This is a genomic window from Bradyrhizobium uaiense, assembly GCF_010811875.1.
GTDB lineage: Bacteria > Pseudomonadota > Alphaproteobacteria > Rhizobiales > Xanthobacteraceae > Bradyrhizobium > Bradyrhizobium uaiense.
The window spans coordinates 1-114765 of sequence record NZ_VKHP01000002.1 but is presented as its reverse complement, the minus strand read 5'-3'; the positions used below and the strand labels follow the sequence as shown (position 1 = coordinate 114765).

101 protein-coding genes and 2 pseudogenes (1 of these 103 only partly in view) are annotated in these 114765 nt (G+C 65.0%); 59 read left to right on the top strand and 44 right to left on the bottom strand.

All coding sequences use genetic code 11. From position 1 onward, the window contains the following. Nucleotides 1-319, bottom strand: partial view of a lipopolysaccharide biosynthesis protein gene (locus tag FNJ47_RS01080; protein ID WP_165445477.1) — the start only. Its footprint begins 1007 nt before the window's first position; only the first 319 of its 1326 coding nucleotides appear in the window; its start codon is at nt 317-319; its stop codon lies off the left edge, out of view. A gap of 520 nt (nt 320-839) precedes the next feature. Here FNJ47_RS01080 and FNJ47_RS01075 point away from each other — a divergent pair. Continuing rightward, nucleotides 840-2060: an FAD-dependent oxidoreductase gene (locus FNJ47_RS01075; protein ID WP_163149650.1), complete on the top strand. Its 1221-nt coding sequence runs from the start codon at nt 840-842 to the stop codon at nt 2058-2060. A 123-nt stretch (nt 2061-2183) separates the two neighbouring features. Here the strand turns inward: FNJ47_RS01075 and FNJ47_RS01070 are convergent, their stop codons facing one another. Then, nucleotides 2184-3314, bottom strand: a complete 1131-nt coding sequence (locus FNJ47_RS01070; protein ID WP_163149576.1) for a GNAT family N-acetyltransferase — start codon at nt 3312-3314, stop codon at nt 2184-2186. Between the two features lie 471 nt (nt 3315-3785). Between FNJ47_RS01070 and FNJ47_RS01065 the strand changes: the two genes are divergently transcribed. From FNJ47_RS01065 to FNJ47_RS01050, 4 genes are all read left to right on the top strand, one after another. Continuing rightward, nucleotides 3786-4598 (top strand): WecB/TagA/CpsF family glycosyltransferase, encoded by an 813-nt coding sequence (locus FNJ47_RS01065; protein WP_163149648.1) that lies wholly within the window; start codon nt 3786-3788, stop codon nt 4596-4598. 75 nt (nt 4599-4673) lie between these two features. Continuing rightward, a complete protein-coding gene (locus tag FNJ47_RS01060; RefSeq protein ID WP_163149574.1) occupies nt 4674-5963 on the top strand; it encodes an O-antigen ligase family protein in 1290 nt (429 codons plus the stop codon). After that, entirely contained in the window at nt 5960-6985 is a 1026-nt protein-coding gene (locus FNJ47_RS01055; RefSeq protein WP_163149572.1) for a glycoside hydrolase family 5 protein, read from the top strand. Before FNJ47_RS01060 ends, FNJ47_RS01055 begins: the two co-directional genes overlap by 4 nt. Nucleotides 6986-7167: 182 nt before the next feature. Next, nucleotides 7168-8388, top strand: coding sequence for an MFS transporter (locus tag FNJ47_RS01050; RefSeq protein ID WP_430649340.1), 1221 nt, complete (start codon nt 7168-7170; stop codon nt 8386-8388). A gap of 8 nt (nt 8389-8396) precedes the next feature. On the opposite strand, the gene FNJ47_RS01045 is transcribed toward FNJ47_RS01050, so the two are convergent. The 5 genes from FNJ47_RS01045 to clpB all read right to left on the bottom strand — a co-directional run bounded on the left by FNJ47_RS01045 (nt 8397) and on the right by clpB (nt 13659). Next, on the bottom strand, nt 8397-8588 hold the full coding sequence (locus tag FNJ47_RS01045) for a hypothetical protein (protein ID WP_163149568.1): 192 nt from the start codon (nt 8586-8588) through the stop codon (nt 8397-8399). 81 nt (nt 8589-8669) lie between these two features. After that, the gene (locus FNJ47_RS01040) at nt 8670-9485 is read right to left on the bottom strand and encodes a family 1 encapsulin nanocompartment shell protein (RefSeq protein ID WP_163149566.1); all 816 of its coding nucleotides are present in this window, start codon (nt 9483-9485) and stop codon (nt 8670-8672) included. Beyond that, nucleotides 9478-10539 (bottom strand): Dyp-type peroxidase, encoded by a 1062-nt coding sequence (locus tag FNJ47_RS01035; RefSeq protein ID WP_163149563.1) that lies wholly within the window; start codon nt 10537-10539, stop codon nt 9478-9480. Before FNJ47_RS01035 ends, FNJ47_RS01040 begins: the two co-directional genes overlap by 8 nt. A 121-nt stretch (nt 10540-10660) precedes the next feature. Next, nucleotides 10661-10930 carry a DUF2171 domain-containing protein gene (locus FNJ47_RS01030; RefSeq protein ID WP_163149561.1) on the bottom strand — a complete coding sequence of 90 codons (270 nt, stop codon included), beginning with the start codon at nt 10928-10930 and terminating at the stop codon, nt 10661-10663. A 116-nt stretch (nt 10931-11046) separates the two neighbouring features. After that, entirely contained in the window at nt 11047-13659 is a 2613-nt protein-coding gene (gene clpB, locus FNJ47_RS01025) for an ATP-dependent chaperone ClpB (protein WP_163149560.1), read from the bottom strand. A gap of 675 nt (nt 13660-14334) precedes the next feature. On the opposite strand from clpB, the gene FNJ47_RS01020 reads away from it, so the two are divergent. The 5 genes from FNJ47_RS01020 (at nt 14335) to FNJ47_RS01000 (ending at nt 17493) form a co-directional block, all read left to right on the top strand. Then, a complete protein-coding gene (locus tag FNJ47_RS01020; protein WP_163149558.1) occupies nt 14335-15672 on the top strand; it encodes a YXWGXW repeat-containing protein in 1338 nt (445 codons plus the stop codon). 88 nt (nt 15673-15760) lie between these two features. Continuing rightward, on the top strand, nt 15761-15943 hold the full coding sequence (locus FNJ47_RS01015; RefSeq protein WP_163149556.1) for a hypothetical protein: 183 nt from the start codon (nt 15761-15763) through the stop codon (nt 15941-15943). Nucleotides 15944-16066: 123 nt separating this feature from the next. Beyond that, nucleotides 16067-16969 carry a DnaJ C-terminal domain-containing protein gene (locus FNJ47_RS01010; RefSeq protein WP_163149553.1) on the top strand — a complete coding sequence of 301 codons (903 nt, stop codon included), beginning with the start codon at nt 16067-16069 and terminating at the stop codon, nt 16967-16969. After that, complete coding sequence (locus FNJ47_RS01005; RefSeq protein WP_163149552.1) at nt 16966-17241, top strand: chaperone modulator CbpM; 276 nt, start codon at nt 16966-16968, stop codon at nt 17239-17241. The genes FNJ47_RS01010 and FNJ47_RS01005 overlap by 4 nt, the downstream gene beginning before the upstream one ends. 27 nt (nt 17242-17268) lie before the next feature. Further along, on the top strand, nt 17269-17493 hold the full coding sequence (locus FNJ47_RS01000; RefSeq protein ID WP_016843345.1) for a hypothetical protein: 225 nt from the start codon (nt 17269-17271) through the stop codon (nt 17491-17493). Nucleotides 17494-17495: 2 nt separating this feature from the next. Here FNJ47_RS01000 and FNJ47_RS00995 read toward each other — a convergent pair whose 3' ends face one another. After that, nucleotides 17496-17729 (bottom strand): hypothetical protein, encoded by a 234-nt coding sequence (locus FNJ47_RS00995; protein ID WP_163149550.1) that lies wholly within the window; start codon nt 17727-17729, stop codon nt 17496-17498. A gap of 60 nt (nt 17730-17789) precedes the next feature. Then, nucleotides 17790-19524, bottom strand: a pseudogene (gene ybaL, locus FNJ47_RS00990) (YbaL family putative K(+) efflux transporter). 113 nt (nt 19525-19637) lie between these two features. Here ybaL and FNJ47_RS00985 point away from each other — a divergent pair. From FNJ47_RS00985 to FNJ47_RS00905, 17 genes are all read left to right on the top strand, one after another. Beyond that, nucleotides 19638-20303 (top strand): HAD family hydrolase, encoded by a 666-nt coding sequence (locus FNJ47_RS00985; protein WP_163149548.1) that lies wholly within the window; start codon nt 19638-19640, stop codon nt 20301-20303. A gap of 9 nt (nt 20304-20312) precedes the next feature. Further along, nucleotides 20313-21266 carry a sugar-binding transcriptional regulator gene (locus FNJ47_RS00980; protein WP_163149546.1) on the top strand — a complete coding sequence of 318 codons (954 nt, stop codon included), beginning with the start codon at nt 20313-20315 and terminating at the stop codon, nt 21264-21266. 156 nt (nt 21267-21422) lie between these two features. Continuing rightward, nucleotides 21423-22736 carry an extracellular solute-binding protein gene (locus FNJ47_RS00975; protein WP_163149545.1) on the top strand — a complete coding sequence of 438 codons (1314 nt, stop codon included), beginning with the start codon at nt 21423-21425 and terminating at the stop codon, nt 22734-22736. Nucleotides 22737-22927: 191 nt separating this feature from the next. After that, entirely contained in the window at nt 22928-23800 is an 873-nt protein-coding gene (locus tag FNJ47_RS00970; protein ID WP_163149543.1) for a carbohydrate ABC transporter permease, read from the top strand. Nucleotides 23801-23804: 4 nt separating this feature from the next. After that, the gene (locus tag FNJ47_RS00965) at nt 23805-24635 is read left to right on the top strand and encodes a carbohydrate ABC transporter permease (RefSeq protein WP_163149541.1); all 831 of its coding nucleotides are present in this window, start codon (nt 23805-23807) and stop codon (nt 24633-24635) included. Between the two features lie 15 nt (nt 24636-24650). After that, nucleotides 24651-25658 (top strand): ABC transporter ATP-binding protein, encoded by a 1008-nt coding sequence (locus FNJ47_RS00960; RefSeq protein ID WP_163149539.1) that lies wholly within the window; start codon nt 24651-24653, stop codon nt 25656-25658. Nucleotides 25659-25743: 85 nt separating this feature from the next. Beyond that, the gene (locus tag FNJ47_RS00955; protein ID WP_163149537.1) at nt 25744-26517 is read left to right on the top strand and encodes an SDR family NAD(P)-dependent oxidoreductase; all 774 of its coding nucleotides are present in this window, start codon (nt 25744-25746) and stop codon (nt 26515-26517) included. 118 nt (nt 26518-26635) lie between these two features. After that, a complete protein-coding gene (locus FNJ47_RS00950) occupies nt 26636-28288 on the top strand; it encodes an FGGY-family carbohydrate kinase (RefSeq protein WP_163149535.1) in 1653 nt (550 codons plus the stop codon). Nucleotides 28289-28297: 9 nt separating this feature from the next. Then, on the top strand, nt 28298-29236 hold the full coding sequence (locus tag FNJ47_RS00945; protein WP_163149533.1) for a carbohydrate kinase family protein: 939 nt from the start codon (nt 28298-28300) through the stop codon (nt 29234-29236). 84 nt (nt 29237-29320) lie between these two features. Further along, nucleotides 29321-30751 (top strand): amidase, encoded by a 1431-nt coding sequence (locus tag FNJ47_RS00940; RefSeq protein WP_163149531.1) that lies wholly within the window; start codon nt 29321-29323, stop codon nt 30749-30751. A 91-nt stretch (nt 30752-30842) separates the two neighbouring features. Then, a complete protein-coding gene (locus FNJ47_RS00935) occupies nt 30843-31793 on the top strand; it encodes an ABC transporter permease (protein ID WP_163149529.1) in 951 nt (316 codons plus the stop codon). Next, nucleotides 31790-32686, top strand: a complete 897-nt coding sequence (locus FNJ47_RS00930; protein WP_163149527.1) for an ABC transporter permease subunit — start codon at nt 31790-31792, stop codon at nt 32684-32686. The genes FNJ47_RS00935 and FNJ47_RS00930 overlap by 4 nt, the downstream gene beginning before the upstream one ends. A 2-nt stretch (nt 32687-32688) precedes the next feature. Then, nucleotides 32689-33687: an ABC transporter ATP-binding protein gene (locus FNJ47_RS00925; protein ID WP_163149526.1), complete on the top strand. Its 999-nt coding sequence runs from the start codon at nt 32689-32691 to the stop codon at nt 33685-33687. Continuing rightward, complete coding sequence (locus FNJ47_RS00920; RefSeq protein ID WP_163149524.1) at nt 33684-34718, top strand: ABC transporter ATP-binding protein; 1035 nt, start codon at nt 33684-33686, stop codon at nt 34716-34718. The genes FNJ47_RS00925 and FNJ47_RS00920 overlap by 4 nt, the downstream gene beginning before the upstream one ends. A gap of 274 nt (nt 34719-34992) precedes the next feature. Next, nucleotides 34993-36483 carry an ABC transporter substrate-binding protein gene (locus FNJ47_RS00915; RefSeq protein ID WP_163149522.1) on the top strand — a complete coding sequence of 497 codons (1491 nt, stop codon included), beginning with the start codon at nt 34993-34995 and terminating at the stop codon, nt 36481-36483. 419 nt (nt 36484-36902) lie between these two features. Beyond that, a complete protein-coding gene (locus FNJ47_RS00910) occupies nt 36903-38612 on the top strand; it encodes a pyrroloquinoline quinone-dependent dehydrogenase (RefSeq protein ID WP_163149520.1) in 1710 nt (569 codons plus the stop codon). Between the two features lie 90 nt (nt 38613-38702). Continuing rightward, a complete protein-coding gene (locus tag FNJ47_RS00905) occupies nt 38703-39269 on the top strand; it encodes a c-type cytochrome (RefSeq protein WP_235999262.1) in 567 nt (188 codons plus the stop codon). Nucleotides 39270-39482: 213 nt separating this feature from the next. On the opposite strand, the gene FNJ47_RS00900 is transcribed toward FNJ47_RS00905, so the two are convergent. Beyond that, nucleotides 39483-40397 (bottom strand): ankyrin repeat domain-containing protein, encoded by a 915-nt coding sequence (locus FNJ47_RS00900; protein WP_163149518.1) that lies wholly within the window; start codon nt 40395-40397, stop codon nt 39483-39485. Between the two features lie 295 nt (nt 40398-40692). Next, nucleotides 40693-41610: a class A beta-lactamase gene (bla, locus tag FNJ47_RS00895; RefSeq protein WP_163149516.1), complete on the bottom strand. Its 918-nt coding sequence runs from the start codon at nt 41608-41610 to the stop codon at nt 40693-40695. 99 nt (nt 41611-41709) lie between these two features. Here bla and FNJ47_RS00890 point away from each other — a divergent pair, with 99 nt between their 5' ends. Next, nucleotides 41710-42684, top strand: a complete 975-nt coding sequence (locus FNJ47_RS00890) for a LysR substrate-binding domain-containing protein (RefSeq protein ID WP_163149514.1) — start codon at nt 41710-41712, stop codon at nt 42682-42684. A gap of 228 nt (nt 42685-42912) precedes the next feature. On the opposite strand, the gene FNJ47_RS00885 is transcribed toward FNJ47_RS00890, so the two are convergent. The 6 genes from FNJ47_RS00885 to FNJ47_RS00860 form a co-directional block, all read right to left on the bottom strand. Further along, nucleotides 42913-43881 (bottom strand): ABC transporter ATP-binding protein, encoded by a 969-nt coding sequence (locus tag FNJ47_RS00885; protein ID WP_163149512.1) that lies wholly within the window; start codon nt 43879-43881, stop codon nt 42913-42915. After that, nucleotides 43878-44858 carry an ABC transporter ATP-binding protein gene (locus tag FNJ47_RS00880; protein ID WP_163149644.1) on the bottom strand — a complete coding sequence of 327 codons (981 nt, stop codon included), beginning with the start codon at nt 44856-44858 and terminating at the stop codon, nt 43878-43880. The genes FNJ47_RS00885 and FNJ47_RS00880 overlap by 4 nt, the downstream gene beginning before the upstream one ends. Beyond that, entirely contained in the window at nt 44855-45772 is a 918-nt protein-coding gene (locus FNJ47_RS00875) for an ABC transporter permease (protein WP_163149510.1), read from the bottom strand. The genes FNJ47_RS00880 and FNJ47_RS00875 overlap by 4 nt, the downstream gene beginning before the upstream one ends. Continuing rightward, nucleotides 45738-46694, bottom strand: a complete 957-nt coding sequence (locus tag FNJ47_RS00870; protein WP_163149508.1) for an ABC transporter permease — start codon at nt 46692-46694, stop codon at nt 45738-45740. The genes FNJ47_RS00875 and FNJ47_RS00870 overlap by 35 nt, the downstream gene beginning before the upstream one ends. A gap of 220 nt (nt 46695-46914) precedes the next feature. Next, a complete protein-coding gene (locus tag FNJ47_RS00865) occupies nt 46915-48705 on the bottom strand; it encodes a peptide ABC transporter substrate-binding protein (protein ID WP_163149507.1) in 1791 nt (596 codons plus the stop codon). A 406-nt stretch (nt 48706-49111) separates the two neighbouring features. Beyond that, the gene (locus FNJ47_RS00860) at nt 49112-50530 is read right to left on the bottom strand and encodes a M20 family metallopeptidase (protein ID WP_163149505.1); all 1419 of its coding nucleotides are present in this window, start codon (nt 50528-50530) and stop codon (nt 49112-49114) included. Between the two features lie 169 nt (nt 50531-50699). Between FNJ47_RS00860 and FNJ47_RS00855 the strand changes: the two genes are divergently transcribed. After that, nucleotides 50700-52061, top strand: coding sequence for a metallophosphoesterase family protein (locus FNJ47_RS00855; protein ID WP_163149503.1), 1362 nt, complete (start codon nt 50700-50702; stop codon nt 52059-52061). 24 nt (nt 52062-52085) lie between these two features. On the opposite strand, the gene FNJ47_RS00850 is transcribed toward FNJ47_RS00855, so the two are convergent. From FNJ47_RS00850 to FNJ47_RS00825, 7 genes are all read right to left on the bottom strand, one after another. Next, nucleotides 52086-52307 (bottom strand): hypothetical protein, encoded by a 222-nt coding sequence (locus FNJ47_RS00850; RefSeq protein ID WP_163149501.1) that lies wholly within the window; start codon nt 52305-52307, stop codon nt 52086-52088. Nucleotides 52308-52650: 343 nt separating this feature from the next. After that, complete coding sequence (locus tag FNJ47_RS00845; RefSeq protein WP_163149499.1) at nt 52651-53025, bottom strand: LuxR C-terminal-related transcriptional regulator; 375 nt, start codon at nt 53023-53025, stop codon at nt 52651-52653. After that, nucleotides 53022-53888, bottom strand: a complete 867-nt coding sequence (locus tag FNJ47_RS00840; protein WP_163149497.1) for a S1C family serine protease — start codon at nt 53886-53888, stop codon at nt 53022-53024. Before FNJ47_RS00840 ends, FNJ47_RS00845 begins: the two co-directional genes overlap by 4 nt. A 104-nt stretch (nt 53889-53992) precedes the next feature. Further along, a complete protein-coding gene (locus tag FNJ47_RS53130; RefSeq protein ID WP_283811171.1) occupies nt 53993-54115 on the bottom strand; it encodes a hypothetical protein in 123 nt (40 codons plus the stop codon). A gap of 89 nt (nt 54116-54204) precedes the next feature. Next, nucleotides 54205-54918, bottom strand: coding sequence for a response regulator (locus tag FNJ47_RS00835; RefSeq protein WP_163149495.1), 714 nt, complete (start codon nt 54916-54918; stop codon nt 54205-54207). Beyond that, the gene (locus tag FNJ47_RS00830; RefSeq protein WP_163149493.1) at nt 54911-56527 is read right to left on the bottom strand and encodes a DUF4118 domain-containing protein; all 1617 of its coding nucleotides are present in this window, start codon (nt 56525-56527) and stop codon (nt 54911-54913) included. The genes FNJ47_RS00835 and FNJ47_RS00830 overlap by 8 nt, the downstream gene beginning before the upstream one ends. Before the next feature lie 356 nt (nt 56528-56883). Next, a complete protein-coding gene (locus FNJ47_RS00825) occupies nt 56884-57474 on the bottom strand; it encodes a hypothetical protein (RefSeq protein ID WP_163149491.1) in 591 nt (196 codons plus the stop codon). Nucleotides 57475-57902: 428 nt separating this feature from the next. Here FNJ47_RS00825 and FNJ47_RS00820 point away from each other — a divergent pair, with 428 nt between their 5' ends. From FNJ47_RS00820 to FNJ47_RS00790, 7 genes and pseudogenes are all read left to right on the top strand, one after another. Further along, nucleotides 57903-59537: an outer membrane beta-barrel protein gene (locus FNJ47_RS00820; RefSeq protein WP_163149489.1), complete on the top strand. Its 1635-nt coding sequence runs from the start codon at nt 57903-57905 to the stop codon at nt 59535-59537. A gap of 61 nt (nt 59538-59598) precedes the next feature. Further along, a complete protein-coding gene (locus tag FNJ47_RS00815) occupies nt 59599-60342 on the top strand; it encodes an outer membrane protein (RefSeq protein WP_163149487.1) in 744 nt (247 codons plus the stop codon). A 53-nt stretch (nt 60343-60395) separates the two neighbouring features. Further along, on the top strand, nt 60396-60554 hold the full coding sequence (locus tag FNJ47_RS00810) for a hypothetical protein (protein ID WP_163149485.1): 159 nt from the start codon (nt 60396-60398) through the stop codon (nt 60552-60554). Nucleotides 60555-60561: 7 nt separating this feature from the next. Continuing rightward, on the top strand, nt 60562-60819 hold the full coding sequence (locus FNJ47_RS00805; protein ID WP_163149483.1) for a hypothetical protein: 258 nt from the start codon (nt 60562-60564) through the stop codon (nt 60817-60819). A gap of 4 nt (nt 60820-60823) precedes the next feature. Further along, a pseudogene (locus FNJ47_RS54590) lies at nt 60824-61072 on the top strand (enoyl-CoA hydratase-related protein); the annotation flags it as partial. Next, a complete protein-coding gene (locus FNJ47_RS00795) occupies nt 60996-61556 on the top strand; it encodes an enoyl-CoA hydratase-related protein (protein ID WP_430649339.1) in 561 nt (186 codons plus the stop codon). The pseudogene FNJ47_RS54590 and the gene FNJ47_RS00795, both read left to right, overlap by 77 nt. 242 nt (nt 61557-61798) lie before the next feature. Continuing rightward, nucleotides 61799-62014, top strand: a complete 216-nt coding sequence (locus tag FNJ47_RS00790) for a hypothetical protein (protein ID WP_163149479.1) — start codon at nt 61799-61801, stop codon at nt 62012-62014. 24 nt (nt 62015-62038) lie between these two features. On the opposite strand, the gene FNJ47_RS00785 is transcribed toward FNJ47_RS00790, so the two are convergent. Beyond that, a complete protein-coding gene (locus tag FNJ47_RS00785) occupies nt 62039-63097 on the bottom strand; it encodes an AraC family transcriptional regulator (RefSeq protein ID WP_347341594.1) in 1059 nt (352 codons plus the stop codon). Nucleotides 63098-63347: 250 nt separating this feature from the next. On the opposite strand from FNJ47_RS00785, the gene FNJ47_RS00780 reads away from it, so the two are divergent. Beyond that, a complete protein-coding gene (locus tag FNJ47_RS00780; protein WP_163149477.1) occupies nt 63348-63797 on the top strand; it encodes a cupin domain-containing protein in 450 nt (149 codons plus the stop codon). Between the two features lie 117 nt (nt 63798-63914). Beyond that, nucleotides 63915-65408 carry a flavin-containing monooxygenase gene (locus FNJ47_RS00775; protein WP_163149475.1) on the top strand — a complete coding sequence of 498 codons (1494 nt, stop codon included), beginning with the start codon at nt 63915-63917 and terminating at the stop codon, nt 65406-65408. A gap of 55 nt (nt 65409-65463) precedes the next feature. Here FNJ47_RS00775 and FNJ47_RS00770 read toward each other — a convergent pair whose 3' ends face one another. Then, a complete protein-coding gene (locus FNJ47_RS00770) occupies nt 65464-66189 on the bottom strand; it encodes an alpha/beta hydrolase (RefSeq protein WP_163149473.1) in 726 nt (241 codons plus the stop codon). A 153-nt stretch (nt 66190-66342) separates the two neighbouring features. Between FNJ47_RS00770 and FNJ47_RS00765 the strand changes: the two genes are divergently transcribed. Beyond that, a complete protein-coding gene (locus tag FNJ47_RS00765) occupies nt 66343-67323 on the top strand; it encodes a helix-turn-helix domain-containing protein (protein ID WP_163149472.1) in 981 nt (326 codons plus the stop codon). Nucleotides 67324-67343: 20 nt separating this feature from the next. Further along, entirely contained in the window at nt 67344-68411 is a 1068-nt protein-coding gene (locus FNJ47_RS00760; RefSeq protein ID WP_163149470.1) for a maleylacetate reductase, read from the top strand. Here the strand turns inward: FNJ47_RS00760 and FNJ47_RS00755 are convergent, their stop codons facing one another. After that, nucleotides 68412-69866, bottom strand: coding sequence for a GH1 family beta-glucosidase (locus FNJ47_RS00755; RefSeq protein ID WP_163149468.1), 1455 nt, complete (start codon nt 69864-69866; stop codon nt 68412-68414). 233 nt (nt 69867-70099) lie between these two features. On the opposite strand from FNJ47_RS00755, the gene FNJ47_RS00750 reads away from it, so the two are divergent. The 6 genes from FNJ47_RS00750 (at nt 70100) to FNJ47_RS00725 (ending at nt 80627) form a co-directional block, all read left to right on the top strand. Continuing rightward, a complete protein-coding gene (locus FNJ47_RS00750) occupies nt 70100-72766 on the top strand; it encodes a M1 family metallopeptidase (protein ID WP_163149466.1) in 2667 nt (888 codons plus the stop codon). Between the two features lie 78 nt (nt 72767-72844). Next, nucleotides 72845-74497 carry an acetolactate synthase large subunit gene (locus FNJ47_RS00745; RefSeq protein WP_163149464.1) on the top strand — a complete coding sequence of 551 codons (1653 nt, stop codon included), beginning with the start codon at nt 72845-72847 and terminating at the stop codon, nt 74495-74497. Nucleotides 74498-74621: 124 nt separating this feature from the next. Then, nucleotides 74622-76262 carry a phosphoglucomutase (alpha-D-glucose-1,6-bisphosphate-dependent) gene (pgm, locus tag FNJ47_RS00740; RefSeq protein ID WP_163149462.1) on the top strand — a complete coding sequence of 547 codons (1641 nt, stop codon included), beginning with the start codon at nt 74622-74624 and terminating at the stop codon, nt 76260-76262. A gap of 23 nt (nt 76263-76285) precedes the next feature. Next, on the top strand, nt 76286-77242 hold the full coding sequence (locus FNJ47_RS00735) for an NAD-dependent epimerase/dehydratase family protein (protein ID WP_163149460.1): 957 nt from the start codon (nt 76286-76288) through the stop codon (nt 77240-77242). After that, nucleotides 77235-78110, top strand: coding sequence for a dihydrodipicolinate synthase family protein (locus FNJ47_RS00730; protein WP_163149458.1), 876 nt, complete (start codon nt 77235-77237; stop codon nt 78108-78110). Before FNJ47_RS00735 ends, FNJ47_RS00730 begins: the two co-directional genes overlap by 8 nt. 189 nt (nt 78111-78299) lie before the next feature. Then, the gene (locus FNJ47_RS00725) at nt 78300-80627 is read left to right on the top strand and encodes a xanthine dehydrogenase family protein molybdopterin-binding subunit (RefSeq protein WP_163149456.1); all 2328 of its coding nucleotides are present in this window, start codon (nt 78300-78302) and stop codon (nt 80625-80627) included. Between the two features lie 151 nt (nt 80628-80778). On the opposite strand, the gene FNJ47_RS00720 is transcribed toward FNJ47_RS00725, so the two are convergent. The 3 genes from FNJ47_RS00720 to FNJ47_RS00710 are packed head-to-tail and all read right to left on the bottom strand — an operon-like array spanning nt 80779 to nt 83996. Then, entirely contained in the window at nt 80779-81975 is a 1197-nt protein-coding gene (locus FNJ47_RS00720; protein WP_163149454.1) for an acyl-CoA dehydrogenase family protein, read from the bottom strand. A gap of 12 nt (nt 81976-81987) precedes the next feature. Beyond that, nucleotides 81988-83133: an acyl-CoA dehydrogenase family protein gene (locus tag FNJ47_RS00715; RefSeq protein ID WP_163149452.1), complete on the bottom strand. Its 1146-nt coding sequence runs from the start codon at nt 83131-83133 to the stop codon at nt 81988-81990. Between the two features lie 8 nt (nt 83134-83141). Next, nucleotides 83142-83996, bottom strand: a complete 855-nt coding sequence (locus FNJ47_RS00710; protein ID WP_163149450.1) for an enoyl-CoA hydratase — start codon at nt 83994-83996, stop codon at nt 83142-83144. Between the two features lie 158 nt (nt 83997-84154). Between FNJ47_RS00710 and FNJ47_RS00705 the strand changes: the two genes are divergently transcribed. Genes FNJ47_RS00705 through FNJ47_RS00695 form a run of 3 tightly spaced genes read left to right on the top strand, consistent with a single transcriptional unit; the run spans nt 84155 to nt 86186 of the window. Then, a complete protein-coding gene (locus FNJ47_RS00705; RefSeq protein ID WP_163149448.1) occupies nt 84155-84763 on the top strand; it encodes a LemA family protein in 609 nt (202 codons plus the stop codon). A gap of 21 nt (nt 84764-84784) precedes the next feature. Continuing rightward, entirely contained in the window at nt 84785-85684 is a 900-nt protein-coding gene (locus FNJ47_RS00700) for a TPM domain-containing protein (RefSeq protein WP_163149446.1), read from the top strand. Between the two features lie 4 nt (nt 85685-85688). Further along, complete coding sequence (locus FNJ47_RS00695; protein WP_163149444.1) at nt 85689-86186, top strand: TPM domain-containing protein; 498 nt, start codon at nt 85689-85691, stop codon at nt 86184-86186. Nucleotides 86187-86392: 206 nt separating this feature from the next. On the opposite strand, the gene FNJ47_RS00690 is transcribed toward FNJ47_RS00695, so the two are convergent. From FNJ47_RS00690 to FNJ47_RS00675, 4 genes are all read right to left on the bottom strand, one after another. Continuing rightward, a complete protein-coding gene (locus FNJ47_RS00690) occupies nt 86393-87007 on the bottom strand; it encodes a glutathione S-transferase family protein (RefSeq protein WP_163149442.1) in 615 nt (204 codons plus the stop codon). A 132-nt stretch (nt 87008-87139) separates the two neighbouring features. Beyond that, on the bottom strand, nt 87140-88453 hold the full coding sequence (locus FNJ47_RS00685) for an MFS transporter (RefSeq protein WP_235999257.1): 1314 nt from the start codon (nt 88451-88453) through the stop codon (nt 87140-87142). 124 nt (nt 88454-88577) lie between these two features. Next, on the bottom strand, nt 88578-89387 hold the full coding sequence (locus FNJ47_RS00680) for an MBL fold metallo-hydrolase (RefSeq protein ID WP_163149440.1): 810 nt from the start codon (nt 89385-89387) through the stop codon (nt 88578-88580). Next, nucleotides 89384-89758, bottom strand: a complete 375-nt coding sequence (locus FNJ47_RS00675) for a Crp/Fnr family transcriptional regulator (RefSeq protein WP_163149438.1) — start codon at nt 89756-89758, stop codon at nt 89384-89386. Before FNJ47_RS00675 ends, FNJ47_RS00680 begins: the two co-directional genes overlap by 4 nt. A gap of 204 nt (nt 89759-89962) precedes the next feature. On the opposite strand from FNJ47_RS00675, the gene FNJ47_RS00670 reads away from it, so the two are divergent. The 3 genes from FNJ47_RS00670 (at nt 89963) to FNJ47_RS49745 (ending at nt 93000) form a co-directional block, all read left to right on the top strand. Beyond that, nucleotides 89963-91033: a hypothetical protein gene (locus FNJ47_RS00670; protein WP_163149436.1), complete on the top strand. Its 1071-nt coding sequence runs from the start codon at nt 89963-89965 to the stop codon at nt 91031-91033. A 152-nt stretch (nt 91034-91185) separates the two neighbouring features. Further along, nucleotides 91186-92733 carry a hypothetical protein gene (locus FNJ47_RS00665; RefSeq protein ID WP_163149434.1) on the top strand — a complete coding sequence of 516 codons (1548 nt, stop codon included), beginning with the start codon at nt 91186-91188 and terminating at the stop codon, nt 92731-92733. A 102-nt stretch (nt 92734-92835) separates the two neighbouring features. Next, nucleotides 92836-93000 carry a hypothetical protein gene (locus FNJ47_RS49745; RefSeq protein ID WP_165445468.1) on the top strand — a complete coding sequence of 55 codons (165 nt, stop codon included), beginning with the start codon at nt 92836-92838 and terminating at the stop codon, nt 92998-93000. A gap of 100 nt (nt 93001-93100) precedes the next feature. Here the strand turns inward: FNJ47_RS49745 and FNJ47_RS00660 are convergent, their stop codons facing one another. Both FNJ47_RS00660 and putA read right to left on the bottom strand, forming a co-directional pair. Further along, the gene (locus tag FNJ47_RS00660; protein WP_163149432.1) at nt 93101-94306 is read right to left on the bottom strand and encodes a CaiB/BaiF CoA transferase family protein; all 1206 of its coding nucleotides are present in this window, start codon (nt 94304-94306) and stop codon (nt 93101-93103) included. 213 nt (nt 94307-94519) lie between these two features. After that, a complete protein-coding gene (gene putA / locus FNJ47_RS00655) occupies nt 94520-97522 on the bottom strand; it encodes a bifunctional proline dehydrogenase/L-glutamate gamma-semialdehyde dehydrogenase PutA (RefSeq protein ID WP_163149430.1) in 3003 nt (1000 codons plus the stop codon). 119 nt (nt 97523-97641) lie between these two features. Between putA and FNJ47_RS00650 the strand changes: the two genes are divergently transcribed. From FNJ47_RS00650 to FNJ47_RS00640, 3 genes are all read left to right on the top strand, one after another. Further along, nucleotides 97642-98106 (top strand): Lrp/AsnC ligand binding domain-containing protein, encoded by a 465-nt coding sequence (locus tag FNJ47_RS00650; protein WP_163149428.1) that lies wholly within the window; start codon nt 97642-97644, stop codon nt 98104-98106. 121 nt (nt 98107-98227) lie between these two features. Continuing rightward, entirely contained in the window at nt 98228-98851 is a 624-nt protein-coding gene (locus FNJ47_RS00645; protein ID WP_163149638.1) for a hypothetical protein, read from the top strand. 189 nt (nt 98852-99040) lie between these two features. Beyond that, the gene (locus tag FNJ47_RS00640; RefSeq protein WP_163149426.1) at nt 99041-101119 is read left to right on the top strand and encodes a tetratricopeptide repeat protein; all 2079 of its coding nucleotides are present in this window, start codon (nt 99041-99043) and stop codon (nt 101117-101119) included. Between the two features lie 198 nt (nt 101120-101317). Here FNJ47_RS00640 and FNJ47_RS00635 read toward each other — a convergent pair whose 3' ends face one another. The 5 genes from FNJ47_RS00635 to FNJ47_RS00615 form a co-directional block, all read right to left on the bottom strand. Then, complete coding sequence (locus tag FNJ47_RS00635; protein ID WP_163149424.1) at nt 101318-101518, bottom strand: cold-shock protein; 201 nt, start codon at nt 101516-101518, stop codon at nt 101318-101320. Nucleotides 101519-101802: 284 nt separating this feature from the next. Beyond that, complete coding sequence (gene sorB, locus FNJ47_RS00630; RefSeq protein WP_163149422.1) at nt 101803-102114, bottom strand: SorB family sulfite dehydrogenase c-type cytochrome subunit; 312 nt, start codon at nt 102112-102114, stop codon at nt 101803-101805. Nucleotides 102115-102125: 11 nt separating this feature from the next. Then, entirely contained in the window at nt 102126-103325 is a 1200-nt protein-coding gene (gene sorA, locus FNJ47_RS00625) for a SorA family sulfite dehydrogenase catalytic subunit (protein WP_163149420.1), read from the bottom strand. Between the two features lie 220 nt (nt 103326-103545). After that, nucleotides 103546-103773: a hypothetical protein gene (locus FNJ47_RS00620; RefSeq protein WP_163149418.1), complete on the bottom strand. Its 228-nt coding sequence runs from the start codon at nt 103771-103773 to the stop codon at nt 103546-103548. Nucleotides 103774-103935: 162 nt separating this feature from the next. Beyond that, on the bottom strand, nt 103936-105681 hold the full coding sequence (locus FNJ47_RS00615; RefSeq protein ID WP_430649337.1) for an adenylate/guanylate cyclase domain-containing protein: 1746 nt from the start codon (nt 105679-105681) through the stop codon (nt 103936-103938). 218 nt (nt 105682-105899) lie between these two features. Between FNJ47_RS00615 and FNJ47_RS00610 the strand changes: the two genes are divergently transcribed. Continuing rightward, entirely contained in the window at nt 105900-107450 is a 1551-nt protein-coding gene (locus tag FNJ47_RS00610; RefSeq protein WP_347341593.1) for a glycosyltransferase family 39 protein, read from the top strand. Nucleotides 107451-107589: 139 nt separating this feature from the next. Here FNJ47_RS00610 and FNJ47_RS00605 read toward each other — a convergent pair whose 3' ends face one another. Both FNJ47_RS00605 and FNJ47_RS00600 read right to left on the bottom strand, forming a co-directional pair. After that, nucleotides 107590-108621, bottom strand: coding sequence for a YcjF family protein (locus FNJ47_RS00605; RefSeq protein ID WP_163149416.1), 1032 nt, complete (start codon nt 108619-108621; stop codon nt 107590-107592). Next, a complete protein-coding gene (locus FNJ47_RS00600; protein WP_163149414.1) occupies nt 108618-110081 on the bottom strand; it encodes a YcjX family GTP-binding protein in 1464 nt (487 codons plus the stop codon). Before FNJ47_RS00600 ends, FNJ47_RS00605 begins: the two co-directional genes overlap by 4 nt. A gap of 173 nt (nt 110082-110254) precedes the next feature. On the opposite strand from FNJ47_RS00600, the gene trhA reads away from it, so the two are divergent. Beyond that, on the top strand, nt 110255-110950 hold the full coding sequence (gene trhA / locus FNJ47_RS00595; protein WP_163149413.1) for a PAQR family membrane homeostasis protein TrhA: 696 nt from the start codon (nt 110255-110257) through the stop codon (nt 110948-110950). Nucleotides 110951-111196: 246 nt separating this feature from the next. Then, the gene (locus tag FNJ47_RS00590; RefSeq protein WP_163149412.1) at nt 111197-111991 is read left to right on the top strand and encodes an SDR family oxidoreductase; all 795 of its coding nucleotides are present in this window, start codon (nt 111197-111199) and stop codon (nt 111989-111991) included. A gap of 376 nt (nt 111992-112367) precedes the next feature. On the opposite strand, the gene FNJ47_RS00585 is transcribed toward FNJ47_RS00590, so the two are convergent. Continuing rightward, nucleotides 112368-112988 (bottom strand): TetR/AcrR family transcriptional regulator, encoded by a 621-nt coding sequence (locus FNJ47_RS00585; RefSeq protein ID WP_163149411.1) that lies wholly within the window; start codon nt 112986-112988, stop codon nt 112368-112370. A gap of 83 nt (nt 112989-113071) precedes the next feature. Between FNJ47_RS00585 and FNJ47_RS00580 the strand changes: the two genes are divergently transcribed. Continuing rightward, complete coding sequence (locus FNJ47_RS00580) at nt 113072-114613, top strand: 4-hydroxyphenylacetate 3-hydroxylase family protein (RefSeq protein WP_163149410.1); 1542 nt, start codon at nt 113072-113074, stop codon at nt 114611-114613. Nucleotides 114614-114765 lie beyond the last annotated feature (152 nt).

Below are 114765 nucleotides of genomic sequence, written 5' to 3'. Positions count from 1 at the left end.
CGACCGCCGCGATCGCGGCAATCGAAATCAGCATCCCGATCGCCGAGTTCTTCAGGCTCGACAGCAGCACACCCTTAGTGAGCTCCGCCTGGCCGCGCACCTCGTACTCATTGAGGAAGCGAACCAGCAGAAGCTCCTGGCCGGCGAGGCCCACGACCGAGGCGATCTGGGCGATGGAAAGTAAGGTCGCAAAATCTCCAAACGCGTCGGGCGTCATGGCCCGCGCGGCGAGCGAGAACAACGCGAACGCGAGCCCGCCGCTGCCGACCTTGAGCAGGATGGTCCCGGCAACGCCGCGCGTGACATCGCGCCGTAGCATTTGAAGAACAGAGGCAATCACCAGAGGCGTCTCAATATCCAGTCAGGCTGTTGACTTAGCAATCGGTGAGGTCAGGAGTGTTAATGTTCTCTTGCTAAGATTCCGTTCCTTCCGACTGGCTTTCTGGTTCCGCGTGATTGCAGAGCTGGCCAATATGTCGCGCGGCTGCCCCATTCTGGAACGCCGCAGTCCGCCCTGTCTCCAAACGGCGCATATTGGATGTCGCTCCGGCGCTCCGGCCAACGGCATGCATCGCGCCGGTCGAAGCCTCGTTTGCGCGCCGAAGACATCCGTCGAAGCTCCACGGGCAGGCAATTGCCCCGCCATTCTGCTGCGGAGGCTCCAAACGATCGGTTTCATGGCCGTTTGTCGTGCAAGCCATGTGCCGAGAGCTTGCTCACCGCGGTCGACAGGCCGCCATTAACCTCAACGCGGAAACGCCTCGCGTTTCGTCCCGCTCGACGGTTGAGCGGGCAAGGAAATTGCAGTTCTGCGGTCATTAGCCGTCGGAGCGGACATGATGATTGCCGAGGAAAGCACCACCCAGCCGATCGCAACTTGCGAGGCTGAAACGTTCGAAGCTGATGTCGCCATTGTCGGCGCCGGCTTGGCCGGCTGGCTTGCGCGAGCCGGTCTCTCCCGAGCCGGGTACCGGGTCGTGCTGATCGACAAGCGCTCGATTCCGCCGGATGAATTCCGCGTCGAGAAGGTCGCGGGACGGCAGATCGATATCTTCCGCCGCCTGGGCTTCATCGACGACGTCGAGGCCGTCGCCTCGGCCTACGACCGGGTGCTCAACATCAGGGGTGGCCGGCTGGTCGATATCGGTGTCGGCCGGTCCTATGGGGTCTCCTATGCCGACCTCGTCAACATGGCCCGCGGCCTGACGCCGGAAACATCGACCTTCCTGCTTGACCAGGTGACCAACGTCGGCTGCAGCGAGGATCGTCAGCAGCTGACGCTGGCCTCCGGAAAACGCGTCGTCGCACGGCTCGTCATTCTGGCGACCGGCATGGCGAGTGCGCTCGGCTACAATCTCGGAATGCGCCGGCAGGTGATCGCCGCTCGTCACTCGGTGACGTTCGGCTTCACGATCGCGCGGCCGGATAACGCGCCGTTCGGCTTCGATGCGCTGACCTGCTACGGTAAGGAGGCGGCTGACGGCGTCGACTATCTCAGCCTGTTTCCGATGTCGGGCGGCATGCGGGCGAACCTGTTCATGTTCCGCGATCCGACCGATCCGGTCATGCGCGAGCTGCGCCGCGATACCAGGCGAACTCTGCTTCGCCTGATGCCGGGTCTGCAGCCCCATCTCGGCGATTTCGAGATCGTCGGCCAGGTGCAGAACTGGGTCATGGATTTGTCCGTGACCGAAGGCCATCTGCAGCCGGGCGTCGTGCTGATCGGCGATGCGTTTCAGACCAATTGTCCGGCCGCCGGCACTGGTGTGAGCCGTTTGCTGGTGGATGTCGAGCGTCTCTGCACCGAATATGTGCCGCGCTGGCTCGAGACCGACGGCATGGGCGCGGAGAAGATCGCGCAGTTCTATTCCGATCAGGACAAGCTCGCCGCCGACCGCCACTCGCTGGAGCTGGCGCGTTACCGGGAGGCCTTGACCGCGAACACCGATGTACGCTGGACCGTGCAGCGAAAGCTGCACTTCCTGCGCCGCGCGATCGCGCATCAGGTGGACCGGATTCATCCGGGATGGGTCATGCGCGTCCGCAGCGCGCTCCGTTAAACGAAGCCGATCCTCGGCGACTCCAAGGCATGATCTGGAAAAGCCGGAGGCGGTTGTCCTCTCGACAACCGCGCAGCGCCTATGCACAGATCATTCACAAGGAATTTGCTGAAGCGCCGCGCCTCAGCGGGTGCCCGTCGAGGTGCGGATCGGCCTGAGATCCGTCAGCCGCTTGGCAGCCTGCTTGATCCAGGGCGCCTGCTTCAGGGCAAACAGTGCAAGGGAGCCGGCTGCACTGCCGGCCTGCGTCACGGCCGACATCGGAGTGGGCTGACCCCCGAACTGCATCTTGTATGGCTCGTCGCCGATGGTGAAATCCAGCGCCCGGCAGCCGCGCTCGATGCAATCCTTGGCGACGCTCTCGAACGTCAACGCGCCGATCGATTGGCTCTTGTAGCCCTCGACGTTGAACGCGGTCATGACGACGAGGAGGGTGTCACGGTGAGCCAGCCCGAGGGCAGTCGCGATGACTTCGCCATCCATCTTCATGGCATAGAGCCGCGTGAAGGAGCCGAGGCCGCGAAGTGCCACGCTCGAGTAGAAATCGAAATACTCCGGACGCTGCAACAGGTCGCCGTCACCCTGTTCGTGAAACCGCGGACCACGAAACTTCCGCATCGTCTCCATGGCTTCGCCGACCGAGGCGCCGTTGTCACAGCATGAGAAGGTGAGCGTGCCTTTCTTGTGGATCTGGCGCCATTTCTTTGCCAGCTCCTTCTGATAGGACTTTCCCAACGCGTTGATCTGCCACTGCTCGAACGGCGCGGTCAGCACCGTCGCATAGGCATTCATATCCATCAGGCTGCGGTGAGGCGCGCCGAGAAGATTCTCGACCGGCATCCTGGCATCGAGCAGCTTGGGTATCCGCAGCAGGTCGAACGGCCGCAGTAGCTGTCGAAGCGTCGCGCAAGCGCGCTGATCCTGGAGGAGGCGAGCGAACGTCGCGATGCTGCAGACAGGCGACAGATAATCGGACACGCGAAGATCGGCGAATTCAATCACGCGCATCGGCCCGCGCCGCACGCGCAGCATCGGAAACACGGCTGCAAGCGCGTTGTTCATGCGGTGACGGACGACGACAATCAATGGCTTCGCCGCAGCGGCTGGGGCGAGCTTGCGATAGATGTTGTCGAGCCAGAGCGGATGTTGGAAGGCGGTCGCGTCCGAGCCCTCAAACAATGTCGCGTATTCTTCCGACAAGAAGTCGAATGCGTCGTCGACGCTGACATCGAACGCGTCATCGTTCTTATTCATGTGAAACCAAAAACAAACGGGTTCTAAACGCCGATCAAGCCGGCCCCTCATCCTTATAGCAAAGGCCGATGACGGCGCGCACCGGTAGAATACGATTTGTATTAATGTCGAGCCTCGAACTTTGCATATTGTTGCTGGTCGGGCGGCCCCGCGTCTGAAACGACCGCTGCTTTCCGTCGGCGCAGGATGTCGTGCCGCACGACCAGCATGGTTAATGATCTCTTTGCGGCCCCGGTTCATCGAGGCTGCGACGAGACACGCGTTGCCTGGACCGGATATTGCAGTTAAGGGCACATAAGCACTGGAGCCCTTGCTGAAATGTTGAGTCATAGCCAAAACGCCCGCATTTCCGATGCAATTTCGCCTGCGCGCGTCGATCGCGAGGGGACCCAGCGTCTCGATTCAGATATGGCTGTTCCGTCTGTCCGAATTTGCGACACTTCGCCGAACCGGCCGTCCCTGCCGAACGGCATGCGGGAGCGTCGGATCAATCCTGTTGGCAGGGCCGTGACTGCGGGCGTCCCGCGGGAAACCATCGGCGGGCTGCGGCTCGCCGTGCTCGATCGCGAGCAGACCGCCGACTTCATGGTCGAGGCGGTGTATCCGAACCGGCGTGTCAATCGTCCGCTGTATCTGACCTCGGCCAACGGCGAGGTGCTGTCGCGCTGCTCGACCGAGCCGATGACCGATCGGCTGTTCCGCGCTGCCGACCTGATCAATGCCGACGGGCAGCCGCTGGTCATGGTGTCCAGGCTGCGGTCGTCGAAGCCGCTGCCCGAGCGCGTCGCGACCACAGATTTGTTCCATGACGTTGCCTGCAAGGCGGAGAAACTCGGGCTGACCTTCTATCTGTTCGGGGCCAACGACGCCGAGAACAAGGCGGCCATCGCCAATGTTCGCCGGGCGTATCCGGCACTCAAGATCGTCGGTCATTCGCACGGCTATCTGCGCGGCGACGCGTTGCGGGCCAAGGTCGACGAGATCAATGCCCTGGCCCCGGACTTTCTCTGGGTCGCGCTCGGCGTGCCCTACGAGCAGAGTTTCGTCGACGAATTCATGCCGCTGCTTGGCAATGTCGGCGTCATCAAGACGTCGGGCGGATTGTTCAACTTCCTGTCCGGCTCGCGGCCGCGCGCCCCGAGATGGATGCAGGTCGTCGGCCTCGAATGGGCCTGGCGGCTTTGGCTCGAGCCGCGTCGGTTGTTTTGGCGCTACTTGACAACCAATCCGCACGCTCTCTATCTGCTCTTCAACCGGACTCGATCCTCGTCGACCAAAGACTGAAGTCTTCCCAGTGCAATGTGCCGCTCCGAGCCACCGGAGCAGCAAGCTCATTTTCAATGAGCGGAGTACAATCGAATGGATGGTCGCGCGCTCGATAGCTCGACCTGGCAGGCGCCAGGCGTCGAGGCGGAAAATTTCGCACGGACCGTCGTCAATTGGTCGATCACGATCAACGTGATCGTGTCGATGGGGACCTTTCACGCTGCGTTGCTGCCGACCGAAATAACCCTGGTGCAGCAGGCCATCGCACTCGCGATGTGGGGTGTGCTGATCTACGCGAGCTTGTTCATCCGTGCCTGCCTTCGACTGGCCTTCAATCTCGACACGCTTGTGATCATCGCATTCTATGCGTTCGCCACGATTTCCGTGTTCTGGACCAATCTGGACGCCGCAGCCCTCATGAAGGCCGCGGCGCTCGCGATCACGACGCTTGGCGCGTTCTGCATGATCACCCGCGTCGACATCGACGACATCGTGAAATCGACGACCCGCGGCCTGTTCGTGCTGATCGCGGCCTCGGCGTTCTGTGCGATCGTGCTTCCGGACATCGGGATCGATCAGGCCTGGATGCACAACGGGCAATGGCAAGGCGTCTTCGAATCGAAGCAAACCCTGGGCTTCGCCGCGGCCTATCTCATGTTCTTTGCCTGCTATCGAAAGATGACCGGACGGGGCTGGCTGCCGTTCCTCGTGACATTTGCGCTGGCCTCAGCCTGCGTCGTCTTCTCGGAGTCCCGTGGCGCCGGTGCCCTGTCGCTGGTCGCCTGCGCGCTGCTGCTGACCTCGCTGTGGTCGATCAGGTGCATGCAGGTCTATGCGGTGCTGCCCTGCATCATGTGCGTCGCGGCCGTGTTGCTTATCCTGTATTTCTACGCGACCGGATACGACTCGATCCATATCTTCGATACGACGATCAACTTCACGGAGCGAACGTTCATCTGGCAGTACGCCATCAGCCATTTCGATGACGCGCCGCTGTTCGGATTCGGCATCAACGGGTTCTGGACCAATCCGGCGATCTACGATTATTTCAACCAGAACCACGGCTGGGTGCTCGACAACTACCACAATGGCTACATCGCCATTCTCGTCGAGACCGGTTTCTTCGGCTATTTCCTGTTCGCGGCGAGCGTCTTCCTGTTCTCCTACAAAATGCTCTGCTTGATCGCAGGACGGGCAATCGACCGTCTGCACTGCGCGCTGATCGTCGGGTTTGTGTTCCTCAACTGCCAGACCAATTTCACCGAGACGGTCTTCCTTCGCTCGACCATGTTCACGTCGGTGCTGCTGATCGCATTCTTCCTCGCGGCTTGCCGGCCGATGTCGTCGCCGCGCGCGCGGCTCCGCGAGCAGGAGCAGCCATGACAGCGCTCCGGTCGCATTTGCAAGGAGCCGTCGGCGTGCTGCTGGCGGCGGCGCTCGCTGCCGTGCTGATCTCGCCGGTCAATGCAGCCGGGCAGGGTGCGTCTCCGGCGGTCGCAGCGTTGGGGCGCGGCATCAACATTCTCGGCTATGACGGTATCTGGGAAGGCTACCAGGATGCACCGTTCCGCCATGAAAACCTCTCCGCCATCCGCAAGGCCGGCTTTTCGCATGTGCGGATCAACTTCTTCGGCTTCAGGCACATGGATTCCGGCAACATTCTGGATAATGCTGTGTTGCGGCGCCTCGATGCCGTGATCGAACAGGTCTTCGCGAGCAAGCTGATTCCGATCCTCGACGAGCACGACACCGACCTCTGCCAGCGCGACGTGCCGGAATGCACGGTGAAGCTCAAGGCGTTCTGGCGCCAGGTCGCGGCGCGCTATGCGGGGAAATATCCGGCGCTGCTGTTCGAGATCCTGAACGAGCCTGGCGGCAACATGACCTCGGCCGAGTGGAATGGTCTGCTCGCCGATTGTCTTGCGATCATCCGGGAGACGAATCCGAAGCGGAATGTCGTGGTCGCCATCCTGAACACCGAGGAGCTGCCGATCGACCAGCTGGCGCTGCCGGCCGGCGACCGAAACCTCATCGTCACGTTCCACTATTACCTGCCGCTGCAATTCACCCATCAGGGTGCACCGTGGTCGGCGACCTTCTCGAAGATCGGTCCGTTGAGCTGGGGCTCGGCGGAGGACGAAGCGAGGGCTGCTGCCGATCTCGACAAGGTCCGGTTCTGGTCGGAGAAGGAAAAGCGCCCGATCTATCTTGGCGAGTTCGGCGTCTATGAGCGCGCGCCGGCGGAGAGCCGGGCGAAGTACCTGTCGTTCATGACACGAAGCGCTGAAACATTCGGCTGGGCGTGGGCCTATTGGCAGTTCGATCACGATTTCGCGGCGTTCGACAGTGTCCGGCAACGCTGGAAGGGCGACATCCTGCGCGCAATCATTCCTCCGGTTCGATGAATCCTGGCGGTCCGGGCGCGGCGTCTGATTCAGGATCGCGCGGTACGCCTTGCCTTGTCTTGCATGCCCCGAGGAATAATACTCGCTTCGAACCGCCAGACAAGGAACCGAGAGTGTTGCCGGAGATTGCGAGCAGGGAATTCGATGTCAAGCGCGCAGCCTTTGCCGCGACCATCGGCAATATGCTGGAGTTCTACGACTTCATCACCTACAGCTTCTTTGCGACCGAGATCGGGCGCACCTTCTTCCCCGCGCATAGCGAATACGGCAGCCTGATGCTGTCGCTTGCGACCTTCGGCGCCGGCTTCCTGACGCGGCCGATCGGCGGCATCGTGCTCGGCATCTTCTCCGATCGCGTCGGCCGGCGGCCGGCGATGTTGCTGAGTTTCGCGTTGATGGGCGGGGCGATCCTGACCATCGCGCTGACGCCATCTTATGCCGCGATCGGCATCGTGGCGCCTGTTATCGTGATCCTGGCGCGGATGGTGCAGGGATTTGCGCTCGGCGGCGAGGTCGGGCCGACGACGGCGTACCTCATCGAGATCGCGGCACCTCGGAATCGCGGCCTGGTGGTGGCATGGCAGCCCGCCAGCCAGGAGATCGCGGCGACGATCGGCGCGCTTGTCGGGGTCGTCCTGAGCAGCACGATGGCGCCCGATATGCTGCAGGCCTATGGATGGCGCGTCGCATTCCTGCTCGGCGCCGTCTGCCTGCCGTTCGGCATCTGGATGCGCCGCACGCTGCCGGAAACAGTTTCGCACGGCGAGCACGTCGCCGGGCAGGTCGAAATTTCGAGCCATGTCGCGTTGGCGCGCCGGCATCTTCGCGTGATCGTGCTGGCGGTGATGATCCTGGCCAGCGGCACGATCTCGACCTATGTGACGCAATACATGACGACCTACGCCAAGAACACGTTGCATGTGTCGCCGTCGCTCGCCTTCACCGTCTCGCTGGTCAGCAACGGATTGCAGATCATCGGCGCCGTGCTGGGCGGCTGGCTTGCCGACCGGCTCGGCCGCAAGCCGATCATGATCTGGCCGCAGCTGGTCGTGCTGGTGCTGACCTATCCGGCGTTCCTGTGGATCGTCCGCGACCCCGGCGCATGGTCGCTGCTGTTCGGATTCGGCATCCTGTCATTCATCGGATCGCTGCCGTTCACGGCCTTCTATGCCGCATTCACCGAAGCCTTGCCGCAGAATATCCGTGGCGGCGTGTTTGCCACGATCTACGCGGTCGCCATCGCGACGTTCGGCGGCACCGCGCAGCTCGTGGTCACATGGCTGCTGCACGTCACCGGAGATCCGCTGGCGCCGTCTTGGTATCTCCTGCTCGCGGCCGCGGTCGGCATCGTGGCGATGAGCTTGATGCCGGAGACCGCGCCGGTGAAGACAGGAGAGAAATAGCGCGGCGTTTAATCCATGTCGCGGAAGGCGTGGCCGTTGGCCTCGATCTCCTTCACGAGCTGCGGCGGCAGATTGACCTGCCCGGAGGTGCCGTCGAACACCCAGTCCTTGGCATCGGCAAGATCGGGAAGACCGGCGCCCTTGCGGACGTAGAGACCGACCGATGCCTTCTTCGGGTTGATGTAGAGATCGTAGTCCATTGCGCGCCTCCTCTCCGTTGCAGTTTGGCGGAAGCTCCGGCCGCAGCCGGAGACTTCCTGGAAGAGTGAACGCCGGAAAGATCAGGCGGGTTTCTTCGCCTCCGGCGCAAGCACCACCGATGCCTCGCTCGTCAGCATCAGGAAAATCATGGTCTCCTGGAAATACAGCTGGACCGATGTCGCAGAGTGGCTGAGATAGCCGATCGAAAGGTCCTGACCGATCGAGAGCTGGAAGTCGCCGCCACGGGTGGTCAGCAGCACGCCGCCCTGGATTGCGGGCGCCCAGACGATCTTGCCGTCGATCAGCCGCTGGATGTGTTGCAGCACCGGGTAGCCGTCGTCGGTTGCACCGCCGATCGCGGTATAGGGTTCGGTGCCGAGCAGCAGCGTATAGGGGCCGTTGACGCCGGCGAGCCGCAGCTGGCTGACCGCCTGCGCGACCACGCCGGGGTAGTTCTTGACGCTCGCCGGCAGCGTCAGCACCGGGTTGCTCGTGCCCTGACGGATGCCCTGAATGCCCGCGGCCGTGTAGCCGTCGAACACCGCGCGATCCTCGGCGAAGGCGATCTTGCGCGCGGCGTCCTTCAGCGGATCCCAGTCGGAATCATTGGAGCCGCGCTCGACATCGTCGATTGCCTGCCGCGAAAGTTCGAACGGCACGCGCAGCTCGACCAGTGCGCGGACGTCGCGTTGCGTCGCCTCGACCCCGTCGCCGGGCGTCGGAATTTTCTTGAGATGGCCGGTGCCGACGGCGGAGAAGTCCGTTCCCTTCGGGCCATCGACGTCGACGACACGGCGCGCCGCCAGATGGCGCTTCAACGTGCGCGCAGCTTCCTCCTCGATCTGGGCCCATGCCGCGTCCGAGATGGGGGCCAACCCCCGATGAAGATTATTCATGTCCAGCCTCTCCTTTCAGCGAGCCTATACCGAGCGAGCCATCGGACGGCGGTATTCTTGGTGCCGGTGTGTCGTCATCTCCTGCGTCACCCGATGTCGGCTCGGCGGACGAGGCCGCCGGCGCCGCGTTCGCGGCGTCCTCCAGGAAAGTCGCCGACGGGATGAAGAACAGTATGCCGGTCACGGGGCGGCTGAAGTCGAGCAGGCGGTCATAATTGCCCGGCGGCTTGCCGACGAACATGTTCTTCAGCATCTGCTCGATCCGGTGCGGGGATTTGGCATAGCCGATGAAATAGGTGCCGAACTCGCCCTTGCTGACGTTGCCGAACGGCATGTTGTCGCGCACGATATCGAGCTCCTCGCCGTTCTCGACGATCGTGGTCAGGGCGTTGTGCGCGTAGCTCGGCTTCACCGCATCGTCGAGCTCGATGTCGGACAGCTTGGTGCGGCCGATGATCTTCTCCTGCATCTCGACCGGCAGCTCGTTCCACTTGGTCAGGTCGTGCAGGTATTTCTGCACGATCACGTAGCTGCCGCCGGCGAAGGCGGCATCTTCGTCGCCGATGATGGTGGCCTCTAGCGCTGCCTGATCGACGGGATTCTCGGTGCCGTCGACAAAGCCGAGCAGGTCTCGCTCGTCGAAATATTTGAAGCCGTGCACCTCGTCCGAGGTGGCAACCGCATCGCCGAGCCGCGACATGATCTGCGAGGCGAGCTCGAAGCAGAGGTCCATCGGCACGGCGCGGATGTGAAACAGCAGGTCGCCCGGCGTCGAGACCGCATGGTGGACGCCGTTGATCTCGCGGAACGGATGCAGGCCTTGCGGCTTCGGCGCACCGAACAGCCGGTCCCATGCATCCGAGCCGATGCCCATGACGCAGGACAGCCGGCCCTCGAGATCGCGGAAGCCCACGGCGCGCACCAGCGCGGCCAGATCGGCGCACAGCGATCGCACCACGGTGTCATATTCCGGATTGGGCTTGATCGTGACCGCAAGGAAGATGGCCGCGCGCGTCAGCTTCGCAGCGACCGGTTGCGGAACGGCTGATGGCACACATCTCTCCCTAACTAAAACGGCTAGTCCGCGACGACGGAGGGCAGGCCGGACGCCGGATCGACGTCCAGATACAGGGGAGAGGAGCATGCCACCGGGACCTTTACAAGAGCCCGGATAACTACGCTTCCGCGGACGGACCAACCGGCTTGCCGGACTTCTCCTCCTCTAGAGTCACCGCGATGGCGGCATTGGCGGAGAGCCGAACCTTGGAGCCTTCGACGCCCGCCACGAAGCCGAGCTCGATAAAGTGGTGATGGCCCTTGTGGAAGCCATCGCTGTCGCTCTTCTTGAGCTTGATGCGGTTGCCTTCGACGCGATCGACGGTGCCGACATGCACGCCATCGGCGCCGATGACCTCCATGTTGTCCTTGATGTTCTGCTGTGTCATGACGCTCTCCCTGGTTGCGGGTCAGCTTGTTTGTTCAGCTTGTACATTCAGCTTGCTTATGATGCGCCCAGACGACGCGGCGATGACGGCGCGTCGTTGGCCGATCGGGACTTCGCTCACACCGGTTCGAACTCGTCCGCTGCCGCGTTCTCCGGCTTTTTGCCATTGAAGGTGAGGCCGGCCTTGGTGGCTGATAGTTTCACCTGCGAGCCATCGCGGACATCGCCGGCGAGGATCATTTCGGCGAGCGGATCCTGCACGCTGCGCTGGATCACCCGCTTCAGCGGGCGGGCGCCATAGGCGGGATCCCAGCCCTTCTCCGCCAGCCAGTCGCGCGCCTTCGGGTCGAGCTCCAGATCGATCTTGCGATCCTCGAGCAGCTTGCGCAGGCGCGAAAACTGGATCTCGACGATGCGGCCCATGTCGCTCTTCTGCAGCCGGTGGAACAGGATGATCTCGTCGAGCCGGTTGAGGAATTCCGGGCGGAAATGTGCCCGCACCATGTTCATCACCTGCTCGCGCACCGCGCTGGTGCTCTGGCCCTCCGGCTGGTTGACGAGATATTCCGCGCCGATGTTCGAGGTCATGATGATCAGCGTGTTGCGGAAATCGACGGTACGGCCCTGGCCGTCAGTGAGACGGCCGTCGTCGAGCACCTGCAGCAGCACGTTGAAGACATCAGGATGCGCTTTCTCGATCTCGTCGAACAGCACGACCTGATAGGGCCGGCGCCGCACCGCTTCGGTCAGTGCGCCGCCCTCGTCATAGCCGACATAGCCGGGCGGCGCGCCGATCAGCCGCGAGACCGAGTGCTTCTCCATGTATTCGGACATGTCGAGGCGGATCATCGCGGTCTCGTCGTCGAACAGATATTCGGCGAGCGCCTTTGCCAGCTCAGTCTTGCCGACGCCGGTGGGCCCGAGAAACATGAACGAGCCGATCGGCCGGTTCGGATCCTGCAAGCCGGCGCGGGCGCGGCGCACCGCAGTCGACACCGCACGGACCGCCTCGGCCTGGCCGACGACGCGCTTGCCGAGCATCTCCTCCATGCGCAGCAGCTTGTCCTTCTCACCCTCCAGCATCTTGTCGACGGGGACGCCGGTCCAGCGCGAGACCACCTGCGCGATATTATCGGCGGTCACGGTCTCGCTGGCGGACGAGGTCTCGCTGGCTTCGACCGTCGCGAGCTTCTTCTCCAGCTCCGGAATGCGGCCGTAGGCCAGTTCTCCCGCCTTCTGGAATTCGCCCTTGCGCTGCGCATTGGCAAGCTCGGTGCGCAACTGCTCGAGGTCGCCCTTCATCTTCTGCGCATCGGAGAGTTTGCTCTTCTCGGAGCGCCATCTCGATGTCATGTCCGCCGACTTCTTCTCCAGATCGACGAGATCCTTCTCGAGCGTCTGCAAGCGGCTCCTGGAACCGAGGTCGGTCTCCTTCTTGAGCGCCTCCTGCTCGATCTTGAGACGGATGATCTCGCGGTCGAGCGAGTCGAGCTCTTCGGGCTTGGAATCGACCTGCATCTTCAGTCGTGCCGCCGCCTCGTCCATCAGGTCGATGGCCTTGTCGGGCAGGAAGCGATCGGTGATGTAGCGGTTCGAGAGCGTGGTGGCGGCAACCAGCGCCGAATCCGCAATGCGCACGCCATGATGCTGCTCGTATTTGTCCTTCAGCCCGCGCAGGATCGAGATGGTGTCCTCGACCGTCGGCTCGGAGACGAACACCGGCTGGAAGCGCCGGGCCAGCGCCGGGTCCTTCTCCACGTGTTTGCGATATTCGTCGAGCGTGGTGGCGCCGATGCAATGCAGCTCGCCGCGGGCGAGTGCGGGCTTCAGCAGGTTCGATGCGTCCATCGCGCCGTCACCCTTGCCGGCGCCGATCAGGGTATGCATTTCGTCGATGAACAGGATGATGCCGCCCTCGGCGGACGTCACTTCCTGCAGCACGGCCTTGAGCCGTTCCTCGAACTCGCCGCGATATTTCGCGCCCGCAATCAGCGCGCCGAGATCGAGCGCGAGCAGCGCCTTGTCCTGCAGGCTCTCCGGCACGTCGCCATTGACGATGCGCAGCGCCAGGCCCTCGACGATCGCGGTCTTGCCGACGCCGGGCTCGCCGATCAGGACGGGATTGTTCTTGGTTCGCCGCGACAGCACCTGGATGGTGCGGCGGATTTCCTCGTCGCGGCCGATCACCGGATCGAGCTTGCCGTCGCGCGCGGCCTGGGTGAGGTCGCGGGCGTATTTCTTCAGCGCGTCATAGGAATTCTCGGCCGATGCGCTGTCGGCGGTGCGGCCCTTGCGCAGCGCATTGATCGCCGCATTCAGGTTCTGCGGATTGACGCCGCCCTTGGCAAGCAGCTTGCCGGCGTCGCTGTCCTTGTCGGCCGCGAGGGCCTGCAACAGGCGCTCGACCGAGACGAAACTGTCGCCGGCCTTGTCGGCGGCTTGTTCCGCCGCGGCGAAGGCGCGTGCGGTATCGGGTGCCAGATAAATTTGCCCGGAGCCGGCGCCGCTGACCTTCGGCACCTTCGCCAGCGCGTCTTCGGTGGCCTTGAGGATCGCGCGCGAGTTGCCGCCGGCCCGGTCGATCAGGCCGGCCGCGAGGCCTTCAGGGTCATCGAGCAGCACCTTCAGGATGTGGAGCGTCGAGAACTGCTGGTGTCCCTCGCGCATCGCGAGCGACTGTGCCGACTGAATGAAGCCGCGAACGCGATCGGTATATTTTTCAATGTTCATTGTGGCACCTCAAGGCAACGCAGGCTCGTCGAGATCAAATCATGCCATGCATTCCGGCCGGTGACAGATGGCGGAACGATGACATCCAACATGCGGCAGCCGAGATGCAATTGCGCCGGCGGAAAACCACGGGCCTGACGCTGCCGCAACCCGCATCGTGTGGTCGTTTCAGGGGTGTGTCAATCGCCACGGGGGACCGTTGGCGTGCTGCGCCTAAGCTCTTGCGACGGCAGATGGTCGTCCCCGGCACTCGTCCGGATGCACTGCTGCGGACATTTCGTCATACCGGGCGCATGCGTCATGCCGACAGCGGCTTGGCCGATCGCCGTGCTCGCCGAAGACGTGCGGTTCGATGAGCCCGGATCGTTACAGTTGCATGAAAGCCTGGAAGTTATATTCGCGCTTTCGGAAACGGTGACTATGCGTTGTATGGCGCGCTCGACGATGCAGCTGCGCGCCGCGCGATGTTCCACTGAATCGCGCAACACGACGTCACCACACACTCTGAACTGTCGATGAATGGCAACGTGATTGCGTTTCCGTTTGCATCGACGTGTTTCAGGCTGGTGTAAGGTGAAGGGTCTAGCGATGAAGTGTGTCGGTCCGTTGCCGATGCACGGAACTTTTGTTCCGGTTCTCACGTTGAAACAAACGTGCTCATCGAAGAGGCTCCCAATGACCACTCGTCTTCTATCGACCGTGTCGTGTGCAGCGATTGCCACGGCGCTGCTCTATGCGACGGCCGTGCCGGCAAACGCGCAGGATGCGGCATGCGCGCCGGTCAGCGCTGTCGACACCGCGCCGCCGCCGCTGCCGACATACGATCAGCCGCCGGTGCCTGGGCCGGGCTACATGTGGTCGCCGGGCAATTGGTCGTGGGACGAGGATCGCGGTGATTACTACTGGGTGCCCGGCACCTGGGTGCAGCCGCCGCGAGTAGGGCTGCTGTGGACGCCCGGTTACTGGGGCGCGTTCGGCGGCGGCTTCATTTTCCATCAGGGCTATTGGGGTGATCGCGTCGGCTTCTACGGCGGCATCAATTACGGCTTCGGCTACGGCGGTGCGGGCTATGAAGGCGGCCGCTGGGATCATGGCAACTTCTTCTACAATCGCAGCGTGAACAATCTGCAGGGCGCGCAGATCAACAACGTCTACGAGAAGAACGTCACGATCAACCAGACCACCGTCAACAACGTCAGCTACAATGGCGGCACCGGCGGTATCGAGGCGCGGCCCACCGCTGCCGATCGCGCGGTCGCCAAGGAACAGCATTTCGCGGCGACGCCGTTGCAACGCAAGCAGATCGAGACCGCAAGCCAGGATCCGAGCCTGTTCAAGCGCGCCAACAACGGCGTGCCCGCCATCGGCGCAACCGCGCGTCCCGGCGAGTTGAAGGGACCGGGCGTGGTCCGCGCGCATGCTCCCGGCGAGGCTGTGCCAGCCACCGCCGCAAAGCCGGCGGCCGGCGAGCCGGCGCGGCCGGGGTCCCCAGCTGCACCCGCGCCTGCGACTGCGGCTGCACCTGCGACCTCCCACGCGCTCCCGGTCCCGGGCAAGGAAGTTCCTGCGGCGCATCCGACCGCTCAGGAGAACAAGCCTGCGGTCGAGGAGAAGCACGCGGCTCCCGTGCCCGAGACGAAGGTCGAGCCGCATCCTGCTGCACCGGCGCCTGCCGGATCTCATGCGCTTCCGGTCCCCGAGAAGGGCGTCGCTGCGCATCCGCCCGCCGAGGTGAACAAGCCCGCGGTCGAAGAGAAACGCGCAGCACCTGTCGCAGCGCCCAAGGTCGAGCCGCGGCCCGAGCCTGCCGCGAAGCCCGTCGCGCGGCCGGAGCAGGCAGTAAGGCCTGAGCCTCGCCCGGAGCCTGCTGCACGGCCGGAGACGATGGCACACCCTGAGGCGCATCCGCAGCCGGCGGCACCGCACGTGCAGGCCGCCCCGCATGTTCAGGCACCGCCGCATGGTGCGCCTGCCGGCCATCCCGCAGAGGAGAAGCGGCAGGAGCAACATTAGGGTATGATCTCGCGCTCCGCCGGCTCGTTCCGGCGGAGCGCGCACTCTCTTCTGCCGGTGCGCAAGCGATCATCACTGGAGGTCGGTCATGGCACAGAGTCACGGCGGCAGCGGACAGCTTGACGACGGCAAGCCTCGCTTGAGCGAGGACGACATGCAGCGAGCCCTGCTCGGTCCAAGGGGCGTGCCGGGCAAGCCGGATCCCGCCAAGATGACCCCGCAGCAGCAAAAGAACATGCCGAACTATCTGGATCCCGGACATACGTCTTAAAGCGTCCTGTGACATGAGCGGATGTTGCGTCGCCCATTGCCGGCTGGCGCGAGCGCACTTGCAAATCGTCTGCTTTTGCGCCCTCATAATTGCAGGTGCACTCACGGTGTTGCGGAGCAGGTTGTGAGAAATCCGTACGAGGTTCTTGGCGTTGCCCCGACGGCGTCTGCGGCCGATATCCAGAAGGCCTATCGGAAGCTCGCGAAGAAGCTGCACCCGGATCTCAATCCGGGTGACAAGGCCGCCGAGGATAAATTCAAGGAAGTCGCCGCTGCGAACGATCTGCTCTCGGATGCCGACAGGCGCAAGCGCTTCGACGCCGGCGAGATCGACGCTGATGGCACCGAGCGCCCGCAGCATCGCTACTACCGGGACTTCGCCACCGCGGGTGAGGGGCATCCCTATGCCGACAGTTCAGGCTATGCCGACTATATGGATCAGGACGACGCGTTCGCCGAACTGCTCCGGCGCAGCGAGCAGGCGCGCGCCAACCGGCGCGGCCGCGACCTGCACTACAGCCTTGCGGTCGACTTCTCGGAATCGATCGCCGGTGCGAGCAAGCGCCTGACGCTTCCCGACGGCGGCACGCTCGACGTCACGATCCCGCCGGGCCTCGTCGACGGTCAGGTCATCCGCCTGCGCGGCAAGGGCATGCCCGGTAGCGGCAAGGGCGGTCCCGGCGATGCGCTGATCGAGGGCGAGGTTCGCCCCGATCCGCGCTTCGCGCGCGAGGGCGACGACATCTCGCTGGAATTGCCGATCTCGCTGTCCGAGGCGGTGCTCGGCGGCAAGGTCAATGTTCCGACCCCGACCGGCGCGGTCACCATGACGGTGCCGAAGGGCTCGAACACCGGCACGACGCTGCGGCTGCGCGGCAAGGGCGCGCCCAAGGTCGGCGGCGGTCACGGCGATGAGTTCGTCAAGCTCAAGGTGGTCCTGCCCAAGGGACCCGATCCCGCGCTCGAGGCGTTCGTGTCGAACTGGGATCGCAAGGGATTCAATCCACGCGATGATGGTGCATCATGAACAAGCAGCAGTTCCTCATCGATGCGGGTCTGGAGGTGCAGACCCTGGAGCTCTGGGTCGAGCAGCGATGGCTCATTCCGGACGAGACCGCGCACGAGATCAGTTTCTCCGATACCGACGTGGCGCGCGCGCATCTGATCCGGGACCTGAAGGGCGACTTCGGCGTCAACGATGAGGGGATCGACGTCATCCTGCATCTGGTCGATCAGCTGCATGGCCTGCGCCGCGCGTTCGAGCAATTACACAAGGATATTGCGTCACCGCCGCGCTAACGACGAACCTCAGCCTCGGAGACGATCATGACGGACAAGCCGACGCCGCTGGCCCATGGCGAGATCGACGTTCTCATCCTGCAGGCGCTGGTACGCAAGCTGATCGCGAAGGGCGTGCTGACGCCGGATGACGTCCGCTCGATGCTGTTCGAGGCTGCGAAGAATCTTGATCTGGTCGGCAGTGAGCTGACGACGGAAGCCGCCAACATCATCGTGCAGGAAGATCTGGCGCCAGCGTTCCTCGGTGGCTGACCTCAGGTCTGGCCGCCGCGGTTGGAGACCAGCCGGATTCGGGTCACCTGACCGGCATTGCCGGCGAGATAGGACTGCGCATCGCGCACCAGCCGCTCCGCTGCGGCGGCGTCATAGCTCGGATGGCGGGTGTTCAGATGCGAGTCAGTCTCGATCTGCATCACATTGCTCGTACCGTCCTTGCCGATCTCGATCGAGAACGACACCAGCGAAACATGCGGGCTCTTGAATGCCATACCCTGATCTCCATTGATCCCACGCGCGGCGCGGGCTCCCTTGGCCGTTGGGGCCGTTACCTAGGCCGCTGAGTCTTCCCTGGCCGCCGTTGTGTTTTGCATGGCGGATGTCGGCTGTGCCCGGTCGAGCTCCTCGATCATCCCTCGGGCGATCTCGCGCTCGCCCATGATGACGATGTCGGCGCCCAGGCCTGTCAGATGATCGACCTCTGCGTCGGAATGCGCCCGCGCGATGATCTGGATCGCGGGATTTGCAGCGCGCGCCTGCTCGACGATCTGTCCGGCCTCGAACGCTTCGGGAATGGCGATGACGAGCGATCGTGCGCCCGCCGGATTGGTCGCGCGCAGCACGCTGGCGCGCACGGCGTTGCCCATCAGGGCTTCGATGCCGCGCTTCTTCAGCTTTGCGACCATGTCGTCGGATGCCTCGACCGCGAGAAACGGCGCGTTGCGCCGATGGAGGGCGTCGCCGACGATGCTGCCGACCCGGCCGTAGCCGACCAGGATGGTATGATCCTGCAATTCGGTGACAGGGATCGCCTCGGACGTCGCGGCCGTCGGCGAGGCGGTCTCCGGCTTTTCGAGCCGCGACGTCAGCCAGTCGACCACCGCGAACACCAGCGGGTTGAGCATGATCGAGAAGATCGCGCCGGCCAGGATCAGGTCGCGGCCGGCCTTCGGCAGCAGATTGAGCGCGACGCCGAGCTCGGCGAGGATGAAGGAGAATTCACCGATCTGGGCGAGGCTCGCCGAGATCATCAGGGCGGTCGCCATCGGGTGACGGAACAGCACGACGATCAGCAGCGCTGCGAGCGACTTGCCGACCACGATGACGAACAGCGTCGCCACAAACGGCCAGGGCTCGCGCACCACGCTGAGCGGATCGAACAGCATGCCGACCGAGACGAAGAACAGCACCGCGAACGCATCGCGCAGCGGCAGGGTCTCCTGGGCGGCGCGCTGGCTGAGCGGCGATTCCCGCAGCATCATGCCGGCGAAGAAGGCGCCGAGCGCCAGCGAAACCCCGAACAGCTTGGTCGCGCCGAACGCGATGCAGAGCGCGATCGCAAGCACGGTCAGCCGGAACAGCTCGCGCGAGCCGGTGTGCGCGATGTAGTGCAGCACCCATGGGATCAGCCTGCGTCCGACCACCAGCATCAGCGCAATGAACAATGCGATCTTGATCAGCGTCAGCACCAGCACGCCGGTCAGCCCGAGCCCGAACCGGGTGGCGAGCGGATCGGAGACGAGCGCCGCGCCGTCGCCGCCCTGGAAGCTCGCCACCGCCGGGAACAGCACCAGCGCCAGCACCATTGCGAGGTCTTCCACGATCAGCCAGCCGACCGCAATCTTGCCGCGCTCGGTGTCCATCAGCCGTCGCTCCTGCAACGCGCGCAACCAGCACCACGGTACTTGCGACCGACAGCGCGAGCCCGAACACCAGGCCGGCGCCGACGGTCCAGCCCATCAACAGCGCGAGGGCGAGACCCATCAGCGTCGCGACCGCGATCTGTGCGACCGCGCCGGGCACCGCGATCTTGCGCACCGACAACAGATCGTTCAGCGAGAAATGCAGGCCGACGCCGAACATCAGCAGGATGATACCGAGCTCCGCGAGCTCGGTCGCCAGCGCCTGGTCGGCGACGAAGCCCGGCGTGAACGGACCCACGGCGACGCCGGCAAGCAGATAACCGACCAGTGGCGGAACCCGAAAGCGCTGGGCGATGGTTCCGAAGACGAAGGCCAATCCGAGACCCGCGACGACGGTCGCGATCAGAGGTGTGTCATGCGGCATTTCGCCTTGTCGCACAGCATCCCTGACGGTGCACCGCGACCATTTGAGGCGCGGCATTCCGCGCGAAACTATGATCTATTGCTCATAGCGTGAGCATATGATCTCATGCCGGCATGGATCCGCGGCTTCCCGAGACCGATCTGGTCATCTTCGACTGCGACGGCGTGCTCGTCGACAGCGAGGAATTGAGTTGCCGCTGTCTCGCCGAGGCGATGGTCCGGGCCGGCATCGAGATGAGCACCGAACGGGCGCTCGAACTTTTCCTCGGCCGCAGCACCGCAGCCTTGCTCGACTATTGCCGCGCCGTTGGAAAGTCATTGCCCGCGAATTTCCTGCCCGATCTTGCGGTGCAGGTCCGCGAGACATTCCGATCTCAACTCAAACCGATTGCCGGCATCGCGGCGGTGCTTGGAGAATTGCAGTTGCCGCATTGCGTCGCCTCGTCGAGCGACCTCGAGCGCGTGAAGTTCTCGCTGGACCTGACCGGCCTCGCGACGGGCTTCGGGCCGCGGCTCTATACCTCGCAGATGGTCAAGCACGGCAAGCCGTCGCCGGATCTGTTCTTGTATGCGGCAGCCGCGATGGGAGCCGAGCCGCGCCGAACGCTTGTGATCGAGGACAGCGTCAGCGGCGTGATGGCCGCGAAGGCGGCGGGGATGAAAGTGTGGGGATTTGTCGGCGGCACCCACTATCGGTTGGCGGACGGCAATGCTCTGCTGCGGCAGGCCGGGGCGGATCGAATCTTTGCCGCGATGACGGATTTCTGGAAGGAAGGTTGACGCAAGACGATGGCTGCGCCCGACAACGAAAAGTCTCGCCTGGAAGATGCGGCGCGCGCCGGCTGGCTCTATTTCATCGCGGGTCACACCCAGGACGAGATCGCAAAGATGCTGCAGGTGTCGCGGGCCTCGGCGCAGCGCTTGGTGTCGCTGTGCCTGGCGGAGCGGCTGATCACGTTTCGTCTCGAACATCCCATTGCAGCCTGCATGGAGCTGGCCTCACGGCTGAAGGAGCAGTTCGATCTGGTGCATTGCGACGTCGTGCCGTCAGATCCGTCGGCGCCGCTGTCGAATGCGGGGATCGCCGAACGCAGCGCCAATCTGCTGGAGACGACGCTGCGCTCGGAGACGCCGGTGATCGTGGCGCTGGGTACCGGCCGTGCCGTGCGCGCGGCGGTCGAGCGGGTCTCGCCGATCGAGCGGCCGGATCACCAGATCGTCTCGCTGGTCGGCAACATCTCCGCCGACGGCTCGGCGAGCTTCTACGACACGGTGGGGCGGCTGGCTGACCGCACCGGTGCGCGGCATTATCCGATGCCGCTGCCGTTCCTGATGTCGAGCGAGGACGAACGCAACCGCATGGTCCGTATCGATCCGATCGCGCGGGTGAGGGCGGTCGCTGCCAAGGCCGATCTGCGGCTGATCGGCATCGGCCAGATGGACCAGAAGGCCCAGGTCCATGTCGACGGCTTCGTCACCCGCGAGGAGCTCCTGGAGATGATGCGGCTCGGCGCGATCGGCGAGGTGACAGGCTGGGCCTATGACGCCAAGGGCCGCCTGATCAAGGGCGGCACCAACAAGCGCCTGACCAGCATTCCGCCGCAGATCCCCGCAGTCTCGACCACGATCGCGGCCGCCGTCGGCATCGCCAAGGTGCCGTCGATCAAGGCCGCACTGGCAGGCCGGGTGATCAACGGCCTGATCACCGATGAGGCCACCGCGCGCGCCGTGCTGGATCGTTAGACGCTTCCTTCGCTCCCGCAAAAACTCCATTCCAGGCTGTGGTGGAACCCGCAATCGCGCGGGACGGCGCACCCGCGTGCTTGACAAATTTTGACGACGGGATGAACATACGCTCAACACGTGGGCATATGCTCAACGTGACATAGGGAGGTCACCGTGAAAAACGTCCTTTGCGCCGTTGCGGGCGCGGCCAGTCTTTTGATCTCTGCCCCCTCGATCGCCCAGACCACGCTGACAGTCGCGACCGTCAACAACAGCGACATGATCCGCATGCAGGGGCTGACCAGCGAATTCACCACGAAGAATCCGGACATCACCGTGAAATGGGTGACGCTCGAGGAGAACGTGCTGCGCCAGCGCGTGACCACCGACATCGCCACCAAGGGCGGCCAGTTCGACGTGCTCACCATCGGCACCTATGAGGTGCCGATCTGGGCCAAGAAGAGCTGGCTGGTGCCGCTCGACAAGCTGGGCGCCGATTACGACGTTGGTGACCTCTTGCCGAAGATCAAGGATGCGGTCTCGGTCGACGGCAAGCTCTACGCCGCGCCGTTCTACGGCGAGAGCTCGATGGTGATGTACCGCACCGACCTGTTCGACAAGGCCGGGCTGAAGATGCCGGAAAGCCCGACCTGGGATTTCGTGGTCGACGCGGCCAAGAAGCTGACCGACAAGTCGGGCGGCGTCTACGGCATCTGCCTGCGCGGGAAGGCCGGCTGGGGCGAGAACATGGCGTTCCTGACCGCGATGTCCAACTCGTTCGGCGCGCGCTGGTTCGACGAGAAGTGGGAGCCGCAGTTCAATTCGCCGGAATGGAAGAAGACGCTCGCGACCTATGTCGACCTGATGAAGCAGGCCGGACCTCCCGGCGCCTCGTCCAATGGCTTCAACGAGAACCTCGCGCTGTTCAGCGCCGGCAAATGCGCGATGTGGATCGACGCCACGGTGGCGGCGTCCATGGTGACTAACCCGAAGGATTCCAAGGTTGCCGACAAGGTCGGCTTCGCGCTGGCCCCGAACACCGGGCTCGGCAAGAACGCCAACTGGCTGTGGGCATGGAGCCTCGCGATCCCCGCCGGCTCGAAGAAGGTTGACGCGGCCGAGAAGTTCATCGCCTGGGCGACCAGCAAGGATTACACCAAGCTCGTCGCGTCGAAGGAAGGCTGGTCCAACGTGCCGCCCGGCACGCGGACCTCGCTCTACAAGAACCCCGACTATCTGAAGGTCGCGCCGTTCGCCAAGCTGACGCTGGCCTCGATCGACGCCGCCGATCCGAACAAGCCGACGGTGAAGCCGGTGCCGTATGTCGGCGTGCAATATGCGGCGATCCCTGAATTCCAGGGCATCGGCACCCAGGTCGGCCAGCAATTCTCGGCCGCACTGTCCGGCTCGACCACGGTCGATGCCGCGCTCTCGGCTGCGCAGTCCGCGACCGAGCGCGAGATGAAGCGGGCAGGCTACATCAAGTAGAGCATGATCCGGAAAAGTGTGAAGCGGTTTTCCGAAAAGATCATGCTCAAGACAAAGAACGCGATCCGATAGCCAGGGCGTGTTTAGCGCCCTGGCCGCCCGACCAGCTTAAACCTCCCGAGCTGGATCACTCGCGACCATCCTGTCCCGCAGCGGGATGGTCGCACCTTTCCCATGAGAAGGAGGCGGGGATGGCGACCCAGCAGACCCAACTGCTTGCACGCACACTGCTCACGCCTGCCGTGGCGCTGCTGTTCATCTGGATGATCGTGCCGCTGGCGCTCACGATCTACTTCGCGACACTGCATTACAATCTGCTCGATCCCGGCTCCGAATCCTTCGTCGGCTTGGAGAATTTCCGCTACTTCCTCACTGACCCGGCCTTCCTCGCCTCGCTGCAGAACACGCTGGTGCTGGTCGGCTCGGTGCTCGCGATCACGATCATCTTCGGCGTTCCGCTGGCGCTGCTGCTCGACCAGCAGGTGGTCGGGCTCTCGATCGTCCGCCTGATGGTGATCGCGCCGTTCTTCGTAATGCCGACCGTCAGCGCGCTGGTCTGGAAGAACCTGCTGATGCATCCGGTGTCGGGCCTGTTCGCCTGGATTGCCCATCTGTTCGGCCTGCCGGCGATCGACTGGTTCAACGATGCGCCGCTGTTCTCGGTGATCCTGATCATCTCATGGCAGTGGCTGCCGTTCGCGACCCTGATCCTGCTGACCGCGCTGCAATCGCTCGACGAGGAGCAGAAGGAGGCGGCCGAGATGGATGGCGCGAGCGCGATCTCGACCTTCATCTACATCACGCTGCCGCATCTGGCGCGTCCGATCACGGTGGTGATCCTGATCGAGACCATCTTCCTGCTCACGGTGTTCGCCGAGATCTTCGTCACGACAGGCGGCGGCCCCGGCCTGCAAACCACCAACATCGCCTTCCTGATCTATTCGCAGGCGCTGATCCAGTACGACGTCGGCAGCGCCTCGGCGGGCGGCCTGGTCGCGGTGGTGCTCGCCAACATCGTCGCCTTCTTCCTCGTTCGTATCGTCGGCCGGAATCTGGAGGCGTAACGTCATGGCGCGGATGGTCACGACACGGAACAAGGTGATCTCGACGACGGCGGCCTGGCTGGTCGGCTTCCTGATCTTCTTCCCGATCCTCTGGATGGTGCTGGCGAGCTTCAAGACCGAGCTCGAGGCCTTCGCGATCCCGCCATCGTTCCTGTTCTTCCACTGGACCACGGAGAACTACGTCACGGTGCAGGAGCGCAGCGACTATTTCCACCACGCGCTCAACTCGATCATCATCGCCGGCGGCTCGACCTTGATCGCGATGCTGATCGCGATCCCGGCGGCGTGGTCGATGGCGTTCTCACCGACCAAGCGCACCAAGGACGTGCTGCTCTGGATGCTCTCCACCAAGATGATGCCGCCGGTCGGCGTGCTGGTGCCGATCTACCTGATTTTCCGCTCCGTCGGCCTGCTCGACACCCGCGCCGGGCTGATCTTCATCCTCTGCCTCGGCAATCTGCCGATCGTGATCTGGATGCTGTTCACCTATTTCAAGGAGATCCCGAAGGACATCCTCGAGGCGGCCCGCATGGACGGCGCCACGATCGGGCGCGAGCTGATTTATGTGCTGACCCCGATGGCGGTGCCGGGGCTCGCCTCGACCTTGCTGCTCAATCTGATCCTGGCGTGGAACGAGGCGTTCTGGACCCTCAATCTGTCGACGCTCGAGGCCGCGCCGCTCACCGTGTTCATCGCATCCTATTCCAGCCCGGAAGGCTTGTTCTGGGCGAAATTGTCGGCGGCGTCGACGCTCGCGATCGCGCCCATTCTCGTGCTCGGCTGGTTCAGTCAGCGGCAGCTCGTCCGCGGCCTGACCTTCGGCGCGGTCAAGTAGCAGAAAGGCTTTTCCATGGGTCAGATTACGCTGCAGGGTGTGCAAAAATCGTTCGGGCCGGTCCACATCATCAAGGGCGCCGACCTCGAGATCGCCGATGGCTCCTTCGTCGTCTTCGTCGGTCCGTCCGGCTGCGGCAAGACCACGCTCTTGCGGTTGATCGCAGGGCTCGAGGACGTCACCGGCGGCGCGATCCTGATCGACGGCCGCAACGTGGTCGATGTGCCGCCGGCCAAGCGGGGGCTGTCGATGGTGTTCCAGTCCTACGCGCTCTATCCGCATATGAGCGTGCGCGGCAACATCGCCTTCGGCCTGAAGATGGCCGGCGTCACCAGGGACGAGATCAACCGCAAGGTCGAGGCCGCCGCAGCCACCCTCAACCTGACGCCCTATCTCGAGCGCAAGCCGCGCGAGCTCTCCGGCGGCCAGCGCCAGCGCGTCGCGATCGGGCGCGCCATCGTGCGGGAGCCGAAGGCGTTCCTGTTCGACGAGCCGCTGTCGAATCTCGATGCCGCGCTGCGCGTGCAGATGCGGCTCGAGGTGACGCGGCTGCAGAAGCAGCTCGGCACCACGGCGATCTACGTTACTCACGACCAGGTCGAGGCTATGACCATGGCCGACAAGATCGCGGTGCTGAACGGCGGCAAGATCGAGCAATATGGCTCGCCGCTCGAACTCTACGAGAAACCGGCGAATCTGTTCGTCGCCGGTTTCATCGGCTCGCCGAAAATGAACTTCGTGACCGGCGAGCTCGCCAAGCAGCAGGGCGCGACCACCATCGGCGTGCGGCCCGAGCATTTGAAGGTCGAGCGCAACGGGCAGGGCGGTTGGCACGGCACGGTCTCAGTCGCCGAGCATCTCGGCAGCGACACCTTCCTCTATGTCGATGCCGGACCGCAGGGAGTGCTGACCGCGCGCTATATCGGCGAGCTCGACCTGCATCCGGGCGACAAGGTGTCGCTGATCCCGGAGCCGGCGCGCATCCACCGTTTCGACGACAGCGGAAAGTCGATCCGCGCATAGGGCGTGGAAGACCTCCGCCGTCGATCTCGCTCTGGCCGGGGCGGCACGCCCGCGAAATGCGGGCTCTAGGCAAAGGAAGAAGAAAATGTATCTCGAGAAATTCAAGCTCGGCGGCAAGACCGCCATCATCACCGGCGCCGGTCAGGGCATCGGGCTTGCCTGCGCCGAGGCGCTCGCGGAAGCCGGCGCCAAGGTCATCATCGGCGATCGCGACGCCAAGGTCGCCAATGACGCGCAGGCGGTGTTGAAAGCCAAGGGCTTCGATGCCGACATCGCGCTGATGGATGTAACGGACTCCGGCCGCGTCTCCGCGGTCGCCGACGAGCTGGTCCGCAAATACGGTAAGGTCGACATCCTCGTCAACAATGCCGGTATCGCCCGCAGCGAGACGCCGGCCGAGACCGTGACCGACGAGCACTGGCTCAACGTCATCGACGTCAATCTGAACGGCACCTTCTGGTGCTGCCGCGCCTTCGGCAATCACATGCTGAAGGCCAAATCCGGCACCATCGTCAACGTCGGCTCGATGTCCGGCTTCATCGTCAACAAGCCGCAGGAGCAGTGCTTCTACAATGCCTCCAAGGCTGCGGTGCATCATCTCACCAAATCGCTCGCGGCCGAATGGGGTGCCCGCGGGGTTCGCGTCAACGCGGTGGCGCCGACCTATATCGAGACGCCCCTGAACGCCTTCGTGAAGAACAGCCCCAGAATGTACGACGCCTGGATCGGTGGAACCCCGATGGCGCGGATGGGGCAGGTCGACGAGATCGCCTCCGTCGTCTTGTTCCTAGCCTCCGAGGCGGCGAGCCTGATGACCGGAAGCATCGTTCTGGTCGATGGCGGTTACACTTGCTGGTAGGCTCGCGTCGAAGCATGATCCGGACAGATGGGGACCGGTTTTCCGGACGATGCTGACACAAGAAGTAAGGGCGCGACGACGTTTCGAAGACACGTCGTCACGCTCTGACGGAGCGAACATGCGGCAAGCCTATATCGGGGTGGACGTCGGAAGCACCAGCGCCCGCGCGGGCGTCTTCGACGAGGCCGGGGCGTTATTGGGATCGGCCCGGCATCCGATCCGGGTCTGGCACGAGCCCGGCGATATCGTCGAGCAATCCTCCGATGACATCTGGGCGGCCTGCACAGCCTCCGTGCGCAATGCGATGCGGGAGGCCGCCATCGCTGCCGAACACGTCAAGGGCATCGGATTCGACGCGACCTGCTCGCTGGTCGTGCTCGACAAAGCAGGCCGGCCGCTGACCGTCAGCCCGTCCGGCGATCGCGCGCGCAACGTCGTGGTCTGGATGGATCACCGCGCGATGGATGAAACCGAATTCGTCAATGCAACCGGCGACCGGGTGCTGCGCTATGTCGGCGGCGCCATCTCGCCGGAGATGGAGATTCCGAAGATTCTCTGGCTGAAGCGGCATCTGCCCGCGACCTTCGAAGCCGCCGGGCATTTCTTCGATCTTGCCGATTATCTCTCGTTCCGTGCCTCCGGCTCGTTGGCGCGCTCGACCTGCACGGTCACCTGCAAATGGACTTATGTCGCGGGCGAGGGCGGCTGGAGCGAACCCTTCCTCAAGCGGGTGGGACTGGAGGCGCTCGCGGCCGATCGCTTTGCCCGCATCGGCAACGAGATCGTGCCACCTGGCTCTCCGCTCGGCCGCGGACTGTCGGAAGATGCCGCGCGCGACCTCGGCCTGATGCCGGGAACCGCGGTCGGCGCCTCCCTGATCGATGCCCATGCCGGCGGCGTCGGCGCGATCGGCGGGCGAGACGGCTCGGGCGCCGAGGTCGATGTCTGCAAGCGGCTCGCCTACATCATGGGAACGTCGGCCTGTATCATGGCGACGACGGTCGATCCATGCTTCGTGCCCGGCGTCTGGGGCCCGTACTTCTCGGGCATGGTACCGGGCTTCTGGTTGAACGAGGGCGGTCAATCGGCGGCGGGTGCCGCGATCGATCACCTGCTCAAATCGCACCCGGCGCATGCCGAGGTTTCGCTCGCCGCGAAGAACGACGGCCTCGACGTCATCGAATACCTCGAGAAGCGCATCGTGGCGCGCAGCGGCAACGCAGGCGCGGCCGCGCTGCTCGCGCGCAATGTTCACGTCCTGCCGGAATTCCTCGGCAATCGCTCGCCCTATGCCGATCCCGGCTCGCGCGCCGTGATCGCAGGGCTCGATCTCGATACCGACGTGTTGGCGCTGGAGCGGCTGTTCATCGCAGGCCTGTGTGGGCTGGCCTATGGCCTCGCCGACGTCATCGAGGCGCTGCAGGCCCATGGTGTCGACGGCAAGACCATCGTGATCGGCGGCGGCGCGAGCCGTAGCCCTTTGGTGCGCCAGATCATGGCTGACACCACAGGCTACACGGTGGCGTTGCCGAAGACGCAAGAACCCGTATTGCTGGGCGCCGCGATGCTCGGTGCTGTCGCCAGCGGCGCGCATAACTCGATCAATGCCGCGATGGCGGGCATGTCGGCGCTGGGGCGGCTGAGCGAACCGACCAGGCCCGAGCTTGCCGATTTCCACCGCCGGAAGCGCGGCGTGCACAAGATGCTGCGGCAGCTTGATCGCGACAGCCGCGAGGCGATGAAGCAGGCGCCCGGCGCGGCGCTGGGTTAAGGTGTTTGCATGCTGCTGAGCTGCGGAGATGCGCTGATCGATTTCCTGCCGTCGTGGACGGCGGATGGACGCGAAGCCATGACACCCGCGGTCGGCGGCTCCTGCCTCAACATCGCGATCGGCAGCGCCCGGCTCGATGTTCCCACCGGCTTCGTCGGTGGCATCTCGACCGACACTTTTGGGAAGATGATCGCCGATCATGCCGCAACGTCTGGCGTCGATCTCAGCCGCGCGACGCGCAGCGATCACCAGGCCACGCTGGCCTTTGCGCGCGTGACCGGCACCGAGACGCAATACGCTTTCTACGATGCCGACACCGCATCGCGGAACTGGACCTACCGGCGCGAGGCGATCGCGCTCGACGGCGTCACCTGCCTTCACACCGGATCGACCACGCTGGTCCACGACAAGGGCGCGGCCGAGACGTTGGCCTTCATCGAGGACGTCAGGGCGAACGTGACGATCGCGCTCGACCCGAACTGCCGCCCGAACCTCGTCAAGGACAAGGAGGCCTATCGCGCGCGCATGCTGGCGTTCTGCGGCAAGGCCGACATCGTCAAGATGTCCGACGTCGACTTCGCCTATCTGTTCGGCGACGAAGTCTATGCTGCGCGCGCCGAAGCGCTGCTCTCGGGCGGCGCATCGCTCGTCGTCATCACGCGCGGCAATGAGGGGGCCTCGGCCTGGCATCGCCGGGCCGGAGCGATCGAGGCCCAATCGCCTGTGGTGAAGGTCGTGGACACGATCGGCGCCGGCGACAGTTTTCAGGCCGCACTGCTCGCTGCATTGCACCGGCTGGACAGGATCGCGCGGCGGCGACTACACGATATCTCCGCGGCCGAGCTCACCCGCGCGCTGTCCTTTGCCTGCAAATGCGCCGCCTTCACCTGCACGCGTCCGGGCGCCGATCCGCCGCGCAGCCGGGAGTTGCCCGCCGACACCTGGTGAGCCATGCGCCTGAGGCGATGGACTTGCCGCACGCGGCACGGCACGATGCCGCCACCGAAACACCGACTGCGAACGCGTGCCCGAATGAGCGACGATCTGTGCCTGCTATCAGCCGTTGAGCTTCGCGCCCGAATTGCCCGCAAGGACGTGTCTCCGGTCGAGGTGACGGCTGCGGTGCTGGCCCGCGCCGAGCGGCTGCAGCCCGAGCTCAACTGCTTCATCACGCTGTGCGGCGACGCGGCGATGGCGCAGGCGAAAGCCGCGGAGCGCCAGGTCATGGCCGGCGAACCGCTCGGCCTGCTGCACGGCATCCCGTTCACCGTGAAGGATATCGTCAGCACCAAAAGCGTGCGCACGACTTTCGGTGCGGTGCCCTACAAGGACAACGTGCCCGATCAGGATGCCGTCGCGGTGGCCCGGCTTCGTGCGCAGGGCGGAATATTGATCGGCAAGACCACGACGCCGGAGTTCGGCAGCAAGTGCCTGACCGACTCGCCGTTGTTCGGCCGCACCCGCAATGCGTGGAGTGCCGAGCGTTCCAGCGGCGGCTCGAGCGGCGGCGCGGCGGTGGCGGTCGCGAGCGGCATCGCGCCGCTGGCCGTTGCGACCGATGGCGGCGGCTCGACCCGGATTCCCGCCGCCTGCAACGGCGTGGTCGGGATTAAGCAGAGCAACGGCGTGATCCCGCATAGCCAGGTCCAGGACGCCTTCGGCAACCAGACCTATGTCACGCCGACCACGCGCAGCGTGGCCGATACCGCGCTGATGATGCAGGCGATGGCCGGCGAGGATCCGTCCGATCCCTGGTCGATCGGCGTGCCGGTGCCTGACTATCTCGATCTTGCGGCGCCGCGCGGCGATCTCAGAGGAAGGCGGGTGCTGTTCTGCCTGTCGCCGCCGGGCCGCCCGGTGACCACAGACGTCGCCGCTGCGTTCAAGGCGAGCCTCGACCGGCTGGCCAGTCTCGGCGCGGAACTGGAAGAATTCTCCGGCGACGGCTTTGACATCGAGCCGATCTGGCGCGCCATCAACCACACGGTCTGGCGCACCCGCTTTGAGAAGCTCGCAGCCGAGCACCCTAACGACCTCAGCTCGACATTCCTGAAACAGCTCGCGCTTGCCGCTCAGGTCAGCGGCGTGGAGTACCAGCAGGCGATGTTCGACCGAACCGCGCTGTTCCGCCGCGTGCAGTCGCTGCTCGCGCGCGGCGACCTGTTGGCGATGCCGACCCTGACCCGCACGGCGCTGCCGATCGATCAGGATCTGTTCGGCACCATCGACATCGACGGCCAGAGCTTTGACAGCGTGCGCCCGCGCTGGTTTCCCTGGACCATGCTGTTCAACATGACCGGGCATCCCGCGGTCAGCATCCCCGCGGGCTTCGGCGGTGATGGTCTGCCGATCGGCCTGCATCTGGTCGGCCGCTTCCGGGCCGACGCGGAACTGCTGCGCGTCGCGGCGCTGTTCGAAGAGGCGAGCGATCTGCTCGGCCGCTGGCCGGCCGTCGCGTCGTGAATGGTGCGGCGCAGGGCTTGCATTCGAAAGGCTTGCATTCCTTCGCGAACATGTTGAAACCTGCAGCCTGTTCCTCACGCGTCGAACGGGCATGAGCGTATTCTTCCTGCGGCGGGTCCTGACCCTGGTGGCGACGCTGTTCGCGGCCTCGCTGATCATTTTCCTGGTGCTCGACGCGCTGCCCGGCAATGCCGCCCAGATGCTGATGGGCGCCGACGCCTCGCCCGATGCGGTGCGTGCACTCACCGTCAAGCTCGGGCTCGATCAGCCGCTCACGGTTCGCTATCTGCTCTGGATCGAGGGCATGGCGGTCGGCGATCTCGGCAACAGTTATGTCTACGGCACGCCGGTGGCCGGCCTGATTGCGGAGCGGCTGGTGCTGACCATCCCGCTCGCGATCATGTCGATGCTGATCACGGTGGTGCTGGCGCTCGCGGCGGGGATCTACACCGCGGCCAATCACAACAAACTCGGCGATGTCGGCGTGATGTCGCTGACTCAAGTTGGCATCGCGCTGCCGAACTTCTGGTTCGCGATCCTGTTGATCCTGCTGTTTTCGGTGAAGCTGCAATTGTTGTCGGCTGGCGGCTTCGCGGGCTGGGATGATGGCATCTGGCCCGGGATCCGCTCGCTGCTGCTGCCGGCGATCTCGCTTGCCGTGGTGCAGGCCGCGATCCTTGCCCGCGTCACGCGCTCCGCCGTGCTGGAGGTGCTGCGCGAGGATTTCGTCCGCACTGCCCGCGCCAAGGGGCTCGGCAAGCGCGAGGTGCTGTGGCGCCACGTGCTGCGCAACGCCATGATCCCGGTGATGACGGTCATGGGCCTGCAATTCGCCAATCTGCTAGCCGGCACCATCGTAATCGAGAATGTGTTCTATCTGCCGGGCCTCGGCCGGCTGATCTTCCAGTCGATCGCCAACCGTGACCTGATCGTGGTGCGCAACTGCGTGATGCTGCTGGCGGCGATGGTCGTGACAGTCAATTTCGTGGTCGATATGCTCTATGCCTTCATCGACCCGCGCATCAAGGTGTCCAACCTGTGAGCGCGCCGCTGACCGCTTCCGCCGCCACTGCGGCCATCGCACCGGGCGCGATGCCTGCGACCGGGTTCTGGCGCCGCGCGCTGCGCCATCGCAGCTTCGTGCTCGGCGCCGTGCTCAGCCTGTCCGTCCTCGGCGCAGCACTGCTGTCGCTGGTCTGGACGCCGTGGTCGGCCACCGACATCGACATCGCGTCAAAACTGCGTCCGCCGTCGGCGGCGCACTGGCTCGGCACCGACGTGCTCGGCCGCGATATCGTCTCGCTGCTGCTGGTCGGTGCGCGCTCCACCATCCTGGTCGGCGTCATCGCCGTCGGCATCGGCCTGAGCTTCGGCGTCTGCCTCGGCCTTGTCGCAGCGGCGCGCAAGGGCTGGACCGAGGAGCTCATCATGCGGATGAGCGATTTCACCTTTGCATTTCCGGCCGTGCTGTCGGCCATCATGCTCGCCGCCGTCGCGGGCCCCGGCATGGTGACGTCGATCACCGCGATCGGGATCTTCCAGATTCCGACCTTCGTCCGCGTCACCCGCGGCTCGGCCAATGCGATCTGGGCCCGCGAGTTCGTGCTCGCCGCACGCGCGGCGGGCAAAGGCTCATTCCGCATCACGATCGAGCACGTGCTGCCGAACATCCTGTCGATCCTGATCGTGCAGGCGACGATCCAGTTCGCGCTCGCGATCCTCGCCGAGGCCGCGTTGTCCTATCTCGGCCTCGGCACCCAGCCGCCGCAGCCGTCCTGGGGCCGCATGCTCAACGACGCGCAAACCCTGCTGTTCCAGTCGCCGATGCTCGCCGTCTATCCCGGTGCTGCGATCGCGATCGCGGTGCTCGGGCTCAATTTGCTCGGCGACGGCTTGCGCGATCTGCTCGATCCCCGCCTGGCGCGGGAGCGTTGAGCATGAGCGATGCGCCGCTGATCGAGGTGAAGGACCTGGGCGTCCGGCTCAACACCAGCCGCGGCCCGGCGCAGGCCGTGCGTGGTGTCAGTTTTGCGCTTCGCCGCGGCGAGACGCTTGGACTGGTCGGCGAATCCGGTTGCGGCAAGTCGGTTACGGCGCTGGCCCTGATGGGGCTGCTGCCGGAGAGCGCCGTGGTTAGCGGTAGCATCCGGCTCGATGGCGCGGAGCTCGTCGGCCTGCCAGACGCGGCCTACTGCAAGCTGCGCGGCAACCGCATCAGCATGATCTTCCAGGAGCCGATGACCGCGCTCAATCCGATGCACACGATCGGGCACCAGGTCGCCGAGCCCTTGCGGCGCCACACCGGCATCTCGGCGGCGGAGGCGCAGCAGGAGGCGATCGCGTTGCTCGATCGCGTCGGCCTGCCTGATGCGGCGAAGCGGATCGATGCCTATCCGCATCAGTTTTCCGGCGGCCAGCGCCAGCGCATCACGATCGCGATGGCGCTGGCCTGCCAGCCCGACGTCCTGATCGCCGACGAGCCGACCACCGCGCTCGACGTCACGATCCAGGGCCAGATCCTCGATCTGATCGCAAGCCTGGTCGAGGAACGCGGCATGTCGATGATCCTGATCTCGCACGATCTCGGCGTGATCGCCGAGAATGTCGATCGCATGATGGTGATGTATGGCGGCACCGTCGTCGAAAGCGGTGCTACCGATGCCGTGTTCAGGCGGATGGGCCATCCCTATACGCAGGGCCTGTTCCGCGCGCGGCCGCGACTCGGCGCCCGCAAGGGGACGCGGCTCAAGACCATCGCCGGCACCGTGCCGGAGCTGGCCGACCTGCCCGCGGGCTGCACCTTCGCCGACCGCTGCGCGATTGTCGAAGCGCGTTGCCGCGCGGCGCTGCCGGCCGTGGTCGACGTCGGCGCAGCGCATGGCGTGCGTTGTATCAGGACCGACGTTTCGATGGCCGCCGGGGGTAGCAGCGCATGACGGCGCCGGACCATGCATCGCCCGCGCCCGGAACGCCGCTGCTCGAGGTGACGGATCTCGCGCAACGTTACACGTTGCCGCGCGAAAGCCTGTTCAAGCCGGCGGCGCAGGTGCACGCGCTCAACGGCGTCACGGCACGGGTGATGCCGGGCAAGAGCCTCGGCGTCGTCGGCGAGTCCGGTTCGGGCAAATCGACCTTGGCGCGGCTGGTGATGGCGCTGGAGCGGCCGACCTCGGGCACGGTGTCGTTGCTCGGCCGCGACCTCAACCGGATGCCGCCCGACGAACTGCGTCGTGCCCGCCGCGATTTCCAGATGGTGTTCCAGGATCCCTATGGTTCGCTCGATCCGCGGCAGACCATCGTGCGCGTCGTCGCCGAGCCGCTGACGGCGCTCGGGCGCATCGATCGCGGCAGCCTGCGCGAGCGCGTTGCGGTCGTGCTGCGGCAGGTCGGGCTGCGCGATGCCGACATGGACAAGTTCCCGCACGAATTCTCCGGCGGCCAGCGCCAGCGCATTGCGATTGCCCGCGCGCTGATCACCCAGCCGAAGCTGATCGTCGCCGACGAGCCGGTCTCCGCGCTCGACGTCTCGGTGCAGGCGCAGGTGCTCAACCTGATGCAGGACCTGCAGGAAGAATTCGGCCTGAGCTACATCCTGATCAGTCACGACCTCGCGGTGGTCGATCTGCTCTGCGACGAGATCGCGGTGATGTATCTCGGGAGGATCGTCGAGCAGGGGCGGCCGGACGATCTGTTCGCGCACTCAGCTCATCCCTATACGCGCGCGCTGCTCGATGCGGTTCCGCGGGCGCGGGCCGGTGGCATCAGGCGCCGCCGCGGCGCGCAGGCGATCGTCTCGCGGGCGACGGCCACAACCGGCTGCCCTTACGCGCCGCGCTGTCCCTTGGCCGACCGGCATTGTCGCGAGACCGCGCCTGCGCTACGCAGCGTGGGAGGCGCCCATCTGGCGGCCTGCCATCACGCCGAAGCCGTGATGGCGCTGCCGCCTGTGATCGCCGAGGCCGGTTAGTCTTTTGTGTGAGGTTAGCTCAAAGCGCGACGAGATTAGATTAAGGCGGTCTCGCGGCAGGCTGGCTGCACCTCTCCCGCTTGCGGGGGGAGGTCGTATCGCATCGAAGATGCGATACGGGTGGGGGCTCTTTCCGCAAGGTGACTCGTGGAAAGAGCCCCCACCCCGGCCCTCCCCCGCAAGCGGGAGAGGGAGGGCAGCTCGTTCGCGGCTGCCGTTCGACCTTAAGGTTCATCGTGCTTTAGGCTATGAGAAAGTTCCGGGGAGCAGACCAATGTTGAGGAAATTGTGCGTCATTGCGGCGGTTGCTGCGCTCGCCGGAGCGCCGCTGCCGAGCCTCGCGCAGGGCAAGAAAGACAGCGTCGTGATGGGCATGACGCTGGAGCCGCCGGGACTCGATCCCACCAACGCTGCGGCCGCGGCGATCGCCGAAGTCACGCTCTACAACGTCTACGAGACGCTGACCAAGATCAACGAGGACGGCTCAGTGTCGCCGCTGCTCGCCGAGAGCTGGCAGGCGTCAGCGGATCTCAAGACCTACACTTTCAAGCTGCGGAAGGGCGTCAAATTCCACAATGGCGAGCCGTTCGATTCCGCCGCCGTGAAGTTCACCTACGAACGCGCCGCGGCGCCGACCTCGACCAACAAGGACAGGAGCCTGTACCAGGCCTTCACGTCGGTGACGGCGCCGGATGCGGAGACCATCGTTATCGCGTTGAAATATTCCGAGCCGAACCTGCCGTTCCTGCTCGGCCAGGCGTCAGGCTCGATCGTCGAGCCGAAGAGCGCGCCGACCGATGCGACGCAGCCGGTCGGCACCGGGCCCTACACGCTCGGCAACTGGGCCAAGGGTTCGTCGATCACGCTGGTCAAATGGCCGGAGTATCGCAATGCGGCCGCGATCAAGCTTGCCAAGGTGACGATCCGATTCATCGGCGATCCCGCCGCGCAGGTCGCGGCGCTGCTGTCAGGCGATGTCGACGCGTTTCCACGGGTCGCGGCGGCACGCAGCCTGGCGCAGTTCAAGGCCGATCCGCGCTTCAGCGTCCTGATCGGCGGCTCCCGGACCAAGACCATCGTCGGCATCAACGAGCGCAAGAAGCCGCTCGACGACGTCCGCGTTCGCCGCGCCATCCTGGCCGCGATCGACCGCAAGGCGATGATCGACGGCGCGGTCGACGGCTTCGGCACGCCGATCGGCAGCTTCTACACCCCGAGTTCGCTCGGCTATGTCGATACCACCGGCATCAATCCCTACGATCCCGAACTCGCCAAGAAGCTGCTGGCAGAGGCCGGCGTCAAGGCGCCGCTCGAGCTCAGCCTCAAGCTGCCGCCGCCGTCCTACGCGCGGCAGGGTGGCGAGATCCTCGCGGCGCAGCTCGCCAAGGTCGGCATCATAGCCAAGATCGAGAATGTCGAATGGGCGCAGTGGCTCTCGCAGGTCTTCACTGGTCCGCACAATTACGACCTCACTATCGTTACCCATGTCGCGCCGTTCGACCTCGTGAAGCTGACCGAACCGGACTACTATCTCGGCTACAAGTCCGAGGCGTTCAATGCACTCTACCAGCAGATCATGGCGTCGCCGGCCGAGGCCGACCGCGCCAAGCTGCTGGGCGACGCGCAGCGCATGCTGGCGACCGACGCGGTGGCCGGCTTCCTATTTCAGCCGCAATTGATCACGATCGCCAGCAAGAAGCTGAAGGGCGTGTGGAAGGAAGTCCCGCAGTTCGAGAATGATTTCTCGACCTGGTCCTGGGAGTAGTTGATCGCGTGCGGCGGAGGTCAACGGCCTCCGCCGGCGCTGCTCCTCGCCTGATGTCGTCGCTTGACGTCTAGTCTCATTTTGCTTGCTGCGCTTGCGAAGGCACTTTCGGCCGGCAATGCGCGAAGGCGCCGGAAGCTCCCGATATCACTTGGATTGCTGCCCGCTCGCGATCGCTGCATTTCGGATGCGCGAACCTCTCCAGTTCCGGCTTCGCATTGAGCGCATCGATTGTCTTTGTGAAAGACGGCGCTAACATGGAATCCGTCCATCGATGCCTGCCGTTATCTTTTTCCAATCATGTATTGCAGCGCAACCAACTCGCGCAACGGTACGCGCTCGCTGCGGCGGTCGGGCCTCGAGGGGGAAGTAGCAAACACCATCCCTGATATTGCAACCAAGAAACAACGGGGGAAGACATGTATGTGAAAGGGCTTGCGGCATTTGCCGCCGCGGTCGGCGTTGGCCTGTTGTCGGGCGCGGCCATCGCACAGGAAGTCAAGCAGGAGAAGCAGTCGGTCCTTGGTAACGCCAATGTTTCGCCGGTGACCCAGGAGCAGCTCAACGCCGCCGACAAGAACAGCAAGGACTTCCTGCTCACCAACGGCAATTATGCCCAGACGCGGTTTTATCCGGGCAAGCAGATCGGCCGGGACAATGTGAAGAACCTGCACGTCGCCTGGATTTTCCAGACCGACGTCAAGGAATCGCTCGAGACATCGCCGATCGTCGTCGACGGCGTGATGTATGTCACGACGTCGTTCAGCCATGTCTATGCGCTCGACGCCAAGACCGGCCAGCAGCTCTGGCACTACGCCCACAAGATGGGCCCGATCACCGTCTATTGCTGCGGTCCCAACAATCGCGGCATACAGGTGCTCGGCGACCGGGTCTATCTGGCGACGCTGGATTCCAAGCTGCTGGCGCTCAATGCCAAGACCGGCGAGGTGGTCTGGACCACCAACATCGCCGATCCCGAGCTCGGCTACAGCGAGACGATGGCGCCGACCGTCGTGAAGGACAAGGTGCTGATCGGCACCAACGGCGGCGAATACGGCATCCGCGGCTTCGTGCGCGCCTATGATGCCAAGACCGGCAAGCAGCTCTGGAATTTCAACACCATTCCTGAGAACTCGGTCGGCGTCTGGGCGACCAAGGACGCCACCGGCCGCGACATGCATCGCAATATCCAGGCCGAGAAGGACATGCTCGCCAAGATCGGCGATCCCTACGCCAAGCTCGGCGGCGGCGTGTGGCAGAACCCGTCGGTCGATCTCGCGACCAACCGGATCTACTTCGTCGTCGGCAATCCGTCACCCGACCTCGACGGCTCGAACCGGCCCGGCGACAACCTCTACACCAACTCGCTGGTCTCGCTCGATCTCGACACCGGCAAGTATGTCTGCCACTTCCAGTACATCGCCCATGACGTGTGGGACCTCGACGCGGTCAGCCCGACGGTGCTGGTCAACGTCAAGGACAAGGACGGCAAGAGGATTCCCGGTGTCATCCATGCCGGCAAGACCGGGCACATCTATGTGCACGATCGCAAGGACTGCAGCTTGATCCGCTTCTCCGAGACGATGGTGCCGCAGGAGAACATGTGGGTGCTGCCGACCAAGGAAGGCGCACGCATGCTGCCCGGCGCCAATGGTGGCGTCGAGTGGTCGCCGATCGCGACCGACCCGGGACAGGAGCTGGCCTACGCCATCAACCTGCATCAGCCCATGCACTACCGTGTCGAGAGCTCGCCCTATCCGAACGGCAAGCTGTGGCTGGGTGGGGCCTTCACGGCAATCCCCGGTGAACAGCAGTCAGGCAACATCACCGCGGTAAACTACAACACCGGCAAGATCAAATGGCAGGTCAAGACACCCGAGCCCATGATCGGCGGTATTCTGGCTACCGCCGGCGGTCTGGTGTTCACCGGTGAAGGCAATGGCAAGTTCGCGGCCTATAACTCCTCTACGGGCAAGGAGCTGTGGAGCTTCCGCGCCGGCGCCGGCGTCAATGCGCCGCCGTCGAGCTACATGATCGGCGGCAAGCAATATGTCGTGGTCGGTGCGGGCGGCAACACCCAGGTCGACTTCAAGCGTGGCAACAATATCATCGCTTTCACGCTCGACTGAGCCAAGGCGTGATGCATCGCCACGCGTTGCAAACATTGACAGCGAGGCGGGACCGGTTCGGTCCCGCCTCTGTTTTCTTCGGATGAGCCAATGTTCGGCAAATTGATGATGTGCGGCGCCGCGCTGTTTCTGATTGCGTCACAGGCGCGCGCGGAGACGATCGCGGAGAAGGTTGCGGTCTGCACCGGGTGCCACGGCGAGGATGGCAAGCCGGTCGACAAGACCATTCCGACGATCTGGGGCCAGCAGGCCGGCTATCTCTATATCCAGCTCCGCGACTTCAAGCGCGGCGATCGCAAGAGCGAGATCATGCAGCCGATCGCGACGCAGTTCGAGCGCGACGACATGCTGGCGATCGCGGAATATTTCTCGCAGAAGCCGTGGCCCGATCTCGGCCAGCCGCGCGCGCCCAAGGACGTGGCGGCGAAGGCAGTCAGCGCCAGCGCTTCGGTCGGCTGCCCGGCCTGCCATCTCGATCGCTTCCAGGGCGACGGTACGGTGCCGCGGCTTGCCGGGATGGGGCGGGATTATCTTGCCAAGACCATCGCCGATTTCCGCACCCGTGCGCGCGGCAACAATCCCGGCATGTCGGACCTGATGCTGGCGACCTCGCCCGACGACCTCGCCGCGCTGGTGGAGTATCTGGCGGGATTGTAGTGGCGCGGGGCTCACCTCTCGTCGTGGCTGCTCTCCCTCTCCCCGTTCTTACGGGGGAGAGGGTTGGGGTGAGGGGTGTCTCCGCAATAGAGTGATAGACGCGCTCGTGGAAGCTCCCCTCACCCGGAACGCATCTAACGATGCGTTCCGACCTCTCCCCGCAGGCGGGGCGAGGTGATGCGGAGCTTGTTGCTCGCTTCAACTCATCATTCTTCACCGCGGCGTCAGCTCGTCGCGCAGCGCCGACAGGATGGTGAGATCGGCGGCGTGCTTGCCGGCCTTGTCGGCGAGCGCAGCATCGGCGCCGTGGGCCAGTAGAGCTTTCGCGATCGCCGGATGATTGCCTTCGGCGGCGATCATCAGCGCGGTGCGGCCGCGCGCATCGCGTTCGTCGACCTTGGCGCCGGCGTCGAGCAGATACGAGACGACCTCGAGCGCTTGAGCTTCCGGCACGGTCTCATCCGGGCCGGCGGCCCACATCAAGAGCGTCAGATCGTTGGCGTAACGCGCGTTGATGTCGATATCGCGCGCCAGCAGCTGCTTGACGATGCCGAGCTGACCGCCGGCCGCTGCATACACGACCGGCGGCTTGCCGGTATCGTCGGCCTTGCGGCCGTCGGCGCCATGCGCCAGCAGCATGCGCACCACCATGTCCCGGCCGGCATAGGCGGCGGCCGCAACCGGCGAGCCGCCGCTGCGTCCGGCGAGATTGACGTCGGCGCCGCGGTCGATCAGGCGCTGCACGATCGCGACATGGCCGCGCTCGGCGGCAAAATACAGCGCGGTCGATCCCGCGAGGTTGCGGGCATCGACCGGCGCGCCGCGCGCCAGCAGCAGGTCGACCATGTCGAGATGGCCGGAGCGGGCGGCGTGGCTCAGCGGCCTGGCGCCGAGCCGGTCCCGCGCATCGACCGAGGCGCCATGATCGAGCAGATCGGTGGCGAGGTTGATGCAATCGGCGTTGGCGGCCGCGAACAAGGTCAGCGAGATCTCGACCGCACTGAGCTGGGCCTTGTCGGTCTCGTATTTGCGGATCAGTTCGCGGCACCGTGCCGGGTCGGCCGCAGCAAAGCTGCCGTGGATGTGACCTGCAACAAACAGCGCGGCGAGGGCGATGCGGCGTACCAAGACTGCTCCTCCGGATGGCCTGCCGAGCGCATCGCCATTCGGATCGAGCGTCGCATGATCCTTTGGTGCTGCCAAGCAGCGCAGCAATACGATGAGATGGATCGAATAGCGAGCGCGACGGCTCTGCGCTCCCTCGCCCCGTTCTTACGGGGAGAGGGTCGGGGTGAGGGGCTCTCTCAGCGCATGCGAAGGTAGACGGATGCGCGGAGACTCCCCCTCACCCGGAACGCATCTGGTGATGCGTTCCGACCTCTCCCCGCATGCGGGGAGAGGTGAGGTAGAGCCCGTTGCCGTGCTAGCCGGTCTGCCCGGTGCTCGCATTGGCAACGGCGCGCGCGACATTGGCGATCACCTCGTTGCACTTGTCCATGGGTGCGCTTGCCCCGGTCAGGTAGACCGTCACCACGATCGGCTTGCGGCCAGGCGGCCAGAACACGCCGATATCGTTATAGGTGCCACGCTCGCCGCTGCCGGTCTTGTCGCCGACCCGCCAGTCGCGCGGCAAGCCGGCGCGCAGTCTGGCGTCGCCGGTCTTGTTGGCGAGCATCCAGTCGGTCAGCTTCTGGCGCGACATGGGCTGCAAGACATCGCCGAGCACCACGCGCTGCAAATCCTTCAGCATCGCCACAGGGCTCGTCGTGTCGCGCGGATCGCCGGGCACGGCTTCGTTCAGCTCGACCTCCCGGCGGTCGAGCCGGCTGACATTGTCGCCGATGGTGCGGAAGAAGCTGGTGAAGCCGGCAGGCCCGCCGATCTCACGCAGCAGCAGGTTAGCGGCTGTATTGTCGCTCAGCGTGATGGCCGCCTCGCAGAGTTCGGACAGCGTCATGCTCGATCCGACATGTTGCTTGGCCACGGGCGCGTAGACCAAGATATCCTTGGCCTCAACCTGCACGCGCTGGTCGAGGCTGGATTCACCGCGGTCGACCCGGTGCAGCACGGCGGCCGAGGCCATCGCCTTGAATGTGCTGCACATCGGGAACCGTTCGTCGCCGCGTCGGCTCGCGCGCAATCCCGTCTCCATGTCGAGCGCTGCAACGCCGAGCCGGCCGGTGGTCGCGAGCTCAATGCGCGCAAACTCCTGCTGCAGCCGTTGCGCCGCCTCGCTTGCTCCCGCCGCGGCGCTTTCTTCGGCCGCGGTGCTTGGCCGCGGCAGGGTGCAGGAAGCCGCAAGGCCCAGTGCGCGCAATCCGAATGTCCGTCTCGTCAGCATGTCTCGTCTCCGTTGGCGGCGCGAACCTGCCGGGCGGCGTGACGGCGCACAAACTATCATTTATACAGTGAGGCATGAGAAAAACTTGGTCATGACGCCGTGCGCCGGCATCTCCCGCTGAACGCATTACGTGCCTTCGAGGCTTCCGCGCGGCTGTTGAGCTTCACCCGCGCGGGGATGGAGCTGCGCGTGACGCAGACCGCGATCAGCCATCAGGTGAAGCAGCTCGAGGATACGCTTGGTGCGAGCCTGTTCCGCCGTCTGCCGCGCGGGCTCGTGCTCACCGACGAGGGGCTGGCGCTGCTGCCGGTGCTGTCAGATGCGCTCGACCGGATCGGGGCCGTGATCGACCGCATCGAGGCCAAGGGCACGCGCGAGGTCGTCACCGTCGGCTGCGTCACGACCTTTGCAACCGGATGGCTGCTGCAACGGGTCGACCGTTTCAAGCGCGCGCATCCCTATATCGACCTGCGTCTGCTCACCAACAACAACCGTGTCGACATCGCGGGCGACGGGCTCGATCTGGCGCTGCGCTTCGGCGACGGCTCCTGGCACGGCACCGAGGCGATCCATCTGTTGTCCGCGCCGCTCTCGCCGGTGTGCTGCCCCGATGTGGCAGGCCGGCTGCGCAAGCCGTCCGACCTCGCGCAGGAATTCTTGCTGCGCTCCTACCGCGCCGAAGAATGGCCGCTGTGGTTTGCGGTAGCCGGCGCGCCGTGTCCAAAGATCCAGGGGCCGATCTTCGACAGTTCGGTCGCGATGGCCGAGGCCGCCGCGCGCGGTGTCGGCGTCGGGCTGGTGCCGATTGCGATGTTCAACAACGAGCTGACGTCAAGCCGGCTGGTCCGGCCATTCGCGGCCGAGGTCCCGGCGGGATCCTATTGGCTGACCTGGCTGAAGTCGCGGGAAGTGACGCCCGGTATGCGCGCGTTCCGTGATTGGCTGCTCGAGACGCTCCGGGCGGAGGTGAGTGAGAGCGAGGCGAGGGCGGTGGAGGGCGCGCCGATTGCGCGGCGCAAGCCGATAGCTAAATCAAAGGCCAAGACGAAGGTTGTGAAGAGGCGCCGGCGCTAGCCAAAGCTTTATCGAGCAAGGCGCTTTGTCCCGTCATCCTGAGGTGCGAGCGGAGCGAGCCTCGAAGGATGCACGGCCCCCAGCCGGGCCGTCGACCCTTCGAGGGCCGCTGAAGAAGCGGCCACCTCCAGCGACAACGGCGGAGCCGTTGCGCGGGGGTGACGGCGAGGAGCAGAACGCGCTGTAGGTCGATACAATGCTCCGCCTTATCGTGCGACGCGATCCATCCTAAGCCAGATGGCACGCCACGGAATGCCCGTTGCTGCCTTCCCGCAGTTCCGGCGCGCTCTGCCGGCAGCGCTCTTCGGCGATCGGGCAGCGGGTGTGGAAGTGGCAGCCCTGCGGCGGATTCATCGGGCTCGGCACGTCGCCTTTCAGGCGGATGCGGTCGCGCTTTGCCTTGGGATCGGCGACCGGCACCGCCGAGAGCAGTGCCTTGGTGTAGGGATGCTGCGGATTGCGATAGAGGTCGCTGGCCTTGGCGAGCTCGACGATGCGGCCGAGATACATTACGGCGACGCGGTCGGAGATGTGCTCCACGACCGACAGATCGTGGGCGACGAACAGATAGGTCAGGTTCAGCTCGGCCTGCAGATCTTCCAGCAGGTTGATGACCTGGGCCTGGATCGAGACGTCGAGCGCCGAGACCGGCTCATCGCACACGATCAGCTTCGGCTCCAGCGTCAGTGCGCGAGCGATCGCGATGCGCTGGCGCTGGCCGCCGGAGAATTCATGCGGATAGCGCCGCATGTGCTCGGCCTTCAGTCCGACCTTGACCAGGAGATTGGCGACGCGGTCCTCGCGCTCGCTGGCTGAGCTCACGAGGTTGTGGATGATGAAGGGCTCGCCGAGGATCGCGCCGACCGTCATGCGCGGATTGAGCGAGGCGAACGGGTCCTGGAACACCAGCTGCATGTTGCGCCGCATGGCACGCAGGTCGCCGCCACCGAGACCCGTGACGCTCTGGCCGTCGAATACGACTTCGCCCGAGGTGGGCTCGATCAGCCGCAGCACGCAGCGGCCGGTGGTCGACTTGCCGCAGCCGGATTCGCCGACCAGCCCCAGCGTCTCGCCGCGGTCGACCGAGAACGACACGCCGTCGACCGCATAGACCTGGCCGACCTCGCGCGACAAGAGGCCGCCCAGCACCGGAAAGTGCTTCTTCAGATTGCTGACGCGCAGCAGCGGCTCGCTCATGACGCGTCTCCGAGGTGGCAGGCCATGCGATGGCCGGGTGCGATCTCGCGCAGGCGCGGCTCCTTTTGGGTGCAGATGCTCATGGCGTGCTTGCAGCGGGGCGCAAACCGGCATCCGACCGGCGGATTGATCAGGATCGGCACCGAGCCGCCGATCGCCTCCAGCCGGGTCTTGTGCTCGGCGTCGAGATCGATGCGCGGGATCGAGCGGATCAGGCCCTGGGTGTAGGGATGGCGCGGGTTGCCGAACAACTCGTCGACCGGGGCCTCTTCCACCACCTTGCCGGCATACATCACGACGACGCGCTGCGCGGTCTCGGCGACCACGCCCATCGCATGCGTGATCAGCATCACCGCCATGCCGAAGCGTTCCTTCATGTCCTGCAGGAGGTCGAGGATCTGCGCCTGGATCGTGACGTCGAGCGCGGTGGTCGGCTCGTCGGCGATCACGAGCTTGGGCCGGCAGGCCAGTGCCATCGCGATCATCACGCGCTGGCGCATGCCGCCGGAGAACTGGTGCGGATAATGATGCACGCGGCCCGCGGCATTGGGAATCTGCACCAGCTTCAGCATCTCGATGGTGCGCTCGAGCGCCTGCTTCTTGGTCACCGCCTCGTGGCGGCGCAGACTTTCGGCGATCTGCTCGCCGATGGTCAGCACCGGATTGAGCGAGGTCATCGGCTCCTGGAAGATGAAGCCGATCTCCTTGGCCCTGATGTCGTCGAGCTCGCGGCTGGTCAACGGCACGAGGTCACGGCCCTCGAACATGATCTCGCCTTCGACGATCTTGCCCGGCGGCATCGCGATCAGCTTCAGGATCGACATCGCGGTGACGGTCTTGCCGCAGCCGGATTCGCCGACCACGCACAGCGTCTCGCCCCGGTTGATGCTGATGTCGACGCCGTCGACGGCCTGGAGAATGCCGGCGTCGGTGGTGAAATGGGTTTTCAGGCCCTTGATGTCGAGCAGCGCCATCAGATCACCTTGCGGGCGTCGAGCGCATCGCGCAGCCCGTCGCCGATGAAGTTTATGGCGACGACGGCGATGAAGATCGCGCCGCCCGGGAACAGCGCCCAATGCGGGCCGATGTCGAGAAAGTCCTTGGCGTCATAGAGGATGCGGCCCCAGGTCGGCGTATCCGGCGGGAAGCCGAGGCCGAGGAACGAGAGTGTCGATTCGGCGATGATTGCGGCGGCGACGTCGATCGTGCCGGCGATGATCACTGGACCAAGTGCATTGGGCAGGATGTGGCGCACGACCTGGCGCACCGGGCTTGCGCCGAGCGCACGGGCGGCCTCGACGAATTCCTTCTCGCGCAGCGAGAGGAACTGGGCGCGCACCAGGCGGGCGACGGGCATCCAGCGCAATCCGCCGATCACGAGCACGATCAGGATGAAGATGCCGCCCTCCGGGCCGAACACGGCCTTCAGCCCGTCGCGGAACAGATAGATCAGCATCAACAGCAGCGGCAGTTGCGGCAGCGACAGGAACAGGTCGGTGAGCCACATCAGCGCGTAGCCGAGCGCGCCGCGCGACATGCCGGCGAGTGCGCCGATCAGCGTGCCGACGAATACCGAGACCAGCATTGCGGCGAGGCCAACGGCGAGCGAGATGCGGCCGCCATAGATCATGCGGGCGAGCAGGTCCTGGCCGAGATCGTCGGTGCCGAACGGATGCGCCAGCGAGGGGCCTTGCAGGCCCGCCACCACGTCGATGTCGCTGATGGAGACGCGCCAGATGAACGGACCGATCACGACGGCCGCGATCAGCAGCAGCAGCAGCACGGCGCTGACCACGGCCGGCTTGTGCCGGCGGTAGCGGCGCCAGGTTTCGCGCAGGGGCGAATAGCCGCGCCGCTCAGCGGAAGGAGATGCGAGGGTCAAGCCAGCCATAGAGGACATCTGCGATCAGGTTGAACAGCACCACGAGACACGCGAAGACGAAGGTCACGGCCATCACGACCGGCGTATCATTGGCGAGGATGGAGGAAATCAGCAGCGAGCCGATGCCGGGAATCCGGAAGATCTGCTCGGTGACGATGGCGCCGCCGAACACGGCGGGCACTTGCAGTGCAACGAGCGTGACGACCGGGATCATCGCATTGCGCATCACGTGCTTGACGATCACCTTGGCCTGCCCGAGCCCCTTGGCACGGGCGGTTGTGACATAGTCGAGCCGGATCACGTCGAGCATCGCCGAGCGTACGAAGCGGGTCATCGACGCCGCCTGGAACAGGCCGAGCACCATCACCGGCATGATGGCCTGCCGGATCATCTCCAGCAGCCAGGGGATGCCGCTTCCCGGCACGCTGGTGTAGACGAAGGGCAGCCAGTCCAGCTTCACCGAGAAGATCAGGATGAACAGGATGCCGGTGAAGAAGGTCGGCAGCGAGAAGCCGATGAAGGCGAAGGTGTTGGCAAGCTGGTCGAAGACCGAGTAGGGCCGGGTGGCGGCATAGACCCCGACCGGGATCGCGATCAGGAGCGCCAGCAGCTGCGATGAGCCGACCACGTAGAGTGTGGTCGGCAGCCGTTGCAGGATCAGTGTGTCGACATCGACCCGGCTGACAAAGGAGAAGCCCCAGTCACCCTGCGCCATCGCTGCGAGCCAGTGCAGGTAGCGGAGATAGATCGGGTCATCGAGGCCGAACTTGGCGCGCAGTGCGGCCTGCACCTCGGGCGGCACGTTCGGATTGGTCGCGAGCTCGCTGAACGGATCGCCCGGCGCGAGCGCCAGCACGACGAACAGGACGAGCGAGATTCCGAGCAGGCTCGGAATCGCGATCATCAGACGACGCAGGATGTATTGACTCATGAACGGATCATCTGACTTACGCTTGCACCTTGACCACGATTGATTTCGCTTCCCGCCGAAAGCCGAACCTCACCCCGCACGGCGTGCGGGGAGAGGTCGGAATTCAAGCCAACGGGTCGGCATGAAGCGCCACCCGATGACAGGCTCCACTTGAAGTCCGGGTGAGGGACTCTCCGCGAACTCACCTTTCAGCGCGCTCGCGGACAGAGCTCCTCACGGCTCAGTTTTCACGATACCAGTCTTGCAGATTGTCGGTTTGGTTGGCCCAGCCCGAGAGCGCCGGCCGCAGCGTGTTGGAGGAGGCCTCCACCGCGAGCCGATGCATCACGGGGATCATCACATTGTCCTGCCACATCAGGTCATTGCCCTTGATGTAGAGGTCGGCCCGCTTGATCGGATCGGTTTCGGTATCGGCTGCGTCGATCGCGGCATCGAATTCCTTGTTGGCCCAGCGAGGGAAGTTCGGCCCCTGCCACTTGTTCTCCTTGGTGGCGATGTTGCGCGAGTGGTAGCGGCGCATGTGCAAAGCAGGATCGGGCTGGGTCATCGGGATCTGGAACATCTCGATGTCGGCGTAGAAGTGGGCGTAGGTGTCGGGGTTGGCGACGTCCGAGGAGAAGAACACCGAGGCCACCACCGATTTCAGTTCGACGTCGATCCCGGCCTTCTGGCAGGCCTGCTTGACGATCGCCTGGGTCTTCTGCCGCGGCCCGTTGATCGAGGTCTGATACAACAGCTTGAGCTTCTTGCCGTCCTTCTCGCGGATGCCGTCGGTGCCCAGCTTCCAGCCCGCCTGCTCGAGCAGCGCGCTCGCCTTCTCGACCGAGAATTCCCACTTGGTGTTCTTGGAGACGAACTCCTCGGGGCCGTTGAGATAGTTGGCGGTGGTGCGGCCGGCACGGCCGTAGATCGCCTTCTTGACGGAGTCGCGGTCGACCAGCAGCGCCAGCGCCTGGCGTACCTTCGGATCGGACAGGATCGGATGCTTGGTCTTGATCGACGAGCGTTCGCCATCGATCTCGGTGTTGGGGTCGGTGAAGTTGATCGCAATGAACTCGATGTCGCCGCCGACCGCGAACAGGGCCTTGCCCTTGCCGCCCTTTTCGAGCCGCAGCAGCACTTCGTCTTCGACCTGGATGTTCCAGGCGAAATCATATTCGCCGGTCTGGATCACCGCGCGTGCCGCCGAGACGGCATCGCCGCCCCCCTTCATCTCGATCGTGTCGAAGGATGGACGGTTGGCCATATGGTAGTCGGGGTTGATCTCGCCGCGGATCAGATCGCCCGGCTTGAACTCGACGAACTTGTACGGGCCGGTGCCGACGGGTTTCAGATTGTTGGGCGCCTCGCGGGACTTGCCGCCCTTGTAATCCGCGAACAGATGCTTCGGGATGATGCAGCCATAGGCCCCGACAAAGGCATTGGCCCAGAACGGCGTCGGCTTCTTGAAAGTGATGCGGATCGTGAGATCGTCGATCTTTTCGACGGTCAGGCCGCTGTAGGTCTCAATCGAGACGGCCGCGGTCGCGGGGTCGCTGGCATATTCCCAGTTGAACACGAGATCGTCGGCTGTCAACGGCTTGCCGTCGTGCCATTTGACGCCCGGTTTGAGTTTCCAGATTACGGTCTTGGCGTCGGCGGAAAGTCCGCCATTCTGGATCGACGGGATCTCGGCGGCGAGGATCGGGTTGAGATGGCCGTCGACATCCCAGCTTGCGAGCGGTTCGTAGAACAGCCGCGAGCCGTCCTGGTCCTTGGTGCCGGTGGCGAAGTGCGGATTGAGCAGGGTCGGGCCTTGCCACCACAGCAGCTTCAGCGGACCGCCGCCGCCGCGCTTGGTCGGCTTGTACGGGTTCGGGCTCTGCGCCATCGCGACGCCGCCGATCGCCAGAATCTGGTTCGCCATCGGCGCGGTGAGGCCGACGGCAATCATTCGCTTGACGAAGGCGCGGCGGTCCATCCGACCGTCCTTCACGTCGTCGATCATGCCTCTCAGATTCTTGTCGAACATAGTCCCCTCGGTCCGGCTCACGTGTGATTGCGGCGGGCCTTGGAACCGGCCGCCGTTCTGGCGGCAGATGGCACACCGAATGACCGCGAAGGTCAACGCCTCCCGGGGCTCTACGTCTAGGTCTTTTGGCTATCGCTTGTGCAGAAGCTGTCCGGGCCGCACATCGGTTCGGCATTTCGGCGCGAAAGTCCGCCTACGCGCGCCTCGCAGTGCGGAAAATTTATTCGTCATCCTTTGTTCTGAGATGCTTTTTTGTCACGCAACAGCGTTTTCGAGCGAACCGGCTGCCGGTTCGCGTGAAGAATCCACGTCAAACAAAAATCCAAGGCCCCATTCCGATCCAATCGGAGCGGGGCCCTGGCCGGATTTCGTTTCAAAGCGGCGGTCTGGACGGCAGACGCGGCCCTCAGGCGATCGACATGTCCAACGGCGGTGCAACATTCGCCGGCAGCGGACTGACATAGGGCGTCCGGGTGGTGCGCTTCTTGAGGTCGGCCTTGGCGGCGGCGATCAGCTCCGGCTCCATCAGCGCCTTGACGCCTAGGCCGGCCATCGCCTTGGCGGCCTGCACCATTGCCTTGTGCGCGGCCGGCGTCTTGCCCTGCGCCACCACCTGCCAAGTATGGAACGGCGTGCCGATCGCAACCGTCGGTGCATGGACCTGCACGGTCGGCACCACCCAGCTGACGTCGCCGACATCGGTCGAGCCGATCAGCGGGTTGCGCTTGGCGTCGATCGGCACCAGGAAATCGGCCAGCGGCCGGTCGGTCGGTTCCATGCCGATCGCGTAATAGACCGAGGCGATGTCCTTGTCGGTCAGGGTCGCGCGGATCTTGCCGGCAAAGTCCTTGTCGGCATCGTCGAAATGCGGCGGGCCGAGATCTTCCATGATCCGGTGCAACGTCTGCTCCAGCGGCGTGTTGGGCAGGATGTTGGAGACCGCGGAGATGATCTTCATCTCCACCTTGGTCTCGGTCATCAGCGCGGCGCCCTGCGCGATCTTGTGCACGCGCTCGACCAGTTCGTTCATGCCGGGCAGGTCGCGGGCGCGGATCGAATAGCGCACGCGGGCATGGGCCTGCACCACGTTGGGCGCGATGCCGCCGGTGTCGAGCAGTGCGTAGTGCACGCGCGCATCGCTCGGCATGTGCTCGCGCATGTAATTGACGCCGACATTCATCAATTCCACCGCGTCGAGTGCGCTGCGGCCGAGATGCGGCGAGGCCGCCGCATGCGAGGTCCGCCCGGTGAAGATGAAATCGGCGCGGGTGTTGGCGAGCGACGGCGTCACCGCCACCTCCCAGAAACTGTGCGGATGCCAGGTGATGGCGATGTCGGCATCCTCGAAGGCGCCACAGCGCACCATGAACGCCTTTGCCGCGCCGCCTTCCTCGGCGGGGCAGCCGTAATAGCGCACCCGGCCCGGCACCTTGTTGGCGGCGAGCCAGTCCTTCACCGCGGTGGCGGCAAGCAGGGCTGACGAGCCGAGCAGATTGTGGCCGCAGCCATGGCCGTGGCCGCCGGTCTCGACCGGACGATGTTCGGCGATGCCGGCCTCCTGGCTGAGGCCGGGCAGGGCGTCATATTCGCCGAGGAAGGCGATTACGGGTCCGCCTTCGCCCCATTCGCCCATCACCGCGGTCGGAATATCGGCGAGGTTCTCGGTGATACGGAAACCCTGGTGGCGCAGCTCGGCCAGATGTTCGGCGGATGAGCGCGCCTCGGTGTAGCAGACCTCGGGCATTGCCCAGACCCGGTCGCTCAATTCGATGAAACGCGGCTTGATCGTGTCGACGCCGCGCCAAACATCACTTCGGTTGTCCATTTGCTCCGATCCTCGAGTAAGGCAATCTGAAGCGCAAAAGGCTAGCAGCTTGGCACGCCGCCGCCTAGCACGTGCCGGCAGACCAGCGTTTCCGAAAGTCACGTCTTGGTGTGGTTTGCACGCGATTGTGGCATGGTCATCGCGCGCCCCCTCACGATACGATCCGGCCATGAATGATCGAATCCCGTCCCTGCTGCCGGCGAACCCTGGCCATCAGTTCGTGATCTATGCCGACGCCTGTTCGGGCGTTCCCGACGCGCTGCATGAGCGCACCTTCGCCTCGGTGAACAATGTGGTGCGCCGGCTGCATCCTGCGCCCGAATTCATCCTCTTCCCCGGCGACGAGATCGTCGGCCTCACCACCGACGCCGACGCGCTGCGCGCCCAGTGGCGGCATTGGTTCGAGGTCGAGATGGCCTGGCTCGACCGGCGCGCGGTGCCGCTGTGGCACACGACCGGCAACCACACCACCTATGACGAGATGAGCGAGGCGGTGTTTCGCGGGGTGCTGAAGCTGCCGCACAACGGGCCGCCCGGCCAGCAAGGCCTGTCCTACTGGGTTCGCCGCGACGATCTCGTGATGGTGTTCGTGCACACGCTGTGGAGCGGCCTCGGCGGCGAGGGGCATGTCGAGACCGACTGGCTGGAAGCGGTCCTCGAACAGCACAGGGACGCCAGGCACAAGCTCGTGCTCGGCCATCATCCCGTCTACCCCATCAACGGCTTCAGCGGCAGCTATCAGCGCGAGATCGGCCACGAATACAGCGCGCGGTTCTGGGATATCCTGGTCCGTGCCGATGTCACCGCCTATCTGTGCAGCCACATCCTCGCCTTCGACGTTCAGGTCCATCGCGGCGTGCTGCAGATCTGCACGGCGGGTGCCGGCACTGCGCATCGGATGCCCGACGGCGTCGAGTATCTGCATTGCGTGCAGGCCGCGCTCGATCAGCACGGTCTTCGCTATCAGGTGCTCGATACCGAAGGCGTCGTGCGCGAGCAACTGGCATGGCCGTTGCCGGCCCTCGACCCCACCGCGTGGACGCCACTGCCGCGTGGGATCAGCCTTGCGCCATTGTCGGGGACGCCGGCATCCGGGACGGTCGTTGCCCTGAAATTGTCGGGCCGGACGGCTGCGGGAACCGCCGCGCCGCAAACCCTGCTCTGCACGCCAGCGCCTGACGTGATCGCACCGCTCTGGCTTGGACTGCGCGGGCCGAACCAGACGCTCACCTTGATCCTCGGGCGTGAGCGCGGGCGCAGCCCGCATTACTGGGTCGGTCCCGATCTCGGCGCCGGCAGCGATTTCGACCTCGACATCGCGCTCTATCCGGACATGGGACCGGGCGGCGTGCTGTGGCGACGCAGCGGTGAGGCGCGCTGGACTTCGTTCACGGCGATATCGGCGACCGGGCTCGAGCGATTGTCATGGCCGGCCAATTGGTGCGTCGGCCACGGCGAGGGCGGGCCCGAGGACAAGCGCTATGCCGGGCCACGGCTCGACGTCGCCGCGTCCGTCATCGCTTCGGCTTGAATGAAGGCGGCGACGAAACCCTAGTCAGGATCTTGAGTCAGGATCTTGCGGCTTCGTCCGCTCGGCACTCTTCAACTCGCGATCGATCAGCGTACAGACCCGGCGCTGCGCCAGCAGGCCGAGCCTGGCGCGTGTGGTACCGCGCTTGACGTTTCCGTTTATTTCGAATGACCAGCTCCAGAGGTCGGGTTCGGTGTTGGTGAGCGTGTATTGGATATTCCGATGACGATCGATCAGCTTCTTCATGCCGTTTCTTTTTGGTGGCTGACGATTGCATAGCCAGATCGAAGCGGCGTCTGTATCCGGACGATTACTTACGCATTTGGTCTAACACCGGTTCGTATGGCGGAATTCTCGCAATCACTTAGTTGGCGTGTCGCGAGAATGCGAGCTGTGACTCACAGATGGTGCCACACGCTCACCGTCGTCCCGGGCAAGCTCCGCGCGACCCGGGACCCATAACCACAGGGTGCGGTTGTTGCGCAACGCTGTGGCCCCAGCGAGTTCCGTTACACAAGGCGGTGGTTATGGGTCCCTGCTTTCGCAGGGACGACGCGAGGAGAAACCTCGACGGCCGGCAGCCCACCCCTCACAAATTGATCACCCCGCGTCGCGCCGCGTGCGCGACGGCGTCGGTGCGGCCGGTGGCGTCGAGCTTGTCGAGCAGGGAGCCGACATGAAACTTGGCGGTGTGGACGGAAATTCCGAGCCGCTGTGCGATCTTCTTGTTGGATGCGCCCTCGGCGAGCAGCGCCAGCACGTCGAGCTCGCGCGGCGTCAGCTCGAAGTCGCCGGCAGCTGCGGCCTCCCGGTTGCGTGCGACGATCGCCGCCGCCGCCTGCTCGCCCGGCGCGGCAAGCCGCAGGCCGGCGACGCTGCCAAGCAACGTCGCCAGCCGGTCGGCGAGCACGGGATCGTCGATCTCGAGTGCGATGACGATGTCGGGGGCAGGCTCATCACTCACGTTTCAGGCCTCTCGCCGACTGTCACCTTGAAGCTCAACGGCTCGCCGCCGCGATGGACCGTGAGGTCGACGACGCTGCCGACGCTCTGCGGTCCGAGGCCGCGCGACAGCGCCCGCACACCCGACAGTTTCTCGCCGTTGACGGCAATGATCACGTCGCCCTGGCGGATGCCGGCGGCGGCCGATGGGCCGGCCTTGTCGATGTTCATCACCATCGCGCCGATGCCGTCGTCGAGACGGACCGGCTGCAACCCGACGCCGAGATATCCGCGCGCGATGCGGCCGCTCTTCTCGAGCTGGGCTGCGACCCGCTCGATGGTGGCGGCAGGAATTGTCAGCACGCGGCGCGGGCCAAGCACGGCCATGCCGAACGCTTCGCCCGCGGCGTTCAGCGCCAGTCCGCCTTGCTGGCTGTGCCGCAGCCGGACGTCGAGCTCGATCCGTGCGTCGATCTCGCCGCCGCGCAGGCTGCGCCAGGCCGGGCCCGTATGCCCGACCATGCCGAGCCGCGCGCTCGGCGCGCCGCGGTCGGCCGCGACGATCACCGCGAGCGACCCCAGCGCAGGGACCGCGGTCGACTGCTTGACGGGGGCAACATCGCCATCGACCCGCAGCAGGGCGATGTCGGTGGTGTGGTCGCGTCCGACGACGGTCGCCGGCCTGCGGCTGCCGTCGGCGAACTGGATTTCGATCTCGCCCTCGTCGGCGAGCGCCTCGTCGGCGGTGACGATGAGGCCGGCCTTCCAGACAAAGCCGGATGCGCGCGCGCGATACGAATGCACCGAGACGATCGCGGGCGCAGCGCGCGCGATGGTCTCCGCAAGGGCTGATGACAGCGACGAAAGGATGTTCGGTTCGGTCATGGGAAACTCCGTTGGCTTCCCTCAATCTGGGATGATGCGGCTGGCCGCGAAACTGGCCGGATGGGCAGGGGCGGGACGAGGAACATCCGCCGATCCCGAACCTCTCAGCCCCGGTCCCGGGTCCTCCAGCCGAACAGCGCGAAGCCGGCGACGAGCGCCACCACGATCAGCATCCAGTTCTGACCCTCGACGCCCAGGAAATGAAACGGTTGAATCAGGAACTGCACCGCGTGCCCCTTTTCCGGGCACGCTAAAGCTTTCCGGGTTGAAAATATATTATTATTGTATATGTGCCGGCCGGCGGGCGCCCGGATATTCAATCGGCAACGCTGGTCTCCATCCGGTTTTCCAGCCGATAGCCGACGCCCGACTCGGTTACCAGCAGCCGGGGCTGGTTCGGATCGGCCTCGATCTTCTGCCGCAGCTTGCGCACCAGGATGCGCAGATACTGGATGTTGTCGCGCTGGTTACCGGTCCAGATCTCCTTCAGCAACTGGTCGTGCGTCACCACCAGGCCGACATGGACCGCCAGCACGTGCAGCAGGCGGTACTCCTTCCGCGTCAGCTTGATCCTGGTCTGGTTGAGCGAGACGGTGCGGCTGACGAGATCGACAGACAGCGGGCCGACTACCACGACGGGATTCTCGGTCGCGCTCTTGAAATATCGGCGCAGCGCGGCGTCGCTGCGCGCCAGCAACTCGGCCATGCCGAAGGGTTTGACGACATAGTCGTCGGCACCCGCCTGCAGCAGGCGAACCTTCTCGTCCTCGTCGGATTCGACGGAGAGCACGATCACCGGAACATTGGACCAGGAGCGCAGCCGCTCCAGCGTCTCGCTGCCGTGCAGGTCCGGCAGTCCGAGATCGAGGATGACGAGATCGGGCGCGTTGAAGGTCGCGATCTTCAAGCCGTCGGCGGCGTTCTCCGCCTCGCCGACCGAGAAGCCGTGAATTTCGAACCCGGCGCGCAGGAAGCGGCGGATCTTCGGCTCGTCGTCGATGAGCAGGACGAGGTTACGCGGCTTACTCATCGTCGCGGGTCACCAGTTCCAAATCCATGGTCTGCGGTGCCGGTAGCAAGATCGATGCCGTTGTCCCAAGGCCGTGCCCACGGCTCGCAATCTCCACGGTGCCATCATGTGCCCTGATGAAGGTCGATGCGATCCAGAACCCGAGTCCCGAACCGGGGACGCTTGCCTGATGGCGCGGGCTGCGGAACGATTTGCGGCCGAGCAGGCGCTGCTCGTCGGGCGTGACGCCGACCCCTTGATCGGTGATCGACATCACGACGCGCACGCCGTCGTGGCGGGTTTGCACTGATATCGTCGACTTGGATGGCGAGTATTTGGCGGCGTTCTCCAGCAACTGACCGCAGGCCTCCTCGATCAAGCCGGAATCGACATTGAGCAGCGGGAGATCGTCGTCAAATCGGATCTCGAGGCGATGCGCCGCCAGTCGCCGTGCCCGCGCCTTGACCGCGGCGTTAACGATGTCGCGCGGGTCGGACCATTCGAGGCGGGGCGTCAGCCCACCGGCCGTCACGCGCGTTGCGTTCAGGAGATTACGGATGTGACCGTCGAGCCGGACGACCTCATCCGAGACAGCTTCAATCAGCGAGCGCAGCCGGTCGTCGGCCGTCGCGGCCGGCATCGCCTTCATCACGCTTACCGACCCCTGGATGGCGGCGAGCGGCGAACACAGTTCGTGCGAGAGCGTGCCGTGGAAGGCGTCCCGCAACAGCTCGGCTTGCAGATGCAGCCTGGCGTCGTCCATCGCCTTGCCGATATCAAGCCGTTGCAGCGTCAACGAGACCTCTTCGAGCACCGTCTCGATCCGGCGTGTGCGCAACTTGATGGCTTCGCGCGTGCCGCGCCCGACGTTGATGGCGATGACGCCGTGCACCACGGTTTTCGAACCGATGGCGCGGAGCAGCCACACGTCCTGGGTCGATTCATCGGTGATGCTGCGATCGGTCGCGCCGACCGTCGCCGTCATCGCGGCGACGTTATCCTGCACGGCCGACGGGGAGTCTCCCGATCCCGGTGCAGGCTCGAAATGACCTCCCGCGGACGCAACGAACAGAGCCGCGCGCTGGCCGAGTGCATGCGCCAGATAGTGCCCGACGGCGTCGATCAGGTCGGAGATGGTGAAGCACGCCGCGAGGCGCTTGGAGAATTCATAGAGGTGCTGGATCTCCCGCTCGCGGCGTCGCAACCTTTCGGTCTCCTGTTGCAGGCGCGATGCAAGGTTGCTGCTCACCAGTGCGACGACAAGGAAGACAAGGAGGTCGATGGCCTCCTGCGGGTTATCGACCCGGAGGCTGTAGAGCGGCGTGAAAAAGAAGAAGTCGGCCGCTGCGATCGCGGTGAGCGATGCCAGCGTGCCCGACCAGATGCCCCATCGGGTGGCGGCGAAGATGACCGGGACCAGGTAGGCGATCGGCACCAGGTTTGCGGCGATCGGCTCGTCGAGCACGAACAGGATCGCCGTGATGACCGCGATCGATCCGATCGACCATAGCAGGGGCAGGACCTCGGTCCACATGACCGGCCTTGGGGTGGCGCCGAACCCCGGCGTGAACACGTGCTCCGCCTCGCCGTGGCGCACGCGGACACTCGCGAGCCGTTGAAACAGGGGCAAGGAATAAATCAAGGAGTTTGCCTTCGTAGAGAAAGACACCGGAAGATCCTCGTCACGGCCGCCCCGGCCAGCACGAAATCTGCCCCGGCAACATCCGATAGGAGCGTTGAAAGACGCGGGTCCGGTGCCGTCAGAACGGCGCATGCCCTCGCGAATGGTTCAACGTTCGACCGTCGGTTGCTGCTCCGATGTCACCAGCTACCCAGCGATCCGAGCATTCCCCAGGAACGGATAGAAAATCCATGTTGTTGAGGCGGGCGAGAAATAAAAAAGAAATAGTCGAAGCGCGAGATCGGCGGTTGCCGGCGCTACCGAGTGGATCCCGCGCCGCCAGAGGACAGCGGCGCGGCGCGTCTTCAGCGTCGCTCGAGCAGGGCGGCATCATCCGATTTCTGCAGCATCTCGCCGACATAGCTGAGCGCCAGCCGTTCTCCGGCAAGCTGTGGCTTCGACGCGCGGTAGAGGCTGAATTCGCTGGCCTGGCCGGCCCGCGGCGGAGTGAGCTTGGCGATCGCGGCCGAGCTGAAATATTTCGGCGGGTAGAGATAGAAGTCCATCAGCGGAGTCTGCGAGCCGCCGGATTGCCGCTTCAGGACGGCAAGCGCTCTCGCGCCGGCCTCCGGATAGAGCGCGGTCCAGCCCGCAAAACTGCTCGCCAAAATCTCCAGCGACAGGATCGCGGTCGCGATCTCGACGAAACCCTGGTTGGACTTCTTGGCGCTTCGGGTCGTCGTGGCCTTGCGCAGCCGCTGCCTGAACTCGTGATGCCGCTCGATGAATGGCCCGAGCCGGGCTCGCCACAGCATATCCGGCAGACAGGCATAGCCATGGATGGCGTGATAGCTCTCGATCAGATTGCGGCACTGCGCCGTCAGATCGGGCGGCAGAAAGTTCAGATCGACATCGCCGATCTCATCGCCGCTCGCACAGTTCGTCACGTTGGCCACGATGCGCGGCACTCCGTTGCAATCAGAGCGAAGGATTCGCTCGATCAAGCGAGCTTAGCCGTTGAGCGCGTATATCTTCGATGCACATTCGCCGCGATCGGCGTAGCAATAAAATAGCGCGCGTGTTGATGACGAGCACTGCGCCGATCAAGCTATGGCGAAAATGGCACAGGTCACGCGGATTCTCTCGCACCGCAACGTGCGCTTGTCACAAAACCTTACGATTCTTGCCGGGTTCTTCAGCAGTCAATGATGCAAATGATGCTTGTTTGCGCAAGCCAGGCGAAGCGAGTCGTTTCGGCTATTTTATCTTAATGAAAGCGCGAGGAGACCCGTATCGCCTTTTTCTCGAGCCCCCACGAAAGATTACTCAGACGTTACAGGCGAGTACGCTCGAAGCGTCGGTAGCAATAGCTTGGGGCAAAACCATGAAGAGACTGTTTTTGGCGGGCGTATCGTTGGCGGCGGTGGGGCTGTTCAACGCGGCACAAGCGGCCGACGCCAATCCGCCGTTGTTGAAGGCGCCGGCCTCCAACTGCGATCCCTACAAGAATTACTCCTGCCTCGACGGCTATCTCGGCAGCGACTTCTTCACGCGTTTCATCAATTACTATCGGCTCGAGTGGGGCCACGATGCCGCGCCGTCGGATCCGAAGGCGCCGCCGTCCCGCCGCGACTATTGGCCTGCGACGCCGCAGAGCACGCCGCCGATGCCGTTCACGGAATGGCCGTATGGCGGCACGACCAGTATCGGCGTGACACGGCCGAGCTCGGTCGACAGCCCCCTGATGGCGGCGCTCGGCACCACGCCCGCCGGACAGTGGATGAACGATGCGCACATCCAGGTCTACGGCTGGATCAACGCCGGCGGCAATCTGAGCTCCAACACCGTCCGCGGCGGTAATGCGCCTGCGGCCTACGACTACAATCCGAACACGGTCCAGCTCGACCAGGCGGTGCTCTACATCGAGCGCCTGCCCGATACTGTGCAAAAGGATCATGTCGACTGGGGCTTCCGCATCGCGCCGATCTACGGTGAAAACTACCGTTACACGACCGCATACGGCCTGTGGAGCAATCAGCTCCTGAACCAGAACAAGAACTATGGCTACGACTTGCCGATGGCCTACGGCGAAGTCTTCATTCCGCAGATCGCGGAAGGCCTCCTGCTGCGATTTGGCCGCTTCATCTCGATCCCGGACATCGAGGCGCAGCTCGCGCCCAACAACTACATGTATACGCACTCGATGACGTATACGTTCGACAACTACACCAACACAGGTCTGCAGAGCACGCTGGCGGTTACCAAGAACTGGATGCTGCAATTGGGCGTTTCGGTCGGCAGCGACACCATGCCGTGGAATGCCGGCGCGAAGATCGCCAACCCGTTCCCCAACCCGCTGTTCCCCGGCACCACCATGCTGAAGGATCCCGGCGCGATACCGAGCGTGACCGGTGGCGTGCGCTGGACCAGCGATTCCGGCAACGACAGCATCTACGTCGTCGCCGACGCGATCAACAGCGGCACCTGGGGTTACAACAACCTGCAATGGTATGGCCTGACGGCGTACCACAAGTTCAACGACCAGTGGCACATCTCGTTCGAGACCTACAATCTGCATCAGAACAACGTGCTGAACGCCAACAATCCGGCAGCAGTGGCTGCCTTTAATGCGGGTGGCACGCCGTTCTCGCCGCAATACTTGCCGTTCAACGCGCCGGGCCTCGCCCAGTGCAGCAGCGCGACGGTGTTCGCCTGCACCGCGTCGGTGCAGACCTATCTTGCCTACCTGAATTACAAGGCGTCGCCGCTCGACAACATCTCGTATCGCATCGAGTTCTACGACGACAAGCAGGGACAGCGCACCGGCGTGAAGACGCGTTACGTCGAGACCGGGATCGGCTGGCAGCACTGGTTCTCGCCGCAGATCGAGATCCGGCCCGAGGTCTCCTACTACAAGTCGCTGGACGCGAATGCATTCAACGGCAACTCCAACCTCGGCATCGCACCGACCAAGAACTTCGCTCTGATCGGTTCGGCCGACATCATCATTCACTTCTGATCGTGAGCGCGCCCGGCATGTCCGCCGCGTGCTTCGTCAGAACAAGAGACAAGGGATCAACATGAAACGGATTCTTCTTACATCCGCAGCGCTCACGCTGCTGGCAGCTGCCTCGCCGGCGCTCGGTGCCGACCTTCCGATGTACACCAAGGCGCCCGCGATCGTGGCGCCGGCCTACGACTGGTCCGGCTTCTATGTCGGCGTGTTCGGTGGCGGTGGCTTCGGCAACCACAATCTGAACAACGCACTCGGGCCCGCCGGCTTTGCCAACTACACCATCAACTACTCCTCCACCGGTGGAATCGCCGGCGGAGAGCTCGGCTACAACGTGCAGAGCGGCAACATCGTGGTTGGCGTCGAAGCCGACGGCTTCTGGTCCGGCATCAAGGGCAACGATGTCGATCAGTTCAACGCCGGCACCTTGCCGATCGGGTCGGTCGATGCGACCAGCCTTCGCGACGGCTTTACACTTCGTGCCCGCGGCGGCATCGCCGTCGACCGGTTGCTGCTGTTCTTCACCGGCGGCTGGGCCTATGGCGAGTTGCAGCACACCAACACCGATCCGGTGTTCGGCGTCGATCAGTTCAACGCGAACAGAAGCGGCCTGACGGCGGGTGGCGGCATCGCCTATGCGCTCACCGACAACCTGATCGGCAAGTTCGAGTACCGCTACTATGACTTCGGCCGGTACGAGCGCGCTGCACCGCTCAACGGTCAGATTCCCTACACCGTCGACAGCACGTTCTCGGTCGTGACGCTGGGCCTCGATTACAAATTCGGCGGGCCGGTGGTGGCGAAGTATTGAGTGGTCGAAGCATAGGGGAGCGCGGGAGGGCGGACAGCATGGGGATTTCGACATTGAGGCAAGCATTGCTGCGCATCGTCATGATCGCGGGGCTCTGTGCCACGGCCGCCGGGTGCATCAGCGATGCGACGGCGCCGGCGGCGGACAGCTCCGGCACCATGCAGATGCGCTACTACGGCGGCCCGAAATCCCCGATGTGGGCGAGCCAGTAGGTCGCCGATGCGCCGGCTTCGCTTTCATGCGAAAGGGCGCTCCGGCATCAGGCTGGCCATTCATGTCGGCGTGCTGCTGGCGGTCGGGGCCGGAGGCGAGGCGATGGCAAAGTCGAGGCGCCACGGCCATGCCCACCGGCCGCACCGCGATTCGGTGCACACCGCGGCCGTGCCGGCGCCGGTGCAGCCGGCGCTCCATCTCGGGCCGATGCGCTACTACGGCGGTCCGAAGTCGCCGCTGTGGCGCGCGCCCTTAGAGTATTGAACCGATGGCCGGACGCGTCGCGCTCGGCGAGCAGGGGGCGGTGCTGACGATCGCGCTGCGGCGGGCGGAAGGCACGAACGCGGTCGCTGATGACGTCTATCTCGCCATGACAGGCGCGCTCGAGGCGGCGCGGAGCAATCCCGCTATCCGCTGCATCGTTGTGGCTGGCGGGTTCGATGTCTTCGCGGCTGGCAGCGAGCCTGTCGTTCATCATGCTGCCGGCGGTGCAGCGCCGGAAACAAGTTCTCCGCAGGCTGTGGGCAGGTTTTTGCAAGCGCTCGCCGACAACGCAAAGCCGATCATTGCCGCCGTCGGAAGGCGCGGCGACGGGCATCGGCACCACCCTCGTGTTCGGTTGCGACCTGGTCATCGCCGCCGCATCCGAGAGGTTTGCTTCGCCGCTGGAAGCTTACGATCTGGTCCCGGATGGTGCGATCGGCTTGCTGATACCGCGGCGCCTTGCTCACCACCGCGCCTTTTCGATGCTCGTTCCCGGGCGGTCGATGCGGGCAGAGCGAGCCTTTGATGCAGGCCTGATTGACGTGATCGTTGCGCCGGGACAAGCGGCGATCGAAGCGGAGCGGATTGCGCAGGAACTCTGCCGGTTGCCGCCGGAGGAAATCCCGGCGATCCACACCCTGCCGAGGCCGTCGGTGCAGGATGTGCTGCGGCGGATGGCGGCGGAACACGATCATCGCCGCATCGTGTCGGAGGCGGCGGCAGAGCGGGGCCGGTGACGCGGACGCCGTGGGCCACTTCGTCCGCAACTTATGCTGCTCCGCAATCGGCCTGGCATCGTCGCGTGCCGCTTTCCTGATCGACGCGGCCGCTTGTCCAAAAAATCAGCAGCTGATGATTATTGTTGCGATTCATAGGAATCGGGACCAGCATTCCGCATCGTCAACAAGACGCCGGACAGAGGCGTCGATTGGAAACGCCTATCGCTGTTCGGATGTGTCTCAGCCTCCTGGAGGGTGCGATGCTGAAGTTCCTTGCGACCCTGATCAGTGCCGTTGCGATTGCCGCCTTGATGGCGCCGACCGCCTATGCCGGTGCGTCGGCCAGCGCGCCGACAAAATACGCCCACTCTTCGCAGCAGGTGACGAGCGTACGTATGGTCAGACAGACCAAGCGGATCGCACTGCCAGTCACCGATTTTTCGGCCCAGGCGAAGACGGCGCCGTTTCACCGCTAGCAATGGATCGCCACGCGGGCCAGTTCAGCTCGGCCGATGCAGGGTCGCCTTCGGGCTCTCGCCGAACTTGGCGCGGTAGGCGCTCGCCATCCGGCTCAGATGGGTAAAGCCGAGGTCGAATGCAATATCGACGATGCGTTCGCCCGGCCGCGCCGTCTTGAGACGGGCGTTGAGATGGGCGAGGCGGATGTCGAGCAGCATCTCGGAGACGGTGGTGCCGAAGTGACGGCGGAAGCCGAGTTGCAGCGCGCGGACGCCGGTACCTGCGATCTCCGCAAGCTCGGCGAGATCCAGCGGCTCGGTCGCGCGGGTCTCCAGATAGGCGCGCACGCGCTTCAACGCCGCGGGCTGGGCCTCGGTGCAGCCGTTGAAGACATCGATCGCAGAACTCAGGCTGTGCCGCTGGTCGTTGAGCAGGACATTGAGAAACTGTTCGCGCCAATCCGCAGCCGCTACCGCGGACAAGGTCTTGCGTGGCCCGAGCTGCTCGGCCGTCGCCACGAGATGCTCGATCCTGGCCGAAAGCGCTTGCCCGAGCGGCCCGCTCAGTTCAACGGCCGGATCGAATTCGACCGGCTGCACCGCCACGCCGCCAAGTGCCGCGGCGCGATGCTCGACCAGCTTGCGGTCGAGCAGCAGGATCAGCTGGGCGCACCCGCCGCGCCAGGTCATCTCGGTCGGAATGGTCGGCGATAGCAACGAGGCACAGTGTTGCGGCCCGGTGGTGAGCTCGCGTGCGGCGGTCCGCACCGAGGCCGAGCCGGACAGCGGCATCTGCAACAGGAAGAACCGGTCGAGGCAGCCGGGATTGATCGCGACCGATCCGCCATAGGCGACATAGTTGACGGAGAAGCCGTCGAAGCCTGCGCAATTGTGGTGCGCGGAGAAATCGCGCTCGGAATGATCGACAGGCGTCAGATCGTGCGGACAGAAGATGCGGCCGATCGCTTCGGCCGCGTCATCGACGCGCGCGGTCGCGACGCGCGCGAAATCCTTCAGCCTCGCCTTTGCAGGATTTTCCCTGGCAGGATTTGCCCGCGCAGGATTCGCCCTTGTCGAAACCTCGTTGCCAACAGCAGTCACGCCGGCCGTCCGAGTTGTTTGAGGTCTAAAATATCGGCCAGCCTAGTCCATTCGCCGCAAAAGAGGAACGCTGTTTCGTCGCGCAAACTGCCTGATCGACGCGCAGGCGGATGCGATGGTCTTGGGCAGAAGACGCTCCCGCATTGCAGCATGAACGTGCCGGGCGAGGATTCGTTTATCGGCTAGACAGCCCCACCGGCTGGCGACAGGCTCCGTGTCCGCAATGCACATCAAAACTGGAGAGGCTGACATGGGCACGCTTGAGAAAGGCATTACCCGATCCGGCACCGGCTACGGCGGCAAGACCTGGAATATCCTGGGCCAAGTCTACTATCCGAAGGCGGTCACCGACTCGACCTTCGCGTTCGAGACCAACAGCGACCCCGGCCAGTTCGTGCCGGTGCACATCCATCCGACCCAGGACGAGTTCATCCTGGTGCAGGAAGGCGTGCTCGACCTCAAGCTCGACGGCGTCTGGGTGCAGGCCAAGGCCGGCGACCTCGTGCGCATGCCGCGCGGCATTCCTCATGGCTATTTCAACAAGTCCGACAAGCCGGCACGGGCGCTGTTCTGGGTGTCGCCGATGGCGAAGCTCGAGGCGCTGTTCGACAAGCTGCACAATCTGCAGGACCCCGCCGAAGTGGTCCGAATCTCTGCCGAGCACGAGGTGGACTTCCTGCCGCCGGAAGCCAACGACTAGACCGGCCACCAAACACACTACGCATGCGAGGCGGCAATCGCCGGAGCTGGCTCCGGCGATGACGGGGACGCGTGCGCTCGAGGAAATTGATCTGTTCATTCATCGCGGAGCGGTTTCATGATCAAGCAGAAGCATGTGTGCGTCATCGGCGCCGGCATTTCCGGGCTCGCCGCGGGCAAGGCCTTTGCCGGTCGCGGCCACAAGGTGACCATCATCGAGCGTAGCGGCGATCTCGGCGGGGTCTGGGAGCCGGCGCGGTCCTATCCGGATGTGCAAACCCAGAGCCCGAAGGAGCTCTATCGCTACACCGACAAGGCGATGCCGGACGCCTATCCGGAATGGCCGAAGGGGCCGCAGGTCCATGCTTATCTGCGCGACTATGCGCGCAGCCATGGGCTCGACGGTGCGATGCGGTTCGACACCAGGGTGGAGGGCATGAAGCGCCGCGCCGACGGCAGACCGGGCTGGACGCTCGCGCTACGCTCGACCGATGGCGCCGCGGGGCAGGAGGATTTCGACTTCGTTGCGGTCTGCACCGGGCAATTCAATGAGCCGCAGTCGCTGCCGCTTCCCGGCGAGGACGACTTCAAGGCGCGGGGCGGCCAGATCCTGCACTCGTCGCAATATGGCGATCCAGATCTCGCCAAGGGACGCAAGGTCGTCGTGCTCGGCGGCTCCAAATCGGCGACCGACATCGCGGTGAACGCAGTCAACTCCGGCGCCAGCGAAGTCACCATCGTGTTTCGCGAGCCGGTGTGGCGGATTCCCTATTTCATCGGCGGCCTCGTCAACTTCAAACGCATCCTCTACATCCGCGCGCAGGAGCAGATGTTCGCGAGCTGGGGCATCGGGCCGATGGCCCGCCTCGCGCATGTCGTCGCCAAGCCGTTCGTCTGGGCGAACTGGCGCGGGCTCGAGAGCATGCTGAAGATGCAGCTCAAGCTGAAGCAGTGCGGCATGGTGCCGAAGGAGCGGATCGAGGACGGCGTCAACTGCTCGGTGCCGATCGCAACCCCCGGCTTCTACCCGATGGTGGCCGACGGCCGGATCAAGGCGGTACTCGGCACGTTCGATCATTATGAGGGCAAGACCATCGTGACGAGCGGCGGCCAGCATATCGCGGCCGACGTCGCGGTACTCGCCATCGGCTACAAGCTCGGTGTGCCGTTCCTCCCGGAGGAGTATCAGAAGAAGCTGGTCGAGCCCGACGGGCAGTACCGGCTCTACCGGCTGATCGCCAATCCCGATCTGCCGGACATGGGCTTTGTCGGCTTCAATTCGAGCTTCTGCACCGTGTTGTGCGCCGACCTCGCCGCGAACTGGCTGGTGCGCTACGCCGACGGCCAGCTTGCGCGGCAGCCGAGTGCCGCGGAGATGCACGACAACATCGCGATGATGCTGAACTTCAAGCGCGTCGAGCGTCCGGCGGCGGGCGTCTATGGCGGGCTGTGCGTCGCGCCCTACCACTTCAAGCATTTCGACGAGCTGTTGGCGGACATCGGCACCAAGGCGTCGCGCCGCAACCCGCTCGTCGAAAAGTTCACGCCGCCGGACGCGGATGCCTATGCGCGCTTCCTGGCGACCGCGCCGGCGTACAGGGCGGTGGCTTAGAGCATGATCCGGAAAAGTGCGAAGCGGTTTTCCGAAGAGATCATGCGACTAAAAGTCAGTCGCGGCCGGCGTCGAGGAAGGCCTGTGCCAGGCGCGCGGGATCGGAAAAGCACAGCTCGTGGCTGCCCGGCACCTGGACCAGGCGGAACAGCCCGAGCTTCTCCGACAGCCGCGGATGCCAGGGCAGGCTGTGCGGCATCGCGGTGTCCCCGGTGCAGTTCACGTAGGACTTTGCGACCGGCATCTCGGCCGGATTGGCGCGCAGCGCGATCTTGTCCTGGAACGTCTTCAGCGGGTGCGGGTTGAGCACGTCATAGGCGCGTTGCGCGAGCTCGAGGTCGGCATCGTTGATGAAGGCCTCGCGCCAGATCGGGAACGGCAGCACCACCGAGCCGTCGCCGCGCTCGGCGTGGATCGCGTCGAACAGGCCGCGATAATGCGGCGGCACCATGTCGTTGAGGCATTCGCCATTGTTCGGCACGAACGCATTCCAGTAGACCAGCCGGCGGATGCGATTGGCGGCGGCGTCGGCAACGCCGGTGATGACCATGCCGCCATAGCTGTGGCCGACCAGCACGATGTCATTCAGATTGTGCTCGGCGAGATAATCCACGATCGACTGGATGGCTTCGGCGAGGCCGGAGTCCTTCTTGTCGCCGGGCCGGTTGCCCTTGATGGTCGGCGTATGAACGACATGGCCGGCTTTGCGGATGATAGCCGCAACCGGTTCAAACTCGGCGCCGGTATGCCAGGCGCCATGGACGAGAACATAGGTCGACATGTTGTACCTCCCTGTGTGGTTTGATTAGATCGGCCGCGACATCCGGGCGGCCCGGGATACGCGCAAGTTTCAAGCAATTCCTGATGGATATTGACCTGGGCCCGCGGAACGCGCTTGGCTGTGACCGAACCGGATTGGACTCGGAGTGAACTGATGCAGCAAATCGCCGCCGCGGATCGCTCGCGCGGGCTGAGCTGGAATACCGCGGACACCAGGCCGGGCGAGCAGTTCGCCTATTATCGCGAGGCGATCTGCCGGGCCTTCATGAACCTGACGCCGGAGCCGCCAGCGACGCCAGGCTTCCTCGCCCGGGTCGAGACCGTCGGGCTGGGGGACGGTGCGGTCAACCGGGTCAGCTTCCCGGAGCACATCGTGCGGCGCTCGGCCGCCGACATCGCCGCATCCGGCCGGCGCTGCTACTACCTTAATCTCAAGCTCGCCGGCCGCTGCCGCATCCAGCAGGCGGGGCGCGAGATCAGCCTGTCGCCGGGGCAGGTCGGAATCTTCGACAGCGGGCAGCGCTTCTCGCTGCTGCATGATCGCGGCCCCGCGCTGCAGGTCGCCTCGTTCTGGGTGCCGGCCGAGGCGCTCGATGAACGGCTGCCGTCGGCGCCGGATGTCGCGCCGGCGCGGGTGTCGGATGATCCGGTCGTCGGTCATCTCATCGCCGAGACGGCGCAGGTCCTGAACACGTCAGCGCTTCGCGCCTCGGATGCCGACAACGCCCGGCTGTTCGGCGTGCTGCTCGATCTGGTCGCGCTCAGCCTGTCGCGGACCGGTCGCGAAGGCGTCGCCGAGAGCGCGAGCCTTGCGGATGCGACCTGGCTGGCGCTGCGCCGCGCCGTCGACCGCAGGCTGCGCGAGCCCGGGCTCGGCGTTGCCGCGATTGCGGCCGCGATCGGCATCAGCGAACGCTACGTCCACAAATTGTTCGAGCGCGCCGGCACGACGTTCGCCAGCCATCTGATGGACCGTCGCCTCGACGGTGCCGCGCGCGACCTAAAGGATCCCGCGATTGCCGGGCGCACGATCGGCGACATCGCGTTCGATTGGGGCTTCTCCGATCTCTCGCATTTCACCCGGCGCTTCAGGCATCGCTTTGGCTGCACGCCGCGCGACTGGCGCCGCGGCTGATCAACCATTCGGAAATCGTCATGCCACAGCCGTTCACCTATCAAGTCAGCCCGATGCGCGTCGTGTTCGGGGTCGGCACGGTCGCGCAACTGGCTGACGAGCTCGACCGGCTCGGCATCGCCCGTGCGCTGGTGCTCGCGAGCCGGCGGCAGCAGGCGGAGCTCGGCGATCTCGCCGCGCTGACCGGCGGCCGCATGGCCGGCGCGTTCGATGGTGCTGTCGTGCACACGCCGGTTGCGGTGACTGAACGTGCGATGGCGATGGTCCGCGAGCTCAAGCCCGATGGCGTGGTCGCGATCGGCGCCGGCGCCGCGACCGGCCTCAGCAAGGCGATCGCGCTGCGCACCGACCTGCCGCAGCTGATCGTGCCGACCAGCTATGCTGGCTCGGAGATGACGCCGGTGCTCGGCGAGACCGTCGACGGCGTCAAGACCACGCAGTCGTCGCCGAAGATCTTGCCCGAGGCCGTGATCTACGACGTCAACCTGACGCTCTCGATGCCGGCCAAATTCTCGGCGATCTCCGGCCTCAACGCGATCGCGCATGCCGCCGAGGCGCTGTATGCGCGTGATGGCAATCCGATCACCTCGCTGATGGCGGAAGAGGCGATCGCAAAACTTGCATCGTCGCTGCCGGATGTGATCGCACGGCCGCATGATCTCGAAGCGCGTTCCGATGCGCTCTATGGCGCCTGGCTGTGCGCGGTCTGCCTCGGCACCGTCGGGATGGCGCTGCATCACAAGCTCTGCCACACCGTCGGCGCGCTGTTCGACCTGCCGCATGCCGAAACCCATGCGGTGCTGCTGCCGCACACCATCGCCTACAATACGCCGGCCGCGCGCGAGGCGATCGGCCGCGCCGCGCGGGCGCTCGGGGCATCCGACGCGGCCGATGGCCTGTTCGAACTGTCGGCAAAACTCGGCGCGCCGCGCTCGCTCGCCGAGATCGGCATGCCCGAGGACGGCATCGCAAAGGCGGCCGCGCTCGCCACCAGGAATCCCTACTGGAATCCGCGGCCGATTGAAGAGAGCGGCATCCGCGACCTGCTCAGGCGCGCGTGGTCCGGCGCGCCGCCGCAGGCCGGATGATCACACCCCGACCGCGTTGCGCGCGATCACGTCGCGATAGAACGCCGCGCTCAGCTTCGGCACGCGCGCCTGGGTCTCGAAATCCACCCGGTACAGACCGAAGCGCTTCTCGTAGCCGAAGATCCATTCGAAATTGTCTATCAGGCTCCACAGGAAATAGCCGTGGACCGGGACGCCGTCGGCGGTCGCGCGCTGCAACTGCGCGAGGTAGTTGCGCAGGAACATGATGCGGTCGAGGTCGTAGATCTGGCCGTCCGGATGCACTTTGTCTTCGCCGGAGGTGCCGTTCTCGCTGATGTAGATGCTCTTGATGTTCCAGAGCTTGGCGGCAATCCGCGGCGCCCAGTAGATCGTCTCCGGCGCGATCCGCAGCCAATCCGAATTCATGTGCGGGAACGAGGCCGGCATCGGCAGCGGCTTCCACCCGGGCGCGTTGTCGGTGGCAAGGACATAGCAATGCGGTGCGTAGATGTTGAGCCCGACGAAATCGTTGGGCTGCGAGATGATCTTCAGCTCTTCCGCGGTGAACTTGGGCGCATCGGCGCCGGCATATTGCAGGAAGCCCTCGGTGTACTTGCCTTCGAGGAGAACCCCGAGAAATCCAGCATTGAGCTCACGCGTCGCGATCTCGGTGGCGCGGATGTTCTCCGGCGTGTTGATCGCGGGCACGCAGGCGGTGATGTTCTCGGCCGGGCCGACCCGCGTGCCGGCGCGGCCCCTGGCGCGGATCGCCTGCACCGCAAGGCCATGCGCCAGCGCGACGTGGTGGCGCGCCTGGTTCACCTCGGCCGGCGCCAGTTTCAGCCCGGGTGCGTCGACGCCGAGCGCATAGCCGAACGGGAGGAAACGGCCGACTTCGTTGAGGGTGAAGATGTTCTTCACGCGGTCGGTCAGGCGCTGCGCCACATAGCCGGCGTAGTCGCCGAACGCCTTCGACGTGTCGCGCGAGCGCCAGCCGCCGACGCGATCTTGCAGCGCCTGCGGCAGGTCCCAGTGGTAGAGTGTGGCGTAGGGCTCGATGCCGTTCGCCAGCAGCTCGTCGACCAGGCGGTTGTAGAAGTCGAGGCCCTTCGGATTCGGCGTGCCAGTGCCATCAGGAAACACCCGCGGCCAGGCGATCGAAAACCGATACGCCTTGGCGCCGAGATCCCTGATGAGGCGGACATCCTCCTTGTAGCGGTGATAGTGCTCGTTGGCGCGATCGCCGGTCGAGCCGTCCTCGATCTTGCCCGATGTATGGGTGAATGTGTCCCAGATCGACGGGCCGCGGCCGTCCTCATTGACCGCGCCCTCGACCTGGTAGGATGAGGTCGCGGTGCCCCAGACGAAGCCCGCCGGAAAGTTCGCGCCATCAGGCCGTGGGGCGCGGTTCGCTGCCTCGGCAGGGGCCGACAGGCCGAGCGCCGAGAGGCCTGCAAGGCCCGCAAACTGCCGGCGCGAGAACTTTCCGAACATTGTTGTCTCCCGTCGCCGAACGTTGCGGCTGGAATGCCGGCTGGAGGTTAACCTTCGATCCGGCCGTTGAGCAACAACGGCCCACTGAACGAAGCGGCGGTGCGCGCAATTGATGCGAACCGTTGCGATGTCAACGTCGCGGAGTTGTCAGTTTTGTGGCGACATTTTCTTTACTAGATTGTCTGCTAGGTGCTTCCGGAGTGACATCCCAAAATCCTTGTGAGCTGCGCGCGATGAACAAGCCTGCAACCCGTGTCCGAACCGCGCCGCTGCGTCGTCTTGCCACGGTGATCGGATTGCTGCTGGTGATGGGTACGGGCGTGCAGGCCGAGCAGACATATTCGTTCGACGGCACGCCGGGGAAGCTGCCGAAGACGGTTATCCCGCTGGGCTACGCCATCGAACTGACGCCGGATTTCGCGAGCCTCGCCCTGCCTGGCGTCGAGACCGTCGATATCGAGGTGCGCGAGGCTACCCGGCAACTCACGCTGAACGCGATCAATACGACCTTCACTGAAGCCACGATCGATGACGGCGCGCAGCGCGCGGAGGTCGTGACCGACGCCGCCGCGCAGACTGCGACGTTGACCTTCGCCAAGCCGCTCGCGGCAGGCCGGCACAGACTGCGCATCGCCTTCACGGCTCAGATCAACAAATTCGGCACCGGCCTGTTCTCGGTCGATTATCCAACCCCGGGCGGAATCAAGCGGCTGATCTCCAGCAAGCTGGAGCCGGCCGATGCCAGGCGGATCTTTCCCTGCTGGGATGAGCCGTCGTTCAAGGCGAGCTTTGCGCTGACGGTGGTGATCCCGCGCAATCTGCTCGCGGTCGGCAACATGCCTGTGACCAGCGAGCAGCCGGTCGCCGACGATCTCAAGAAGGTTGCATTCGCGCCGACGCCGAAGATGTCGAGCTATCTGTTCGTGCTCACCGTCGGCGAGCTCGAACGGATCACGGCGGATGCCGGCGGCGTCACCATCGGCGTGGTGACGACCGATGGCAAGAGCGGGCAGGGCCGCTTTGCGCTCGACAGCGCGGTGAAACTGCTCGCCTATTACAACGATTATTTCGGTGTGACATACCCGCTGCCGAAGCTCGACCTGATCGCGGTTCCGGGCGGGTTCGGCGGTGCGATGGAGAATTGGGGCGGCATCACCTTCTTCGAGAGCCGGCTGCTGTTCGACCCAGCGTCCAATGCCGAGACCGCGCGCCGCGGCATCTTCGCCATCATCGCGCACGAGATGGCGCATATGTGGTTCGGCGATCTCGTCACCATGGCGTGGTGGGACAATCTCTGGCTCAACGAGGGATTTGCCAGCTGGATGGCGACCAAGGCCTCGGAGCAGTTCTATCCGCAATGGCAGAGCTGGCTGAACGGCTACGGCGCCAAGCAGTTCGCGATGGCGCTCGATGCGCGCCGTACCTCGCATCCGGTACAGCAGCCGATCGCCGATCACAGCGAGGCGGTGACAGCGTTCGATGCCATCACCTACAACAAGGGTCAGGCGCTGATCCGGATGCTCGAGACCTATCTTGGCGAGCAGCCGTTCCGCGACGGCATCCGCAAATACATGGCCGCGCATGCCTACAGCAATTCGACCACGGCCGATCTCTGGCGGGCGCTTGAAAGCTCCGGCGGCAAGACGGTCACCGGAATCGCCGCCTCCTTTACCGAGCAGGATGGCGTGCCGCTGGTGGTCGCCGAGACGGCCTGTGATGGCGCCGCGCAGCGGCTGACGTTGCGGCAGGATCGCTTCGTGATCGCGCCGGCCAACGATCCGCCGCTGCCGGCCCACGATTGGCAGATCCCGGTTGCGGTGGGACCGGCGCACGGCAAGCCGTTCGACGAGCTACTGCTGAAAGGCAGTGCCGATATCGCGGCCGGCACCTGCGGCGATGCGATCAAGGTCAATCTCGGCGACGCCGGCTATTTCAGGGTCGAATACGGCCCGAAGAACCGCGCGGCACTGCTGAACGCATTCCCGCAAATGCAGGTCGCTGACCGGCTCAACGTCGTGACCGACAGCTGGGCGCTGGTGCAAGCAGGCCGCGCCGAGCCGCCATCCTATCTCGCGCTGCTCGACGCGCTCGATGCCGGCGACCATCGCGCGGTGTGGGACCAGGTGATCTCGACATTTGCCGCTTTGAATCGTCTGTCGCGCGGCCGCGCGGAACGGCCGGTGATCCAGGCCTATGCTCAGGCCAAGCTGCGTCCGGTGTTTGATCGGATCGGATGGGATGGCGGGGGCTCGGGTGACGATGACACCGCGCTGCTGCGCGCAAGCCTGATCTCGGCGCTGGGCGACCTCGGTGACGCGGCCGTCGTGGCCGAGGCGAAGCGGCGCTTTGCGGCATTCCTCGACGATCCCGGCTCGCTTCCGACCACACTGCGCGATGCGGTCACCCATGTCGTCGGCATCACGGCCGATCGGAAAACCTATGACCAGCTGCTGGCGCTCGCGCGCAGGAGCACGGCCACCAACGAGCGGCTGCGCTATTATCTCGCCGCGGCCAGCGCCCGCGATGCCGAACTGGCGCGCGCGACGCTGGCGCTGACGCTGACCAGCGAATTGCCCGACACGATCGTGACCGGGATGATCAACGCGGTTGCAGGCGCTGGCGAGCAGCCGCAGCTTGCCTGGGACTTCGTCCAGGCCAATTTCGACACGCTGCTGGCGAAGCAGGGGCCGAACTTCCGCGACCAGTTCGTTCCGAACTTCATGACCAATTTTACCGATCAGGCCCATGCGGCAGAGCTGGCTGCATTTGCCCCGTCGCAATCGACCAGCGGCGGACGGCTGATGGTGGCGCGAGCCTTGCAAGCGATCGCAATCTCGGCCGATCTCACGGCGCGCGTGCTCCCCACGGCGGACGCCTGGATCAGGGCGCACAAACCGTGAGATCGCGAGGGAGTTTCCGGCGGCACGGGATGCGGCTATGCTCCGTGCGCGGCATGCAATCAACGATGCGAGGCTGATATGGTCAAAGGTTCCGATTTGCTGGTCGCTGCCCTCGAGAATGAGGGCGTGGAGCGGGTGTTCGGTGTCCCCGGCGAGGAGAATCTCGACGTCGTCGAGAGCCTGCGCAAATCCTCGATCAACCTGATCGTGACACGCCACGAGCAGGCCGCGGCCTTCATGGCGGCGACCTATGGCCGGCTGACCGGAAAGCCCGGCGTCTGCATCACGACGCTCGGTCCGGGGGCGCTCAATCTGACAACCGGCGCGGCCTATGCGCTGCTCGGCGCGATGCCGATGGTGATGCTCACGGGCCAGAAGGGCATCCTGAGCAGCCGGCAGGCCAAGTTCCAGATCGTCGACATCGTCAACACCTTCCGCCCGCTGACCAAGCTGTCATTGCAGATCGTCAGCGGCGCCACCATTCCGACGCTGGTGCGTGACGCCTTCCGGATCGCGACCCAGGAGCGGCCGGGGCCGGTGCTGCTCGAATTGCCGGAGGACATCGCAGGCGACGAGACTGCGCCGGTCGAAATGATACCGCCGCATCCGATCGAAATTCCGATCGCGCATGCTGCCGCGCTCGACCGCGCCGCCGAGATGATCCTGAAGGCGCAGCGTCCGCTGATCATGCTGGGTGCTGCGGCATCGCGCCCGCGCTCGACCGCCGGGATCGGCGACTTCGTGCGGCGTACGAAAATTCCGTTCTTCACCACCCAGATGGGCAAGGGCACGGTATCCGGCGGCACCAATCAGTATATGGGGACCGCCGCGCTGAGCGAGCGCGACTATGTGCATGAGGCAATCGACCGCGCCGACCTGATCATCGCGATCGGCCATGACACGATCGAGAAGCCGCCCTTCATCATGGGTCCAAAGGGGCCGCAGGTGATCCATGTCAGCTACATGCCGGCCAATGTCGAGCAGGTCTATTTCCCGCAAGTTGAGGTGATCGGCGACGTCGGGCCGAGCCTTGAATTGCTGGCCGATCGGGTCGAGGGCAAGCTGCCGCATGCCAGCGCGCTGCTCAGCCTGCGCGAAAGCATTTTGGCGAAGATCACCGATCGCGCCACCGAAGGCCGCTGGCCACCGACGCCGCAACGCATCGTGCACGATGTGCGGCAGGTCATTCCCGAGGACGGCATCGTCGCGCTCGACAACGGCATGTACAAGATCTGGTTCGCACGCAACTACCGCACGCTGCTGGCGAACTCGCTGCTGCTCGACAACGCGCTCGCCACCATGGGCGCCGGCCTGCCGTCGGCGATGATGGCGGCGATGCTCTATCCGAAGACCCGCGTGCTCGCGGTCTGCGGCGACGGCGGTTTCATGATGAACTCGCAGGAGCTCGAGACCGCGGTTCGCCTCAAGCTCAATCTGGTGATCCTGATCCTGGAAGATTCTGCGTATGGCATGATCCGCTGGAAGCAGGCGGTCGATAATTTTCCGGATTTCGGCCTGACCTTCGGCAATCCGGATTTCGTCAAATACGCCGAAAGCTACGGCGCCAAGGGGTCGCGGATCGAGAGCACGGAGGCGATCGTTCCGACCCTGGAGCGGGCGTTCTCCGGCGGCGGCGTGCACCTCGTCGTGGTGCCGATCGACTATACCGAGAACAAGCGGGTGCTGGTCGATGAACTGCGCGAGAAGGTGCAGCAGATCGACGTCGAATAGCGGATGGCCGCTGACGGCACGGAACGAAATGCCCTCGGCTTGATTGAACTTAAGCCACCATGGTAGCACGCCACGACATCACCCGTTGTGCTGATGGTCGGCGATACCAGATCTGAGAGGTCACGTGACTGCACCAAATCCTGCCGCCGGCAAACCCATCGATCCCTCGGCGCTGGCCAACGTGCCGCGGCTGGTCACGGCCTATTTCGCCGGAAAGCCCGACCCCAGCGATCCCACCCAGCGGGTTGCGTTCGGCACCTCGGGCCATCGCGGCTCCTCGCTGAAGAACTCCTTCAACGAGGACCATATCCTCGCCGCCACGCAGGCGATCTGCGATTACCGGCGTGAGAAGGGCCTCACCGGGCCGCTGTTCATCGGCATCGATACCCATGCGCTCGCCGAGCCGGCGCTGGCCAGCGCGGTCGAGGTGTTCGCGGCCAACGGCGTCGAGATCATGATCGACGCGCAGGGCGGCTACACTCCGACGCCGGTCATCTCGCATGCGATCCTGAGCTACAACAAGGGCCGCAGCACCGGCCTTGCCGATGGCGTCGTCATCACGCCGTCACACAACCCGCCGGAGGACGGCGGCTACAAATACAATCCGCCGCGTGGCGGCCCGGCCGACACCGACGTCACCGCCGTGGTCGAGAAGAACGCCAACCGCTATATCGAGGCCGGCCTCAAGGGCGTGGCGCGGATGCCGTACGATCGCGCGCGCAAGGCCGCGACCACGCATCTGCACGACTACATCACGCCTTACGTTGCCGATCTCGGCAACACCGTCGACCTCGCGCTGATCAAATCCGCCGGCGTCAGGATCGGCATCGATCCGCTCGGCGGCGCGGCGGTGCATTACTGGCAGCCGATCATCGCGCGCTACGGCATCAACGCGTCCGTCGTCAACAATGCCGTCGATCCGACCTTCCGCTTCATGACCGCGGACTGGGACGGCAAGATCCGGATGGACTGCTCGTCGCCCTATGCGATGGCGAGCCTGATCGGGATGCGCGATCGCTTCGACGTCGCCTTCGCCAACGACACCGATGCCGATCGCCACGGCATCGTCACCCGCTCGAACGGGTTGATGAACCCGAACCACTTCCTCGCCACCGCGATCGCCTATCTGTTCGCGCACCGGCCGCAATGGAGCAAGGATGCGGCGATCGGCAAGACCATCGTGTCGAGCTCGATCATCGATCGCGTGGCGAAGAAGCTTAACCGCAGACTGGTCGAGACCCCGGTCGGCTTCAAATGGTTCGTCGAAGGGCTCGGCAGCGGCGGCTTCGGTTTTGCCGGCGAGGAGAGCGCCGGCGCGTCGTTCCTCAAGCGCGACGGCTCGGCCTGGACCACGGACAAGGACGGCATCATCCTCGGCCTGCTCGCGGCGGAGATCATCGCCAAGACTGGCCGCGATCCCAGCGAATTGTTCAACGAGCTGACCGCCGAGCTCGGCGTGCCCTATTACGAGCGCATCGACGTCGCGGCGACGCCCAAGCAGAAGAACGCGCTGAAGGCGCTCGGGCCCGAGCAGCTCAACATGACCGAGCTCGCCGGCGATCCCGTGCGCGCGGTCCGGACCAAGGCGCCGGGCAACGATCAGCCGTTCGGCGGCATCAAGGTCGAGAGCGAGGCGGGCTGGTTTGCCGCGCGTCCCTCCGGCACCGAGGATGTCTACAAGGTCTATGCCGAAAGCTTCCGCGGGCCGGATCATCTGAAAAAGATCCAGGGCGACGCGCAGGCCGCGATCGCCAAGGTGTTCTGAGGGCGCGGGGCGGGGCGGAAGTCATGCGCGTATTGTTGACCGGCTCGTCCGGCTGGCTCGGCCGTTTCCTTGCGCCGCGGCTGCGACAGGCAGGCCATGACGTGGTCGGCCTCGACGTCGTCCCGGGCGAGGCGACCGATGTCACAGGCTCGGTGGCCGACCGTTCGGTGGTGGATCGGGTGTTCGCCGATCATTGCATCGAGGCCGTGATCCATGGCGGCGCGCTGCACAAGCCCGATATCGCACGCTTCGCGCCGCAGGCCTTTGTCGACGTCAACGTGTCAGGCACGCTCAATCTGCTGCAGGCCGCCGTGGCCGCCGGGCATGATCGTTTCGTCTTTACCTCGACGACATCGCTGATGATCTCGCAGGCGATCCGCGACGAGGAGGGGCATGCGGCGGTGTGGCTCGACGAGACGACGGGGCCGCTCGAGCCGCGCAATATCTACGGCGTGACGAAGCTCGCTGCCGAAGGGCTGTGCCGGCTCTATAGCCGCGAGCATGGCCTGAACTGCGCGGTGCTGCGCACCAGCCGCTTCTTCCCCGAGGATGATGACACCATCCGTGACATCCATGGCGAGAACCTGAAGGCCACCGAACTGCTGTATCGCCGGCTCACGGTGGAGGACGCCGCCGATGCGCACATCCTGGCGCTGGAGAAGATCCGTGGCTTCGAGGTCTTCGTGATCAGCGCACCGACGCCGTTTACGCGCAGCGACGTCGCGGACCTGAAGACGGATGCGGCCGGCGTGATCGCGCGCACTTTCCCCGATGCGTCGGCATTGTTCGCGCGGCGCGGCTGGCACCTGCCGCGCTCGATCGGCCGGATCTACGACGCCGGCAAGGCCGAACGGTTGCTCGGTTTCCGCGCGGTAACCGACTTTGCCGCGGTGCTCGGCGCCCTGCGCCGCGGCGAGCCGCTTCCCTTTGCGCACGATCCCGATTATGTCTCGCCGTCAACGAGGCTCGCAAATGGCTGATTTCCACGGCGTCTTTCCGTATCTGGTGTCCCCGGTCGATCCCGCCGGCCACGTCCGTACCGAGGTGCTGGGCCGGCTCTGCGACGATCTGATCAAGGCCGGCGTCCATGGCTTGACGCCGCTCGGCTCGACCGGCGAATTCGCCTATCTCAACAATGCGCAGCGCATGCAGGTGGTGGCGACCACGATCGAGGCGGCAGCGGGGCGCGTGCCCGTAGTCGCCGGCGTCGCCTCGACCTCGACGGCGGATGCGGTGGCGCAGGCGAAGGCCTATCAGAAGCGGGGTGCTGCCGGTATTCTCGCGATCCTGGAGGCGTATTTCCCGCTCAATGATGCCCAGGTGGAATCCTATTTCCGCGCCATCGCCGACGCCGTCGACATTCCGGTCGTGATCTACACCAATCCGAATTTCCAGCGCTCCGACCTGACGCTCGACGTCATCGCACGGCTCGCCGAGCATCCGCGCATCGGCTACATCAAGGACGCCTCGACCAACACCGGCCGGCTGCTGTCGATCATGAACCGCTGCGGTGACAGCCTGAAGGTGTTCTCGGCGTCTGCCCATATTCCGGCCGCTGTGATGCTGATCGGCGGTCACGGCTGGATGGCGGGACCTGCCTGCATCATCCCGCGCCAGAGCGTCGAACTCTACAATCTCTGCCGCCGCGCCCGCTGGGACGAGGCGATGGCCCTGCAGCGCAAGCTCTGGCGCATCAACGAGGCCTTTGCCCGCTTCAACCTCGCGGCCTGCGTCAAGGCCGGGCTTGCGAGCCAGGGCTACGATGTCGGCGATCCTGTGCCGCCGCAGGCACCGCTGACTGCCGAGCAGCGCAAGGTGGTCGAGGCCGCGTTGCGCGATCTTGCGTGAAAACTTTCCGTCATGCCCGGGCTTGTCCCGGGCATCCACGACCTCCTTACAATATCGCCCGAGACGTGGATGGCCGGGACAAGCCCGGCCATGACGATTTCGCAGGCAGGCGCGTCCGAAACTCGGGTTGGCGTCAACGCCATCCATCCGTTAAAACCCGCCGAAATTTCTAAACCCAAGGACCCCCTGATGAACATTCTTCCCGGCAATATGCGTTTTGGTGCGGGCCAGCCAGTCAAGCGTCTGGAAGACCAGCGGCTGGTGACCGGGAAGGGGCATTTCATCGACGACAAGCCGCAGGACGGGGCGCTCTGGCTGCACGTGCTGCGCTCACCGCATGCCCACGCCAGGATCAGGTCGATCGATGCCAAGGCGGCGCAGGAGATGCCGGGCGTCAAGGCGGTCTATACCGGCGCCGACCTCGTCAAGGACGATATCGGCACGCTGCCGACGCTCGCGATCTTCAAGCGGCCCGACGGCTCGCCGATGACCGTGCCGCCGCGGCGCCTGCTGGCGCATGAGGTGGTGCGCTACGCGGGTGAGGGTGTTGCGGCCGTGGTCGCGACCTCGCGCGTGCTGGCGCAGACGGCGGCCGAGGCGATCGAGATCGATTACGAGGTGCTGCCCTCGGTGGTCGATCCGGTCGAGGCGATCAAGCCCGGCGCGCCGGCAGTCTGGCCGGAGGCGCCCGACAATATCGTGGCTGCGATGAGCTATGGCGACGCCGCCAAGGTCGAGGAAGCCTTTGCCGGTGCCGTGCACAAGGTGTCGCTCGACCTGGTCAGCCAGCGCCTGGTGCCATCGGCGATGGAGCCGCGCTCGACCATTGCCGAGATCGAGAAGGAGACCGGACGGCTCATTCTGCACGTGCAGTCGCAGACCCCGGGCTCGACCCGCGACCTGCTGGCGGAATCGATCCTGAAGCGGCCGAAGGACAGCGTGCGCGTGCTGGTCGGCGACATCGGCGGCGGCTTCGGCCAGAAGACCAGCCTCTACCCGGAAGACGGCATCGTCGCCTATGCCGCGACCAAGCTGAACGAGAAGATCCGCTGGCGCGGCGACCGCACCGACGAGTTCGTCGGCGGCACCCATGGCCGCGACCTCACTTCGACCGGCGAGTTCGCGCTCGATGCCAAGGGCCGCGTGCTGGCCTATCGCGTGCGTTCGATCGGCGGCACCGGCGCCTACTCGTCGGGCACCGCGAACATCATCCCGCTGGTGCTCGGCCCGTTCGTGCAGACCGGCGTCTACGACCTGCCGCTGGTGCATTTCGAGGTGAAGTCGGTGATGACCAACACGGCGCCGGTCGGAGCCTATCGCGGCGCCGGCAGGCCCGAGGCGGTGTTCATCGTCGAGCGGCTGTTCGATGCCGCCGCGCGCCAGATCGGCATGGATCCGCGCACCATCCGCAAGGTCAACTACATCAAGCCGGCGCAACTGCCCTACACCAATGCGGTCGGGCAGGTGTACGATTCCGGCGCCTTCGCGCATATGCTGGAGCGCGCCTCTGATCTCGCCGACTGGAACGGCTTTGCCGCGCGCAAGAAGGCGGCGAAGAAGAAGGGCCTGCTCTACGGCCGCGGCCTGACCAGCTATATCGAATGGACCGGCGGCCGCGCCCACACCGAGAACGTCTCGCTGCATGCGACCGCCGAGGGCCGCCTGGTCCTGTGGTCGGGTACGATGGCGATGGGGCAGGGCCTCGCCACCACCTACACCCAGATGGTGTCCGAGTCGCTCGGCATTCCCATGGACAAGATCGATGTCATCCAGGGCGACACGGACCTGGCCACCGGCTTCGGCAGCGTCGGCTCGCGCTCGCTGTTCGTCGGCGGCACCGCTGTTGCGGTCTCCGCCAACGACATGATCAACAAGGCGCGCGACAAGGCCTCCAACCTGCTGGAAGCGTCCATCGAGGACATCGAGTATCGCGATGGCTTCCTCACCGTGGTCGGCACCGACAAGCGCATCAGCCTGTTCGAGATCGCGGCTAAGGAAAAAGGCGCCAAGCTCTCGGTCGAGAGCGAGGGCAATGTCGACGGGCCGAGCTGGCCGAACGGCACCCATATCTGCGAGGTCGAGATCGATCCCGAGACCGGTGTCACGCGGGTGGTGCGCTACACAACGGTCGACGACGTCGGCGTCGCGGTCAATCCGATGCTGGTGACCGGGCAGGTGCATGGCGGCGTTGTCCAGGGCATCGGCCAGGCGCTTTATGAGGGCGTGGCCTACAGCGAGGAAGGCCAGCTTCTGACCGCGAGCTATCAGGACTATTGCATTCCGCGCGCTTCGGACGTTCCGCCGATGTCAGTGACGCTCGATCCCTCCGCGCCGTGCAAGACCAATCCGCTGGGCGCCAAGGGCTGCGGCGAGTCCGGTGCGATCGGCGGCCCGCCCTGCATCACCAACGGCGTGATGGATGCGCTGAGCGAGGTCGGGATAACCCAGCTCAACACGCCGCTGACGCCGGTGAAGATCTGGCAGGCGATCCAGGACGCGAAGGCGGGGGCGGCGTAAGGCCGTCCTCTCTCCACCCGTCATTCCCCGATGCGCAATTGCGCATCTGGGGGCGCGCGTCAGCGCGAGCCCGGAATCCATTGTGCCTCATTGCATGCGGCTTGATGGATTCCGGGCTCATCGCTTCGCGATGCCCCGGAATGACGAGAACTTACAGCCCCAGCACCATCTTCGCGATGATATCGCGCTGGATCTCCGACGAACCGCCGAAGATCGTGTACGCGCGACTGTTGAGATATTCCGGCACCACCGGCAGCAAATCCTCCGGGATGACCGGCTCATGGTTGAGCCGGTAGAGCGGTCGCGCCGGCTCGACGGCAAGCCCGTCCTGGCCGACGACGTCGACGCCGAGCCGCGTCACCGCCTGGCGGATCTCGCTGACGCGCAGTTTGATCAGCGACGACACCGCGCCGGGATTCTGTCCGGTCTGCAGCGCAGACAGCACCCGCAATTCGGTCATCTCGAGTGCGTCGATGTCGACCTCGAGCTCCGACATCCGGATCGCGATGTCGGGGTCCTCGATGGCGCGGCCGGTGATCTCGGAGCCTGCGAGATCGGAGATCGTCTTCAGCGCCTCGCGCAGCTTGGCCGATGCGATGCCGGAGCCGCGCTCGAATTCCAGCAGGTATTTGCCGTAGGTCCAACCCTTGCCTTCCTCGCCGACGCGGTTGGCCACGGGGACGCGAACGTCGTCGAAGAACACCTGGTTGACCTCGTGGTCGCCGCCGATCGTCAGAATCGGCCTCGTCGTGATGCCTGATGTCTTCATGTCGATGAGAATAAAACTGATGCCGTCCTGCTGCCGCTCGCCGTCGCTGGTGCGCACCAGCGCGAACATACGGTTGGCGTGGTGCGCATGCGTCGTCCAGATCTTGGTGCCGTTGATGATGTAGTCGTCGCCGTCGCGCACCGCGCGGGTCTTCAGCGAGGAAAGATCGGAGCCCGAGCCCGGCTCGGAATAGCCCTGGCACCAATAGTCTTCGCCGGAGAGAATCCGCGGCAGATAGAAATTCTTCTGCTCGGGCGAGCCGAAGCCGATGATGACCGGGCCGACCATCTTCACGCCCATGACGTTGACATTGGGCACGCCGGCGCGGGCGCATTCGGCCTCGAAGATCCAGCGTTGCGCCGGCGTCCAGTCGGGCCCGCCATGGTCCACCGGCCAGCCCGGTGCGCCCCAGCCCTTCCTGTGCAGTGCGCGCTGCCAGGCCATGCCGATATCGGGATCGGAGAACACCGACGGCGTCAGCGCGGTGGCGCGCTTCATTTCCGGTGTCAGGCTCTCGGCGATGTAGTCGCGGACTTCCTTTTCGAAGGCGCGCTCCTCGGCACTGAAGGTGAGATCCATATGCGCTCTCCGTTAGGCGTGGGCGCGGCCGCTCAGCGCGGCGTGGCGGCGATAATGATGGGCGCTGCCGCCGAACAGCGTGTCGAAGGCGAGCAGCCGCTTGAAATAGGCGCCGATGTCGAGCTCCTCGGTGACGCCCATGGCGCCGTGCAGCTGCACCGCCTGCTCGGCGACGAAGCGGGCGCATCGGCCGATCTTCGCCTTGGCGCCGGACGCAGCGCGGCTGCGAGCCACCGGCTCGGCATTCGCCATCAGCGCGGCGCGCAGGGCCAATGAGCGCGCCTCGTCGACCTGCATCGCGACGTCGGCGAGCCGATGGCGGATCACCTGGTTGGCCGACAGCGGCCGGCCGAACTGTTTGCGGATTTTGGTGTATTCGAGCGTGGTGTCGAGCAGCGTCTGCATGATGCCGACGGCTTCGGCGCCGAGCGCGGCCATCGCGCGGTCGACCACGGTTTCGATCGCGGGCAGCGCATCCTGGCCGTCGCCGAGCAGGGCATCGGCGGACAATTGCACATCTTTCAGGTCGAGACTGCAGCCGCGCCCGCCACCGAGCCGCGCGTAGTCGCGCAGAGTGAGACCCGCCGTTCCGGCCGGCACCAGGAACAGGGCAAGCTTGCCGGATGCGCCGTTGGCATTGGCAACGCGGGCGGAGACGATGATCTGGCCGGCGGCAGCGCCGTCGAGCACGGTGATCTTGCTGCCGTTCAGCCGCCAGCCGGCGGCGGTCTTGGTTGCGGTGGTGTCGACATGAGCGAGGTCGAAGCGCGCCGCGCGCTCCGAATGCGCAAAGGCGAGCGTAAGCGCGCCCTCGGCCACCTTCGGCAGGATCGCCTGCCGCTGCGCCTCGGTGCCGCATTCGGCGACCAGCGCAGCGCCGATCACGACCGTCGAGAAGAACGGCTCCGATACGAGGCCACGGCCGAATGCTTCCATCAACAGTCCGATCTCGATCGCGCCGCCGCCGAGCCCGCCATGGGCTTCGCTGATCGGCAGCGCCAGCCAGCCGAGCTCGGCGAATTGTTTCCAGATGTCAGGCGAATAGCCCAGCGGATCGTTCGCCGCTTTCTTGCGGTGGTCTGATGTGAAGGTCTCCGCCACGAAGCGGTCGGCACTTTCGCGCAGCAGGCGCTGCTCGTCGCTGAGAGTGAGGTCCATCTGGCTTTCTACACGTTGGCGGTTTTCTTGACGGAGGGATGCAGACCCGCGGGGTCCACCACCATTCCGAATTCCTGAAGGTTGTGGGCGTGGCAGAGCTGATGCAGCGCGAAGGCCTGATCAATTGCCGCAGGCTGCCCCATGATGTCGATCGAGCGGTTCACCGCCTCCTTGGATAGCTTCAGCGCAAAGGCGGGCTTGGCCGCGATCCGCCGTGCCAGCGCCAGCGTGAAGGGCGAGAGATCGCCGCGCGGCACCACATGATTGACCATGCCGAGGCGATGCGCCTCGTCGGCGCTCCACACATCGGCGGTGAACAGCATCTCCTTGGCCTTGCGCGCGCCGAGTTCCCAGGGGTGCACGAACCACTCGACGCCGCAGACGCCCATCGTCACCACGGGGTCGCAGAACTCGGCATCACTGCTCGCGACGATCAGGTCGCAGGCCCAGGCCAGCATCAGCCCGCCGGCGATGCACTTGCCGTGCACTTCCGCGATCGTGGGCTTGGCGAGATTGCGCCAGCGCCGCGTGATCTGCAGGTAGATCTCCTGCTCCCGCGCGAAGCGCCCATGCGCGTTGGGTTCGGCGAAGCCGCCCCAATTTCCGACAGGCGGGAAATCGACGCCTGCCTGGTTCTTGCCCGCGGGCCTGAGATCGTGACCGGCCGAAAAATGCGGTCCGTTGCCGGCGAGGATGATGACCTTGACCGCGTCGTCCTGCACCGCCTGGTCGAAGGCGGTGTTGAGGTCGTAGGTCATCTGCAGGTTCTGGGCGTTGCGGGCCTCGGGGCGGTTCATCACGATCCGCGCGATTGCGGGCTCGGGCCGCTCGACGACAATCGTCTCGAATTGTTCAGACGCCAATGGATCCTCCCGCGATCGATTTTTTCGCCATGATGAACGGCGCAGGGAGGGATAGGCAAGGGCCATCATCCGCAAAATCCGCCGCGAATCCCGCCACGCGGGATTGTCACGCGAAAATCTGTTACTCTGATCGAGAATCCACCGGGAGGACCATCTTCATGCGCAAGCTTTGGACCGTGCTGGCAGCGCTGGCGACCTTGAGCCTGACCAACTGCGGCTACAACGCGATCCAGACCAATGACGAGCAGGTCAAGTCGAGCTGGTCGGAGGTGGTGAACCAGTACCAGCGCCGCGCCGATCTGGTGCCGAACCTGGTCAACTCGGTGAAGGGTTTTGCGCAGCAGGAGAAGGACGTGCTGCTCGGCGTGACCAACGCGCGCGCCAAGGTCGGTAGCATCCAGGCAACGCCCGAGGTGTTGAACGATCCGGCGGCATTCCAGAAGTTCACGCAGGCGCAGGGCGAGCTGACCAGTGCGCTGTCGCGGCTGCTGGTCGTCACCGAAAATTATCCGCAGCTGAAATCGGATGCGCTGTTCCGTGACCTGATGGCACAGCTCGAGGGCACCGAGAACCGCATCACGGTGGCGCGCAACCGTTACATCAAGTCGGTGCAGGACTATAACGTCGGCATCCGCACCTTTCCGAACAATCTGACCGCGATGGTGTTCGGCTACAAGGAGAAGCCCAACTTCACGGTCGACAATGAGAAGGAGATTTCGACCGCGCCGAAGGTCGATTTCAACCCGACCCCGGCGCCGTCGAAATAGCGCCGGCGGGCGCCGATCGCGATGGCAGCCACTCGCGTCATCCTGCTTGCTTTCCTGCTGGGCTTCCTCTGCCCGGCGTGGGCTGACGTCGCGATACCTCAGCTCACCGGTCGCGTCGTCGATCAGACCGGGACGCTATCGACGAGCGACGTCGCGGCGCTGAACGACAGGCTGAAGGATTTGGAAACCCGCAAGGGCAGCCAAATCGCGGTCCTGATCGTACCGACTACGGCTGAGGAGACCATCGAGCAGTTCTCGATCCGCGTCGCCGAGGCCTGGAAGATCGGACGCAAGAAGGTCGACGATGGTGCGCTGCTCGTCGTCGCCAAGAACGATCGGCATCTGCGCATCGAGGTCGGCTACAGCCTCGAAGGCGTGCTGAGCGACGTCGTCACGCACCGTATCATCGACGAGGACATCACGCCGAAGTTCAAGGCCGGTGATTTCGCCGGCGGCATCTCGGCCGGCGTCGACCGGATGATCCGCCTGGTCAATGGCGAGCAATTGCCGGCGCCGGAGCCCGAGCATTGGCAGGCGCCCAATCTCGTCGACTTTGCCAATCCGGTCGTGATCTTTGGCGTCATCATCGTGGCCGGCTTCCTGCGCGGCCTGCTGGGACGGCTGTTGGGCTCGGCCGCGACCGGCGGCATCGTCGGCGTCTTCACCTGGATGCTGGCCGGTTCGCTCGCCACCGCGCTGGTGGTCGGGCTGTTCGCTGGTGTTGCGGCGCTGATCTTCGGCGGATTGAATTTTGGTGGCCCGGCGGCCGGCTCGGGGCCGTACCGGCGCGGCGGCGGCTATTCCGGGGGCTGGTCCGGTGGCGGCGGGGGCTGGAGCAGTGGTTCGAGTTCGAGCGACGGCGGCGGCTTCAGCGGCGGAGGCGGCAGCTTCGGCGGCGGCGGTGCCTCGGGGAGCTGGTAGGCATATGGGCATCAAGCGTATCGGCAAGCATCTGCTCGAACATCGTTGGCGCGTGCGGCGCGAGTTTCCGCCGCGCGTGCTCGATGCCATCGAGCAGGCGATCAAGGCCGGCGAGGCGACCCATTCCGGCCAGATCCGCTTCGTCGTCGAAGGAGCGCTCGACGGTGTGCCGCTGTTCCGCGACCAGCCGGCGCGCGAACGGGCGCTCGACGTGTTCTCGCACTTGCGGATCTGGGACACCCATCACAACAATGGCGTTCTGATCTATCTCCTGCTTGCCGACCGCGATGTCGAGATCGTCGCCGATCGCGGCATCGACGCCAAGGTCGGCCGCGCCGGCTGGGAGGCGATCTGCCGCGCGATGGAGACCGATTTTCGGGCCGGCCGGTTCGAGCAGGGCGTGATCAAGGGCATCGCCGCGGTGTCGCGGGAGCTAGCGAAGTATTTTCCGCATGCGGAGGGCGGCCCGAACGAGCTACCGGACAAGCCGGTGGTGATCTGAGGGAGCCGTCAGCCGACCGCGCCAGCGATTTCTGAATAATAGAATAGTGCCACTGATTTGCCCGACATGTCAAGCAGCCCGTGTCGAATGCCGCCACGCCGCCGGCTACTTTGCATGGGGTTGTTTTCGATATTTTTGCAGTGCGCCCCTGCGGAGGCAGGCTATATGCGATAGCCCTGCCTCTCAGGGGAGGTGAGGCTTGAGCCTTACGCCCTCACCGATGGCCGCGCAGCGACGCGGTTGAACCAGGCAACGATGTTGGCGTTCGACTGGTCCAGCGGCTGGCCGACCTGGTTGCCGAAATCGATCCAGCAATACAGCAGCGTGTCGGCGAGGGTGAAGCGCTGCCCGCAGATGTAGTCGCGGCCGTCGGCCATCTGCTCGTTGAGCCATTTGATGCGGTTGGCGGCGATCATCTTGAGCCCCGGCGAGGCTTCGGGTGCCACGGGAATCCGCTTCTCGAAGAATTTCAGCGCCTCGCCGAAGCGGTAGCCGTTGGCGAGCGGCTCGGCGATGTTGAGATCGACGCGGCGCGTCCACATCCGGCATTCCGCGCGTTCTTCCGGCGTGGCGCCGATCATCGCAGGCGAGGGGTGCTTCTCCTCGAGATACTCGCAGATCGCCGTGATCTCCGAGAGGTAGTTACCGCAGTCGAGCTCCAGCGCCGGCATCTGGCCGTGCGGGTTGCGCTTCAGATGCGCTTCCTCGCGGTTCTCGCCCTTGCGCAGGTCGACGGTCTCCTTCGGGATCTCGATGCCCTTCTCGGCCATGAACATCCGCACGATGCGCGGATTGGGTCCGATCGAGTCGTAAAGCTTCATGTCCTCGCTCCCTGTTCTTCAGCGTTATTCTTGCCGTTGTTGAACAGGCCACGCGCGGATTTGTCAAATGCAGCGCCGCATGTACGGTCGTCGCGACGACCGTATGGCCACCATGCTGTTTGCCGATGGAGCTTATTGCGCCGGTTGAGTTGCGACTGCCGGCATAGCCGGCCGCCCGCGATAGACCGAAAGACCGATGAGACCGACGGCCGCGGCGAACAGGATGTAGTAGACCGGAGCAGCCTTGTCGCCGGTCATCTGCACCAGCCAGGTGTTGATGAACGGCGCCAGCCCACCGAACAGCATCACGGCGAGATTGTACATCAGCGATGCTCCGGTGGAGCGCACGCCGACGGGGAATATCTCGGTCATGAAGGCCGGCATCGGCCCGGCCAGCGCTCCGAGCAGGACTGCGACGATCTGCAATTGCCAGAGGTTCGCCGTGGTTGGCGCGGCGACGAGCCGTTGCAAGATCACATAGAACAGCAAGCTGTAGATGATCAGCGCCGGAACCAGGACCGCGCGGCGGCCGATCCGGTCGGAGAGGGCGCCGCAGGCCACGGCCACCACTGCATTGACGAGGCTGACGACGAGCAGGCCGAGCTGCGCGTTCAGGATCGGTAGCTTCAGCTCGGCGACCGCATAGGTCGGCAGAAAGATCGCATTGACATAGTTGATCGCCGTACCGGCCGCGATCAGGCAGAACGAGGCAATCAACTCGCGCGGATATTCGGAGAACAATTGGCCGAGCGTGGTCTGCCTGCTCGGCTGCGCCGTTGCGGCCTTCTCGGCGAGATACGCCTTGAATTCGGGCGACTCGTCGCACTTTTGGCGCAGGTACCATCCGGTCGGTCCGATCAGAATGCCGAGGATGAACGGCACGCGCCAACCCCAGCTCGCGAAGGCGTCCGCCGACAGGCCGAGATTGAGACCGATCGCCATCGCGGCACCGAGACCGAACGCCAACGATTGCGACACCATCTGGAACGAGCCGTACAAGCCACGCCGGCCGGGCGGCGCGAATTCGATCAGCATCGCGCTGGCGCTGCCGAACTCGCCGCCGGCGGAAAAGCCCTGGATCAGCCGCGCCAGCAGCAACAACAGCGGCGCCGCGATTCCAATCGCGCCATAGGTCGGCAGGACGCCGAGCAGGCCGGTGCCGGCCGCCATCAGCGATATCATGACGACCAGCGCTTTCTTGCGGCCGTGCTTGTCGGAATAGAGCCCGAACACCAGGCCACCCAGCGGCCGGGCTGCAAAGGCAATCCCGAATGTCGCGAAGGTCAGCAGCAGCGAGGAATGCGGATTGTCCGCCGGAAAGAACAGCTTGCTCAGGATGCCGGCGAACAGGCCGAAGACGGTGAAGTCGAACCATTCAAGCGCATTGCCGATCGTGGAGGAGATCACCACCCGGCGGCGCATCTGCGCCATCGTGTCAACCTGCATTCGCTTCGTCTCCCCGCTGTCGGCAACGGCCTGCATCGCCGAGCCCGTGATTTTTATCGTTGTGAGCCGATCCTAGTGCAAAGTCATGCCAGGCCACAACGGGCGGCATCGGCTGGGCCGAGCCTCAATCGTCGAGCTTGTTGAGGTCACGCACCGACTGCATGATCGGCTCGAAATTCGAGCGCGCGTCGAGTGCATCGAACAGCTGCGCGGTGTCCTCGAGCAGGGCATGCGAGCGTTGCAGCGCGATCCGCACGTCGTCGTGCGGCGTGTCGGACAGCCGGCCATGACCCGACAGCAGGATCTTCGAATCGAGCCCCTTCAGCCGTTCCAGCGACTGAATGTAGTCGGCAATCGAGCCTGAGCCGAACACGCCGCCCATCACGCCGCCGGGCATCAGCGTGTCGGCCGCGAACAACAGGCCCTTGTCCTGGTCGAACAGCGTGATGCAGGCCGAGGTATGGCCCGGCGTGTACATGACGTTGAGGCGGAAATTGCCGAGGTCGATCAGATTGCCTTCCTCGAGCCAGATGTCGACGTCGATCGGCACGTTGGGCTCGTTGAACATCTTGCGCAGCATCGAGAAGTCGTCGCGCAGCATGATCTTGTTGGCGGCAAGCCGGTGCGCGGCGATATAGGCTGAGCCGTGGAAATGATAGGCCGCGCCGATGTGATCGAGATGCTCGTGGCTCAGCACCACCATGTCGATCGCATCGGGCGTTATGCCGAGATGGTTGAGGCAGGCGACCAGCGACGGATAATTGCTCGACAGCCCGACGTCGATCATGATGGTGCGCTTGCTGCCGCGCACGAGATAGGCGTTCGCGGCGCGGTTCTTGAAACGGATCTGGTAGACGTCGTCGGCCGCCTGGATCAGCGTCGCGACGTCGGCGTCGAACAACGTCTTGAACGGGCTCGGCTTGCGTTCGCTCATGGTGCGGCTGCCGCTCGGTAAGTGACGGCGTTGGACGCGCGCAGGCGTTTCGAGAGCGCATCCATCACCATCAGGGCGAAGGCCGGCTGCTGGCTGACGAGATAGACGAAGCGGGCGTGGTTGATCCGCATCACCCGCGTCGCAGGTGCGGAGGCAATGGCGGTTGCCGAGCGCGCCGAGCCGTCGATCACCGCCATCTCGCCGAAGAACTCGCCCTTGCCGAGGCTGACGATGATCGTCTTGTTGCCGCCATCGATCTTGACGATGTCGACCTTGCCGTCGAGCACGACAAATAACTCGCGGCCGGTCGAGCCTTCCTCAAAAATGACGTCATCGACACCAAATTCATTGATGCATTTCTCGATCGTCATGGTGCTCCCCTGCCTTCTGGCTGGAAGATCATGGCATGTTAATCGGGAAAGCGGCTCGCGCAAACGGAGCTGACGCAGATTGCCGCAGGGCAACATCGCCCAAATCCGGCCCGGAAAACTCCCTAAAATTTAGGTAATGGCGGAGCGGGGTAACCATTTCGCAAGCAATAAAAGTTACCGAATTGTCAACCCAGTCTGGAGACTTTGAACGTGAGTGAGCAGCAGAGCGAGCCGGTCAGCGGTCAAACCGGTGCCGGAATGGCGGCGAAGAGCGAGCCCGTGATGGCCGCGGCCGATGTCGAGGCTGTCAGGCTCGCGCCCGAGCAGGAAGCGACGTCGCCGAAGGCGGATGCGCCCGGGATCGACGCGTCGAAGGCCGAAGCCCCCAAGGTTGAGCCGTCCCGGCTTGATCCCATGATCGAGGCCAGGATCGATGCCAAGCTCGACGCCAAGATCGATCCGACCAACATGGACGTGCCCAAGGTCGAGACCGGCAAGCGAGAAGAGCCGCGTTTCCCGGGCAAGTTGATGATCATGGCGCCCGGTGACCGGACCTGGGACCATGAGGCGAGCACGTCCAGGCCGGGCGCCGAACAGGCCGGCAAGACCGCAGGCAAGCCGGCGGGCACCCGCCGGTTCGGAGCGATGGCCGCGGTGATTGCGTTGGCGACCGTCGCTGGCGCCATTGGTGGCGCGCTCACGACCGCCGGGCTCGGCCATCTCGCCGCTCCCGCCGCGGCCTCCGTCAGGGATGTGGCTGCCAAGGACGCCGCCGCCAACAAGGAGGCGGTCGATGCTGCGCTCGCCCGGGTCGAGTCCGAGTTCGCAGCGCTGAAGGCCAGCGTGGAGCAGACCGCGAAGGCCGGCCAAGCCCAGTTCAGCAAGGCCAGCGACCGGATCGAGAAGGTCGAGAAGGCCCAGGCCGAGCCGATCGCCAAACTCAACAAGCTCAGCGAGACCGTGGACAAGCTGCGTGCCCCGCAGACGACCGTCGCCGCGGCGACGCCCGCCCGCGAGGTCACGGGCTCGCTCCCGCCGGCGACTGCCGCGGCTGCACCGGCCGCCCCCAGGCCTGAGGTTGGCCGCATGCCGGTGGTTGATGGCTGGGCACTGCGCGACGTCGGCAATGGTGGCGCACTGATCGAGGGCCGTGGCGGCATCTACGAGGTCTATGCCGGCGATCCCGTCCCCGGCCTTGGCCGCGTCGACGCCATCCGCAAGCAGGACGGCCGTTGGGTGGTCGTCACCAGCAAGGGCCTGATCGTTTCGCGTTAGAGTATTTTGGACGCGTTTTCTTCACGCGAACCGGCGTCCACTTCGCTCGAAAACGCTATGTTCGCCGAAACACGACAACACCAAGGCGCTTCACCGCGATGTGAAGCGCCTTTTTTCTTGAATAGGGTTTGCCACGCGGTGTTAGTGGGAGCATGAGCCGTGCGCTGAAATGCCTCCTGATGATGTCCGTCCTGTTCTGCGGCGCCGTGTCTGCACGTGCCGCGGAGGATCGCGCACTCGAGCGCGGTGCTGCGGTGATCGATCCCGCGATCCTGCGCGAGCTAGATCATGGCCGCTTCGGGCTGGGACGGATGCTTGCGCCGGAACGCTCCGCCGATGCGCCGCTGTCCAACCGCGAGCTGTTCACGTTGCCGGCGATGGTGCCGGTGCGCGCGGCGCTCGATCGCGAATTCGATCGCTATGTCACAAAGCATCATGCAAGCCTGCCGAACGAGAGCATCGGCGTCGGCGACGGCTTTGCGTTTCAGCTGTTCGATCGCGCGCTGTTCGAATCCCCCGACGTTCGCTTGGTGCTCGCCGGCATCGTCAACCGCATGGACCGAGCCTATGTGGCGCCGAAAGACTGCGGCGAGATCCGGCTGATCTACCGGTTGACCCGCACCGATGTGCCGCTGATCGGCGAGAGCGCGGTGTCGCAGCGGCTGCCGATGACGCTGAACCTGGTGCTGAAGGCGAAGGGCGACGGCAGCGACCCGTCGCTCACCTGTCGCGAGCTCGCGCGGCGCTGGCTCGCGACCGGCAGTGCACCGCCGACGATGGACAAGCTGTTCGGCAAGGACGGGCCGCTCGACCTGATAGATTCGCGGAACATCGATCGCATCGAGACCAATCTGCAGATCGCCCACGCGCCGAAATCCACGGTGCGCGACTTCCGCACCGACTATCTGCTGAAAGTGTTCGACTACGACGGCGCAGCGAAACGCTTTGCTGAAGCGCCGCTGGAGAACCAGATCGATCGCGATCGTATTCTCGCCGACGAGGGGCTGAAGCGCGACTTCAAGGCGTGGCTGCTCGATCCCAGGCATTTTGCGGAGCTCGATCGCGGCACCTTGCTGATCCCCGATCGTTTCCTCGCAACATCGGCGGTTGCGCCGACGCCGATCGGTTTTGATGTCAGCGACCTCGAGCCCGAATTCGGCCTGGTGCAGGGCGAGGGGGCGGCCGGCAACGCGGTGTTCTCGGGTGACGATGTCGTCGGTGCCTTGCAGAAGGCTGCGGCTGACGGAACCAAGCTGCAGAACATCCAGTCGCTGGCCGGCTTCGAGCGCCGGCTCAACGACGTCACCTGCGCCGGCTGTCACCAGACCCGCGGCATCGGCGGTTTTCATTTTCCCGGCGTCGACTGGATGGCGGCCAAGCCGTCGAACTCGACCGTGGTGCCGGCCTCGCCGCATTTCTTCGGCGACCAGCCTCGCCGCCGCGACATCCTTGCCAGCTTCCGCGACGGCAAGGCGCCGGACTTTTCACGCGGCTTCTCCAACCGGCCGCAATCGCGCGGCAGCGCCGAGCTCGCCGGCACCGAATACAGCGACGGCTGGGGCGCGCATTGCTATCTGCCGGGCGCGAGGCCGGCCGAGACCGACCGCAGCTTCCGCGGCTGGACTTGCGCCGAGGGGCTCGCTTGCGAGGTTGCGGGGAAAACCTCGCGCTTGGGGATGTGCTTCGTGAAGGGCCGGTAATTCAGCAGGAACCGAAGCGGCTGCGCGTCATTATTTGATGCTACATTCCGCTTCGCGACGACGACCTGAACAACCCAAGCCCTTGGGCGGAGAACCCGACCGATGAGCGCTCCCGAGCAGGACAAGCAGCGCAACCGCGAGATCGCGGCCAACGAGGCCGAACGTCAGGCGGCCAGCGCCGTCCGCGTCAGCAGTTGGGCGATCGGGCTTGCGGTCGTCATCGGCGTCATCGTTGTGGCCATGGTCTGGGCCTGGATCAAGCGCTGAGCCACCATAGCGTCTTCAAACGAAGTGGGCATAGGCTCGCGTAACGCCGCCCTCTCCCCGCAAGCGCGGGGCGAGGGTGAAGAGACAGCGTCAGCTCGGGCTACGCCACCGCGCCGGACGCGCGCAGCTTCTGGATCGTGGCCTCGTCGTAGCCGGCCTGGCGCAGGATCTCGTCGGAGTGCTCGCCGACCTCGGGCGGCTTGCGCGGCTGCACCTTCTTGGCGCCGTCGATGAAGATCGGGCTGTTGACGGTCAGCATGGTATCGTTCTCGAAGCGCACCAGCACTTCGTTCTCGATCATCTGCTTGTCGTTCGGGATGTCGTCGAGGATGCCGACGACGCCGAACACCAGGCCATTGCCGTCGAGGATCTTGCGCCATTCGGCAAGGTCCTTGCCGGCGAACACCTCGTCGAAGATCTTGATCAACTCGACCGAGCGCGCATGGCGGTCCGCCTTGGTGGCGAAGCGGGCATCGGCGACCAGATCCTCGCGCCCCATGCAGCGCGCCAAGGTCGGCCATTGCCGGTCTTCGTTGAGCAGCGACAGGATCAGCCAGCGGCCGTCCTTGCACTTGTAGTGGTTGGTGACGGCGTTGAGCGCCTCTTCGCGCGGCTTGCGTTTCTTGAACTTGGCGCCGGCGAGCTTGGCTTGCGCCAGCACGCCGTTGGCCCAGACGCCGTTGGCCATCAGATTGGTCGAGACGTGCGAGCCCTTGCCGGTCTTCTCGCGCTGGAACAGCGCGGTGACGATCGCGCCGTAGAAGGCCATCGCGCAGGGGTGGTCGCCCATGCCGGCGACCGAACGGGCCGGCGTGGTGTCCTCGTCGGCACGCACCAGATCCATCAGGCCGGAGCGGGCCCAATAGGCGTTGGAGTCGAAGCCGGGCTTGTTGGCCTCTTCGCCCTTCTCGCCATAGCCGGTGAATGACGCGTAGATCAGCCGGTCGTTGAGATGGGCGAGATGATCGTGGGTGATGCCGAGTTTTGCGCGCACCTGCGGCGGCATGTTGGTGATGAACACGTCGGCCTCGGCGACGAGCTTGTAGAGCACCTCGCGTGCCTCCGGCTTGGTGAGGTCGAGCGCGAGGCTCTTCTTGTTGCGGGCCTCCAGCATCCACGCGAAATTGTGTTCGCTCGCGGGATAGCCGGGCAGGTTGGGCAGGTTGCGGTAGGGGTCACCGGCGCCGGGCGGCTCGATCTTGATGACGTCGGCGCCGAAGTCGGACAGCACGGTGGCGGCCGCGGGCGCCGCGATGAAGCTCGCGCAGTCCAGGACCTTGAGCCCGTCAAAAATGCCTTTTTCCATCGTGCCGTCGCTCCCGTGGCGCTTGTTGGTGTTTTTCCGGTAGCTGGAATTATCGCGTGCGATGATCCCGATCGGACCGCCATTTGACCCATCTCGGAGGCACGATGCAACGGGTTGTTGAGGCGTCATTGCGAGCGAAGCGAAGCAATCCATACCTCGGCGCGGGGATAGATGGATTGCTTCGTCGCTTCGCTCCTCGCAATGACGGTAGACCTACTCCACCCCCGCCATCAGCGCTGCATTGCCGCCGGCAGCAGCGGTGTTGATCGTGATCGTCTGCTCGGTGGCGAAGCGCGTCAGGTAATGCGGGCCGCCGGCCTTGGGACCGGTACCGGACAGGCCGCTGCCGCCGAACGGCTGCACGCCGACGACTGCGCCGATCATGTTGCGGTTGACATAGATGTTGCCGACCTGGAGGCGGTCGATCACGTGTTCGATGGTGTCGTCGATGCGGGAATGGATGCCGAGCGTCAGCCCGAAACCGGTCGCCTCGATCGCAGCCAGCACATCGCCGAGCCGCTCCGCCCGGTAGCGCACGACATGCAGGATCGGGCCGAACACCTCCTCGGTGAGCTGGCTTGCCGCCGACAGTTCGAAGATGTGCGGCGCAACGAAATTGCCTGCCGGCGCCTCGGCGGCGAGATGCACCCGCGCTTCCTGCTTCATCCGCGCGATATGCGCGTCCAGCCGCTGCTTGGCCTCGGCATCGATCACCGGTCCGATTTGCGTCGATGGCTCGGAGGGATCGCCGATCTTCAATTCGCGCGCGGCGCCCGCGATCATCTCGATCATGCGGTCGGCGACGTCGTCCTGGACGAACAGCAGACGCAACGCCGAGCAGCGCTGGCCGGCGGAGCGGAACGCTGAAGTGACGACATCATCGGCGACCTGCTCCGGCAGCGCGGTGGCATCGACGACCATCGCATTGATGCCGCCGGTCTCGGCGATCAGCGGCACGATCGGGCCATCCTTGGCCGCCAGCGTCCGGTGGATCGAGCGCGCCACTTCCGTGGATCCGGTGAAGACCACGCCGGCGATGGCGGGATGGCTGACCAACGCGGCGCCGACCGCGCCGTCGCCCTGCACCAGATGCAGGGCCGTTTCAGGCACGCCGGCTTGATGTAGCAGGACGATAGCCTCGGCTGCGATCCGCGGCGTCAGCTCGGCCGGCTTTGCGATCACTGCATTGCCGGCCATCAGCGCCGCCGTGATTTGGCCGAGAAAAATTGCGAGCGGGAAATTCCACGGCGAGATCGCGACGAACGCGCCGCGGCCGCGCAATTCAAGCACGTTGCTTTCGCCGGTCGGCCCCGGCATCGTTTCGCCCTTGCCGAACAGCTGTTGGCCGAGCGCTGCATAGTAGCGGCAGAAATCGATCGCTTCGCGCACCTCGGAGAGTGCGTCGTCGAGCGTCTTGCCGCCCTCGCTTTGCAGCAGAGCGAGGAAATGCGCGCGGCGCTGCTCCAGCAGATCGGCGGCCTTGTCGAGGATCGCCGCACGTTGTGCGGCCGGCGTGCCGTTCCAGGCCTTGAAGCCACGCTGCGCAGCCGTGATGACGGCATTCGTCTGCTCGGCGGTGGACGTGTTGATCGCAGGCGAGGCCTTGCGCTCGGCCGCGATCGCCGACGTCAACGTTTGGAGCGCCTTTCGTTCGCCGAGCTCGACGCCGTGCGAATTCTCCCGCTGCGGCCGATAGAGATCGACCGGCAACGGAATTCCGGAGTGCGCGGCATTGTTGTCAGCTCCGATGATCTCGGCCGGGCGGCGCAACAGGTCGACGATGGATACACGGTTGTCCGCGGCCAGCGCCACGAAGGACGAGTTGGCGCCGTTCTCGAGCAGGCGCCGCACCAGATAGGCGAGCAGATCGCGATGGCTGCCGACCGGCGCATAGGTGCGGTGGGCGATTTCGGGCCTGTCCTCGCCGAGCTGCGCGTAGAGCGCCTCGCCCATGCCGTGCAGCCGCTGGAATTCGAAGCTCGTTGGGTCATCCGCGAGTTCGAGGATGGTCGCGACCGTCAGCGCGTTGTGGGTGGCGAATTGCGGAAACAGCCGCGGCCGCAACGCCAGCAGTTTTCGCGCGCAGGCGACATAGTTCAAATCGGTCATCGCCTTGCGAGTGAACACCGGATAGCCGTCGAGCCCGCGCTCCTGCGCGCGCTTGATCTCGGTGTCCCAATAGGCGCCCTTGACCAGGCGCACCATCATCCTGCGGTCGAGCGCGCGCGTGAGTGCATCGATGTAGTCGATCACGTCGGCGGCGCGCTTCTGATAGGCCTGGATCGCGAGGCCAAAGCCGCTCCAGCCGGCGAGCGACGGGTCGGCGAATGCGACGGCGATCACGTCGAGCGACAGCTCCAACCGGTCGGCCTCCTCGGCATCGACGGTGAAGTTGAGGTCGAACGCCTTGGCGCGGCGCGCGAGGTCGATCAGCTGCGGCACCAATTCGGTCATGACTCGCGCATGGCTCACCGCCTCGAAACGCGGATGCAGTGCGGAGAGCTTCACCGAGATGCCGGGCCGGTCGGGCAGGGCCTGATCGCCGGCCGCCTTGCCGATCGCCTCGATCGCGCGGGCGTAGGATTCGAAATAGCGATGGGCGTCGTCGGCTGTGCGCGCGCCTTCGCCGAGCATGTCGAAGGAATAGCGCGAGCCGCGCGCCGTGTGCGATTGCGCACGTGACAGCGCCGCCTCGATGGTCTCGCCGAGCACGAAATGGCTGCCCATCAGCCGCATCGCCTGCCGTGTCGCGGCGCGCACCGCCGGTGCACCGAGCCGCTTGGTCAGCCGACCTATCGTTCCCTGCGGTGTTTCACCGGGCTGGATCACCCGCGCGGACATGCCGAGCGCCCAGGCCGAGGCGTTGACCAGGAACGCGCTGGATTTGGTCTCGTGGTTGACGAAGTCGCCCTGGCCGAGCTTGTCCTCGATGAACTGGTCGGCGGTGCGTGCATCAGGCACCCGCAGCAGTGCCTCCGCCAGCACCATCAGCGCCAGCCCCTCCTTGGTCGACAGCGCGAACTCCCGGAGCATGTCCTCGACCCCGCCGAGCGGATCGTCGTTCGCCCGGATCGCCTCGATCAGGCGCGTCGCGCTGCGATCGATCCGGGCCTCCGCTTCCGCGCCAAGCCTCGCGTCATGGCGCAGGCGGCCGGCGATCGCTGTGTCATCGGGTGCGTAGGGCGCGCTGAACGGCGGCGGGAGCGGGTCTGGCATGGGCGGTTCCTTAGGCAGCATTGCACGGGAACTCCTACGCGCCCGTGGACCGTAGTTCGATAGACAAATTAGCAGATTTGCCTTAGAAAATAAGGATCAGTTCAGATACTTCCGTAGATATGGCAGAGATAGACAAGATAGACCGCAAAATCCTCTCGATCCTGCAAGGGGATGGCAGGATTGCCAATGTGGAGCTGGCCGAGCGGATCGGCTTGTCGCCGACCTCGGTCGGCGAGCGGCTGAAGCGGCTGCAGCGCGACGGCTTCGTCGAGGGCTATGGTGCGCGGCTCAACCCGCACCGGCTTGGGCTCGGCCTGCTGGTGTTCGTCGAGGTGCTGCTCGACAAGACCACGCCCGACGTGTTCGAGCGCTTCGCCAAGGCGGTCCAGACCGCGCCGGAAGTGCTGGAGTGTCACATGGTGGCCGGCGGCTTCGACTACCTGGTCAAGGCGCGCGTCGCCAACATGACCGCCTATCGCAGGTTTCTCGGCGAGACCCTGCTGGCGCTGCCGGGCGTGCGCGAGACGCGAACCTACGCGGTGATGGAGGAAGTCAAGCGCGACGCGCCGCTGCCGGTCGGTTGAGGGCCGTTTGATGTGATCCACAGCCATGCGCCGAATGTATTGGCATCGTGATGCGCCCGCGATAATCCTGTCTCGCAGGGTAGGGCAGTGGTTCATGAAAGACGCCGATCAGCCGATACGAATGAAGCGGGCCGGATTTGCCGGTGCGCTTGCCGTGCTCATGCTCTCGCTGCCGTCAGTGGTGCCGGTTCGCGCGGCCGAGCTCAGCTCGGGCGTCATGCAGCTCTATACCTCGGTCTCGATTTATCCGCCGTCGGCCTCGACGATGACCGTCTGTTACGGCTTCGTCTGCCGGCGCCGCGAGATGCTCGACTTCAATGCCGCCGACAGGGCGGCCTTGAGCAAGATCATGGCCACGGGCCGCGCCAACGCCGCTGCCGAGCGCGCAGCCGTGCAAAAGGCCGTGATCTGGTTCGACCGCCGGATGGGGCCGATCCTCGGTACCGACAAGCGTGTGGCGAAAGCGGATTTCCGCGCCAACGACGACAAGCACAATTTCGATTGCTGGGACACGACGCGCAACACGACCAGCCTGATGCTGGTGATGCAGTCGTGGAACCTGTTCAAGTTCCACGACGTCGGCGATCCTCACTATCGCGGGTTCTCGTTGGGGCAAACGCCTCACAACACCGCCGTTCTGCTCGAACGCGCCACCAAGGTGGAATGGGCCGTCGATCTCTGGCCCCGCGGCTATCTGCAACCGCCTGACGTCATGACCGTCGCCAAATGGGTGACGGAAGATTGAACGGCTGAGTGTCGCCGCCGCGCCTGTTCCGTGGCGCACCATCCCGATTGATTGCGCAGGGATATCGATCTCTGTCATTTGACGCTGGAACCGCACTCAATGGTTCCAAAAATTCGTTCACCACCCATCACCATAAGAGCCAAGTGACGCGTTAACACGGGCAGCATTCGGTCAACCCGAGGCTACGTCATGCGTTCACGTTCGATTTGCGTCGATGCTGCCAGCAGCGGCATTCGTTTCCCATTGTTGCCGGCGCTTGCGCTGCTGCTGTCGCCTGTGCTGGCCAGCCCGGCCCGCGCGGGCGATGTCGAGGACTGCAGCGGACCGCCGACCGAGAAGGCCGAGGCGGCGTGCTCTGATATCATCAACGATGCCGCACGCTCCGCGGAGGACCGCACCAAGGCGTTCGCGGGCCGCTCTCGCTTCTATATCGCCCGCAACAAGATCGATCAGGCCCTGAGCGATGCCGATGCGGCGGTGCAGCTCAGCCCACAATTCGTGCCGGCACTGATTGCGCGCGGCTATGTTCGGCAGCGCAAGGGCAGCCTCGATCAGGCCCGCGCCGATTTCGATCGCGCGATCGAGCTCGAACCGAAGAATCCGTTCGGCTTCCTGGCGCGCGGCAATCTGCGCGCCGACCAGCGTGCCTGGGCCGATGCGATCTCGGATTACGGCCAGGCGATCACGCTGCGGCAGGATCTCCCTGCGGCCCATGTCGGGCGCGCGCGGGCCTATGTCGAATCCGGACAGCCCGATGCGGCGCTGGCCGACGCCGACACCGCGATTGCCGTCAACGCAAGCTCGCCGAATGCGTTCTACTGGCGCGGCCAGGCCTATCGCCGCAAGGGCGACATCGATCATGCGATCGAGGATTTCTCGCGCGCGATCGCGCAGGCGCCGCAGACCGAGCGCAACGCCTATTTTGCCCGCGCCCAGCTGTACAGCGCCAAGGGCGACTATGTCCGCGCCATTGGCGACTTCGACTGGCTGTTGAAGGTTCTTCCCGACAACAAGGAGATTCAGCAGCAGCGCCAGCAGGCGCTCGCGATGCAGGCCGAGCTCGCCGAAGCCGGCGCCGCACCGCAATCGCCGGCAACACCGGCTCCGGGCGTAAACCCGACGCGCCCAACCGCGCCGGCGCCGGCCGCCGCAGGCAACCAGCAGGTCGAGCAGGCCAAGCAGTTCGTCGCGCAGGGCAACTACGCGGGCGCCGTCGCCAATCTCACTCAAGTGCTGAGCGGCGATCACCGCAACGAGACTGCGCTGCGCCTGCGCGCGGTGGCCTATTCACGGCTCGGCCGGATGGCGGAGGCGCGCAACGATCTCAGCGATCTGCTCAAGCTCAAGCCGGACGATCCCCAGTTGCTGGCGTTCCGCGCGCTCAACGCTGCCGGCATGCGACAGTTCGATGAGGCCATGACTGATGCCGGCCGCGCCATCACGCTCGACCAGAACAATTCGCTGGCTTATCTGGCGCGCGGCCTCGTCAAGGCCGGCACCGGCAAGGTGCAGGATGCGCTCGCCGACTATGATCATTCGATCTCGCTCAATGCCAAGGAGACGCTCGCCTTCACCGAACGTGGGCTCGCCTATATCAGCCTCAACCAGCTCGACAAGGCGCTGCTGGATTTCGATCAGGCCCTGGCGCTGGTGCCGACCAATTTGATCGCCAAATCGTGGCGGGGCCTTGCGCTGATGCTCAAGGGCCGTGCCGATGAGGGACTGGTCGATATCAACGCCGTGCTGGAGCGAAGCCCCAACAATCCCACGGCCCAACTCGGCCGCGGCCTCGCGATGCTAACCTCTTCCCAATACGACCGCGCGATCGCCGCCTTCGACCAGATCGTTACGCGGACGCCCAACGACGCCTTCCCGCATGTGCTGCGCGCGCGGGCCTATCTCGGGCTGAAGAAGCCGGATGACGCGATGAAGGATCTCAACTTCGTTCTCGCTGCGCGGCCCGATTATCAGCCGGCGCTGACCTTGCGCGGCATCACCTGGTCGGCGCTGCGCAACTACGACAAGGCGGTCGACGATCTCGACCGGGCGATTGCGCAAAAGGAGACGGTGGAGGGCCTGTTCGCCCGTGCCAAGGCGCATGAGGCGCTCAACCATGCCGACAAGGCGACCGAGGACTTCCGCAAGGCGACGCAGCTCACGCCATCGAGCGTGTTCGACGTGCTGGCGCAGGCCGAGTCGAAGCGCAAGGTCCAGGAATTCTCGAAGCGGGTGCCGTGCGGCACCGGCCAGGGCGGCACTTGTCTGTGAGGCGGCAACTCAGCAGCGCGCGCCATCCCGGAGTAAAGGATAAACGTCGGCACGCCGGCGATGGCGGCCGAAAAAATCAAAGGCGAGGCGCGCGGGCGTCGTGCCCGCTCCGCCGAACGTCACGTCGTGTGGATTTGGGATCGGCCCTCACTCCCGGATCGGGTCCGAGAGTGCGCCGCTGGATCTGGCGCGGATACGCTAGACCTTGAGGTTCTCGGCTGACGTCTTGCCGCGATTTGCAATTTCTTCGTATTCAACTGACTGGCCTTCGTTGAGGCTCTGAAGACCAGCCTTCTGAACTGCTGAAATATGGACGAAAATGTCCTTGCCGCCCGATGCGGGCTGGATGAATCCATAACCCTTGGTCGGGTTGAACCACTTCACTGTACCTTTGGGCATTCCAGTCGTCTCCGCGGAATCAATCGAAAACAGACCAACCGGTCCCCGCAAAAACCGGCTAGTCCGCGCCGCACAGGATAGCAGTTTGGAAAAAGCTGGGTAGATCAAACGACGGTGTGTTTTTGACCGGAAACAACCCGCTTTGCGGGGATTTCATGCCGGTTTGCCTGTTTCGTGGTCAATTGATGCGCTGCAAAAACAGATCGGTTCCGCCGAGCCCAAGCTGGATCGGTGGTCCGCGCGCGGGTTTTCAGCCGGCGCGCGGGGCGATGGACCGATGCGTCTCAATAGGTGGCGGAGAGATACTCGACGATCTTGCCGACGTCGGCCTGGTCGATCGGCGCACCGTAGACCTTGATCATCTTGGTCACCTCGGCCTGCCAGAAGTCCTTCTTGAACTTCTCGCCTTGCGGCTGGGTTTTGATGTAGTCAGCCGAGTGGCAGCCGGTGCAGTTGCTCTGCACCACGTCGAGGTTGGGGCCCGGCCTGAAGGCCGCGGTCTCCTCGGGGAGCGTGTAGTTGACGGGCGCTGCGATCACAGCGCCGATCGACAGCATGGCGATCGCGGCGAGGGAGGCAAGCAGCTTGCTGGTCATGTTGCTTCTCCTCACGCCGCGATGACGCGCACGGTTTCGACGACGTTGCGCAGATAGCCCGCCGGATTCCACAACGGGTCCATCGGCTGGGTGTCGCCGGCATTATTGGTGGCGCGCACCTTCAGATCCGAGGGGCCTGCCGGCAGCGCGACCTTCAGCTTCCATTCGCGGAAGGCGTATTTGCCGAGGTCCTTGCCGAGCTTCGCCGGTGTCCAGCTCTTGCCGCCGTCGATCGAGACCGCGACCTCCTTGATGCCCTTGCCGCCGTCGAAGGCGATGCCGCGCAGCGTGGTGCGGCCTGCCTTGAGCTCGGCGCCGTCGGCAACGCTGGTAATGAACGAGCGTACCGTGAAGCGGTTGATCGGGATCGTCGCCTTCGGTGCGGTGCCGGGCTCGACCGCGTTGTTCGGCGTATCCGGAATCCGGTAGGCGGATTTCATCCAGAAACCTTCGAACACGTTGTCGATCACAGTGATCTCGTTGAGGTGCTTCACCCAATAGGTGCCGTAGTAGCCGGGCACCACGAGGCGGAGCGGGAAGCCGTTGAGGAACGGCAGATCCTCGCCGTTCATGCCCCAGGCCAGCATCACCTCGCCGTCGCGCGCGTGGTCGATGTCGAGCGCCTTGACGAAATCGGGCGTCGTCTCCATCACCGGACCGTCCATGCCGTTGAAGGTGACCTGCTTGGCGCCGGCCTGCACGCCGGCCATATCGAGCACGGTCTTCAGCGGCACGCCGTGCCAGCGCGCGCAGCCCATCGCCCCGTTGCCGAGCTGGCCGCCGGCGACGCGGGGATTGAAGAAGCCGCGGCTGTTGCCGGAGCACTGGTTGACCGCGACGAGCTCGACGGCCTTCAGCTTGCGGATGTCCTTCAGCGACAGCTTCAGCGGCTTGTCGACCTTGCCCTTGATTTCGAGCGTGAACTTGTCCGGATCGAGGTCGTAGGGGACGCCAGCGAGGTGATAGCGGACGAAGAACGCGTTGTTCGGCGTGAGCGGGCCGTCGTTGAAGATTGCAAACGGCGTTTCAAGCTGCGGCGGCCGGGCGGTCAGGCCGATCATCGGGCGCTTCTGCGGGTAGCGCACCAGCGGTCGTTCGCCATTGCCAAAGGGCAGCGTCACGGTGTCGAGGGCGAATGCGCCCCTTGATCCCAGCCCCGTCACCAAAGCGGCCAACCCGGCACGCTTCATCAAGTCTCGTCGATCGAGCATTCCGCTTCCTCCGAAGCTGTTCTGTCCCGAGCTGGTCATCACCAGGCTCGGATTGCCTTGCGCGCCTTCGCATCATGAACTGCGCGCGGCCACAAATGTCGCACCTGGCAACCGCGAGTCAATTGAGCTTTCGCAGCGTCGCCGGCGTTGCATCGCAATAACGAAAAGCCCCGATCGCATGAGGCGACCGGGGCATTTCGATTCCAGGTAGTCGGTTCGATCAGTAGCAGACGTTCACGGTGCGATAGCGATAGCCGTAGGGCGTCAGCACCAGGCGCGTCGCGTAGCAGCCGGAGTCGACGAAGCCGACGGAGATGCCCGGGCCACCCCAGAAGTGATGGTGGTACGGATGCCAGAAGAACGGCTTGGCGGAAGCTGCGGTCGGCGCCAGCGCGGCGGCACCGAGGGTTGCGGCGGTAGCGAGAGCGAGCGTGACTTTGCGAAGCATGGTCGTCTCCTTCGGATGCGCGTTGAACTCTGTCGCGGCGCGGTTGCAGTGTTACCCATCGCCAGTCAGTCGCATCCGGCAGCGGGCGCGTTCGAGCATCCCCGCCGAACGCAGCTTCGGATGTGCGGCAGGTCACATTCGCTGAAAGGGGAGATGAACCGGTCAGGCCGCGACGGCACGCCGGTCGTCGACCAGCGCGGACAGGACGCGCGTCGTCTCGACCGTGCGCACGGTCATCGGCTCGTTGCGGCCGCGGATCGCGACCTCCTGCGCCGGCAGGGCATCGTCGGCGAGGCCAGCAGTGACGCGCACCTCATCGGAGATGACCGCCTCGCAGGCCAGCGCCTTCGTCATGTCCTGCAGCCTTGCCGCGACGTTGACGGCATCGCCGAGCGCGGTGAACACCATGTGGTCGCGATAGCCGATATCGCCGACGATCACCTCGCCGCCATGAATGCCGATGCCGAAGCGGATCGGCTCGTGCAGATCGTGGCTGAGGAACTGGTTCAGCTCGTCGATGTTGGCGGCAATCAGTGCCGCGGCGCGCAGTGCCTGTCGGCATGCCACCTGCCGGTCGGTAGAGAGCCCGAACAGCGCCAGCATGCCGTCGCCGATGAACTGGTTGGGCCGCCCGCCGGCCTCCAGCACCGCCTGCGACACCGCCCCGAGGAAGCGGTTGACGATGAACACGGTGTCGAACGGCAGTCGCTTCTCGGCAAGCTGCGTCGAGCCGCGCATGTCGACGAACATGCTGACGAGATAGCGCTCCTGGCCGACCCGGGTCGGATTGGAGGCGTGCGAGTTCGCCGACATCGTATGCGGCAGGAATAGCTGGAAAAAGGTCAGGTCGCCGGTCGGCCGCAGCTGGCAGGCCAGCCGGATCGACGGATCGTCGGTGCCGACCCGGTGCAGCACGAAGGCTTCGCGCGGCGAGGGCTCGGGCAGTTTGGCGTGATCGCCGATGATGCGGATGCGGCAGGTCGAGCAGCGCGCGCGGCCGCCGCAGACGCTGGCATGCGGCACGTTGTAGCGCAGGCTCGCCTCCAGCACGCTCAGCCCCTTCGGCACCCGCAGCGTGCGACCGTTGCCATAGGACAGCGCGATCATGCCGCCGCGGCGCTCCAGCAGGGCACGCGCGCCGCGCGCGAGCAGCACGAAGCCGAGCAGGGCGAGATAGCCAATGCTCAGGTCATCGGTGATCTTCTCGAGCGTGGTCCCCTGGGCCGCCGTGCCGAGCTTCTGTACCGACAGCTCCTCGCGCCGCCAGTCGGCATCCTGATAGTCCTCCATCGTGGCGCGGCCGCCCTGATAGATGCCGAGCATGGCGAGCGTCGGGATCAGCACGGCCGCGGCGAGCAGGAACGGCGCGGCGCGCTGGAAGAACGGACGCAGCCGCAGCCAGAAATACAGGCCGATGCAGCCATGCACCCAGGCGATCACAAGCACCGCCAGCATCACCCACAGCCGGTGCGGCGAGGCGATGAAGAAGGTGTACAGCTCCTGCGGGTAGAGCTTTTCGTGCCCGTACAGGGTCTGGCCGAGCCGCACGCCGACAACATGCGCAACGATCAGCATCGGAACGCTGAGGCCGAGCGTGAGCTGCAGCGGTTCGATCGCCTTCCAGTGGAACTCGCGGCGCTGATACAGCGCCCAGATGCCGAGCGCGGTGTGCACCAGGCAGGCGCTGTAGAACACGATCGCGACTGGCAGGAACTGCCAGAACTTGGCGTGGTAGTGCACCCCGATCGCCATCGCCTCGGTCGAGATATTGCCGAGCGCGTGGTTGAGGAAATGGCTGATCAGGTAGGCGAACATGATCGCCCCCGTCACCAGGCGGACCTGCCGCAGGCCGACGCCGCGGGCCATTTCCTGCAGGTGCTCGCGCGAGGGGGAGGCCATGTGATTCATGATCGACAAGTCTAGTGGTTAATTCCCGCGCTGAACACCGCCACGGGTCGGGGCGGACCGTGATGGCGGGCGGTGCGGAACGTTGACACTCCGTTAAGAGTCGAACAAAAAGCGCCGTGACGATAGCCCAAGCCAAACCCGGAGCCGATAACAACAGCGTTAAACCGGCCCGTTCGCGCGCGCCGGACTGGCGCGGCGTCATCGCCGTGATAGTTGCCATGACCGCGATGCGGCTCGTCTACGCCCATGCGCTCGATCTGCGCACCGATGAGGCCTATTACTGGACCTGGTCGAAGGAAAGCGTGCTCTCTTTCCTCGACCATCCCCCGATGGTCGCATGGTTCATCCGATCAGGCACTGCTGTTCTCGGCGACACCAATCTCGGCGTCCGCCTCGGTGGCATCGTGGCGATGCTGGCCACCCAGCTGTTGCTCGCCGACATCGTCCGCCGCGCGACATCGAACAATGTCCGCGCCGTGATGCTGGCGCTGCTGCTGCCGGAGGCCGCGCTTTATTACGGGTTGTTAATGGCCAAGGTCGCGCCCGACACGGCGCTGATCCCGTTTTCAGTGGCGATGCTGTGGTCGCTGGTGCGGCTCGCGCAAAGCAATGACGGGCGCTGGTGGCTCGCCGCGGGGCTGTTCGCCGGGCTGTCGCTGTTGACGAAATTCACTGCGGTCATGTTTGCGCCGGCGGTGCTCGCCTTTGCACTGGTGCCGGACTGGCGCCGGCGCTGGCTGCGCAGCCCATATCCCTATCTCGCCGCGCTGATCGCGATCGTCGTGTTCTCGCCGGTGCTGATCTGGAACGCGGAGCACGACTGGGCCTCGTTCCGCTTCCAGGCGGTGCGCGCCACCGTCGACCGCGATCTGACCTTTCGCACTCTCGGCGAATTCATCGGCATGCAGTTCGGCCTGGTCGGATTCGTGCTGCTGCCGGTGACGCTGTTCGGCACCGCGTTGACGGCATGGCGCGGCTTTGTCAGGCGCGAGCCGGTCGCGATCCTGCTGGCGACCGCGGTATTGGTGCCGTTTGCATACTTTCTCTGGAAGTCGCTGACCTTGCGGGTCGGCGACACCTGGCCGATGTTTCTGTGGCCGGCCGGCTTTGCCGCTGTTGCCATCAACGTGACACGGATGCCGTTCGAGGGCTGGTCGATCGGGCTCGTCAAATCGACGGTCTATTGGGCAAGGACTGCGATTTCGACCGGCATCGTCTTCGTGGTCTGCGTCTTCCTTTATTACATGTTCGGGCCGTGGAATCTGATCGGCCGCACCGATCCGATCGGCACCGAGGCGGGATACGACGCGGTGGCCGCGCGCACCCTGGCGCAGGTGCAGGTGACCGGTGCGACCTGGGTCGCGACCACGGACTACCGCACCTATGCGATGCTGCGCTGGATGCTGCGCGGGCGGGTGCCCGTGATCGAGATCAACGAGCGCGGCCGCTTCCAGGGCTTTGCCGATCCGGGCATCAGTCAGATCCGCGATCACGTCGGCATCTATGTCGGGCGTGAGCCCGAGAACAATCTGCCGCTGTGGAGCGAGACGTCAGCGGTGCGTCAACCGCTGGAGCGCGTGACGCGGAGCTGGCGCGGCATGGTGATGGACACCTATTCGCTGGAGAAGATCAGCGGATGGACACCAAATCTGTCGCCGCCGCCGGACACGACATTCTTCCGCTGGCGCGTGCTGGCGATGCTCCCAGGGCCTTGCGAGATCACCTTCTCCCCTTGTGGGAGAAGGTGGCAGCCGAAGGCTGCCGGATGAGGGGTCTCTCTCCGCGGGCGAGGTGCGCGTGGAGAGAACCCCTCACCCAAGTGAGCCTGTGACAAGCAACTGAGCTGCCCTCTCCCACAAGGGGAGAGGGCGCAGCAATGGGCGCCGCTTTGGGCGGAAAAAAGAAGAGCTATTCCTCTTCCTCGCGCTTGCGGATCAAATCCTTCGCCAGATCGGTCAGCGCGGGGCGCGGCAGGGCGTTGAACGGGAGCGGGCGGGTGACGTCGATCGCGGCGAGGCCGAGGCGGGCGGTCAACAGCCCGTTGAGCATGCCTTCGCCGAGGCGCTGTGACAGTTTCGCCGCGATGCCGTGGCCGAGCATCTGCTGGATCAGGCTGTCGCTCGCAGCCATGCCGCCGGTGATCGCCAGATGCGCGATCACATGGCGCAGCAGGCGGATCATGCCGAGCGCGCCCGGCCGGCCACCATAGAGCCGCGCCAGCTGCCGGATCATCCGCAAGCTTGCCACGAACACGAACAGCACGTCGAACAGCGCGCGCGGGCTGACTGCGGTGACCACCGAGACGCGCTGCGCCGCTGACGACACCAGCCGCCGTGCCTCCTCGTCGAGCGGCGTCATCAGCTCGCGCTCGGCGAGGCGGATCATGTCGGCGCCGTCGATGATATCATCGGTGTGGCTCTGCAGCGCGCTGCGGGCGCGGGCGAGCTGCGGTGTCCGGTGCGCGAGCTTGAGCAGATCGGCAACGATGGCGCGGCTGGCAGCGCGGTCATCGCTGATCAGCACTTCCGCGGCGCGCAGATGCAGCTTCTCGATGGTCGCCAGCCGCGCCAGGCCGACGAGCTCGCGGGTGGTGACGACCGCGAGCGCCACCGTGGCGATGACGGCAAGCGCCAGCCCGAGGAAGCCGAGCCCTTCGTTGCGTGCGAACAGATCCTCGACCAGATTGAGGACGCCAAGCCCGGTGCCGAGCACCACGAGGCCCGCGACTGCGCTCCAGAACAGCGTGCCCCAGCGAAAGCCGCGGCGCGCGGGCACCAGCGGTGCATCGACCGGCACAGGGAGCTGCGCCGGCTCTACCTCGGGAACGATCTGGATCGTGCCGTGGGTGAGACGGCTGGCCGCGTCCGGATCCATCACGACCACGCCGGGATCGTTGAGCTTGAACGTCGCCGGCCGCCGCGGGGGCGTCTTCTCGTTCATTGCAGTTTGTCTCCGATCAGGAACTGGAGGGCGCGGTCAAGGCGGATGTGAGGCAGCGCCGGCTCCGCATCGCCATTTCGTTCCAGCTTCGGCGGGCGGAAGCGCAGGAAACGATAGTCGGCGGCCTCGGCACCTGAGCTCGAGAGGCCGCGGAATCCGCCGTTGAACAGCTCCTCCGGATTGTCGGGCAGGTCGCCGGGAAACGTCGCGACCTCGGTCTCGCCGTCCAGCGTCTCGCCGTTGGCGACTTCGCCCGGCGCCGGCGTGCCGAGGATCGACGGCAGCCGGTCGCGGCCGCGTGCGACCTGCGCCTCGCGCGTGGCGCGCACCGCGGCGAGTGCCACCACGTCGATGTCGGCGCCGGCATATTCGGCGCGCTCGGCGGCCTTCGCTACGATCCGCCGCAGCACGGCCTCGAGCCGGTCATGGCTCTGGTGGTGCAGATGGTCGGCCTTGGTCGCTGCGAACAGGATGCGGTCGATGCGCGGGCGGAACAGCGCGCTCACGATCGTGCTGCGACCGATCCGGAAGCAGTCGAGGATGCCGGCGAGCGCGGCCTCGAGGTCGTGCAGCGCCTCGGGGCCGGCATTGAATGCGGCAAGCGCATCGGCGAGCACGATCTGGCGATCGAGCCGCGCGAAGTGATCGCGGAAGAACGGCCGCACCACGACGTCCTTGTAGGACTCGTAACGCCGCCGCATCATCGCCCACAGCGAGCCGTCGGGCGCGCTCTCGTCCACGGGCACGTCGAGTGGCGCAAAGGTCAGCGCCGGCGTGTCGGCGAGGTTGCCTGGCATCAGGAAACGGCCGGGCGGCAACAGGCTCATCGCGAAACGTTCGTCGCGGCAGGCGCGCAGATAATCGGTGAACAGTCTTGCTGCGGTGAGCGCAGCCTGCTCGACCGCTTTGGCCTCGGGCTTCAGCGTCGTGAGGTGTGCGTGCCAGGGCGCCGCGAGTTTTGCGCGCAGCGCCTCGCGCGACAGCGCGAGGCTGTCCGCCGACCATTGCTCGTAGCTCTTGTTCAGCAGCGGCAGGTCGAGCAGCCACTCGCCGGGATAGTCGACGATGTCGAGGGTGAGCTTGCGGTCTGCGCCATTTTGCCGCTGATACTCGATCACCAGCCGCAGCTCGGAGATGTCGGTGGTCGAGCTCGGCCAGCGCCGCTCCTCGACCAATGTACGGACATGGTTCTCATAGGCGAAGCGCGGCACCGCATCGTCGGGCTGCGGAGCGAGGTAAGCGCGTGCGATCCGCCCCGAGGCGTAGGCCTCGAACACCGGGAAGCGGCCGCCGCGGGTCAGGCCATGCACCAGCGCGGTGATGAACACGGTCTTGCCGGCGCGCGACAGGCCGGTGACGCCGAGCCGCACCGTCGGGTTGAAGAAACCCTCGCTATAGTCGAGCAGTGCCCGCGCCGAGAGACGCGCTTCCTCGACGATATCTCGAAACCTGGAGGGCATGGAGGGTTAAGGAAAGAGTCGGCAGGAGGGACCAAAATGGGCGGGCGATCACCCGCAAGGTGGCGATTATCGGGCCAAAATCAAGCTTCACATTTCCGGCGCCTTTGCAGGCGAGGGATTGCAAGGGAATTGCCCGCGCGACCTATCGTCCATCGGCCCACAGGAAAGCCTGCATGACGGTCTTCCGCCTGAAGCAACTTGCCTCGACCTCGATCCACGCGGCCGGCGCCGCGTTGTGGAACTACGACCGCGCCGAGCTGATCGCCGACGGCGTCGTCCATCTCGTCGGCGTCGCTTTCGGGCTGATTGCCGCCACCGCGCTGATCGTGCTGACCGCAGTCTATGCCGGTCCGTTCGATGTTGCCGTGGTGTCGGTCTATGTCGCGGGCCTGCTCGCGATGCTGATGCTGTCGGCGACCTATAACCTCTGGCCGGTGTCGCGCGCCAAATGGATCCTGCGGCGCTTCGATCACTCGGCGATCTATCTGTTGATTGCCGCGACCTATACGCCGTTCATCGTGGAACTGAAGGACAGCACTTTCGCGATCGCGCTGCTGGTCGGCGTGTGGTGCGTGGCGATCGTCGGGATCTGGCTGAAGCTCGCCTATCCCGGCCGCTTCGACCGGCTGTCGGTCGGGCTTTATCTCGCGATGGGCTGGAGCGGCGTCATGCTCTACGACCGCGTCGTCAAGGCGCTGCCGGCGATGGCGCTCGGCTTCGTGCTGGCGGGCGGCATCCTCTACAGCCTCGGCGTGATCTTCCACTCCTGGCGGCGGCTGCGCTTCCAGAACGCGATCTGGCACTGCTTCGTGCTGCTCGGGGCCGCCTGCCACTACACGGCGGTGTTCGACGTCGTGCTGGCGAGCTGAAGTTCTCGCCATCCGCCGCGGATGGGCTATCATGTTTCGTGATACCCGCTCCGCCTTGTCCCGTCACCCTGAGGAGCGCGGCACGCGCGTCTCGGAGGGTCGACGGCCACCAGCCGGGCCGTGCATCCTTCGAGGCTCGCCCAGCGGCGCAAGTGCGGCGCAAGGCTCGCACCTCAGGATGACGGGACACACAGGGGTGGGTGAGCAAATCGACAGTGTGCAAGCAAAGATATCGGGAGGATGGCCATGCAGGTGGCAGGGAAAGTGGTGGTGGTCACCGGCGGTGGCAATGGCATCGGCAAGGCGCTGTGCGAGGCGTTCCACGCCGCCGGCGCATCCAAGGTCGTGGTCGTCGATCTCGATCATGCAGCGGCCGAGAAGGTCGCGGCCTCGGTCGGCGGCGCCGCGTTCAAATGCGATGTCGGTCAGGAGAAGAACATCCTGCACGTGATCGAGGAGACCGAGCGCATGTTCGGCCCGATCGCGCTGTTCTGCTCCAATGCCGGCATCGGCGGCGGCTTCGATCCGCTGTCGAAAAATGCCGGCGGCACCTCGGACGAGCCGTGGTCGCGGAGCTGGGCGATCCATGTGATGGCGCATGTCTATGCGGCGCGGCATCTGGTGCCGCGCATGAAGGCGCGCGGCGAGGGCTATTTCCTCAATACGATCTCCGCCGCGGGCCTGCTGTCGCAGGTCGGCAGTCCCGCTTACTCCACCACCAAGCATGCCGCGGTCGGCTTTGCCGAGAACCTCGCGATCTCGCACCGCGCCGACAACATCAAGGTCTCGATCCTCTGCCCGCAGGGCGTCGACACCAACATGCTGCGCTCGATCCCGAAGGGCCCGCAATCCGGCGACGGCGATCTGACCGCGGAGCAGGTCGCGCAGGACGCGCTCAAGGGCATCGAGCAGGAAACCTTCCTGATCCTGCCGCACCCGCAGGTGCTCGGCTACATGCGCAAGAAGACCGAGAACTACGACCGCTGGATCGGCGGCATGGCCAAGATCCAGGCCAAGATGCGCGAGAGCCACGGAAAGTGACCGAAGGTCATTCCGGGGCGCGAAGCGAACCCCAATTCGCAATTGCGAATTGTGGAATCTCGAGATTCCCCGGTGCGCAATTGCGCACCTGAGGTTCGATGCTTCGCATCGCCCCGGAATGACGCTGACTGACCGCGCCTGTCGCTGCAACGTGAGGCGAGCACGCTGGTCAGGCTCCCTCCCCCTTGCGGGGGAGGGTTGGGGAGAGGGGTAAGCCCCGGGCGAGATAGTTGATCGAAGCGTCGCTATCGCAATCTCGGTCGCGCGCCGTTGAGATTCAAACGAGAGAGCACCCGTGTGGTACCCCTCTCCCCAACCCTCCCCCGCAAGGGGGGAGGGAACCCTACCGCTGGTGCGTCCCTCACGTGAGGTGAACTCACTCCCTGGCGAGCTGTGCGATCTTCTCGCGCAGATAGGCGTCCATCATGTCGGGGGCCGAGGCGCCGAACATCCTGATGCGGCCGGTGTGCAACAACAGCAGCAGGCCGGTTGCGTGGGCGAAGCAGTCCACCATCACCATATTCGCCTTCGGCCTGGACGCGCCGAGCGCTTCGGCGGCTTCCGCAATCGGATGCAGCGCGGCCTCCAGCGCGGCGTTCAGCGCATGGTCGCGGTCATGGCCGAGCCCGGCCGGCTTCATGCCGCCACGGAATAGATAGAAGCCGAGATCGAGATCGCGCGGGTTCTCCGCGTAGTAGCGGAAGAAGCCCATGCCGGCCGCGTGCAGCCTCTGTTTGGCGCCGCGTGTCGTCGCAACCGCGGCGCCGACGGCTTCGCCGAGCGAGGCCAGCGATTGCCGCAGCACCTCGGCATAGATCGCTTCCTTTGAATCGAAGTGGAAATACAGTGCAGCCGGGGTGTAGCCGGCCCGCGTCGCGATCGCGCGCAGGCTCGCGCCCTCGAGACCTTCCTCGGCGAACACGCTGCGCGCCGCATCGAGGATCAACTCCCGCTTGTGGCGGCTGACCGCTTCCTTCCTGCTCTCGCGCATCTGCATCGGGCCGAATCCGTTCTTGACTCAATTCTAACAGTGTTCAATAATTTAACAGTGCTAAAATAAATGAGCAAGGGAGAAGCGCCATGCTGATGACGGCTGCGGACTACCGGGAATCCCTGCGTCGCTACAAGCCGCGGGTGTTCGTCAACGGCGAAGCCGTGGCGAGCGTCGCGGACGAGCCGCTGCTGGCGCCGGGTGTTGCCGGTGTCGGCGTGACCTATGATTTCGCGCATCGCGCCGAGCACGCGCCGATCATGACGGCGCGGCAGGCGACCTCCGGCAAGACCGTCAACCGCATGCTCCACATCAATGAGAGCTCGCAGGACCTGCTCTACAAGCTCGAGGCGGTGCGGCTGGTGTGCAGGACATCGGGCTGTGCCCAGCGCTATCTCAGCCATGACGCGCTCAATGGGCTCTATCAGTCAACGAAACTGACCGACGACCGTCACGGCACCGATTATAGCCAGCGCTTCCTCAACTATCTGCACGAGGTGCAGGACCAGGACCTGACGCTCGGCGTCGCCATGACCGATGCCAAGGGCGACCGCTCCAAGCGTCCCGGCTTGCAATCCAATCCGGACGTCTATGTCCACATCAAGGAGCGCCGCGCCGACGGCATCGTGATCCGCGGCACCAAGGCGATCGTGACAGGCGCGCCCTACATGCACGAATTCCTGGTCATGCCGTGCCGCACCCATGTGCCCGATGACAAGGATTTTGCGGTCTGTTGCGCGGTGCCGATCGACGCGCCCGGCGTCACCATCGTTGCGCGGCCGGCCGGTCGGCCCGGTGACGCGGCGGCGAAATTCTCGGCGAAATACGGTCAGTCGGTCGGCGTCGTGATCTTCGACGACGTGTTCGTGCCGCACGACCGCGTCTTCCTCGCCGGTGAGACCGAGGAGGGCGGCTTCCTCACCACGTCCTACGCCACGCATCACCGCCACTCCTGCATCGGCGCACGCGCCGGCTTCGGGGATCTCCTGATCGGCGCCGGCGCGTTGATGATCGAGGCCAACGGGCTCGACGCGGAGAAGCACGCTCATATCCGCGAAGCGATGGTCGAACTGATCACCATCACCGAGAGCTTCTATGCCTGCGGCGTCGCGTCCTCGGTCTATTGCACCAGGGACCCGGCGGGATCGGTGATGCCGGATGCGGTGTTCTCGAACATCGGCAAGCTCTTGCTCGCGACCAAGATCTACGACATGCACCGCGTCGCGCATTACGTCTCCGGCGGCTTGATCGTGGCGCTGCCGGGTCCCGACGAGGACCACAATCCGGAAACGCGCGCTTCGCTCGCCGCCGTGATGGGCGGGCGTCCGGATATTCCGGCCGAGCAGCGCGCCGAGGTGGCGCGGTTGATCGAGGACCTCACCGTCTCGCACGAAGCCGGCTGGTACTCGGTGATCTCGCTGCATGGCGGCGGCTCGCCCGAGGCGATGAAGCGCGAGATCTGGCGCAACTATCCCGTGATGGAGAAGGCCGAGCTGGTCGAGAACCTGCTCGGCCGCGGCCTCGTCGACGAGGGGCAGCGGGTGTCGAAGCAACCCGGCCGCTGCTGCGCCACCGGCTGCGAAGTGCCGACGCCGTCGGCGGTGGCGTTGGAGCAGGAGGCGCTCTCGTAAGGTGAGCACACTAGTCAGGCTCCCTCCCCCCTTGCGGGGGAGGGTTAGGGAGAGGGGTGCCGCACGGCATGCTCTCTCCAGTCTCAATGAAGTGCGCAATCGAGATTTGCGAAAGGGAGACTCACTGCAATATCTCGCCCGGGGCTTACCCC

Bases quoted from the DNA above. Each gene is read 5' to 3' on its own strand.
- FNJ47_RS01075 (WP_163149650.1), top strand. From the start codon at position 840: ATGATTGCCGAGGAAAGCACCACCCAGCCGATCGCAACTTGCGAGGCT.
- FNJ47_RS01070 (WP_163149576.1), bottom strand. From the start codon at position 3,314: ATGAATAAGAACGATGACGCGTTCGATGTCAGCGTCGACGACGCATTC.
- FNJ47_RS01065 (WP_163149648.1), top strand. From the start codon at position 3,786: ATGCGGGAGCGTCGGATCAATCCTGTTGGCAGGGCCGTGACTGCGGGC.
- FNJ47_RS01060 (WP_163149574.1), top strand. From the start codon at position 4,674: ATGGATGGTCGCGCGCTCGATAGCTCGACCTGGCAGGCGCCAGGCGTC.
- FNJ47_RS01055 (WP_163149572.1), top strand. From the start codon at position 5,960: ATGACAGCGCTCCGGTCGCATTTGCAAGGAGCCGTCGGCGTGCTGCTG.
- FNJ47_RS01050 (WP_430649340.1), top strand. From the start codon at position 7,168: ATGCTGGAGTTCTACGACTTCATCACCTACAGCTTCTTTGCGACCGAG.
- FNJ47_RS01045 (WP_163149568.1), bottom strand. From the start codon at position 8,588: ATGGACTACGATCTCTACATCAACCCGAAGAAGGCATCGGTCGGTCTC.
- FNJ47_RS01040 (WP_163149566.1), bottom strand. From the start codon at position 9,485: ATGAATAATCTTCATCGGGGGTTGGCCCCCATCTCGGACGCGGCATGG.
- FNJ47_RS01030 (WP_163149561.1), bottom strand. From the start codon at position 10,930: ATGACACAGCAGAACATCAAGGACAACATGGAGGTCATCGGCGCCGAT.
- clpB (WP_163149560.1), bottom strand. From the start codon at position 13,659: ATGAACATTGAAAAATATACCGATCGCGTTCGCGGCTTCATTCAGTCG.
- FNJ47_RS01020 (WP_163149558.1), top strand. From the start codon at position 14,335: ATGACCACTCGTCTTCTATCGACCGTGTCGTGTGCAGCGATTGCCACG.
- FNJ47_RS01015 (WP_163149556.1), top strand. From the start codon at position 15,761: ATGGCACAGAGTCACGGCGGCAGCGGACAGCTTGACGACGGCAAGCCT.
- FNJ47_RS01005 (WP_163149552.1), top strand. From the start codon at position 16,966: ATGAACAAGCAGCAGTTCCTCATCGATGCGGGTCTGGAGGTGCAGACC.
- FNJ47_RS01000 (WP_016843345.1), top strand. From the start codon at position 17,269: ATGACGGACAAGCCGACGCCGCTGGCCCATGGCGAGATCGACGTTCTC.
- FNJ47_RS00995 (WP_163149550.1), bottom strand. From the start codon at position 17,729: ATGGCATTCAAGAGCCCGCATGTTTCGCTGGTGTCGTTCTCGATCGAG.
- FNJ47_RS00985 (WP_163149548.1), top strand. From the start codon at position 19,638: ATGGATCCGCGGCTTCCCGAGACCGATCTGGTCATCTTCGACTGCGAC.
- FNJ47_RS00980 (WP_163149546.1), top strand. From the start codon at position 20,313: ATGGCTGCGCCCGACAACGAAAAGTCTCGCCTGGAAGATGCGGCGCGC.
- FNJ47_RS00970 (WP_163149543.1), top strand. From the start codon at position 22,928: ATGGCGACCCAGCAGACCCAACTGCTTGCACGCACACTGCTCACGCCT.
- FNJ47_RS00965 (WP_163149541.1), top strand. From the start codon at position 23,805: ATGGCGCGGATGGTCACGACACGGAACAAGGTGATCTCGACGACGGCG.
- FNJ47_RS00960 (WP_163149539.1), top strand. From the start codon at position 24,651: ATGGGTCAGATTACGCTGCAGGGTGTGCAAAAATCGTTCGGGCCGGTC.
- FNJ47_RS00955 (WP_163149537.1), top strand. From the start codon at position 25,744: ATGTATCTCGAGAAATTCAAGCTCGGCGGCAAGACCGCCATCATCACC.
- FNJ47_RS00950 (WP_163149535.1), top strand. From the start codon at position 26,636: ATGCGGCAAGCCTATATCGGGGTGGACGTCGGAAGCACCAGCGCCCGC.
- FNJ47_RS00945 (WP_163149533.1), top strand. From the start codon at position 28,298: ATGCTGCTGAGCTGCGGAGATGCGCTGATCGATTTCCTGCCGTCGTGG.
- FNJ47_RS00940 (WP_163149531.1), top strand. From the start codon at position 29,321: ATGAGCGACGATCTGTGCCTGCTATCAGCCGTTGAGCTTCGCGCCCGA.
- FNJ47_RS00935 (WP_163149529.1), top strand. From the start codon at position 30,843: ATGAGCGTATTCTTCCTGCGGCGGGTCCTGACCCTGGTGGCGACGCTG.
- FNJ47_RS00925 (WP_163149526.1), top strand. From the start codon at position 32,689: ATGAGCGATGCGCCGCTGATCGAGGTGAAGGACCTGGGCGTCCGGCTC.
- FNJ47_RS00920 (WP_163149524.1), top strand. From the start codon at position 33,684: ATGACGGCGCCGGACCATGCATCGCCCGCGCCCGGAACGCCGCTGCTC.
- FNJ47_RS00915 (WP_163149522.1), top strand. From the start codon at position 34,993: ATGTTGAGGAAATTGTGCGTCATTGCGGCGGTTGCTGCGCTCGCCGGA.
- FNJ47_RS00910 (WP_163149520.1), top strand. From the start codon at position 36,903: ATGTATGTGAAAGGGCTTGCGGCATTTGCCGCCGCGGTCGGCGTTGGC.
- FNJ47_RS00905 (WP_235999262.1), top strand. From the start codon at position 38,703: ATGTTCGGCAAATTGATGATGTGCGGCGCCGCGCTGTTTCTGATTGCG.
- bla (WP_163149516.1), bottom strand. From the start codon at position 41,610: ATGCTGACGAGACGGACATTCGGATTGCGCGCACTGGGCCTTGCGGCT.
- FNJ47_RS00885 (WP_163149512.1), bottom strand. From the start codon at position 43,881: ATGAGCGAGCCGCTGCTGCGCGTCAGCAATCTGAAGAAGCACTTTCCG.
- FNJ47_RS00875 (WP_163149510.1), bottom strand. From the start codon at position 45,772: ATGGCTGGCTTGACCCTCGCATCTCCTTCCGCTGAGCGGCGCGGCTAT.
- FNJ47_RS00870 (WP_163149508.1), bottom strand. From the start codon at position 46,694: ATGAGTCAATACATCCTGCGTCGTCTGATGATCGCGATTCCGAGCCTG.
- FNJ47_RS00865 (WP_163149507.1), bottom strand. From the start codon at position 48,705: ATGTTCGACAAGAATCTGAGAGGCATGATCGACGACGTGAAGGACGGT.
- FNJ47_RS00860 (WP_163149505.1), bottom strand. From the start codon at position 50,530: ATGGACAACCGAAGTGATGTTTGGCGCGGCGTCGACACGATCAAGCCG.
- FNJ47_RS00855 (WP_163149503.1), top strand. From the start codon at position 50,700: ATGAATGATCGAATCCCGTCCCTGCTGCCGGCGAACCCTGGCCATCAG.
- FNJ47_RS00850 (WP_163149501.1), bottom strand. From the start codon at position 52,307: ATGAAGAAGCTGATCGATCGTCATCGGAATATCCAATACACGCTCACC.
- FNJ47_RS00840 (WP_163149497.1), bottom strand. From the start codon at position 53,888: ATGACCGAACCGAACATCCTTTCGTCGCTGTCATCAGCCCTTGCGGAG.
- FNJ47_RS00835 (WP_163149495.1), bottom strand. From the start codon at position 54,918: ATGAGTAAGCCGCGTAACCTCGTCCTGCTCATCGACGACGAGCCGAAG.
- FNJ47_RS00820 (WP_163149489.1), top strand. From the start codon at position 57,903: ATGAAGAGACTGTTTTTGGCGGGCGTATCGTTGGCGGCGGTGGGGCTG.
- FNJ47_RS00815 (WP_163149487.1), top strand. From the start codon at position 59,599: ATGAAACGGATTCTTCTTACATCCGCAGCGCTCACGCTGCTGGCAGCT.
- FNJ47_RS00805 (WP_163149483.1), top strand. From the start codon at position 60,562: ATGCGCCGGCTTCGCTTTCATGCGAAAGGGCGCTCCGGCATCAGGCTG.
- FNJ47_RS00795 (WP_430649339.1), top strand. From the start codon at position 60,996: ATGTCTTCGCGGCTGGCAGCGAGCCTGTCGTTCATCATGCTGCCGGCG.
- FNJ47_RS00790 (WP_163149479.1), top strand. From the start codon at position 61,799: ATGCTGAAGTTCCTTGCGACCCTGATCAGTGCCGTTGCGATTGCCGCC.
- FNJ47_RS00780 (WP_163149477.1), top strand. From the start codon at position 63,348: ATGGGCACGCTTGAGAAAGGCATTACCCGATCCGGCACCGGCTACGGC.
- FNJ47_RS00775 (WP_163149475.1), top strand. From the start codon at position 63,915: ATGATCAAGCAGAAGCATGTGTGCGTCATCGGCGCCGGCATTTCCGGG.
- FNJ47_RS00770 (WP_163149473.1), bottom strand. From the start codon at position 66,189: ATGTCGACCTATGTTCTCGTCCATGGCGCCTGGCATACCGGCGCCGAG.
- FNJ47_RS00765 (WP_163149472.1), top strand. From the start codon at position 66,343: ATGCAGCAAATCGCCGCCGCGGATCGCTCGCGCGGGCTGAGCTGGAAT.
- FNJ47_RS00760 (WP_163149470.1), top strand. From the start codon at position 67,344: ATGCCACAGCCGTTCACCTATCAAGTCAGCCCGATGCGCGTCGTGTTC.
- FNJ47_RS00755 (WP_163149468.1), bottom strand. From the start codon at position 69,866: ATGTTCGGAAAGTTCTCGCGCCGGCAGTTTGCGGGCCTTGCAGGCCTC.
- FNJ47_RS00750 (WP_163149466.1), top strand. From the start codon at position 70,100: ATGAACAAGCCTGCAACCCGTGTCCGAACCGCGCCGCTGCGTCGTCTT.
- FNJ47_RS00745 (WP_163149464.1), top strand. From the start codon at position 72,845: ATGGTCAAAGGTTCCGATTTGCTGGTCGCTGCCCTCGAGAATGAGGGC.
- FNJ47_RS00735 (WP_163149460.1), top strand. From the start codon at position 76,286: ATGCGCGTATTGTTGACCGGCTCGTCCGGCTGGCTCGGCCGTTTCCTT.
- FNJ47_RS00730 (WP_163149458.1), top strand. From the start codon at position 77,235: ATGGCTGATTTCCACGGCGTCTTTCCGTATCTGGTGTCCCCGGTCGAT.
- FNJ47_RS00725 (WP_163149456.1), top strand. From the start codon at position 78,300: ATGAACATTCTTCCCGGCAATATGCGTTTTGGTGCGGGCCAGCCAGTC.
- FNJ47_RS00720 (WP_163149454.1), bottom strand. From the start codon at position 81,975: ATGGATCTCACCTTCAGTGCCGAGGAGCGCGCCTTCGAAAAGGAAGTC.
- FNJ47_RS00715 (WP_163149452.1), bottom strand. From the start codon at position 83,133: ATGGACCTCACTCTCAGCGACGAGCAGCGCCTGCTGCGCGAAAGTGCC.
- FNJ47_RS00705 (WP_163149448.1), top strand. From the start codon at position 84,155: ATGCGCAAGCTTTGGACCGTGCTGGCAGCGCTGGCGACCTTGAGCCTG.
- FNJ47_RS00700 (WP_163149446.1), top strand. From the start codon at position 84,785: ATGGCAGCCACTCGCGTCATCCTGCTTGCTTTCCTGCTGGGCTTCCTC.
- FNJ47_RS00695 (WP_163149444.1), top strand. From the start codon at position 85,689: ATGGGCATCAAGCGTATCGGCAAGCATCTGCTCGAACATCGTTGGCGC.
- FNJ47_RS00690 (WP_163149442.1), bottom strand. From the start codon at position 87,007: ATGAAGCTTTACGACTCGATCGGACCCAATCCGCGCATCGTGCGGATG.
- FNJ47_RS00685 (WP_235999257.1), bottom strand. From the start codon at position 88,453: ATGCAGGTTGACACGATGGCGCAGATGCGCCGCCGGGTGGTGATCTCC.
- FNJ47_RS00680 (WP_163149440.1), bottom strand. From the start codon at position 89,387: ATGAGCGAACGCAAGCCGAGCCCGTTCAAGACGTTGTTCGACGCCGAC.
- FNJ47_RS00675 (WP_163149438.1), bottom strand. From the start codon at position 89,758: ATGACGATCGAGAAATGCATCAATGAATTTGGTGTCGATGACGTCATT.
- FNJ47_RS00665 (WP_163149434.1), top strand. From the start codon at position 91,186: ATGAGCCGTGCGCTGAAATGCCTCCTGATGATGTCCGTCCTGTTCTGC.
- FNJ47_RS49745 (WP_165445468.1), top strand. From the start codon at position 92,836: ATGAGCGCTCCCGAGCAGGACAAGCAGCGCAACCGCGAGATCGCGGCC.
- FNJ47_RS00660 (WP_163149432.1), bottom strand. From the start codon at position 94,306: ATGGAAAAAGGCATTTTTGACGGGCTCAAGGTCCTGGACTGCGCGAGC.
- putA (WP_163149430.1), bottom strand. From the start codon at position 97,522: ATGCCAGACCCGCTCCCGCCGCCGTTCAGCGCGCCCTACGCACCCGAT.
- FNJ47_RS00650 (WP_163149428.1), top strand. From the start codon at position 97,642: ATGGCAGAGATAGACAAGATAGACCGCAAAATCCTCTCGATCCTGCAA.
- FNJ47_RS00645 (WP_163149638.1), top strand. From the start codon at position 98,228: ATGAAGCGGGCCGGATTTGCCGGTGCGCTTGCCGTGCTCATGCTCTCG.
- FNJ47_RS00640 (WP_163149426.1), top strand. From the start codon at position 99,041: ATGCGTTCACGTTCGATTTGCGTCGATGCTGCCAGCAGCGGCATTCGT.
- FNJ47_RS00635 (WP_163149424.1), bottom strand. From the start codon at position 101,518: ATGCCCAAAGGTACAGTGAAGTGGTTCAACCCGACCAAGGGTTATGGA.
- sorB (WP_163149422.1), bottom strand. From the start codon at position 102,114: ATGACCAGCAAGCTGCTTGCCTCCCTCGCCGCGATCGCCATGCTGTCG.
- sorA (WP_163149420.1), bottom strand. From the start codon at position 103,325: ATGCTCGATCGACGAGACTTGATGAAGCGTGCCGGGTTGGCCGCTTTG.
- FNJ47_RS00620 (WP_163149418.1), bottom strand. From the start codon at position 103,773: ATGCTTCGCAAAGTCACGCTCGCTCTCGCTACCGCCGCAACCCTCGGT.
- FNJ47_RS00615 (WP_430649337.1), bottom strand. From the start codon at position 105,681: ATGAATCACATGGCCTCCCCCTCGCGCGAGCACCTGCAGGAAATGGCC.
- FNJ47_RS00610 (WP_347341593.1), top strand. From the start codon at position 105,900: ATGACCGCGATGCGGCTCGTCTACGCCCATGCGCTCGATCTGCGCACC.
- FNJ47_RS00605 (WP_163149416.1), bottom strand. From the start codon at position 108,621: ATGAACGAGAAGACGCCCCCGCGGCGGCCGGCGACGTTCAAGCTCAAC.
- FNJ47_RS00600 (WP_163149414.1), bottom strand. From the start codon at position 110,081: ATGCCCTCCAGGTTTCGAGATATCGTCGAGGAAGCGCGTCTCTCGGCG.
- trhA (WP_163149413.1), top strand. From the start codon at position 110,255: ATGACGGTCTTCCGCCTGAAGCAACTTGCCTCGACCTCGATCCACGCG.
- FNJ47_RS00590 (WP_163149412.1), top strand. From the start codon at position 111,197: ATGCAGGTGGCAGGGAAAGTGGTGGTGGTCACCGGCGGTGGCAATGGC.
- FNJ47_RS00585 (WP_163149411.1), bottom strand. From the start codon at position 112,988: ATGCAGATGCGCGAGAGCAGGAAGGAAGCGGTCAGCCGCCACAAGCGG.
- FNJ47_RS00580 (WP_163149410.1), top strand. From the start codon at position 113,072: ATGCTGATGACGGCTGCGGACTACCGGGAATCCCTGCGTCGCTACAAG.